The organism is uncultured Tateyamaria sp. (assembly GCF_947503705.1).
Classification (GTDB): Bacteria; Pseudomonadota; Alphaproteobacteria; order Rhodobacterales; family Rhodobacteraceae; genus Tateyamaria.
This window is the reverse complement of the sequence record NZ_CANNES010000001.1, coordinates 391,904-504,573: the sequence shown is the minus strand read 5'-3', so window position 1 is coordinate 504,573 and position 112,670 is coordinate 391,904. Positions and strand designations below refer to the sequence as shown.

At 59.5% G+C, this 112,670-nt stretch carries 111 protein-coding genes and 1 pseudogene (2 of these 112 running past the window's edge); 66 read left to right on the top strand and 46 right to left on the bottom strand.

All coding sequences use genetic code 11. The annotated features are described in order from the left end of the window. Both Q1A44_RS02500 and Q1A44_RS02495 read left to right on the top strand, forming a co-directional pair. On the top strand, window positions 1–1,230 hold the 3' portion of the coding sequence (locus tag Q1A44_RS02500; RefSeq protein ID WP_299619142.1) for an NADP-dependent malic enzyme. It extends 1,026 nt beyond the left edge of the window; the window shows 1,230 of its 2,256 coding nt (coding positions 1,027–2,256); the start codon falls outside the window, past its left edge; the stop codon is at window positions 1,228–1,230. After that, window positions 1,230–2,108 carry a ribokinase gene (locus tag Q1A44_RS02495; protein ID WP_299619139.1) on the top strand — a complete coding sequence of 293 codons (879 nt, stop codon included), beginning with the start codon at window positions 1,230–1,232 and terminating at the stop codon, window positions 2,106–2,108. The genes Q1A44_RS02500 and Q1A44_RS02495 overlap by 1 nt, the downstream gene beginning before the upstream one ends. On the opposite strand, the gene msrA is transcribed toward Q1A44_RS02495, so the two are convergent. Continuing rightward, window positions 2,105–2,764, bottom strand: coding sequence for a peptide-methionine (S)-S-oxide reductase MsrA (gene msrA / locus Q1A44_RS02490; protein WP_299619135.1), 660 nt, complete (start codon window positions 2,762–2,764; stop codon window positions 2,105–2,107). The genes Q1A44_RS02495 and msrA overlap by 4 nt on opposite strands. 123 nt (window positions 2,765–2,887) lie before the next feature. Here msrA and Q1A44_RS02485 point away from each other — a divergent pair, with 123 nt between their 5' ends. Continuing rightward, on the top strand, window positions 2,888–3,622 hold the full coding sequence (locus Q1A44_RS02485) for an HAD family hydrolase (RefSeq protein ID WP_299619132.1): 735 nt from the start codon (window positions 2,888–2,890) through the stop codon (window positions 3,620–3,622). On the opposite strand, the gene Q1A44_RS02480 is transcribed toward Q1A44_RS02485, so the two are convergent. Next, a complete protein-coding gene (locus tag Q1A44_RS02480) occupies window positions 3,585–4,802 on the bottom strand; it encodes an argininosuccinate synthase (RefSeq protein ID WP_299619129.1) in 1,218 nt (405 codons plus the stop codon). The two genes, Q1A44_RS02485 and Q1A44_RS02480, sit on opposite strands and share 38 nt — an antisense overlap. Before the next feature lie 114 nt (window positions 4,803–4,916). Here Q1A44_RS02480 and ilvA point away from each other — a divergent pair, with 114 nt between their 5' ends. Beyond that, the gene (ilvA, locus tag Q1A44_RS02475; RefSeq protein ID WP_299619126.1) at window positions 4,917–6,143 is read left to right on the top strand and encodes a threonine ammonia-lyase IlvA; all 1,227 of its coding nucleotides are present in this window, start codon (window positions 4,917–4,919) and stop codon (window positions 6,141–6,143) included. On the opposite strand, the gene Q1A44_RS02470 is transcribed toward ilvA, so the two are convergent. Then, entirely contained in the window at window positions 6,140–6,472 is a 333-nt protein-coding gene (locus Q1A44_RS02470) for an Hpt domain-containing protein (protein WP_299619123.1), read from the bottom strand. The two genes, ilvA and Q1A44_RS02470, sit on opposite strands and share 4 nt — an antisense overlap. Before the next feature lie 149 nt (window positions 6,473–6,621). Here Q1A44_RS02470 and Q1A44_RS02465 point away from each other — a divergent pair, with 149 nt between their 5' ends. Next, window positions 6,622–7,905, top strand: a complete 1,284-nt coding sequence (locus Q1A44_RS02465; RefSeq protein WP_299619120.1) for a SpoIIE family protein phosphatase — start codon at window positions 6,622–6,624, stop codon at window positions 7,903–7,905. Here Q1A44_RS02465 and Q1A44_RS02460 read toward each other — a convergent pair. Further along, on the bottom strand, window positions 7,893–8,330 hold the full coding sequence (locus Q1A44_RS02460; protein WP_299619117.1) for an NUDIX hydrolase: 438 nt from the start codon (window positions 8,328–8,330) through the stop codon (window positions 7,893–7,895). The genes Q1A44_RS02465 and Q1A44_RS02460 overlap by 13 nt on opposite strands. Window positions 8,331–8,407: 77 nt before the next feature. Here Q1A44_RS02460 and Q1A44_RS02455 point away from each other — a divergent pair, with 77 nt between their 5' ends. From Q1A44_RS02455 to Q1A44_RS02420, 8 genes are all read left to right on the top strand, one after another. Beyond that, window positions 8,408–9,394 carry an Hsp33 family molecular chaperone HslO gene (locus Q1A44_RS02455; protein WP_299619114.1) on the top strand — a complete coding sequence of 329 codons (987 nt, stop codon included), beginning with the start codon at window positions 8,408–8,410 and terminating at the stop codon, window positions 9,392–9,394. Next, on the top strand, window positions 9,387–9,986 hold the full coding sequence (locus Q1A44_RS02450; RefSeq protein ID WP_299619113.1) for a CoA pyrophosphatase: 600 nt from the start codon (window positions 9,387–9,389) through the stop codon (window positions 9,984–9,986). The genes Q1A44_RS02455 and Q1A44_RS02450 overlap by 8 nt, the downstream gene beginning before the upstream one ends. After that, window positions 9,959–11,131: a CCA tRNA nucleotidyltransferase gene (locus Q1A44_RS02445; RefSeq protein WP_299619111.1), complete on the top strand. Its 1,173-nt coding sequence runs from the start codon at window positions 9,959–9,961 to the stop codon at window positions 11,129–11,131. The genes Q1A44_RS02450 and Q1A44_RS02445 overlap by 28 nt, the downstream gene beginning before the upstream one ends. Before the next feature lie 167 nt (window positions 11,132–11,298). Then, entirely contained in the window at window positions 11,299–13,137 is a 1,839-nt protein-coding gene (locus Q1A44_RS02440; protein WP_299619108.1) for an ABC transporter ATP-binding protein, read from the top strand. Beyond that, window positions 13,134–14,966, top strand: a complete 1,833-nt coding sequence (locus Q1A44_RS02435; protein ID WP_299619105.1) for an ABC transporter ATP-binding protein — start codon at window positions 13,134–13,136, stop codon at window positions 14,964–14,966. The genes Q1A44_RS02440 and Q1A44_RS02435 overlap by 4 nt, the downstream gene beginning before the upstream one ends. Window positions 14,967–15,005: 39 nt before the next feature. Beyond that, window positions 15,006–16,235, top strand: coding sequence for a class I SAM-dependent RNA methyltransferase (locus Q1A44_RS02430; RefSeq protein WP_299619102.1), 1,230 nt, complete (start codon window positions 15,006–15,008; stop codon window positions 16,233–16,235). A 12-nt stretch (window positions 16,236–16,247) separates the two neighbouring features. After that, the gene (locus Q1A44_RS02425; protein ID WP_299619099.1) at window positions 16,248–17,036 is read left to right on the top strand and encodes an ion transporter; all 789 of its coding nucleotides are present in this window, start codon (window positions 16,248–16,250) and stop codon (window positions 17,034–17,036) included. Between the two features lie 98 nt (window positions 17,037–17,134). Continuing rightward, on the top strand, window positions 17,135–17,635 hold the full coding sequence (locus Q1A44_RS02420; RefSeq protein WP_299619096.1) for a L,D-transpeptidase family protein: 501 nt from the start codon (window positions 17,135–17,137) through the stop codon (window positions 17,633–17,635). Here the strand turns inward: Q1A44_RS02420 and Q1A44_RS02415 are convergent, their stop codons facing one another. Beyond that, window positions 17,636–18,280 (bottom strand): CAP domain-containing protein, encoded by a 645-nt coding sequence (locus Q1A44_RS02415; RefSeq protein ID WP_299619094.1) that lies wholly within the window; start codon window positions 18,278–18,280, stop codon window positions 17,636–17,638. Window positions 18,281–18,453: 173 nt separating this feature from the next. Between Q1A44_RS02415 and Q1A44_RS02410 the strand changes: the two genes are divergently transcribed. Together Q1A44_RS02410 and Q1A44_RS02405 are read left to right on the top strand one after the other, a co-directional pair. Further along, window positions 18,454–19,047, top strand: a complete 594-nt coding sequence (locus Q1A44_RS02410; protein WP_299619091.1) for a L,D-transpeptidase — start codon at window positions 18,454–18,456, stop codon at window positions 19,045–19,047. Between the two features lie 138 nt (window positions 19,048–19,185). Next, entirely contained in the window at window positions 19,186–19,365 is a 180-nt protein-coding gene (locus tag Q1A44_RS02405) for a hypothetical protein (protein WP_299619088.1), read from the top strand. An 80-nt stretch (window positions 19,366–19,445) separates the two neighbouring features. Here the strand turns inward: Q1A44_RS02405 and hemH are convergent, their stop codons facing one another. Further along, window positions 19,446–20,507: a ferrochelatase gene (gene hemH / locus Q1A44_RS02400; protein ID WP_299619084.1), complete on the bottom strand. Its 1,062-nt coding sequence runs from the start codon at window positions 20,505–20,507 to the stop codon at window positions 19,446–19,448. A gap of 54 nt (window positions 20,508–20,561) precedes the next feature. Next, complete coding sequence (locus Q1A44_RS02395) at window positions 20,562–21,380, bottom strand: methyltransferase domain-containing protein (protein ID WP_299619081.1); 819 nt, start codon at window positions 21,378–21,380, stop codon at window positions 20,562–20,564. 20 nt (window positions 21,381–21,400) lie between these two features. Here Q1A44_RS02395 and Q1A44_RS02390 point away from each other — a divergent pair, with 20 nt between their 5' ends. The 4 genes from Q1A44_RS02390 to Q1A44_RS02375 are packed head-to-tail and all read left to right on the top strand — an operon-like array spanning window position 21,401 to window position 23,712. Then, the gene (locus Q1A44_RS02390; RefSeq protein ID WP_299619078.1) at window positions 21,401–22,126 is read left to right on the top strand and encodes a ComF family protein; all 726 of its coding nucleotides are present in this window, start codon (window positions 21,401–21,403) and stop codon (window positions 22,124–22,126) included. Between the two features lie 39 nt (window positions 22,127–22,165). Continuing rightward, window positions 22,166–22,423 carry a glutaredoxin 3 gene (grxC, locus tag Q1A44_RS02385; RefSeq protein ID WP_299619075.1) on the top strand — a complete coding sequence of 86 codons (258 nt, stop codon included), beginning with the start codon at window positions 22,166–22,168 and terminating at the stop codon, window positions 22,421–22,423. After that, window positions 22,423–23,253 (top strand): carbon-nitrogen hydrolase family protein, encoded by an 831-nt coding sequence (locus Q1A44_RS02380; RefSeq protein ID WP_299619073.1) that lies wholly within the window; start codon window positions 22,423–22,425, stop codon window positions 23,251–23,253. Before grxC ends, Q1A44_RS02380 begins: the two co-directional genes overlap by 1 nt. Before the next feature lie 6 nt (window positions 23,254–23,259). Further along, the gene (locus Q1A44_RS02375) at window positions 23,260–23,712 is read left to right on the top strand and encodes a MarR family winged helix-turn-helix transcriptional regulator (protein WP_299619070.1); all 453 of its coding nucleotides are present in this window, start codon (window positions 23,260–23,262) and stop codon (window positions 23,710–23,712) included. On the opposite strand, the gene ubiG is transcribed toward Q1A44_RS02375, so the two are convergent. Next, window positions 23,699–24,445, bottom strand: a complete 747-nt coding sequence (gene ubiG / locus Q1A44_RS02370; RefSeq protein WP_299619066.1) for a bifunctional 2-polyprenyl-6-hydroxyphenol methylase/3-demethylubiquinol 3-O-methyltransferase UbiG — start codon at window positions 24,443–24,445, stop codon at window positions 23,699–23,701. The two genes, Q1A44_RS02375 and ubiG, sit on opposite strands and share 14 nt — an antisense overlap. 49 nt (window positions 24,446–24,494) lie before the next feature. Here ubiG and pip point away from each other — a divergent pair, with 49 nt between their 5' ends. From pip to infB, 6 genes are all read left to right on the top strand, one after another. Further along, complete coding sequence (pip, locus tag Q1A44_RS02365; protein ID WP_299619063.1) at window positions 24,495–25,466, top strand: prolyl aminopeptidase; 972 nt, start codon at window positions 24,495–24,497, stop codon at window positions 25,464–25,466. Next, window positions 25,463–26,239: an ABC transporter substrate-binding protein gene (locus tag Q1A44_RS02360; RefSeq protein WP_299619060.1), complete on the top strand. Its 777-nt coding sequence runs from the start codon at window positions 25,463–25,465 to the stop codon at window positions 26,237–26,239. Before pip ends, Q1A44_RS02360 begins: the two co-directional genes overlap by 4 nt. 128 nt (window positions 26,240–26,367) lie before the next feature. Further along, a complete protein-coding gene (gene rimP / locus Q1A44_RS02355) occupies window positions 26,368–26,955 on the top strand; it encodes a ribosome maturation factor RimP (protein WP_299619057.1) in 588 nt (195 codons plus the stop codon). Continuing rightward, a complete protein-coding gene (nusA, locus tag Q1A44_RS02350) occupies window positions 26,955–28,571 on the top strand; it encodes a transcription termination factor NusA (protein ID WP_299619047.1) in 1,617 nt (538 codons plus the stop codon). Before rimP ends, nusA begins: the two co-directional genes overlap by 1 nt. A 22-nt stretch (window positions 28,572–28,593) precedes the next feature. Next, window positions 28,594–29,214, top strand: a complete 621-nt coding sequence (locus Q1A44_RS02345; RefSeq protein WP_299619044.1) for an RNA-binding protein — start codon at window positions 28,594–28,596, stop codon at window positions 29,212–29,214. Window positions 29,215–29,220: 6 nt separating this feature from the next. After that, window positions 29,221–31,698: a translation initiation factor IF-2 gene (gene infB / locus Q1A44_RS02340; protein ID WP_299619041.1), complete on the top strand. Its 2,478-nt coding sequence runs from the start codon at window positions 29,221–29,223 to the stop codon at window positions 31,696–31,698. A 331-nt stretch (window positions 31,699–32,029) separates the two neighbouring features. On the opposite strand, the gene Q1A44_RS02335 is transcribed toward infB, so the two are convergent. From Q1A44_RS02335 to Q1A44_RS02325, 3 genes are read right to left on the bottom strand one after another with little or no spacing between them, the layout of a single operon-like run. Next, window positions 32,030–32,428, bottom strand: coding sequence for a (deoxy)nucleoside triphosphate pyrophosphohydrolase (locus tag Q1A44_RS02335; protein WP_299621329.1), 399 nt, complete (start codon window positions 32,426–32,428; stop codon window positions 32,030–32,032). A gap of 22 nt (window positions 32,429–32,450) precedes the next feature. Then, entirely contained in the window at window positions 32,451–33,677 is a 1,227-nt protein-coding gene (gene argJ / locus Q1A44_RS02330; RefSeq protein ID WP_299619038.1) for a bifunctional glutamate N-acetyltransferase/amino-acid acetyltransferase ArgJ, read from the bottom strand. Between the two features lie 2 nt (window positions 33,678–33,679). Then, window positions 33,680–34,519, bottom strand: coding sequence for a peptidylprolyl isomerase (locus Q1A44_RS02325; protein WP_299619035.1), 840 nt, complete (start codon window positions 34,517–34,519; stop codon window positions 33,680–33,682). 173 nt (window positions 34,520–34,692) lie between these two features. Between Q1A44_RS02325 and secA the strand changes: the two genes are divergently transcribed. From secA to Q1A44_RS02310, 3 genes are all read left to right on the top strand, one after another. Beyond that, window positions 34,693–37,389: a preprotein translocase subunit SecA gene (gene secA, locus Q1A44_RS02320; protein ID WP_299619032.1), complete on the top strand. Its 2,697-nt coding sequence runs from the start codon at window positions 34,693–34,695 to the stop codon at window positions 37,387–37,389. A gap of 107 nt (window positions 37,390–37,496) precedes the next feature. Then, on the top strand, window positions 37,497–38,492 hold the full coding sequence (locus Q1A44_RS02315; RefSeq protein WP_299619029.1) for a hypothetical protein: 996 nt from the start codon (window positions 37,497–37,499) through the stop codon (window positions 38,490–38,492). Window positions 38,493–38,514: 22 nt separating this feature from the next. Then, on the top strand, window positions 38,515–40,068 hold the full coding sequence (locus tag Q1A44_RS02310; protein WP_299619026.1) for a phosphate ABC transporter substrate-binding/OmpA family protein: 1,554 nt from the start codon (window positions 38,515–38,517) through the stop codon (window positions 40,066–40,068). A gap of 3 nt (window positions 40,069–40,071) precedes the next feature. On the opposite strand, the gene radC is transcribed toward Q1A44_RS02310, so the two are convergent. From radC to dnaK, 3 genes are all read right to left on the bottom strand, one after another. Next, window positions 40,072–40,821 (bottom strand): DNA repair protein RadC, encoded by a 750-nt coding sequence (radC, locus tag Q1A44_RS02305; protein WP_299619022.1) that lies wholly within the window; start codon window positions 40,819–40,821, stop codon window positions 40,072–40,074. Window positions 40,822–40,969: 148 nt separating this feature from the next. Further along, complete coding sequence (dnaJ, locus tag Q1A44_RS02300) at window positions 40,970–42,112, bottom strand: molecular chaperone DnaJ (RefSeq protein ID WP_299619019.1); 1,143 nt, start codon at window positions 42,110–42,112, stop codon at window positions 40,970–40,972. 81 nt (window positions 42,113–42,193) lie between these two features. Next, entirely contained in the window at window positions 42,194–44,104 is a 1,911-nt protein-coding gene (gene dnaK, locus Q1A44_RS02295) for a molecular chaperone DnaK (RefSeq protein WP_299619016.1), read from the bottom strand. A gap of 192 nt (window positions 44,105–44,296) precedes the next feature. Between dnaK and Q1A44_RS02290 the strand changes: the two genes are divergently transcribed. Both Q1A44_RS02290 and Q1A44_RS02285 read left to right on the top strand, forming a co-directional pair. Continuing rightward, window positions 44,297–44,896, top strand: coding sequence for an alpha-ketoglutarate-dependent dioxygenase AlkB (locus Q1A44_RS02290; protein WP_299619013.1), 600 nt, complete (start codon window positions 44,297–44,299; stop codon window positions 44,894–44,896). A 209-nt stretch (window positions 44,897–45,105) separates the two neighbouring features. Beyond that, window positions 45,106–45,450, top strand: coding sequence for a hypothetical protein (locus Q1A44_RS02285; RefSeq protein ID WP_299619009.1), 345 nt, complete (start codon window positions 45,106–45,108; stop codon window positions 45,448–45,450). On the opposite strand, the gene Q1A44_RS02280 is transcribed toward Q1A44_RS02285, so the two are convergent. Then, window positions 45,447–46,271, bottom strand: coding sequence for an ABC transporter permease (locus Q1A44_RS02280; RefSeq protein ID WP_299619006.1), 825 nt, complete (start codon window positions 46,269–46,271; stop codon window positions 45,447–45,449). The two genes, Q1A44_RS02285 and Q1A44_RS02280, sit on opposite strands and share 4 nt — an antisense overlap. 119 nt (window positions 46,272–46,390) lie before the next feature. On the opposite strand from Q1A44_RS02280, the gene cysQ reads away from it, so the two are divergent. From cysQ to Q1A44_RS02235, 9 genes are all read left to right on the top strand, one after another. Next, a complete protein-coding gene (gene cysQ / locus Q1A44_RS02275; RefSeq protein WP_299619003.1) occupies window positions 46,391–47,188 on the top strand; it encodes a 3'(2'),5'-bisphosphate nucleotidase CysQ in 798 nt (265 codons plus the stop codon). Beyond that, entirely contained in the window at window positions 47,188–47,988 is an 801-nt protein-coding gene (locus Q1A44_RS02270; RefSeq protein ID WP_299618999.1) for a manno-octulosonate cytidylyltransferase, read from the top strand. The genes cysQ and Q1A44_RS02270 overlap by 1 nt, the downstream gene beginning before the upstream one ends. Continuing rightward, window positions 47,985–49,229, top strand: coding sequence for a glycosyltransferase (locus Q1A44_RS02265; protein ID WP_299618996.1), 1,245 nt, complete (start codon window positions 47,985–47,987; stop codon window positions 49,227–49,229). Before Q1A44_RS02270 ends, Q1A44_RS02265 begins: the two co-directional genes overlap by 4 nt. Window positions 49,230–49,368: 139 nt before the next feature. Further along, window positions 49,369–50,262 carry a UTP--glucose-1-phosphate uridylyltransferase GalU gene (gene galU, locus Q1A44_RS02260; RefSeq protein WP_299618992.1) on the top strand — a complete coding sequence of 298 codons (894 nt, stop codon included), beginning with the start codon at window positions 49,369–49,371 and terminating at the stop codon, window positions 50,260–50,262. A 14-nt stretch (window positions 50,263–50,276) separates the two neighbouring features. After that, window positions 50,277–51,260: a UDP-glucose 4-epimerase GalE gene (galE, locus tag Q1A44_RS02255; protein WP_299618989.1), complete on the top strand. Its 984-nt coding sequence runs from the start codon at window positions 50,277–50,279 to the stop codon at window positions 51,258–51,260. Window positions 51,261–51,297: 37 nt separating this feature from the next. Continuing rightward, window positions 51,298–52,422, top strand: a complete 1,125-nt coding sequence (locus tag Q1A44_RS02250) for a glycosyltransferase family 1 protein (RefSeq protein WP_299618986.1) — start codon at window positions 51,298–51,300, stop codon at window positions 52,420–52,422. Window positions 52,423–52,494: 72 nt separating this feature from the next. Beyond that, a complete protein-coding gene (locus Q1A44_RS02245) occupies window positions 52,495–53,481 on the top strand; it encodes a glycosyltransferase family 2 protein (protein ID WP_299621326.1) in 987 nt (328 codons plus the stop codon). Continuing rightward, complete coding sequence (locus Q1A44_RS02240) at window positions 53,478–55,175, top strand: beta-1,6-N-acetylglucosaminyltransferase (RefSeq protein WP_299618983.1); 1,698 nt, start codon at window positions 53,478–53,480, stop codon at window positions 55,173–55,175. The genes Q1A44_RS02245 and Q1A44_RS02240 overlap by 4 nt, the downstream gene beginning before the upstream one ends. Before the next feature lie 6 nt (window positions 55,176–55,181). Beyond that, window positions 55,182–56,609 (top strand): nodulation protein NodH, encoded by a 1,428-nt coding sequence (locus Q1A44_RS02235; protein WP_299618980.1) that lies wholly within the window; start codon window positions 55,182–55,184, stop codon window positions 56,607–56,609. Here the strand turns inward: Q1A44_RS02235 and Q1A44_RS02230 are convergent. From Q1A44_RS02230 to Q1A44_RS02145, 18 genes are all read right to left on the bottom strand, one after another. Next, window positions 56,606–57,070 (bottom strand): PTS sugar transporter subunit IIA, encoded by a 465-nt coding sequence (locus tag Q1A44_RS02230; protein WP_299618977.1) that lies wholly within the window; start codon window positions 57,068–57,070, stop codon window positions 56,606–56,608. The genes Q1A44_RS02235 and Q1A44_RS02230 overlap by 4 nt on opposite strands. Window positions 57,071–57,108: 38 nt before the next feature. Beyond that, a complete protein-coding gene (raiA, locus tag Q1A44_RS02225) occupies window positions 57,109–57,672 on the bottom strand; it encodes a ribosome-associated translation inhibitor RaiA (RefSeq protein WP_299618974.1) in 564 nt (187 codons plus the stop codon). Between the two features lie 229 nt (window positions 57,673–57,901). Next, window positions 57,902–58,660 (bottom strand): LPS export ABC transporter ATP-binding protein, encoded by a 759-nt coding sequence (gene lptB, locus Q1A44_RS02220; RefSeq protein ID WP_299618971.1) that lies wholly within the window; start codon window positions 58,658–58,660, stop codon window positions 57,902–57,904. Next, the gene (lptA, locus tag Q1A44_RS02215) at window positions 58,660–59,148 is read right to left on the bottom strand and encodes a lipopolysaccharide transport periplasmic protein LptA (RefSeq protein WP_299618968.1); all 489 of its coding nucleotides are present in this window, start codon (window positions 59,146–59,148) and stop codon (window positions 58,660–58,662) included. Before lptA ends, lptB begins: the two co-directional genes overlap by 1 nt. Window positions 59,149–59,156: 8 nt before the next feature. After that, window positions 59,157–59,753 carry a hypothetical protein gene (locus Q1A44_RS02210; RefSeq protein ID WP_299618949.1) on the bottom strand — a complete coding sequence of 199 codons (597 nt, stop codon included), beginning with the start codon at window positions 59,751–59,753 and terminating at the stop codon, window positions 59,157–59,159. 10 nt (window positions 59,754–59,763) lie between these two features. Next, complete coding sequence (locus Q1A44_RS02205; protein ID WP_299618946.1) at window positions 59,764–60,732, bottom strand: KpsF/GutQ family sugar-phosphate isomerase; 969 nt, start codon at window positions 60,730–60,732, stop codon at window positions 59,764–59,766. Then, the gene (locus Q1A44_RS02200; protein ID WP_299618943.1) at window positions 60,729–61,343 is read right to left on the bottom strand and encodes a ribonuclease D; all 615 of its coding nucleotides are present in this window, start codon (window positions 61,341–61,343) and stop codon (window positions 60,729–60,731) included. Before Q1A44_RS02200 ends, Q1A44_RS02205 begins: the two co-directional genes overlap by 4 nt. A gap of 42 nt (window positions 61,344–61,385) precedes the next feature. Further along, complete coding sequence (locus Q1A44_RS02195; RefSeq protein ID WP_299618940.1) at window positions 61,386–62,147, bottom strand: PaaX family transcriptional regulator C-terminal domain-containing protein; 762 nt, start codon at window positions 62,145–62,147, stop codon at window positions 61,386–61,388. Next, the gene (gene paaZ, locus Q1A44_RS02190) at window positions 62,140–64,152 is read right to left on the bottom strand and encodes a phenylacetic acid degradation bifunctional protein PaaZ (protein WP_299618936.1); all 2,013 of its coding nucleotides are present in this window, start codon (window positions 64,150–64,152) and stop codon (window positions 62,140–62,142) included. The genes Q1A44_RS02195 and paaZ overlap by 8 nt, the downstream gene beginning before the upstream one ends. A 9-nt stretch (window positions 64,153–64,161) precedes the next feature. Further along, complete coding sequence (locus Q1A44_RS02185; protein ID WP_299618933.1) at window positions 64,162–65,223, bottom strand: 2Fe-2S iron-sulfur cluster-binding protein; 1,062 nt, start codon at window positions 65,221–65,223, stop codon at window positions 64,162–64,164. Continuing rightward, complete coding sequence (gene paaD, locus Q1A44_RS02180; protein WP_299618929.1) at window positions 65,223–65,690, bottom strand: 1,2-phenylacetyl-CoA epoxidase subunit PaaD; 468 nt, start codon at window positions 65,688–65,690, stop codon at window positions 65,223–65,225. Before paaD ends, Q1A44_RS02185 begins: the two co-directional genes overlap by 1 nt. Further along, a complete protein-coding gene (gene paaC, locus Q1A44_RS02175; protein ID WP_299621323.1) occupies window positions 65,684–66,382 on the bottom strand; it encodes a 1,2-phenylacetyl-CoA epoxidase subunit PaaC in 699 nt (232 codons plus the stop codon). The genes paaD and paaC overlap by 7 nt, the downstream gene beginning before the upstream one ends. 32 nt (window positions 66,383–66,414) lie before the next feature. Beyond that, window positions 66,415–66,699 (bottom strand): 1,2-phenylacetyl-CoA epoxidase subunit PaaB, encoded by a 285-nt coding sequence (gene paaB / locus Q1A44_RS02170; protein ID WP_299618926.1) that lies wholly within the window; start codon window positions 66,697–66,699, stop codon window positions 66,415–66,417. Window positions 66,700–66,704: 5 nt separating this feature from the next. Next, on the bottom strand, window positions 66,705–67,682 hold the full coding sequence (paaA, locus tag Q1A44_RS02165; protein ID WP_299618922.1) for a 1,2-phenylacetyl-CoA epoxidase subunit PaaA: 978 nt from the start codon (window positions 67,680–67,682) through the stop codon (window positions 66,705–66,707). 2 nt (window positions 67,683–67,684) lie between these two features. Then, the gene (pcaF, locus tag Q1A44_RS02160; protein ID WP_299618919.1) at window positions 67,685–68,887 is read right to left on the bottom strand and encodes a 3-oxoadipyl-CoA thiolase; all 1,203 of its coding nucleotides are present in this window, start codon (window positions 68,885–68,887) and stop codon (window positions 67,685–67,687) included. Between the two features lie 174 nt (window positions 68,888–69,061). Then, window positions 69,062–70,915 carry an alanine--tRNA ligase gene (locus tag Q1A44_RS02155; protein ID WP_299618916.1) on the bottom strand — a complete coding sequence of 618 codons (1,854 nt, stop codon included), beginning with the start codon at window positions 70,913–70,915 and terminating at the stop codon, window positions 69,062–69,064. A 188-nt stretch (window positions 70,916–71,103) separates the two neighbouring features. Further along, window positions 71,104–72,759 carry a tyrosinase family protein gene (locus Q1A44_RS02150; RefSeq protein ID WP_299618913.1) on the bottom strand — a complete coding sequence of 552 codons (1,656 nt, stop codon included), beginning with the start codon at window positions 72,757–72,759 and terminating at the stop codon, window positions 71,104–71,106. 102 nt (window positions 72,760–72,861) lie between these two features. After that, window positions 72,862–74,838, bottom strand: a complete 1,977-nt coding sequence (locus Q1A44_RS02145) for a multicopper oxidase family protein (protein ID WP_299618910.1) — start codon at window positions 74,836–74,838, stop codon at window positions 72,862–72,864. Window positions 74,839–75,059: 221 nt separating this feature from the next. Here Q1A44_RS02145 and Q1A44_RS02140 point away from each other — a divergent pair, with 221 nt between their 5' ends. The 9 genes from Q1A44_RS02140 (at window position 75,060) to Q1A44_RS02100 (ending at window position 83,534) form a co-directional block, all read left to right on the top strand. Then, on the top strand, window positions 75,060–76,172 hold the full coding sequence (locus Q1A44_RS02140) for an MHYT domain-containing protein (RefSeq protein WP_299618907.1): 1,113 nt from the start codon (window positions 75,060–75,062) through the stop codon (window positions 76,170–76,172). Window positions 76,173–76,285: 113 nt separating this feature from the next. Then, on the top strand, window positions 76,286–77,140 hold the full coding sequence (locus tag Q1A44_RS02135; RefSeq protein WP_299618903.1) for a xanthine dehydrogenase family protein subunit M: 855 nt from the start codon (window positions 76,286–76,288) through the stop codon (window positions 77,138–77,140). Between the two features lie 14 nt (window positions 77,141–77,154). After that, the gene (locus tag Q1A44_RS02130) at window positions 77,155–77,649 is read left to right on the top strand and encodes a (2Fe-2S)-binding protein (RefSeq protein ID WP_299618900.1); all 495 of its coding nucleotides are present in this window, start codon (window positions 77,155–77,157) and stop codon (window positions 77,647–77,649) included. Continuing rightward, window positions 77,646–80,072, top strand: a complete 2,427-nt coding sequence (locus Q1A44_RS02125) for an aerobic carbon-monoxide dehydrogenase large subunit (protein WP_299618897.1) — start codon at window positions 77,646–77,648, stop codon at window positions 80,070–80,072. The genes Q1A44_RS02130 and Q1A44_RS02125 overlap by 4 nt, the downstream gene beginning before the upstream one ends. Window positions 80,073–80,116: 44 nt before the next feature. Then, window positions 80,117–80,992 (top strand): MoxR family ATPase, encoded by an 876-nt coding sequence (locus tag Q1A44_RS02120; RefSeq protein ID WP_299618894.1) that lies wholly within the window; start codon window positions 80,117–80,119, stop codon window positions 80,990–80,992. Beyond that, window positions 80,989–82,170, top strand: a complete 1,182-nt coding sequence (locus Q1A44_RS02115) for a VWA domain-containing protein (RefSeq protein WP_299618892.1) — start codon at window positions 80,989–80,991, stop codon at window positions 82,168–82,170. The genes Q1A44_RS02120 and Q1A44_RS02115 overlap by 4 nt, the downstream gene beginning before the upstream one ends. After that, entirely contained in the window at window positions 82,167–82,946 is a 780-nt protein-coding gene (locus Q1A44_RS02110; protein WP_299618891.1) for an XdhC family protein, read from the top strand. Before Q1A44_RS02115 ends, Q1A44_RS02110 begins: the two co-directional genes overlap by 4 nt. Then, window positions 82,936–83,067 carry a hypothetical protein gene (locus Q1A44_RS02105; protein ID WP_299618889.1) on the top strand — a complete coding sequence of 44 codons (132 nt, stop codon included), beginning with the start codon at window positions 82,936–82,938 and terminating at the stop codon, window positions 83,065–83,067. The genes Q1A44_RS02110 and Q1A44_RS02105 overlap by 11 nt, the downstream gene beginning before the upstream one ends. Before the next feature lie 14 nt (window positions 83,068–83,081). Beyond that, entirely contained in the window at window positions 83,082–83,534 is a 453-nt protein-coding gene (locus Q1A44_RS02100) for a CoxG family protein (protein ID WP_299618887.1), read from the top strand. 2 nt (window positions 83,535–83,536) lie between these two features. Here the strand turns inward: Q1A44_RS02100 and arsJ are convergent, their stop codons facing one another. Genes arsJ through Q1A44_RS02085 form a run of 3 tightly spaced genes read right to left on the bottom strand, consistent with a single transcriptional unit; the run spans window position 83,537 to window position 86,641 of the window. After that, window positions 83,537–84,796 (bottom strand): organoarsenical effux MFS transporter ArsJ, encoded by a 1,260-nt coding sequence (gene arsJ, locus Q1A44_RS02095; RefSeq protein WP_299618883.1) that lies wholly within the window; start codon window positions 84,794–84,796, stop codon window positions 83,537–83,539. Further along, on the bottom strand, window positions 84,793–85,791 hold the full coding sequence (locus tag Q1A44_RS02090; RefSeq protein ID WP_299618880.1) for an ArsJ-associated glyceraldehyde-3-phosphate dehydrogenase: 999 nt from the start codon (window positions 85,789–85,791) through the stop codon (window positions 84,793–84,795). The genes arsJ and Q1A44_RS02090 overlap by 4 nt, the downstream gene beginning before the upstream one ends. 4 nt (window positions 85,792–85,795) lie before the next feature. After that, the gene (locus Q1A44_RS02085; protein ID WP_299618877.1) at window positions 85,796–86,641 is read right to left on the bottom strand and encodes a helix-turn-helix domain-containing protein; all 846 of its coding nucleotides are present in this window, start codon (window positions 86,639–86,641) and stop codon (window positions 85,796–85,798) included. 122 nt (window positions 86,642–86,763) lie between these two features. Here Q1A44_RS02085 and serB point away from each other — a divergent pair, with 122 nt between their 5' ends. Both serB and Q1A44_RS02075 read left to right on the top strand, forming a co-directional pair. Next, window positions 86,764–87,642, top strand: coding sequence for a phosphoserine phosphatase SerB (serB, locus tag Q1A44_RS02080; RefSeq protein ID WP_299618874.1), 879 nt, complete (start codon window positions 86,764–86,766; stop codon window positions 87,640–87,642). A gap of 108 nt (window positions 87,643–87,750) precedes the next feature. Further along, a complete protein-coding gene (locus Q1A44_RS02075; protein ID WP_299618871.1) occupies window positions 87,751–88,065 on the top strand; it encodes a YciI family protein in 315 nt (104 codons plus the stop codon). Between the two features lie 25 nt (window positions 88,066–88,090). Here the strand turns inward: Q1A44_RS02075 and Q1A44_RS02070 are convergent, their stop codons facing one another. Then, complete coding sequence (locus Q1A44_RS02070) at window positions 88,091–89,071, bottom strand: asparaginase (protein ID WP_299618868.1); 981 nt, start codon at window positions 89,069–89,071, stop codon at window positions 88,091–88,093. A gap of 176 nt (window positions 89,072–89,247) precedes the next feature. Between Q1A44_RS02070 and Q1A44_RS02065 the strand changes: the two genes are divergently transcribed. From Q1A44_RS02065 to Q1A44_RS02030, 8 genes are all read left to right on the top strand, one after another. Beyond that, window positions 89,248–89,778 carry an invasion associated locus B family protein gene (locus Q1A44_RS02065; RefSeq protein ID WP_299618865.1) on the top strand — a complete coding sequence of 177 codons (531 nt, stop codon included), beginning with the start codon at window positions 89,248–89,250 and terminating at the stop codon, window positions 89,776–89,778. 135 nt (window positions 89,779–89,913) lie between these two features. Further along, window positions 89,914–90,480, top strand: a complete 567-nt coding sequence (locus Q1A44_RS02060) for a carboxymuconolactone decarboxylase family protein (protein ID WP_299618862.1) — start codon at window positions 89,914–89,916, stop codon at window positions 90,478–90,480. A 140-nt stretch (window positions 90,481–90,620) separates the two neighbouring features. Continuing rightward, window positions 90,621–91,796, top strand: a complete 1,176-nt coding sequence (gene rlmN / locus Q1A44_RS02055; protein WP_299618858.1) for a 23S rRNA (adenine(2503)-C(2))-methyltransferase RlmN — start codon at window positions 90,621–90,623, stop codon at window positions 91,794–91,796. 71 nt (window positions 91,797–91,867) lie between these two features. Continuing rightward, window positions 91,868–92,746, top strand: a complete 879-nt coding sequence (locus Q1A44_RS02050) for a hypothetical protein (RefSeq protein WP_299618856.1) — start codon at window positions 91,868–91,870, stop codon at window positions 92,744–92,746. 131 nt (window positions 92,747–92,877) lie between these two features. After that, window positions 92,878–93,090 (top strand): hypothetical protein, encoded by a 213-nt coding sequence (locus Q1A44_RS02045; protein WP_299618853.1) that lies wholly within the window; start codon window positions 92,878–92,880, stop codon window positions 93,088–93,090. 59 nt (window positions 93,091–93,149) lie between these two features. After that, window positions 93,150–93,860: a hypothetical protein gene (locus Q1A44_RS02040; RefSeq protein WP_299618850.1), complete on the top strand. Its 711-nt coding sequence runs from the start codon at window positions 93,150–93,152 to the stop codon at window positions 93,858–93,860. 44 nt (window positions 93,861–93,904) lie between these two features. Further along, window positions 93,905–94,597 (top strand): SGNH/GDSL hydrolase family protein, encoded by a 693-nt coding sequence (locus Q1A44_RS02035; protein ID WP_299618847.1) that lies wholly within the window; start codon window positions 93,905–93,907, stop codon window positions 94,595–94,597. Between the two features lie 82 nt (window positions 94,598–94,679). Continuing rightward, complete coding sequence (locus tag Q1A44_RS02030) at window positions 94,680–95,078, top strand: c-type cytochrome (protein WP_299618844.1); 399 nt, start codon at window positions 94,680–94,682, stop codon at window positions 95,076–95,078. On the opposite strand, the gene Q1A44_RS02025 is transcribed toward Q1A44_RS02030, so the two are convergent. Beyond that, window positions 95,075–95,917: a TIGR00730 family Rossman fold protein gene (locus Q1A44_RS02025; protein WP_299618840.1), complete on the bottom strand. Its 843-nt coding sequence runs from the start codon at window positions 95,915–95,917 to the stop codon at window positions 95,075–95,077. The genes Q1A44_RS02030 and Q1A44_RS02025 overlap by 4 nt on opposite strands. A 122-nt stretch (window positions 95,918–96,039) precedes the next feature. On the opposite strand from Q1A44_RS02025, the gene dapD reads away from it, so the two are divergent. Continuing rightward, window positions 96,040–96,867 carry a 2,3,4,5-tetrahydropyridine-2,6-dicarboxylate N-succinyltransferase gene (gene dapD, locus Q1A44_RS02020; protein ID WP_299618837.1) on the top strand — a complete coding sequence of 276 codons (828 nt, stop codon included), beginning with the start codon at window positions 96,040–96,042 and terminating at the stop codon, window positions 96,865–96,867. Then, window positions 96,860–97,228 carry a hypothetical protein gene (locus tag Q1A44_RS02015; RefSeq protein WP_299618834.1) on the top strand — a complete coding sequence of 123 codons (369 nt, stop codon included), beginning with the start codon at window positions 96,860–96,862 and terminating at the stop codon, window positions 97,226–97,228. The genes dapD and Q1A44_RS02015 overlap by 8 nt, the downstream gene beginning before the upstream one ends. Here Q1A44_RS02015 and Q1A44_RS02010 read toward each other — a convergent pair. Together Q1A44_RS02010 and Q1A44_RS02005 are read right to left on the bottom strand one after the other, a co-directional pair. Continuing rightward, complete coding sequence (locus tag Q1A44_RS02010) at window positions 97,225–98,301, bottom strand: Hint domain-containing protein (protein ID WP_299618831.1); 1,077 nt, start codon at window positions 98,299–98,301, stop codon at window positions 97,225–97,227. The genes Q1A44_RS02015 and Q1A44_RS02010 overlap by 4 nt on opposite strands. Beyond that, window positions 98,298–99,899 carry a Hint domain-containing protein gene (locus Q1A44_RS02005; protein ID WP_299618828.1) on the bottom strand — a complete coding sequence of 534 codons (1,602 nt, stop codon included), beginning with the start codon at window positions 99,897–99,899 and terminating at the stop codon, window positions 98,298–98,300. Before Q1A44_RS02005 ends, Q1A44_RS02010 begins: the two co-directional genes overlap by 4 nt. 258 nt (window positions 99,900–100,157) lie before the next feature. Between Q1A44_RS02005 and dapE the strand changes: the two genes are divergently transcribed. Genes dapE through rnr form a run of 4 tightly spaced genes read left to right on the top strand, consistent with a single transcriptional unit; the run spans window position 100,158 to window position 104,591 of the window. Next, window positions 100,158–101,303 carry a succinyl-diaminopimelate desuccinylase gene (gene dapE / locus Q1A44_RS02000; protein ID WP_299618825.1) on the top strand — a complete coding sequence of 382 codons (1,146 nt, stop codon included), beginning with the start codon at window positions 100,158–100,160 and terminating at the stop codon, window positions 101,301–101,303. After that, window positions 101,300–101,722, top strand: a complete 423-nt coding sequence (locus Q1A44_RS01995; RefSeq protein ID WP_299618821.1) for a GNAT family N-acetyltransferase — start codon at window positions 101,300–101,302, stop codon at window positions 101,720–101,722. Before dapE ends, Q1A44_RS01995 begins: the two co-directional genes overlap by 4 nt. Window positions 101,723–101,754: 32 nt before the next feature. Continuing rightward, window positions 101,755–102,291, top strand: coding sequence for a DUF2064 domain-containing protein (locus Q1A44_RS01990; RefSeq protein ID WP_299618818.1), 537 nt, complete (start codon window positions 101,755–101,757; stop codon window positions 102,289–102,291). A 44-nt stretch (window positions 102,292–102,335) separates the two neighbouring features. Next, entirely contained in the window at window positions 102,336–104,591 is a 2,256-nt protein-coding gene (rnr, locus tag Q1A44_RS01985; RefSeq protein WP_299618815.1) for a ribonuclease R, read from the top strand. Here rnr and Q1A44_RS01980 read toward each other — a convergent pair. Next, window positions 104,588–105,280 (bottom strand): glutathione S-transferase family protein, encoded by a 693-nt coding sequence (locus Q1A44_RS01980; protein ID WP_299618812.1) that lies wholly within the window; start codon window positions 105,278–105,280, stop codon window positions 104,588–104,590. The genes rnr and Q1A44_RS01980 overlap by 4 nt on opposite strands. Before the next feature lie 82 nt (window positions 105,281–105,362). Between Q1A44_RS01980 and Q1A44_RS01975 the strand changes: the two genes are divergently transcribed. Both Q1A44_RS01975 and Q1A44_RS01970 read left to right on the top strand, forming a co-directional pair. Next, window positions 105,363–106,079 (top strand): YafY family protein, encoded by a 717-nt coding sequence (locus Q1A44_RS01975; protein ID WP_299618809.1) that lies wholly within the window; start codon window positions 105,363–105,365, stop codon window positions 106,077–106,079. A gap of 204 nt (window positions 106,080–106,283) precedes the next feature. After that, entirely contained in the window at window positions 106,284–107,507 is a 1,224-nt protein-coding gene (locus Q1A44_RS01970) for a lytic murein transglycosylase (protein ID WP_299621318.1), read from the top strand. 91 nt (window positions 107,508–107,598) lie between these two features. On the opposite strand, the pseudogene Q1A44_RS01965 reads toward Q1A44_RS01970, so the two are convergent. The 5 genes and pseudogenes from Q1A44_RS01965 to Q1A44_RS01945 form a co-directional block, all read right to left on the bottom strand. Continuing rightward, window positions 107,599–108,477, bottom strand: a pseudogene (locus Q1A44_RS01965) (ABC transporter permease); the annotation flags it as partial. A gap of 11 nt (window positions 108,478–108,488) precedes the next feature. Then, a complete protein-coding gene (locus Q1A44_RS01960) occupies window positions 108,489–110,144 on the bottom strand; it encodes an ABC transporter permease (RefSeq protein ID WP_299618804.1) in 1,656 nt (551 codons plus the stop codon). Continuing rightward, on the bottom strand, window positions 110,145–110,432 hold the full coding sequence (locus tag Q1A44_RS01955) for a DUF1330 domain-containing protein (RefSeq protein WP_299618801.1): 288 nt from the start codon (window positions 110,430–110,432) through the stop codon (window positions 110,145–110,147). Window positions 110,433–110,527: 95 nt separating this feature from the next. Then, window positions 110,528–111,634, bottom strand: a complete 1,107-nt coding sequence (locus Q1A44_RS01950) for an extracellular solute-binding protein (protein WP_299618796.1) — start codon at window positions 111,632–111,634, stop codon at window positions 110,528–110,530. Between the two features lie 108 nt (window positions 111,635–111,742). After that, a protein-coding gene (locus tag Q1A44_RS01945) for an ABC transporter ATP-binding protein (protein ID WP_299618792.1) crosses the window boundary here: on the bottom strand, window positions 111,743–112,670 show its 3' portion. 173 nt of this gene lie beyond the right edge of the window; only the last 928 of its 1,101 coding nucleotides appear in the window; the start codon falls outside the window, past its right edge; the stop codon is at window positions 111,743–111,745.

Below are 112,670 nucleotides of genomic sequence, written 5' to 3'. Positions count from 1 at the left end.
GAGATGAAGATTGCTTGCGCCCATGCCCTTGCTGCTTTGGCGCGCGAGGATGTGCCGGACGAGGTGGCGCTTGCCTATGGCAAAAACCTGAGCTTTGGGCGCGATTACATTATTCCGACGCCGTTCGATCCGCGCCTGATTTACCGGATTCCCCCCGCCGTGGCCAAGGCGGGGATGGACACCGGTGCAGCCCGGCGGCCCATCATCGACATGGATGCGTATGAGCTGTCGTTGAAGTCACGGATGGACCCGACGGCCAGCATTCTGACTGGCATCAACGCCCGCGCCCGCGCGGCCCAGGCGCGCATGATCTTTGCCGAGGGGGACGACCCCCGCGTATTGCGCGCGGCTGTGATGTATCAACGTTCCGGTTTTGGCACCGCGTTGGTTGTAGGCCGTGCTGATGACGTAAAGGCCAAGTTAGAGACTGTTGGCCTGGGCGATGCGGCCCGCGAGTTGGAGATCGTGAACGCGGCCAACACCACCCACTTGGACAGCTACAAAGCGCATCTTTACGAACGTTTGCAGCGTCGTGGTTTTGACGGTGCCGATGTGCACCGCCTTGCCGCGCGGGATCGACATGTGTTTGCCGCGTTGATGCTGGCCCATGGGCATGGTGACGGTTTGGTCACGGGGGCCACGCGCAAATCAGCCCACGTTCTGGACCGGATTGGCCACGTGTTTGATGCGGACGCATCCAGCAAAGCCGCGGGCATCACGGCCCTGATCCACAAAGGGCGGATTGTGTTTATCGCCGACACTCTGGTGCATGAATGGCCTGACGAAGAGGACCTGGCTGACATCGCAGAGCAGGCCGCCATTGTCGCCCGTAACATGGGTCTTGAGCCGCGCGTTGCTTTTGTCAGCTTTTCGACCTTTGGCTATCCGGTGTCGGAGCGGGCGGAAAAGATGCATCAGGCGCCTCGGGTACTGGACGCGCGCGGCGTTGATTTCGAGTATGAGGGCGAAATGACCGTCGACGTGGCGCTGAATGTGAATGCGCAACAGGCCTATCCGTTTTCGCGGCTAACGGGTCCGGCCAATATTCTGGTGGTGCCAGCGCGCCATTCGGCCAGCATATCGGTCAAGCTGATGCAGGAAATGGGGGCGGCTACGGTGATCGGACCGATTCTGGCAGGTGTGGGTGGGTCGATCCAGATTTGCTCGTCGAACTCGGGTGCCAATGACATCCTGAACATGGCTGTTCTGGCGGCGTGCAAGGTGGGCTGATGGCGGTCTGGAACCTCGGCTCCATCAATATCGACAATGCGTATCGCGTGCCGCATCTGCCGGGACCTGGCGAGACATTGAGCGCTACGGCGCATCAACAAGGCCTGGGCGGAAAAGGGGCCAACATGTCGGTCGCCATTGCGCGTGGCGCTGGGCGGGTCACCCATATCGGGGCCGTTGGCGGTGACGGGGCGTGGACGGTCGAGCGGTTGATGGAATACGGCGTCGACACGCGGTCAATCGCGACAATGCGGGGCGAGGCGACGGGTCACGCCAATATCGCGGTCGCCGAGGACGGTGAAAACCAGATTATCATCTATCCCGGCACCAATGGTATGATCACGGAAGAGATGATTGGCGCGGCTTTGTCCACCGCTTCGCCGGGCGATACTCTGGTCACCCAGAACGAAACCAATGGTCAGCTTTATGCTGCACAAATCGCAAAACAGCTTGGGCTGCGCGTGGTATATGCCGCGGCACCCTTTGATGCAGCCGCGGTTGAGGCGGTTTTGCCTTTCGTCGATTTACTTGTTCTGAATGAGGTAGAGGCAGAGCAGCTGCAAGCGGCGCTGGGCAAGGATCTGAGCGACCTTGGCATCGACGATATCGTTGTAACCTTGGGCGGTGATGGCAGCCGCTGGATCAACGTTTCTGCCGGAACAGAGACACATGTGTCTGCGATTCCCGTCACGCCGGTGGATACCACGGGCGCTGGCGATACCTTTACCGGGTTCCTGATCGCGGGACTGGACCGGGGGCTGCCGATGGCTCAGGCCTTGTCGCTGGCAACCCAGGCCGGGGCGTTGATGGTGACCCGTTTGGGCACAGCCGATGTTATCCCCGACCTGAAAGATATTGAGGACGCGCGCTTGACTTAACTGCCGGCGAAAGGTGCCGCAGACCCCCAAAGCTCGCGCACGCGCTGATCACGACCGCATGCCTCGCGATAGGCCTTGTACGCGTTTGCCTTGGACTTGGGACCAAAGCGGGTCAGAACGATGCTGCGCTGCTTGTAATAATCCTGGTGATAACCGTCCGCCGGATAGAACTCTGACGCTTGCAGAATTGGGGTCACCACAGTCTGGCCCAGATCGACTTGGGCCTGTGCCTTGGCCTTCTGGGCGGCGTTTTGCTGATCGGGTGTCGCGAAAATGGCCGTTGTATAGGATTGCCCGCGATCACAGAATTGCCCGCCCGCATCCGTCGGATCAATTGAGCGGAAAAAGAGGGCCATCAGGGTGCTCGCGCTGACCTGAGACGAATCGTATGTGATCTGGACCGCCTCGATATGGCCGGTGCCACCTGCCACCACCTGCTTGTATGTTGGGTTTGCCACCGCACCGCCAGTAAAACCGGAAACGGCTTCCTTGACTCCTTTGACCTTTTCGAAATCGGCCTCGACGCACCAGAAACAGCCGCCCGCGACTGTCAGGGTTTCCAATTGCTGCGCCTGGGATGTTTTCGTTTGCACCAAAAATCCCAAAACGATCATCAGCGTCAGGGCACAGGTCTTGAGGGTCCGAACGGGTGTCATGGCAATGCTCCTTTGTCACAAATCGTGGCTCAGGTTGCTGCCACGCTCAAGTCACAGGGTGGGGAAGTCGCGCATCCGTGATTATCGTTTACCATTTGGCGCGTCCGGCCTAGCGTTTGACCCATGACAAAACGTATCGCGATGTGGTCCGGGCCGCGCAATCTGTCGACGGCGATGATGTACAGCTTTGGCGCGCGGGGCGATGCCCGCGTGGTGGACGAGCCGTTTTATGCTGCCTACCTGGCGGCGACGGGGCTGGATCATCCAATGGGCATGCAAATCATGGCATCGCAGCCAAACGACCCTGCGGATGTGGTAAGATCGCTATTTTCGCCTGTATCAGAGCCCATTTTCTATCAAAAGCACATGACGCACCACATGCTGCCTGACTGGCGCATGGACTGGTTGGCAGATGTTAAAAATATATTTCTGATCCGCCATCCCGCCCGGGTGATCGCCAGCTATGCCCGCAAGCGCGAGGGGCCCACATTGGAGGATATCGGGTTTGTCCAGCAGGCCGCGATCTTTGACCGCGTGGATGCGCCGATTGTAATAGATTCCGCCGATATTCGGACCGATCCCGCGCAAATGTTACAAAAGCTCTGCGCTCGGATCGGGATCGGATGGGATGAAAACATGCTGCGCTGGCCCATTGGCGGCCATGCGGCAGACGGTGTGTGGGCCGCGCATTGGTATGGCGCGGTGCACCGTTCGACCGGATTTGATGGGGCCGAGGGGCCTTTGCCCGAAGTTACTGGCGAGTATGCCCGGATCGTGGACGCGGCGATGCCCCATTACAAGGCACTCGCCGCGCACAAGATTACTTTAGACGACGATCCCGCGCCGCCAACAGTTTGAGCCGCAGGGCGTTCAACTGGATGAAACCAGCCGCATCCTTTTGATCATAGGCACCGGCGTCGTCCTCGAACGTCACATGCGCTTCGGAATAGAGTGAGTGATCAGACCAACGCCCAACCGTCCGCGCAAGACCTTTATACAGCTTCAGACGAACCGTGCCTGTGACGTGTTCCTGGCTCTTGTCGATCATGGCTTGCAGCATTTCGCGCTCGGGCGAGAACCAGAACCCGTTATAGATCAGCTCGGCATAGCGCGGCATCAGCTCGTCCTTGAGGTGGGCGGCACCGCGATCCAGCGTGATCTGTTCAATCCCGCGATGGGCCTCAAGCAGGATCGTGCCACCAGGTGTCTCGTAGATGCCGCGCGACTTCATACCGACGAAACGGCCTTCGACCAGATCAAGACGGCCAATGCCGTGCTTGCCACCCAGCTCATTCAGCTTGGTCAGGATCGTGGCGGGCGACATCATTTCCCCGTTGATAGAGACTGCATCACCCTTCTCGAAACCGATTTCGATGTATTCAGGCGTGTTGGGCGCATCTTCGGGCGCGACGGTGCGTTGATATACGTAATCGGGGGCATCGACGGCGGGGTCTTCAAGGACTTTGCCTTCGGAGGAGGTATGCAAGAGGTTTGCATCGACCGAGAATGGCGCCTCGCCCCGTTTGTCCTTGGCGATCGGGATCTGGTTCTTTTCCGCAAAGTCGATCAACTTGGTCCGGCTGCTCAGGTCCCACTCGCGCCAGGGGGCTATCACCTTGATGTCGGGGTTCAGCGCGTAGGCGGCCAGTTCAAATCGTACCTGATCGTTGCCCTTGCCGGTGGCACCATGGGCGACGGCATCAGCGCCTTCGATGGCGGCAATCTCGACCAGACGTTTGGAAATCAGGGGGCGCGCGATGGAGGTGCCCAGCAGATACAGCCCCTCGTAGAGCGCGTTGGCACGGAACATCGGAAACACGAAATCGCGAACGAACTCTTCGCGCACGTCCTCGATATAGATGCTGGAGGCACCCATCATTTCGGCCTTGGCGCGGGCGGGTTCCAACTCTTCGCCCTGACCCAGATCGGCGGTGAAGGTCACTACTTCACAGCCGTATTCGGTTTGCAGCCATTTGAGGATGATCGAGGTGTCGAGGCCACCGGAATAGGCCAGCACAACTTTTTTGGGCGCGCTCATCTTTATGTTCCTTTGACGGTTTGGCTGCCGATACCGGTTTTGCGGCACAGGGGCAAGATTGACCGAAACCGCGCGCCCGGTTAGGCCGGTGTGAATGTTGAAAAGGGTCACTTCATGAGCTTTCAGGACGATGTGCGCGCGGCCACCCAGGCGATGCGCGACGTGTTTCCGGCGACGCCGCTGCTGCGCAATGACATGCTGTCAGAGCGGCATGGCGCTGACATCTGGCTGAAACGTGAAGATTTGAGCCCGGTACGGTCCTACAAGCTGCGCGGGGCGTTTAACGCGATGCGCAAGGTGATGGCGCCCGGGGCCATCTTTGTCTGTGCGAGTGCGGGCAATCACGCCCAAGGCGTTGCGTTCATGTGTCGGCATTTTGGGGCGAAAGGCGTGATTTTCATGCCGGTGACCACACCCGAACAAAAGATCATGAAGACCAAGATGTTTGGCGGTGCAGATGTCGAGGTGCGCCTGACGGGCGACTATTTTGACGACACGCTGGCCTCGGCCCAGGCCTATTGCGGCGAGGTGGGCGCGCATTTTCTGTCGCCCTTTGACGATGATGACGTGATTGAGGGCCAAGCATCGGTCGCCTTTGAGATTGAGGAGCAGTTGGGTCGCGCGCCGGATCGCGTCATTCTGGCCGTGGGCGGTGGCGGGCTATCGTCTGGCACGCGCAGCTACTTTGGGACGCGAGCCGACTATACCTTTGCCGAGCCAAGCGGGGCCATGTCCTTGGCCGAAGCGATCAAGGCGGGTAAACCGGTCGATGTGTCGCCCATCAACACCTTTGTGGACGGGGCGGCGGTGGCCAAGATCGGCCAGCGCACTTTCGCCCGCTTGTCGGATGTCGACCCAAGCGATGTCTTGTCGATTTCAGAAGATCGGATTTGCACCACGATCATCGAGATGCTGAATGTCGAGGGGATTGTACTGGAGCCTGCCGGCGCCTTGTCGATCGAGGCATTGGCGGATGTCGCAGATCAAATCAAAGGCAAGACGGTTGTGTGCATCGCCTCGGGCGGCAACTTTGATTTTGAGCGGTTGCCGGAGGTTAAGGAGCGGGCGCAGCGCTACTCTGGCGTTAAGAAATACTTTATCCTTCGGATGCCCCAACGGCCCGGTGCGCTAAAGGATTTCCTGAACATCCTTGGCCCGGATGATGACATCGCCCGGTTCGAATACCTCAAGAAATCGGCGCGCAACTTTGGGTCGGTTTTGATCGGGATCGAGACGACCCATCCAGACAATTTTGCCCGCTTTCTGAGCGAGTTGGACGAGGCTGGCTTCACCTATACCGATATTACCGATGATGAGATGCTGGTGCAGTTCGTCATCTAGGCGGCGGCGCCTTGGGCCAAGCCTGTCATGAACGCGGTTTTCGAAGCCTCGTAACAGTCCAGAATCGCTGGCACGTCTATCTCCGTCCCCTTGCCTGCTGCTGCCAAAACCTCCCCATCGTTGCACATGTCTGAAAACGCGGCAAAGCCAAGGCTGACAGCGCAACCCTTGAGGAAATGCATGTGGTCCTCAAGTTTGGTCACATCTGGATTGGTGCGTAATTCGTCTGTCACCGCCTCGACCTCTTCGAGAAACATGGGCACCACTTCTTCAAAGTCCTCCGCGCCGATTTCATCGCGTAGGGTCGTCACACGTTGCCAGTCGATCATCGCCAGACTCCTTTCCTTGCGACCAAGTGGAACAGCGAGAAGTTTAGAAAAGGTAATGGGTAAAGGTTTAAAGACTTCAATTGTCCGCTTCATGGGTCGTTAAGTTGGGCGGGGTAGGCCGGGCCAGAGCAGTTCGGACAAACCTAGATATGAACGTACCCGCCCAGACGATTGCAGATACCCCGGTATCGTTTGAACCCGATGTCCCCCATCGGGTTTTGATCGTGGATGACAGCAGGTTGCAACGGCGCATTCTGTCCAGTTCGGTCAAGCGCTGGGGGTTTGAGGTCTACGAGGCGGCGTCGGGCGAGGAGGCGTTGGACATCTGCAAAACGGTATCGCCTGACCTGGTGCTGAGCGATTGGATGATGCCGGGGATGAATGGCCTCGAATTCTGTGACGCCTTTCGCAAGATCACATTGGACCGCTATGGTTATTTCATTCTGCTGACGTCCAAGAGTGAAAAGAATGAGGTCGCGATGGGCCTTGAGGCGGGGGCCGATGATTTTCTGACCAAGCCGGTGGACTCCAACGAATTGCGTGCACGCATCGCGGCGGGCGAACGGATTTTGCGGATGCAGCGGGAGCTGACCGAGAAAAACCGCCTGATCACCGACACACTGGACGAACTCCAACGGCTTTACGATTCGCTGGATAACGACCTGCTAGAGGCGAAAAAACTACAGCAATCGCTGATCCCGGAACGGCACAAATCCTTTGGCACTGGTGACGTATCCCTCATGCTGCGGTCCAGCGGGCATGTGGGCGGCGACCTTGTCGGGTTTTTTCCTGCGGGCGAGGGGCGGCTGGGCCTTTATTCATTGGATGTGTCGGGGCACGGCATCAGCTCTGCCTTAATGACAGCGCGGTTGGCGGGGTATCTGTCGGCCTCCGCTCCCGATCAGAACGTGGCTTTGGCCAAGAGGGAGGATGACACCTACGGTTTCCTGCCTCCCGAACAGGTGATTGAACTGCTCAACGATCTCGTCCTCGACGAGATGGAGACGGAGCATTATTTCACCCTTCTTTTGGCGGATCTGGACCTTACTACTGGCCACATCAGGATGGCACAGGCGGGCCACCCGCATCCCGCGATCCAACGGGCGGACGGCAGCATCGAACAGGATGGCCCGGGCGGATTCCCTGTCGGCCTGATGTCGGGCATTTCCTTTACCCAATTTGAGGCGCAGCTGCATCCGGGCGATCGTATCATCTTGTTGTCGGATGGCGTGACCGAGTGCCCTGCTGCCGATGGTATGATGCTAGAGGAGGCGGGCCTCGCCGATATGCTGACGGACCTGGCAGACGTAAAGGGACCCGCCTTGTTCGAGGCGATGATTTGGCGGCTGGCGGAATTTGCAGGCGGGGATACTTTTCCTGACGATGTGTCAGGGCTGGTGTTCGAATACCACGGAGCGGATCAGGCGCAGTAACGGGCAACAAACGACCGGTCACCTTCGTTGTAAACAGTCAGGGCCGCGGCGTCTGGGGTCATCCAGATAACCGAATGATCTGGTTCGGTCGGGTCGCTGATCGCACGTGTCGGAAAGGCTACATAGACATGGCACAGCTTTTCCGCCCAAAGGTCATATTCGGGCATAAACGTGAACCGGCGAAAAGCACCCAGCTTGCGTGGCTGGGCGATCCGCCAACCGGTTTCTTCAAACACCTCGCGGTGCAGGGCGCACAGCGGGCTTTCGCCCGGATCAATCCCGCCACCGGGCAGCTGGATTTCTGGCGCAGGAGTCATCTGACAGGTCAAGAGTAGCTGACCATCCCGCGGGAGTACTGCATAGACACCGGGCCGACGCACATAGGTTTGCCCAGCGATAGGAGGTTCACCAAAACGGCGGATCATAGGCACCCTCTTTCAGTTTCTGGCCACTGTCCTATATAGACGCGATATGCCAAGCACTGGCGCTGAAGGAAACCCCAATGACCCTTGGTTCGCAACTCGCGTGGGACGATACCGTCCTGCCTTTTCAACTTGATGCTTCCGACATTCGCGGACGCGTGGCGCGTCTTGACGGTGTTCTGAACGGCATTCTGAAGCAACATGACTACCCGCCCCAAGTCGAGGCGCTGGTGGCCGAGATGGCTTTGCTCACGGCTTTGATCGGTCAAACGATCAAGCTGCGTTGGAAATTGTCGCTTCAGGTTCAGTCCAAGGGCGCGGTGCGGATGATCGCGACGGACTACTATGGCCCCGAAAAAGAGGGCGATATCGCCCGGATCAGAGCCTATGCCAGCTATGACGCCGATCGACTGACCGACGAGACCCCATTTGATCAAGTCGGCGAGGGCTATTTCGCGATCATGATTGATCAGGGCCAGGGCATGCAGCCATATCAGGGCATCACCCCGCTTGAAGGTGGATCATTGTCGACCTGTGCCGAGGCTTATTTTGCGCAGTCCGAGCAGTTGCCGACGCGCTTCCAGCTGAGCTTTGGCAAGTCGCAGGAACCGGGCGTCGCCGAACACTGGCGCGCGGGCGGTGTGATGTTGCAGCATATGCCAAAAGCGTCTCCACTGATGGCCAAGGCCGAAGGTACCGGCGAATTGGTGGCCGCGACAGACCTGCTTGATGGCGATGCGTCGGACGATTGGGACCGGGTGAATATCCTTCTGGACACGGTTGAGGAGTTGGAGCTGATCGGCCCACAACTGGCCCCCAGCGATCTGCTCTTGCGGCTGTTTCACGAGGAAACGCCGCGCGTCTTTGATACGCAACCGGTCCGATTTGGCTGTACCTGTTCCGAGGATCGCGTGCGGCAGAGCCTGTCGATCTATTCGGCGCGCGACATCGCCACAATGACCACGGATGAGGGGCGCGTGACCGCAGATTGCCAATTCTGCGGGGCGCATTACGACCTCGATCCGAAAACTGTTGGCTTTGAGGCGGAAACAACAGCAAGTGAGTGATCTGCTTTCTCTCACGCAGGCAGCGCTGGCACAAACCGGCGCTGCCTCGTCTGATTTTGACCTGAACACAGATGTGCAATTGCCCCCCGGTCGCAAATTGCGTCCGGCGGCCGTTCTGGCCCCGATCATTGCGGGCCCCGATGGTTATGACCTTATCCTGACCAAGCGGTCATCGGCCCTGAAACACCATCCGGGTCAGATTGCCTTTCCCGGGGGCAAGCAGGACGACACGGATGCCAATCTGATTGAAACGGCCCTGCGCGAAGCGCGCGAGGAGATTGGTCTGCCGCCCTCCATCGTCGAGGTGCTTGGCACGTTTGCGCCTCATGAAACAGTCACCAGTTTCACCATGACCCCGGTTGTGGCGCTGGTCACCGAGGAATTCGAGGTGCGCCCCGAACCCGGCGAAGTGGCCGAGGTGTTTCGCGTACCGTTGGCGCATGTGTTGGATGCCAGTCGCTATGTCGTGGAATCGCGCCGCTGGCGCGGGCAGCGCAGATCATATTACGCGGTGCCATACGGGCCCTATTACATATGGGGCGCGACCGCGCGTATACTGCGCGCATGGACGGACCGGATCCCTTTCGACTAGACGCTGACACGCCTTTTCTGGCGGACCATGCGGCGCAGAGCCTGATGGCTGCGCTAGAGGATGCGGGGCATCAAGCCCTTTTTGTCGGCGGGTGCGTGCGCAATGCAGTGATGGGCCTGCCTGCGTCTGATGTTGATATTTCGACCAATGCGGTGCCGCAGGCGGTCATGGACATTGCCGATACCGCCGGGTGGAAGGCGATCCCGACAGGTATCGAACACGGCACAGTGACGGTTGTGGTTGATGACACTCCGTTTGAAGTGACCACCTTTCGCCGAGACGTGGCCACAGATGGCCGCCGCGCCGTCGTCGCTTTTTCCAGCGACATCGCCGAGGATGCCGCGCGCCGTGATTTCACGATGAACGCCCTTTATGCGGATCGTTTTGGCACGGTGCATGATCCTTTGGATGGCTTGCCTGACGCGCTGGCGCGTCGCGTGCGGTTTATTCAAGACCCGCATCAGCGCATCCGCGAAGACTACCTGCGCATTCTGCGCTTTTTCCGTTTCAGCGCATTTTACGCAACTGAGGATGCCGGATGGAATGCAGATACGTTGGATGCGATAGCGGCCCATTTGGACGGATTAGAGACGCTTTCGCCCGAACGTATCGGCGCAGAGATGTTGAAACTGTTGGCCGCCCCGAACCCCGTTGGCGCGGTTACGATCATGGATCAGATCGGTGTTCTACAACGGGTGTTGCCTGGTGCCTCGATCACTCTGATCGGTCCTTTTGTATATCTGGAGCAGTGCGTGGGTCTGGCCCCTGATCCGATCTGCCGCCTTGCCGCGCTGGGCGGTGTCGATGTGCAAGATCGTTTACGGTTGTCACGCAAGGAGCAGCGCAAACTGGCGGACGTGCAGGAACACGGCATGACCCAATTCGGGCCCAAGGCAATGGGCCATTTGTTAGGCGCGACGGTTGGGATGGGCAGTGTTCTGCTGAGAGCGGCGATCGAGAACAAGCCCCTGACGGCCCAGGTCAGGCAGCAGGTCGAGGCCGGCGCAGGCGCTGTTTTCCCAATTTCGGCCAGTGATTTGCCAGAGATGAGCGGCCCTGCTCTTGGCCAACGTCTGAAGGCACTGAAACAGGATTGGCTGGCGTCTGACCTTACTAAATCGAAACACGACCTTTTGAGCACGTGACTTTTGGCGCTACCGGCGCTATGTCACCCTTCAGAGCAAGGAGGGTTGCATCATGTTTCGCGGGATCTGGCTGGACGCCTGAAACTGTCGCTTTTCGTCTGACGTGACGAACGGGTCTTTGGCCCGCGGTCACGAACATGTTGCCCTCAAAACTTACGGCTCTTCCAATGTTCAAGCACTTTGAATCGCTCGTCGATCCTTACACGCCCTATCCCGAAACCGATGTGCCGCCGGCCAAATTGTGGCCTTTCCTGCTGGATTACTCCCGGCCGTTCAAACGCGTCTTTGTCGCGGCGGCGGTCATGTCGATCATCGTGGCGGCGATTGAAGTGGGGCTGATCTATTACATGGGTCGCATCGTGGACTTGATGGGCACGTCGCCCGCTGCCTTTTGGTCCGATTACGGGACCGAGGTGATCATCGTCGGATTGCTGGTTCTGATTGTCCGGCCAGTGTTGCAGATGCTGGATGTGCTTTTGCTCAACAACACGATTCTGCCGAATTTTGGTACCTTGATCCGGTGGCGATCTCATAAACATGTGCTGCGCCAATCGGTGGGCTGGTTCGAGAACGACTTTGCCGGCCGCATCGCCAACCGGATCATGCAGACCCCCCCCGCCGCAGGCGAGGTGGTGTTTCAGGTGTTCGACGCGATTTCATTTGCGCTCGCGTACCTCATCGGCGCTGCCGTTTTGCTGAGTGTAGCGGACCCGCGTCTGATGATTCCCATGACGATCTGGTTTGTCCTGTACGCCTGTCTTGTTGGCTGGACGGTCAAGCGGGTCGGTCCCGCGTCGCAGGCGGCCTCGGATGCCCGGTCGACCACCACGGGCCGGGTCGTTGACGCCTATACCAACATTCACTCGGTCAAAATGTTCGCGCACCACGACCGCGAGGTCGAATACGCCAAAGAAGCGATTGAACTGACGCGCACGACTTTCATCGCTGAAATGCGGCTCTATACCATTATGGATGTGGTGTTGGTGACGCTGAACGGACTGCTGATCGTAAGCGTGGTCGGCTGGGCCATTGCCCTGTGGACCCAAGGCGCGGCCAGCGTGGGCGTTGTGGCGGCGGCGACCGCCTTGACCTTGCGCCTGAACGCGATGACCGGTTGGATCATGTGGGCTCTGACCACGTTTTTCCGCCAGCTTGGCGTCGTCGCCGAAGGGATGGAGACGATTGCGCAGCCCATCACCCTAGTTGATGCGCCGGATGCCAAGCCACTAATGATGAAAGACGGCGCGCTGGCGTTGCACGACCTGTCCCACCATTACGGGCGCGACAGCGGTGGGCTGGATGCGATCACGACGACGATCAAGCCAGGAGAAAAGGTGGGCCTGATTGGCCGTTCGGGTGCGGGCAAGTCGACCTTGGTCAAGCTGCTCTTGCGGTTTTATGACCCTGAGGGCGGGCGGATCGAGATTGACGGCCAGGACATCACCCAAGTGACCCAGGACAGCCTGCGCCTGAACATCGGCATGGTCCAGCAGGACAGTTCGCTGCTGCACCGGTCGGTGCGCGACAACATTCTGTATGGGCGCCCTGATGCAACCGAAGACCAGATGATTGAGGCGGCCAAACAAGCGCAGGCGCATGACTTCATCCTTGATCTGGTCGACCCGCAAGGGCGCAAAGGTTATGATGCCCAGGTGGGTGAACGGGGTGTAAAGCTGTCAGGCGGTCAGCGTCAGCGGGTCACCTTGGCCCGTGTGATTCTGAAAAACGCGCCCATCCTGGTGCTGGACGAGGCGACAAGTGCGCTGGACAGCGAGGTGGAGGCGGCGATTCAGGATACGCTTTATCGCATGATGGAGGGCAAGACAGTCATCGCCATTGCCCACCGCCTGTCCACCATTGCCGAGATGGATCGTATTCTGGTGCTGGATGACGGGAAAATCGTCGAAGACGGGACCCATGACGCGCTTTTGGCGAGTGGCGGCCTATATTCCGAATTCTGGGCGCGCCAATCCGGCGGGTTCCTGAAAACAGAGGCTGCCGAGTGAACATCGCCAACTGGATCAATGCGTTCGACCGGGCCGAAGGTCCACCGCCGGAAACGCTGTGGGCCTTCATGCGCTGGTGTTTGTCAGGGGCGTGGCCGTCCCTGTGGTTGGCTGGTTTCCTGTCAGCGCTCGCCGGCGCGATGGAGGCGGGCACCGCAATGATCCTTGGTATGGTGATCGACGCGACGGTGACGTTCGGGCCCGAAGGGTTCTTTGCCCCAGGCAATATCGGTCTGGTCATCGGGTCAATTGTCTTTTTCCTGGTTGCGAGGCCGATCCTGTTCGGGCTGTCTTCGGCCTCGAACTCGATCATCGTTATGCCCAATGTGAACCCGCTGGTTCTGTCGCGGTTGCATCGTTGGACGTTAGGTCAGGCGGTTACGTTCTTTGACGACGATTTCGCGGGTCGCATCGCGCAGAAACAGATGCAGGCGGCGCGGGCAGTCACCGATGTGGTGTCGGAATTCATCAACGTGGTGGCCTTTGCGCTCGCTTCGTTGGTGGGGTCTGTCCTGTTGCTCTTGGCCATCGACTGGCGCGTGGCGATGGGTTTTGCTGTTTGGCTGGTGTTCTATTTCGCGCTTATCCGCTGGTTTTTGCCTCGGGTTCGTAAACGGTCTGCGACGCGCGCGGCGGCGCGCGCGATGGTGTCGGGGCAAGTGGTCGATACGATCACCAATATCAAAACCGTCAAGCTCTTTGCTCATGATGATCACGAGGATCAGGCTGCGCTGGGCGCGATGGGGGTGTTTCGGGAAGCGGCGGTCAAATTCGGGGTTCTGGCGGCCTGCTTTCGTTTGGCCCTGATGACCTTGGCCGGGCTGTTGCCTGTTCTGCTGTTGGGCGGCACGATTTTGATGTGGCAGGCGGGGCAAGCCTCCCCCGGGGATATCGTCGCCTCTGGTGCTATCGCGATTCGCATTGCACAGATGACTGGTTGGGTCAGTTTTACGCTGATGGCCATCTATTCGAACATTGGTGAAGTCGAGGACGGCATGCGCACCCTCACCCCCCGCACCCGGCTGGAGGACGCACCCGATGCCACCCCTTTGCGGGATGTTCAGGGCGCGATCACGTTCGACGGTCTTGGCTTTAGCTATGGTCGCGAAACCGGTGGGATTGATGGCATTTCCCTGTCCATTCAACCGGGTGAAAAGGTGGGCATTGTTGGGGCCTCGGGGGCTGGGAAGTCTACCTTGGTCAACCTGCTTTTGCGTCTTTATGCCCCGGAACAGGGACGCATTTTGATCGACGGTCAGGACGTCAACGACGTAACGCAGGAGAGCCTGCGCCGGGCCATCGGCATGGTCACGCAGGAAACGGCGATGTTCAACCGCTCAGCCCGGGACAACATTCTTTATGGCCGCCCTGATGCGTCCGAGGAGGAAATGATGGCGGCGGCTCAGAAGGCCGAGGCGCAGGACTTCATCCTCGACATGCAGGACCATAAAGGGCGCAAAGGCTACGAGGCGCATTTGGGCGAACGCGGTGTCAAACTGTCGGGCGGGCAACGCCAGCGGATTGCCCTGGCTCGCGCGATCCTCAAGGATGCACCGATCCTGGTTCTGGACGAGGCGACAAGTGCACTCGACAGCGAGGTTGAGGCGTCGATCCAAGCCGCCCTGACCCGGGTGATGGAGGGTAAAACCGTGCTGGCCATCGCCCACCGTCTGTCCACCCTGACCGAGATGGACCGCATCGTGGTTATGGATGCGGGCCGCATCGCCGAGGAAGGCACCCATGACGCCCTGTTGGCCCGAGGGGGCCTTTATGCCAAGTATTGGCAGCGGCAATCGGGCGGCTTTATCAGCACCAAGGCGGCGGAATAGGGCTTTTGCCCACGCGCGCATCCCTTTAGGCCCGTGCTTATGACAACACTGACGATTGAACGGCTTGGACAGCAGGGCGATGGCGTGGCCAAGGGCCCGATTTTCGTGCCCCTGACCCTACCCGGTGAAGTGGTGAGCGGGACGCTGGATGGCGACACGTTGACCGATATGCGGATCGAAACGCCCTCGGATCAACGGGTGTCCGCACCCTGCCCACACTTTCGGTCCTGTGGCGGATGCAGTTTGCAGCACGCATCCGACGCTTTTGTGGCCGATTTCAAACGCGGTATCGTTGTGACCGCTTTGGCCGTCCAAGGGGTCGAGGCCGAGGTGCGCCCGACGCTGACCTCGCCTGACCGGTCGCGCAGGCGCGCCAGCTTTGCCGCGCGGCGCACAAAAAAGGGGGCGATGGTTGGCTTTCACGGGCGCAAGTCTGATACCATCGTGCCGGTTCCATCCTGTGTGCTGGTAACCCCCGAACTGGCCGCCGCCCAACCTGTGGCCGAGGCGTTGGCGATTACCGGCGCCAGCCGCAAGGCGGCGCTGAGCGTGACAGTGACCAGCAGTCTTGAGGGCCTTGATGTAGCAGTCACAGGTGGCAAGCCGTTGGACGGGCCGTTGCGGATTGCGCTGGCCGCAATTTGTGAAACGCACCGTTTGGCCCGCCTGACCTGGGACGACGAGATGATTGGGATGCGGCACCCGCCGCATCAGCGCATGGGCAAGGCCCGCGTTGCCCCGCCGCCCGGTGCCTTTCTGCAAGCGACCGCGCATGGGCAACAGGTGCTGACCGATCTGGTGACAGAGATTGTCGGGAGCGCCAAGGCGGTTGCTGACCTCTTTGCGGGCTGCGGCACCTTTGCCTTGCCTTTGGCCGAAAACGCCGAGGTTTATGCCTATGAAAACGCACCTGAGATGATCGACGCGCTGGATGCGGGTTGGCGACAGGCGCAGGGGCTCAAGCTTGTCACTTCCGAAGTACGCGATCTGTTCCAGCGTCCCTTGATGCCGGATGAATTGGCCCGCTTTGACGCCGTTGTGATTGACCCGCCGCGTGCGGGGGCCGCCGCACAGATTGCGGAACTCGCTCGGGCGGAGGTGCCAAAGATTGCCCATGTGTCCTGCAACCCGCAAACCTTTGCGCGGGATGCCAAAACATTAAGCGATGCGGGTTATATCCTGGATTGGGTGCAACCGGTGGACCAGTTCCGCTGGTCTGCGCATGTAGAGCTTGTCGGGGCGTTCCGACTGGCCCATATCCCCGCCTAAAGGAGATCACGCATGTCCATTCGCACGCCATTGGCCGCATTTCTGGAAAGCCCCCGGGTCACCACCTTTATCATGGCGGTGATCATCGTGAATGCGATCACCCTGGGTCTTGAGACGTCCAAGGCGGCGATGGATTTTGCGGGGCCCGTGATTCTGCTGATTGATCGGATTTGCCTTGGCATCTTTGTTGCAGAGATTTTGGCCAAGCTGGTGGCCTATCAGCTTCGCTTTTTCCGCAATGGCTGGAACCTGTTTGATTTCGTGATCGTCGGGATCGCACTGGTGCCAAGTGCGGGCGGGCTTTCGGTGTTGCGGGCGTTGCGCATCTTGCGAGTGCTGCGGATCATTTCGGTGGCACCCAGCCTGCGCCGTGTGGTCGAGGGGTTTGTGACGGCTCTGCCCGGGATGGGCAGTGTGTTTCTGCTGATGGCGCTGATCTTTTACATTGGCGCGGTGATGGCAACGAAACTCTTTGCCGCCAACTTTCCCGAGTGGTTTGGCAATCTGGGGTTAAGTGCCTATTCGCTGTTCCAGATCATGACCTTGGAGTCATGGTCGATGGGCATCGTGCGCCCGGTGATGGAAATCTATCCCTATGCCTGGATGTTCTTTGTGCCCTTTATCATGGTCACGACATTTGCGGTGGTGAACCTGCTGGTCGGTCTGATCGTGAACTCGATGCAGGACGCCCATGCCGAAGAATCGAACGCCGCCACAGACGAATATCGCGATGCGGTCCTGCAACGGCTTGAGGCGATCGAGGAACACCTGCACAAGCGTGACGGCACAAAGGCCCCTTGACGTGTTCGTGTAATGGCAAGTTTTTTCTATGCCCGATTGGGCAAATAATGATATTCAGCCCGCACAACAAAAAATGATCCGGGCAGGACAGCAGTTCAATGAAACGCAGATACATGATCATGGGCGCAGCGGCGGCACTCAGCCTCGGTGGCTGTGCGCAGCGGTCCAAGTTCAAGACCTATAGAGGGCCAGAGGTTACCTATGTCATCGTCAATAAGGAGGATCGCGAGATGTTCCTCTTTCACAACGACAAGGTGATCAAGAAGTACAAGATTGACCTGGGCTTTGCGCCCATTGGTGACAAGTTTTATGAGGGCGACGGCAAGACGCCTGAAGGCACCTATACGATCGACCGCCGCAATCCCAACAGCCGGTTCCACCTGTCTTTGGGTATCTCATATCCCAACGCGCAGGACATCGCCGAGGCCAAAGCGCTGGGTAAGGACCCGGGCGGTGACATTTTCATCCACGGTCGGTCCCGGCCCCGGCGCAAGGGCGCCGAGGATTGGACATGGGGCTGCATCGCGCTGCCCGACAAGCAGATGGAAGATGTTTATGCCATGATCCGCGACGGCACGCCGATCCAGATCAACCCGTAATCAGGTGCTCGGCGTTGTGGTGACAACCACGATGTCGGCCTCTTCACCATCCGTCGCCGTTTCCTCGGGCGCGTCAACGGCCTCGGGCACCAGGCGAACTGCCGATGGATTCGCGGTGGGAATCGACGGCGCAACCGTTGGGTCACCTAGAACAAGGGTCCACCAGATCTTGCCATTGGGTTCCTGGAACCAGGCAAAGCCCATGTCCTGTGCGCGAGGTTCAAGGATCGTCCGACGGGTGTCCGGCTGTTCCATCCAGGCGGCGAGCGTTTCCAGTTCGGTCTCGTAGGTTTCCGAGATCAATTCACCCGACAGCGATCCGCCATAACCGACCCGCGCCAGGCGGTCGATGGGCGACGACCCATCCGATCCAAAATGCCAGGGGCGGTTTTGCAGCGACATGTCGCGGGAATGGGTTGCCGCGGCCGCGTTCAGTTGTGGATTCAGGTCCAGCGCGCCGACGCCCTGAGCCGAACGCAGGGCATTCACCGAGTCGAGCATACGGAACTGAAGCTTGGCCGTATCATTGGGCCGTATCTTGTAGAATTTGGGCAATGGCCGACCGTCCGCACCAATGGTCGGCGCAGGCTCAACACAGGCGGTCAGCACCAACAGGGCACCAAAAAGAAGAGACAGTAAACGCATGAAACAGCACACCAGTATTATTGTTTGATGCTCTCGTTAACGGGTCACGCGTTGCTTTACAAACGCACATGCGCGTGATGCCGCGTGATGACATCTGTTTGATTTGCGACTGAGGCTTTCGCGCCATATATTACCGCGGAACGGCAGAAATACACACTTTAGAGAGGCATTCGATGTCCAAGAAAACGTTTAACACACCCAGCCGCCGCGCCTTTTTGGCCGGATCGGCGGCGCTGCTTGGCGCACCTGCGATCGCACAAAACGTGCCCGCAGGCCAGGCAGAGCGGGACCCGAACCTGACCGTACGGCGCAACATTTCCAGCTTTCGGACGCTGGATTGGCGGCCCTATTTCGACAACCTTAACAAGGGTGCGATTCTGGTCGATATCGACAGCCGCGCAGTCCACTACTGGAACGCGGACGAGACGATTTATAAGCTGTACCCATCCAGCGTACCGCTGACAGAGGACCTGACTCGTCGTGGCCGTACGCGCGTCACACTCAAGGATCCTGAGCCGGATTGGCGCCCAACCCCGTCGATGAAAAAGCGCAATCCCGAATGGCCGGATTACATCGGCCCGGGCCCGCAAAACCCCCTGGGCACGCGGTCGCTGCACCTGAGCTGGACCTACTACCGAATCCACGGCACACACGACACCCGCAAAATTGGCCGCCGGTCGTCCAATGGCTGCATCGGTTTGTATAACGAGCACATCGAAGAGCTGTACGAGATGGCCAATGTCGGCACGCAAGTGTTGCTTATTTGACGACAATCGCCCAGTTCGGCTTCTAAGCCTCTGAAACATGGTTTGCATTGCCGCGCCATTGCTGTTTACAGAGGTACACGAGGTAAGTCTTGGGTGCGTTCCGGCTTTGTTGGCCGGCGCGCGTATTTGGAGGTTAATATGAAAAAACTCGTTCTCGCTGCTGCTCTGACCGCTGCTGCTTCGACCGCATTCGCCGGCGCTCCTGCCGATCCGATCATCGAAGCACCTGTCATCGTCGAAGAAGCAACAAGCTCGTCGGCAGGCATCCTGCTGCCGCTGATCCTGCTGGCAGTTGTTCTGGCCGCAGCAGCAGACTAAGGTCTGCTAACGTACCAAATAGAAAGGCGGCGCAGAGATGCGCCGCCTTTTTTCATGTCTGACTCTTTGTAGGCTGAGACTTAATCCAGCCAGCCTTGCAGGTTTTCCTCGATCACGGTGCTCAGCGCGTCAATATGCAGCGCGTCATCGTTGAGGCAGGGGATATAGGTGAACTGCTCACCACCCGCCTCTTCAAAACTTTCCTTGATCTCTTCGTTGATCTCTTCGAGCGTCTCGATGCAATCGGCTGAAAAGGCAGGCGCACAGACGGCGATTTTCTTTTTACCTGCCTCGGCCAGACGCGCGACTTCTTCAACCGTGTAGGGTTGCAGCCACTCTTCAGGGCCAAATTTCGACTGGAACGTCGTCTTGATCTCGGTGTCGTCCCAGCCCAGCCGTTCCTTGAGAAGGCGCGTCGTTTTCTGGCACTGGCAGTGGTACGGATCACCTTCCATCAGATAGCGGATCGGCACGCCGTGATAGCTGCACACGAGAATATCGGGGCGTTTGTCCATCGCGCCATAGGCCCGTTCGATGGATTGCGCGAGCGCTTCGATATATTTGGGATGCGCATAATAGGGTTCGACCGTGCGGGTCGTTGGCTGCCACTTTTCTTGCATCATCGCCCGGAAAAATTCGTCATTTGCGGTGGCTGATGTGGCGCCGGCATAATGCGGGTAGAGCGGGAAAAACAGGATCTTCTGACACCCCGCCTCACGCATTTCGCGCACCTTGGATTTGGTCGATGGATTGCCATAGCGCATGCAGAAATCGACCATTACCTGATCGCCATAGCGCGCGTGCATGGTCTCTTTGATCTTGGCCGTTTGATCCTTGGTAATCGTCATCAGGGGGCTTTCGCCCGCCTCGTGATTCCAGATGGATTTATAGGCGGCCCCCGATGAAAACGGGCGTTTCGTCAGGATGATCAGCTGCAACAGCGGCTGCCAGATCCATGGGCTGTAGTCGATAACGCGACGATCCGATAGAAACTCGTTCAGATACCGGCGCATGGACCAATAGTCGTAATTGTCCGGTGTGCCCAGATTTGCCAACAAGATGCCCACACGCGCCGGAGGGACCTTTGGATGATCCTCTGCCGCGTGAATGGGGCGTGTCGCTGTCTTGCTGGTATCAAGCATTTTGGCCGTTTCCTGTAGTAGAATAGACGTCAGATAAACGGTTTTGTTCTCAGGTCAATCAAACAGCGGCGTTTCGTCCGTGTGCAGGGCATCGGCAAGCCGTGCTTGGGCAGATCCTGGGCGCAGCGGTTTTTGCTGGCTAACATCTGGTGCCCACCCGGTCAGCACGATCAACTCGAAGGTGGCGACGATGCCGCCCTGGTCCGAGGGGAAGGTATCCGCATACAGCTTGGCAGCGGTGTCAAAGACGGCCCGCCGCGTGGGATGGCGCAACCGGGCCGTCATGGCATTGGCCTCGCCCATGGCGCGCAAGTCCTGCATCAGATGGGTCATTGACCGGTAAGCTGCCTTCAATGGCACGGTGTCCGCCACCGGCAACGCCAGCCCCGCCCTTTGCAAGAGCGCCCCGAGGTCGCGAACCTCCGCCATGGGGGCCACGCGTGGAGATAGCCCGCCGGTCACCATGCTCTCTGCCTGAGCCAGACAGCTGCGCAATTCGTGCAGGGTTTGCCCTCCCAAGGCGACGGCCAGCATCAACCCATCCGCCTGCAAGGCACGCCTACATTGAATCAGTTGGCCTACAGGATCGTTTGCCCAATGCAGCCCCAAGCTGTGGATCACCAAATCGTGTTGTTGGGTGGGCAGCGCCAGGGTTTCCGCCTCGGGTGTCACAACCGCCTTGGCGTGGTGCCCGGCCCACAGATCGGGGAAAGCAGCCACAATCGCCGGGGACTGAAAGGTTTTATTAACCATCGCGAGGCGATCCTCGACCTCGCCCCGGGCCGCCTGTTGCAGGAACAGCGCCGCAGGATCGGCGCGCTGTCGGTTTCGCGTGAGGGCGTCAAGGTCGGTGATAGGACGTGGTTGGCTCATGCGCCACAGTTAGGATTTGAATGGGTCTTTTGCAAACGGCGATCTCGGCCATCTACCCGCCCCGTTGCCTGGGATGCGGGGAGCTGGTGGACAGCGATTTCGGCCTCTGTGGAACCTGCTGGGCCGAGACGGAATTTGTGGGCGACACTGCTTGCGACATTTGCGGTACCCCCTTGCCCGGGTTTGACGATGGTGGTGATCTGACTTGCGATGGATGCCTCAAGGCCCCGAAACAATGGGATAAAGGCCGCGCGGCGCTGATCTATAGCGGGATGGGTCGCAAGCTGGTGCTGCGCCTGAAACACGGCGACCGCCAGGAAATTGCCCGGCCGGCGGCCACCTGGATGCGAACGGCAGTGCAGCCCTTGCTGACTGAAAATACGCTGATCGCGCCCGTGCCGTTACATTGGATGCGGCTGGCCAAACGGCGCTATAACCAATCGGCCCTGATTGCGCGCAGCCTGGCCGAGATCACCGGCCTCGACTGGTGCCCCGACCTTTTGGAACGGACCAAGCGGACTGTATCGCTTGACGGGCGCCGCCACGCCGAACGGGCCGAGATCCTTGAGGATGCGATCCGCATCAATCCCAAACGCCGCCATCGAATCATCGCGCGCCCGGTTCTGTTGGTTGACGATGTGCTGACCACAGGGGCCACGTTGAATGCCTGTGCGGCGGCCTGCCGTACTGCTGGTGCGAGGGACGTGTGCGTATCTGTACTGGCAAGGGCGGTCAAACGCGCCTAAATCAGGACCCAACGCAAGATCGCCGAAAGGACCTGCATCATGAAACCGGTCGAAATCTATACCTCTCCCCTCTGTGGCTTTTGCCATGCCGCCAAACGCCTGCTGAACGAAAAGGGCGTGTCCTTTTCCGAAGTGGATGTTCTGAAACAGCCGGATCGCAAACCCGAGATGATCCAGCGCGCCAATGGCGGTCGGACAGTGCCTCAGATTTTCGTGGGCGACACCCATGTGGGCGGGTGTGACGACCTCTATGCACTGGAGCGTGCGGGCAAACTCGACGCCCTTTTGGCCGCCTGATGAAGGCGGCGCTGCTGCAACTGAATGTCAGTGACGACCCGGCCGCGAATCGGGTTGTGACAGTTGATATGGTGCGGCAGGCGGCCGATCAGGGCGCCGCGTTTATCCTGACCCCTGAAGTGACGAACTGCGTCAGCAGCACGCGCAGCCATCAGCGCGCCGTGCTGCAACATCAGGACGATGATCAGACCCTTGCCGCCCTGCGGGACGTGGCCCGGGCGCGGGGCGTGCATCTGTTGATCGGATCGCTGGCCTTGCTGACGGGTGATCCGGATGGTCGCTTTGCCAATCGGTCGTTCCTGATCGGCCCTGATGGCGGGATCATCGCGACCTATGACAAGATCCACATGTTCGATGTGAATATCTCGGAAACTGAAACCTATCGCGAATCCGATGGCTATCGTCCGGGAACGCAAGCCGTGGTCGCTCAAACCCCCTTTGCCGCCATTGGCCTTAGCATCTGTTACGACGTGCGGTTTACCCGTCTTGCAGATGCTCTGGCCCGCGCAGGGGCGCATATCCTGACCTATCCGGCAGCATTTTCGGCCGTCACGGGTGCGGCGCATTGGCACAGCTTGCTGCGCGCCCGTGCGATCGAGGCGGGGGCCTGGGTCCTTGCTCCGGCCCAGACAGGCACGCATCCGGGGCCATCCAACAGCGGGCGGCGCACCTATGGCCACAGCCTGGCCGTCGATCCATGGGGCGAGGTGATCCTTGACGCAGGCACAGAGCCGGGCGTTTATATGTTCGACCTGAACCTGGACAAGGTGGCCGATGCGCGGCGCAGGGTTCCATCACTGGACAATGCGCGCGATTTTGAAGGCCCCTGACATTGTATGAGCGCGGACAAAGACACCCTTGCCATCTCGCTCTTTAGCGAGATTTTGGCGGCGGACCAAATGGTGCGCAACCGCCTCAGCCGTGTGTTGCCCAAGGGCATGGAAATCTCGCATTTTTCGGTGCTGAATCACCTTGCCTGGCACGAAGGCGAGCGGACGCCTGCCCAGTTGGCCGAGACGTTCAATGTGACGCGCGGGGCCATGACAAACACGCTGTCGAGGCTGGAATGGGCGGGCTATGTGCATATCCGCCCCGATTGGGACGATGCGCGCCGCAAGATGGTTGCCATCAGCCCCGCAGGCAAACGCGCGCGTGAACAGGCGCTGAGTTCCATCGCGCCGCTCGTATCGGATGTGATTGACCAGTTGGGCGAGGATCGTGTGCGTTCGACCCTGCCCATCTTGCGTCAGTTGCGGGTACAACTCAGCCCTAAGGTCAAGCCGGATTAAGACTGGCCGTGACGTAGTTCACGCTCAGATCGCGATCTGAAAGCTTCCAGGCCCAGGTCAACGGATTGAACACAAACCCTTGCCGGTCGACCGGGTTCAGCCCCGCGTTGCGCATCAGGTCAAAAAGCTCGTCCGGCGTGATGAACTTGTTCCATTCATGGGTTCCCTTGGGGAGCCAGCGCATCACATGCTCGGCCCCGATGATCGCCATCATGTAGGATTTCGGATTGCGGTTGATGGTCGAACAGATGTGCAGCCCGCCGGGCATCAGCAATTGGCGGCACGCCGTCAGATAGCCGAGCGGGTCGGCCACATGCTCGACCACTTCCATATTCAGAACGACATCAAATTGCTCGCCTGCCGCCGCCATGTCCTCGGCGGTGGTATGACGGTAGTCGATGGTCAGGCCCGATTGTTCGGCATGGACCTGAGCGACGGGAATGTTCCGTTCGGCTGCGTCGGCGCCAACAACCTCGGCCCCCAGACGTGCCATAGGCTCGGCCAACAAGCCGCCACCGCAGCCGATGTCGAGGATTCGCAACCCGGCAAAAGGCATTGCAGTTTTCAAATCACGATCAAACTCGGCGGCGATCTGGCTGGTGATATAATCAAGCCGACAGGGGTTCAGCATGTGCAGAGGCTTGAATTTTCCGTTAGGATCCCACCATTCCGCTGCCATCGCCTCAAATTTAGCGATCTCAGAGGGGTCAACGGTCGTTTGATGCGTTTGCATTTCTTTCTCCGTGTGCTCATTTGCGTCTTAAGCCCTATGTAGGTCAGTAATGGACAAACACAGTGATCAAAAGCGCGCGGTACAATATCTGTATCCGCCCATGGACCCCTACGATCAGCGGATGCTGGACGTGGGGCAGGGTCACCGCATCTATGTTGAGCAATGCGGCAACCCCGATGGCGTGCCCGTTGTCGTACTGCATGGTGGTCCCGGAGGCGGGTGCAGCCCTGCCATGCGACGCTATTTCGATCCTGAACACTACCGTGTGATCCTGTTTGATCAGCGCGGGTGCGGCCGGTCGCGGCCACATGCGTCGGTGACCAATAACACCACATGGCACCTCGTGGACGATATCGAGATGATTCGTCGCACCCTGGATATCGACGCCTGGATCGTCTTTGGCGGCAGTTGGGGCGCGACCCTTTCGTTGATTTATGCCGAGGCGCACCCTGACCGCGTCCGCAACCTTGTGCTGCGTGGCGTGTTCCTGATGACGCAGGCCGAGCTGGATTGGTTTTACGGCGGTGGCGCTGGCAAATTCTGGCCCGAGGTTTGGGCCCGGTTCGAGGCGCTTGTGCCAGAGGATGAGCGGGGCGATCTGATCGGGGCCTATCATCGCCGTCTCTTTTCCGGCGATGTGGCGCTTGAAACGCGCTATGCCCGGGCGTGGTCAGCGTGGGAGAATGCTTTGGCCTCTATCCATTCGACCGGGGCGGGGGGCGAGGCCCCCGGCGACTACGCCCGTGCCTTTGCCCGGCTGGAGAATCATTATTTCACCAATGCGGGCTTTCTGGAGTTCGACGGCCAGATCCTCGCCCATGCGGGCCGGATCAAGCACATCCCGGGCACCATTGTGCAGGGCCGCTATGACATGATTTGTCCGCCCGATAGTGCCTATGCCCTGTCCAAGGTCTGGCCTGGAGGTGAATTGAAGATGGTGCGCAATGCCGGTCATGCCTTGTCCGAGCCGGGCATTTCGGCTGAACTGGTGCGCACGATGGACAGGATTGCAGGAAAATGACCCGGATCGACCGTCGCGCCCTTTTTGCCTCTGGTGCTGCTGCTGCGTTGTTGGCGGCCACAGGCGTGTCGGCCGCGCCCAAGCGGGGTGGGCGGCTGAAGGCGGCATTGTCGAGTGACATGTTCGACAAGGCGGTTGCTGCGACGGTTTTCAATAATCTGACAGAGATTGGAGCCGACGGGACATTGCGCGGCGAGTTGGCAACGGACTGGACGTCAGATCAGGACGGCCTGTCTTGGCAGTTCTCATTGCGCGACGGTGTGACGTTCCATGACGGGACGGCCTTTGATGCGCGTGCTGTCGATCTGCCATTTAATATTCGCACGTTGGATCGTCATCGGGTCGAAATCACGCTAGAAGAAGCCAATCCCAATCTGCCGTACCTGCTTGCCCAGCCGGGATTCGAGCAACGCTCTGCCGCCGGGTTTGGGACAGGCCTCTATCAGGTTCAAAAGCTGGATAAGGGCCGCCATTTCATCGGTGCCCGGGTCGAGGGTCATTGGAAATCCGAAAACGCAGGCTGGTTCGACAGCGTCGAGTTCGTGCAGTTTGGCCTGGAAACTGTACGGTCAGAAGCCTTGCGGGATGGCCTGGTCGATGTGGCCGATATTGCGGCGTTGGATGCCTACGCCGACCCACGTGATTTCCAGACCCTGCGGGATGGTGACAAGACAACATTCATTGCCAGCCAATCCATCGCAGTGCCCGCCACGGTCGGCAAAGCCTGGCCGCTGGACAACCTGCGGATGGCAGAACGGTGGTGGATGGCCTGAGGGGCCTTGCAGACTCAGGGGATCATGCGTATATCCCTTTCAACAGCGGCGCGCTGGGGTCCACACCCAACGCTCCACCGGGAAACACCGACGGGCCGCGCGCCCGTTTTTTTGTGCCTGAAAGTACCATGACCAACGACCTGATTGCCAAAGCCGCCATCGACCGCCGTCTGGCCGAGATCATCACCCCGGTGATTGAGGATCTCGGCTATGAGCTGGTGCGCGTGCGGCTGATGAGCGGCAAGGAAACAACGCTGCAAATCATGGCGGACAAGCCCGACGGCGGCATTGAGGTTGATGATTGTGGCGCCATTTCAACGGCTGTCAGCGCCACGCTGGATGTCGAAGACCCGATCCTGGACGCCTATACGCTTGAGGTCAGCAGCCCGGGGATCGACCGACCCCTGACCCGGCTCAAGGACTTCGACATGTTCGAAGGTTATGACGCCAAGCTTGAAACCGACGAGCTGATCGATGGGCGTCGCCGCTTCAAGGGAATCCTGGCGGGGGTTGAAGGTGACGAAGTGCTAATCAACGTGGCCGAAGGTACCATTGGCCTGAAATTCGAGTGGTTGAGCGATGCGAAACTCGTTCTCACCGATGAGCTGATCAAGGAAATGCTGCGCCAGCGCAAAGCCGCGGGCGTGATCAAAGAAACCGATTTCGACGAGATATCAGAAGACAATACGACCGAAGAGTCTGAGGAGAACACCTGATGGCCATTACATCTGCAAACCAGCTTGAGCTGCTGCAAACGGCAGAGGCGGTTGCCCGCGAAAAGATGATCGACCCTGCGCTGGTCATCGAGGCGATGGAAGAATCGCTCGCCCGCGCGGCCAAGTCCCGCTACGGGGCAGAGATGGACATTCGCGTGGCCATCGACCGCAAAACCGGCAAAGCCACCTTTACCCGCGTCCGCACGGTCGTTGAGGAAGAAGAGCTGGAAAACTATCAGGCTGAGTTTACCGTCGAGCAGGCCAAACAGTACATGGAAAATCCCGAGGTTGGCCAACAGCTGATCGAGGAAGTGCCCCCCGTGGAAATGGGCCGGATCGCTGCGCAGTCGGCCAAGCAGGTCATCCTGCAAAAGGTCCGCGAAGCCGAGCGTGATCGCCAATACGAAGAATTCAAGGATCGCGCGGGCACCATCATCAACGCGCTGGTCAAGCGCGAGGAATACGGCAACGTCATCGTCGATGTGGGCGCGGGCGAGGCGATCCTGCGCCGCAACGAAAAGATCGGCCGCGAATCGTATCGCCCGAACGACCGCATCCGTTGCTATATCAAGGATGTGCGCCGCGAGCAGCGTGGGCCACAGATTTTCCTGAGCCGGACTGCGCCCGAATTCATGGCCGAGCTGTTCAAGATGGAAGTGCCGGAGATTTATGACGGCATCATCGAGATCAAGGCGGTTGCCCGTGACCCCGGCTCGCGCGCCAAGATCGCCGTGATTTCCTATGACAACTCCATCGATCCTGTCGGTGCCTGCGTTGGTATGCGTGGCTCCCGAGTGCAGGCCGTCGTGAACGAGCTTCAGGGCGAAAAGATCGACATCATTCCATGGAATGAGGATCAGCCCACGTTCCTGGTGAACGCGCTTCAGCCTGCTGAGGTCAGCAAGGTTGTGTTGGATGAAGAAGCCGGCAAGATCGAAGTTGTCGTCCCCGAAGAGCAGTTGAGCCTCGCCATTGGTCGTCGCGGTCAGAACGTGCGTCTGGCCAGCCAGCTGACGAACCTCGACATCGACATCATGACCGAAGCGGACGAAAGCGCCCGCCGTCAGGCCGAATTCGAGGAACGCACCAAGCTGTTCATGGACAACCTGGACCTCGACGAATTCTTTGCTCAGTTGCTTGTCTCCGAAGGGTTCACCAACCTCGAAGAGGTCGCCTATGTCGAGGTGGATGAACTGCTGGTTATCGACGGTGTCGACGAAGACACCGCCGCCGAATTGCAGGCCCGTGCCCGCGACGTGCTGGAAGCTGCCGCCAAGGCCGCGTTGGAAAGTGCCCGTGCCCTGGGTGCCGAAGACAGCCTTATTGATTTTGATGGTCTGACACCCCAAATGATTGAGGCGCTGGCCAAAGACGACGTGAAAACGCTTGAAGACTTTGCGACCTGCGCTGACTGGGAGCTGGCCGGGGGTTGGACAACCGTCGACGGCGAACGTCACAAGGATGATGGGGTTCTGGAGCCCTTTGACGTGTCCTTGGAAGAAGCACAGCAATTGGTTATGACGGCCCGTGTGTTGTTGGGTTGGGTTGATCCGGCGGAATTGGAAGCCGACGCCGAAGACGAAGATGCCGACCTTTCCGAGGAGACCGAGGCCTGATCTCAGGCCTCGGGGCAGCCTCATGGGACGCGGTGGCGCCTCAAAGGACCGGTCGGATGGACCTGAACGCAAGTGCATTGCCACGGGCGAGGTACAGCCGAAATATGGTCTGATCCGCTTTGTCGTGGGTCCGGATACACAGATTGTGCCGGATATCGCGGGCAAATTGCCCGGGCGCGGCATCTATGTGGCGGCGGATCGTGCAGCGTTGGAAAAGGCGGTCGACAAAAAGCTGTTTGCCCGCGGTGCCAAGCAACCGGTGCAAGTGCCGGACGATCTGGTGGCCGAGGTGGAGCGCCAACTGGCCCGCCGGGTCATCGACCTGATCGCCTTGTCCCGGAAATCGGGCCGGGCGGTAGCGGGGTATGAAAAGGTCAAAGGCTGGCTTCAGATGGAAGAGGCCCAGGTTTTGATACAGGCGGTGGATGGTTCGGGCCGTGGCAAGTCCAAGCTGAGCACGCCGCATTTTGGAAGTTACATCGGATGGTTGACCTCCGATGAGTTGGGTTTGGCGTTTGGGCGGCAAACTGTGATACATGGGGCGCTGGCCTCTGGTGGACTCACGCAACGTGTTGTAGAGGAAGCCAACCGTTTACGCGGTGTGCGCGAAAATACAGTGGCATCGGCCACTGGGAAGGATTGACGAGCTTTGAGCGATACTGACGGAAAGAAGACACTGGGGCTGCGCGGCGGCGCGCGTCCGGGCAATGTGAAACAGAGTTTCAGCCACGGGCGTACCAAGAATGTCGTCGTCGAAACCAAGCGCAAGCGTGTTGTTGTGCCCAAGCCGGGTGCAGCAAACCCTAAACCTGCGGGCTCTGGCCCCTCTGTTGGCGATCCCAGCCGTCGTCCGGCGGGCATCACCGATGCAGAGATGGATCGCCGTTTGAAGGCCGTTCAGGCCGCAAAATCGCGTGAGGTCGAAGAGGCTGCGCAACGTGCGGCCGACGAAAAGGCCCGCGAGGAAGAGCGCGAGCGCCGCCGGGCCGAAATCGAAGCCAAGGAGCGTGAAGAGAAAGAGCGCGAGGAAAGCCTGAAGGCGAAAGCCGAGGAAGACGCGCGCAAGGCGGCCGAAGCGGCGGCTGCGGCACAAGCGGCGGCGGCGGCCCCTGCGGATGCTCCGGCCAAGGCGGCCCCTCGCCAGACGGCACAGCCCGCTGCGACCCCACGCAAGAACGATCGGGAGCGCGAACAACGCAACACCCGGGGCAAGGGCGACGATGGTCGCCGCTCGGGCAAGCTGACGTTGAACCAGGCGCTGCGTGGCGGCGAAGGTGGACGCCAACGTTCCATGGCCGCGATGAAGCGGAAGCAGGAGCGTGCTCGTCAAAAAGCCATGGGCGGTTCGGTCGAGCGTGAAAAGGTTATGCGGACTGTTGCCCTGCCCGAAGCCATTGTCGTGTCCGAGCTTGCCAACCGTATGGCCGAGCGCGTGGGCGACGTCGTCAAGGCGCTGATGAACAATGGCATGATGGTCACTCAAAACCAGACCATCGACGCGGATACCGCCGAACTGATCATCGAAGAGTTTGGCCACAGCGTTCAGCGTGTGTCTGACGCGGACGTCGAAGACGTGATCAAAGAGATCGTCGATGATGAGAGCGATCTGCAATCGCGGCCTCCGGTCATCACCATCATGGGTCACGTTGACCACGGCAAGACATCGTTGCTGGATGCGATCCGTGACGCGAAAGTTGTTGCGGGCGAAGCCGGTGGCATCACTCAGCACATTGGTGCCTATCAGGTGACCACCGACAGCGGCACGAAACTGTCGTTCCTCGACACGCCGGGCCACGCGGCCTTTACTTCGATGCGGTCGCGCGGTGCGCAGGTAACTGACATCGTTGTGCTGGTTGTCGCGGCGGATGATGCCGTGATGCCCCAGACGGTTGAGGCGATCAACCACGCCAAGGCCGCCGAAGTGCCGATGATTGTGGCGATCAACAAGATCGACAAACCCGGTGCGACACCTGACAAGGTCCGTACCGACCTTTTGCAACACGAGGTCATCGTCGAAAAGATGTCTGGTGAAGTGCAGGATGTCGAAGTGTCGGCCATCACTGGTCAGGGCCTCGATGAACTGCTTGAAGCCATCGCGCTTCAGTCCGAGATCCTTGAACTCAAAGCCAACCCCGATCGCGCCGCCCAAGGTGCCGTGATCGAGGCGCAGCTTGACGTGGGTCGCGGCCCCGTGGCCACTGTTCTGGTACAGACCGGGACATTGCGCCAAGGCGATATCTTTGTTGTGGGCGAGCAGTACGGTAAGGTGCGTGCGCTGATCAACGACAAGGGCGAGCGCGTGAAGGAAGCGGGCCCATCGGTGCCTGTCGAGGTTCTTGGCCTCAACGGTACACCCGAAGCGGGCGACGTTCTGAACGTGACCGAGACCGAAGCGCAAGCGCGCGAGATTGCCGAATACCGCGCCAATGCGGCCAAGGACAAACGCGCCGCCGCCGGTGCGGCAACGACCCTCGAGCAGCTGATGGCGAATGCCAAGGCGGACGAGAATGTCAGTGAGTTGCCCATTCTGGTCAAAGCGGATGTGCAGGGTTCGGCCGAGGCCATCGTTCAGGCGATGGAAAAGATTGGCAACGACGAGGTGCGCGTGCGCGTGCTGCACTCGGGCGTTGGTGCGATCACCGAAACCGATGTCGGCCTGGCCGAAGCGTCGGGCGCGCCGATCATGGGCTTTAACGTGCGGGCAAATGCGTCGGCACGGAACACAGCCAACCAGAAGGGCGTCGAGATCCGGTATTATTCGGTGATCTATGATCTGGTGGATGACGTCAAAGCGGCGGCCTCTGGCCTGCTTAGTGCAGAAATTCGCGAAACCTTCATCGGTTATGCCGAGATCAAGGAAGTCTTCAAGGTGTCCAACGTGGGCAAGGTTGCGGGCTGTCTGGTCACCGAAGGTGTGGCGCGCCGTTCGGCGGGCGTCCGTCTGCTGCGCGACAACGTGGTTATCCACGAGGGCACGCTGAAAACGCTGAAGCGGTTCAAGGACGAGGTTGCCGAAGTGCAGTCCGGTCAGGAATGCGGCATGGCTTTCGAGAATTACGACGATATCCGGCCTAAGGATGTGATCGAGATTTTCGAGCGCGAGGAAGTGACCCGTACCCTCGACTGATCATCGGGACATATAAACGCAAAAAAGGGACGGGTTTAACACCGTCCCTTTTTCTGTTGCGTGAGTGCGTTCAGGATCAAGCGGCTTGAGTGACAGGCGTTCCAGAATAGTGAGAACCGTCCACGCGAACGGTCATCCGACCATCTGGCAGTGTTCTTACATAGATGCCTTGCACTAAAATCGCACTGCCCAGAGCAATGGTTCGTAACATATCCTTTCCTCCCCAAAAGAAAGACGTGCAGTTAGTTTTAGATTTATTGGTTAATAAGTCACCAACAATGTCACGAAACTGTCGTATTTTTTGCCAGTTTTGAAACTTAGTTAAATCAGCTTACAGCCAGTCCCGTAAAATCGGGATCAGCGGGATGTCAGCCTCTGGCATGGGGTATGACCGCAAGTCCATCGGTCGCACCCACTTAAGCGCTTGATTTTCCTTGGATTGTGGCACCCCATCCCATTTGCGGCAGGCAAAGAGTGGCATCAAAAGGTGAAAATCCTCATAGCTGTGGCTCGCAAAGGTCAGCGGGGCAAGGCAGGACTGCCACGTGTTGATCCCCAGCTCTTCGTGTAATTCGCGAATCAATGCAACCTCAGGTGTCTCACCTGTTTCGACCTTGCCGCCGGGAAATTCCCACAGGCCGACCATGGATTTTCCTGCTGGCCGCTGGGCCAACAGGACACGACCATCGACGTCGATCAGGGCGACGGCAGAGACCAGAACAACCTTCATCACGTCACCCCAAGTGCGCGGTTCACGACCGGTAATCCGCATTGATGTCGATATAGCCATGGGTCAGATCGCAGGTCCAAACCGTTGCGATGCCTGTGCCCATGCCGATATCGACCCGAATGCGGATATGGTCGGAAGTCATATGCCGTGCTGCGTCCTCCTCGGAGTAATCCGGGCTGACCCAGCCGTTTTCCGCGACCAGCACGCCACCAAACCAGATCGATAAGGTGTCCCGATCGGCAGGGGCGCCAGATTTGCCAACTGCCATCACGACTCGGCCCCAATTGGGATCCTCACCCGCAATGGCCGTTTTGACTAAGGGCGAATTGGCGATAGACAGGCCGTGGACCTTGGCAGCCTCATTATCGGTCGCGCCCGCGACCTCAATCTCAACGAATTTTGTAGCGCCCTCGCCATCGCGGACAACCTGGTGGGCGAGGTCAAGCATCACATTGGCCAAGGCCGCCTCAAACCCTGCATCGCCGGATGCATTCGCCCCGCTGGCCCCCGTGGCCGCCACCAACAAGCTGTCGGAGGTCGAGGTGTCGCTGTCGACCGTGATGCAGTTGAACGTCTTGTCAACAAGCCGGGAAGTCATGGTCTGCAACGCGGATTGATCGAGCCACGCATCGGTAAAGATATAGACCAGCATCGTCGCCATATCCGGGGCGATCATCCCGCTGCCTTTGGCGATCCCTGCGATTTGAACCGTTTTGCCTTCGACCTGGCAAGACGCAGTGGCTCCTTTGGCATAGGTGTCAGTGGTCATGATCGCCGCTGCCGCGTCGCCGATGGCCGTGTCCGACAGCCCGGCATTCAGCTCTGCCAGCTTGGCCGTGATCCGATCAAAGGGGAGCGGCTCGCCAATCACGCCGGTCGAGGCGGTAAAGACGCGGGCCGCTGGCACGCCGGTGGCACTGGCAGTCGCCTCGACAATGGCCTGAACTGCATCGACACCATTTCGCCCGGTGAAGGCGTTGGAATTGCCCGCATTTACCAGAATTGCAGCGCAATCTACGGAGGCCCCACCCAGCTTGGCCTGACAATCCAGAACAGGTGCCGACCGCGTTGCGGACCGTGTGAACGTGCCCGCAATCGCGGTTCCGGGCACACATTTGGCCAGCATCACGTCAAGCCGATCCTGATATTTCACACCTGCTGACACGGCAGCGAATGTCACACCGTCGATCACCGGCAGAACAGGAAACGAAGCGGGCGCGAGCGGAGACCGCGGCGGTTTTGCAGCCATCGTTACTGGACCAATGACAAATCTTTGATGATGGCGGGATCGATGCCCTCTCGGCCTTCCAAGTTCACTTCTGCATCTGCCTTAAGCTCACTGACCCGTGCTTCGACGGCATCACGACGCAATTGCAGTTCCAAATTCTGGCGCAACTCTTCGATTGCGGGGGCGGATTTGGTCCGGGTTTCGTTCAGGATAATGACGTGCCAGCCAAACTGGGTCTGTACCGGGGCCGAAACCTCGCCCACTTCCAATGCGATGACCGCCGCCTCAAAGGCCGGGACCATTGCGCCTGTCCCAAACCAGCCCAGCGAGCCGCCGTTGGGGCCGGATGGCCCGGTCGACTTTTCACGGGCTGTCGCCGCGAAATCCGCGCCACCTTCCAGCTCGGCCACAAGGGCAATCGCCTCTTCTTCGGTCTCAACCAGGATGTGGGACGCGTTATATTCTTCGGACGCATCAAATTTTGCGACCTCTGCGTCGTAAGCGGCCTGTATCGCATCTTCGCTGATGGGCGTGGACATGACCAATTCGATGGCTTCACCTGCCGTGATGGAACGCGTTTCGTTGTCCAGCGACAGTTGCGACCGCTTGGGTAGGTCACCGTCAAAGGATTGCGACAAAAGTGTCTGGTCAATCAACTGGTCAATGATCCCGTTGAACAAAACATCGTCGGGCAAGTTCCGGTACTGCTCGGGCAGGGTGTTGCGCGCGACGATGACGTGACCGATTGTGATATCAGTCCCGTTGACTGTTGCCACGACCGTATCTGCGTCTTGTGCAGCGACAGGCATCGCCATTGCGGCCAAAAGGCCAAATGTCGACAGGGAAAGGTAACGTTTTGTCATAGATCAGTCCTAAGGCTTGGTGTGCACGGGGGGCGCGCATTGACACGGTTTAGCGTGACCCTTACATCGCCCTATGGACGCGGCCTGGGCCGTTTACCCGCCCTTATCTATGGGCTTGGCGCGCGCCCGGCAAGCAGTTGCTGTACAACATGAATTGATCGGCTGGAGAACGCATGCTCGGTTTCGGAACCCTCACCAAAAAGGTGTTTGGCACCCCCAATGATCGCAAGATCAAAGCCGTGCGCCCGCTGGTCGATAAGATCAACGCGCTTGAGCCTGAATTCGTCGCGCTGAGCGACGATGGCCTCAAGGATCGCACCGAGGCCCTGGCCAAACGGGCAATGGGTGGCGAGGCGTTGGATGATCTGCTCCCCGAAGCGTTTGCCAACTGCCGCGAGGCTGCCAAACGCGCCCTTGGCCTGCGTGCCTACGACACACAGTTGATGGGTGCGATATTTCTGCATCAAGGCAACATCGCGGAACAAAAGACCGGCGAGGGCAAGACCCTGACAGCCACCTTTGCCGTTTACCTCAATGCGCTGACAGGCAAAGGCGTGCATGTCGTGACGGTCAACGACTATCTGGTGACCCGTGACGCCGAATGGATGGGCAAGGTGTTTGGCGCCTTGGGCCTAACCACAGGCATCGCCGTATCGGGCATGGAAGAGGACGCCAAGCGCGCCGCCTATGCCTGTGACGTAACCTATGCGACCAACAACGAGTTGGGCTTTGACTACCTCCGCGACAACATGAAGCCATCCATCGAACAGATGGTTCAGCGCGGCCACAACTATGCCATCGTGGACGAGGTCGACAGCATCCTGATCGACGAGGCGCGGACGCCGCTGGTCATTTCCGGCCCGCTTCAGGACCGATCGGAAATGTATGTCACCATCGACGGTATCATCCCGCTGTTGCAGGAAGAGCATTACGAGCTGGACGAAAAACAGCGCAGCGTGACCTTTACCGACGAGGGCAACGAGTTCCTTGAGGAACAGTTGCGCGCCCGTGGCCTGATTGAGGCCGAGGCGTCGCTCTATGATCCTGAAAGCACGACCATCGTGCACCACGTCAACCAGGGCCTGCGCGCCCACGTCCTGTTCAAGAAGGACAAGGATTACATCGTTCGCAATGGCGAGGTTGTCCTGATCGACGAATTTACCGGTCGCATGATGTCGGGCCGCCGTCTGTCCGAGGGCCTGCACCAGGCGCTGGAAGCAAAAGAAGGCGTGACGATCCAGCCGGAGAACCAGACGCTGGCGTCGGTGACTTTCCAGAACTACTTCCGCCTTTATGACAAGCTGGCCGGGATGACCGGGACAGCCGCGACCGAAGCCGAAGAGTTTAACGAGATTTACGGCCTTGGCGTCGTCGAAGTGCCCACCAATCGCCCCATCGCCCGTGTGGACGAGGATGATCAGGTGTTCCGCACCGGCACCGAGAAATACGGCGCCATGGTCAAAGAGATCAAGGATGCCCACGCCAAAGGCCAGCCGGTTCTGGTCGGCACCACATCCATCGATAAATCCGAAATGTTCAGCGCCCTGCTGACTGCCGAAAACATCCCTCACAACGTTCTGAACGCCCGCCAGCACGAGCAAGAGGCGCAGATCATTGCCGACGCCGGCAAGTTTGGTGCGGTGACCATCGCAACCAACATGGCGGGCCGGGGCACCGACATTCAGTTGGGCGGCAACGTCGAGCTGAAGGTGCTTGAGGCTCTCGTGGCCGACCCTGAAGTTGATCCCGAAGAGGTCCGCGCCCGAATCGAGGCGGAGCATGAGGACGAAAAGCAAAAGGTTCTGGCCGCTGGTGGCCTGATGGTTTTGGCGTCAGAGCGTCACGAGAGCCGCCGCATCGACAATCAGTTGCGCGGCCGTTCCGGTCGCCAGGGTGACCCCGGGCGCACGTCCTTTTACCTATCGCTCGAAGATGACCTGATGCGCATCTTTGGCTCTGACCGTCTGGACAAGGTCCTGAAAACGTTGGGCCTGGAGGAAGGCGAGGCGATTGTGCACCCATGGGTGAACAAGTCTTTGGAGCGCGCGCAGGCCAAGGTCGAAGGCCGCAACTTTGACATCCGCAAGCAATTGCTCAAATTCGACGATGTGATGAACGACCAGCGCAAGGTCGTCTTTGGCCAGCGCCGCGAGATCATGGAAACCGAGGACCTGCATGAGATCACTTCGGACATGCGTGACCAGGTGGTCGACGATCTGATTGACCAGTACATGCCCGCGAACTCCTATGCCGATCAATGGGACAGCCAGGGCCTTTATGCCGCCGTGATGGAGCAGTTGGGCCTTGATGTACCTGTCATTGAGTGGTGCGAAGAAGAGGGCGTGGACGACGAACATATCCGCGAGCGCCTGATCGAGGCCAGCGACAAGCTGATGGCGGACAAGACCGAAGCCTTTGGCGCCGAGAACATGCGCAGCATCGAAAAACAGTTGATTCTTCAGGCCATCGACAGCAAGTGGCGCGAGCACCTGTTGACGCTTGAGCACCTCCGGTCAGTCGTGGGCTTCCGCAGCTATGCGCAGCGCGATCCGCTGAACGAATACAAGAACGAGGCCTTCCAACTGTTCGAAGGGATGCTGGACAGCCTGCGGACCGAAGTAACGCAAAAGCTCGCCTTGATCCGTCCGATGACCGAGGAAGAGCGGCAGCAGATGCTGGCCGAGATGGCCGCGCAACAGCAAGCCGCCGTTGAGGCTGCACAGCCACCTGCACCCGCTCCGACCGAAGAGGCGGTTGCCGCAGGCTTTGACGAAAATGATCCGGCGACCTGGGGAAATCCCGGTCGAAACGAGGCCTGCCCTTGCGGATCAGGCAAGAAATTCAAGCATTGTCACGGGCGGCTGGTCTGACCCGACCGCCCCATTCCTGCCGCAAAGACTCCATGCACGGGTCATAACCGGGCCTCTTTGTTTTGCGATCCCACAACGGAACCAATCCGTGGAAGGGACGTGGGGCAATGTTGCGCAAGAAAGAAATCATCACCGCTGTTGGCACGCTTGCGATCGCGGCGGGCATCGGTTTCGTGATGCAGAGCGGCGAAACAGCCAAAGAACGCTATGGTGCGGCCGGACGGCCCGATGTCACCGCGGTTGCACCTGTTGAAACAGGCAACGCCGAAGTGTTGTTGGAAGTCCAACAGATCGAGCTGACCTCAGCTACAGATGTGCCTGCGATTGCGACACCCAGCGTCGAGCCCATGGTGCAGCGGGTGTCCGCGTCGGCCACTGTTGACCTGCCACCGATCGAGCAAGACATCGCCCCACTGGCGGAAAACTGCGCGATCGAAGCCCAGGCAGCACCATTGCCCGGCGCGATGGTCAACCTCATGCTCAGCGCGCCCTGTGCAGCAAACGAACGGCTCACCATCCATCATAACGGCCTGATGTTCACCGAAGCGACGGGCGCCGATGGCATGTTGGATGTGGTGGTGCCTGCCCTGACCGAGCAGGCGGTGTTTATCATGGCCTTTTCCAATGGCGATGGGGCCGTGGCGCAGACCGTGATTGATGATCTATACGGCTATGATCGGGTGGCACTGCAATGGCGCGGCCAGGCTGGTTTTCAGCTGCACGCCCGTGAATTTGGTGCAGATTACGGTGCTACAGGCCATATCTGGGCCGGTGTTGAACCAGATGTTGCCGGCATGATTGGCGGGCAGCACGGATTTCTCATGCAATTGGGGAATCGGGACGTGGCCCAGCCGCTTGTGGCCGAGGTCTATACATTTCCCACCAGCAAGACTGCCCAAGACGGCACCATTGATCTGAGCGTCGAGGCGGAAGTGACCACGCAAAACTGTGGCCTGGAGGTCGAGGCCCAATCCATCGAGATGACGGAGAATGGCAGCCTCAAAACTCAGGATCTGACCCTGGCCGTGCCCGGTTGTGATGCGGTTGGCAGTTTTCTGGTGTTGAACAATCTTGTCTCAGACCTGAAAGTCGCCAGCAACTGACCGTTGCGACAAAGGGCATCTTATGGCTTGGGCACGTGCGGCGATTTTCGCCGCACTTTTCATATTTGGCACGGGGCTTGCCGCTCAGGACGTGACACTGACCTCGCCCGATGGGGCGGTGGAAATCAGCGGCACGCTTTTAGGCTTTGACGGCGAGTTCTACCGCGTCGAGACGATTTATGGCGAATTGACGGTCGACGGGTCCGGCGTGAATTGCGATGGCCCGGCGTGCCCGAACCTCCAGAACTTCGTGGCCGAAATTAACGTTTCCGGCTCTGCCACCATGGGGTCGGTCCTGATGCCTGCCTTGATCGAAGGGTTCGCCCTGCGCAATGGGATGGTCGTTGTGCGTGAAGCGGTAGATGCCTCGAACTTTGTCTATGTTTTGCGGGACGAGGCGGATGACAGCGCGGTCGCCCGCTTTTACTTCCACGCCTCGACCACGGATGAAGGGTTTGCCGATCTGCTGGTGAATGAGGCGGATATCGTGATGGCCCTGCGCGAAATCCGCCCTGATGAGCGGAAACGGGCGCGCAGCGCGGGCCTGGGCGACATGACCCAAGCCAACCGCAGCCGCGTGCTGGCGTTGGATGCGATGGTGCCGATTGTATCGCCGTCTAACCCAGTCGATACCCTGTCACCCCAAGAGTTGGCGGCTGTGTTCGCTGGCCGGATCGACAATTGGAAAGCGCTGGGCGGGGCGGATGTCGCCATTGCTTTGCACCTGCCCGATGGGTCCACCGGCCTCGGCCAGTCGGTCGAGGATGATGTGATGGGGCCTGCGCGTTTGGATTTTGCAGATGGAATCACGCGGCATGCCCGGTCTGATGCGCTGGTGCAGGCGGTGTTGCGTGACCCTTTTGCCATCGGGATTACCAGCTATGCAGAGACGGGCAATGCGCGGGCGCTGACGCTGACCGGGTCTTGCGGTTTCTCGCTGTCCGCTGATCGGGGCACGATCAAGACCGAAGACTATCCGCTGACTGCGCCGATGTTTCTGTATCTGCCGGCCCGACGTTTGCCCAAAGTGGCGCGCGAGTTCCTCGCCTTCACCCGGGGGCCATCGGCCCAGATCATGATCCGACGCGCTGGCTTTGTCGATCAAGCGCCCGAAGAGGTCAGCATTGATGCTCAAGGTTATCGCTTTGCCAATGCGATCACATCTGCTGGTCCCGAAGTGTCACTGGAGGAGCTACAGCGGATGACCCGGACGCTTTATGGCATGGCGCGGCTGACGACTTCGTTTCGCTTTGAGGCAGGTTCGGTGCGTCTGGACGCGCAATCGCGGTCGAATGTGCAACAGCTTGCTCGCGCGCTGGAGCAGGGCAAGTACGACGCGCGTCAAATTCTGCTGGTAGGATTCAGCGATGGTGATGGCCCGGCGGGCGCCAACCGCGACATCGCATTGAAACGAGCCGAGGCCGTGCAGCGTGCGGTGCAGTCTGCGGCGGAAACCGCCAATTTTGACCGCATTGATATGAGCGTGGATGCGTTTGGTGAGGCGCTGCCGATGGCCTGCGACGACAGCGCGTGGGGTCGACAGGCCAACCGGCGTGTCGAGGTTTGGGTGCGCTAGCGGTCAGAGATACCCTTCGGACTTGAAGCTAAGCTCGCGAGACTTTCCGACAATCAAGTGGTCGTGCAGGGTCAGGCCCAGGGCTGCGCAGGCCATTTCCATCTGTGCGGTCATGTCGATATCGATTTGGCTGGGGGTCGGATCACCAGACGGGTGATTATGGACGAGGATCAGCGCTGAGGCATTGAGTTCCAGGGCGCGTTTGGCCACCTCGCGCGGGTAAACAGGAACGTGATCCACGGTGCCCTTGGCCTGTTCCTCATCAGCGATCAACACGTTCTTGCGGTCGAGAAACAGGACGCGAAACTGTTCGGTTTCGCGGTGGGCCATGGTGGTGTGGCAATAGTCGATCAGGGCATCCCAGCTTGATATTAGCTGTTTGTTGAGAACCTTGGAGCGTGCCAGGCGCTGTGCCGCCGCCTCGACAATCTTGAGTTCAGTGATCACGGCGTCACCGACCCCTTTGAAGCTGCGCAGGCGGTCAATGGGGGCGGTGATGACCCGGTTGAAATCCCCAAAGGCGTTCATCAGATCATGGGCCAGCGGCTTGACATCCTGACGCGGAATGGCGCGAAAGAGGATGAGTTCCAGCAGTTCATAGTCGGGCATTGCACTGGCACCACCTTCCACAAAGCGGGTGCGCAAGCGCTTGCGATGGTCAGCCATATATGACGGTGTTTTGCCGGGGCGGATCCGGGCAGGCGTCGCCTCGTCCAGGTCAAAGGGCAGCGATTGTTCAGCGAAATAAGACATGGGGCAACTGTGCCGCATATCTGGTTAGCGAAGGGTTAATCCAACCCCGGCGGATCAAGATCCGCCTTACAGGGTGTGGGGCAAGCGTTGCGGCTTTGCGAAACACTGTGACGCTTGCCCTTAAGGCAGATCTCGATCTGTCTTGGGTTTAACCTTTCATTCCGTCCCAAAAGGACTTTACGGATGAAAAGAAGCTGGAGGATTCGGGGTTATTCTCCTCGGAGAGGTCCTCGAATTCGCGCAGCAGTTCCTTTTGGCGGCTGGTCAGGTTTACCGGCGTTTCGACAGCCAGTTCGATGAACATGTCGCCGGCACTGCCGCCGCGCAGCGCTGGCATACCTTTGCCGCGTAACCGCATCTGACGACCCGATTGTGACCCGGCAGGAATCTGCACGCGCCCGCGGCCACCATCAATCGTTGGCACCTCGATGGAGCCGCCCAAGGCAGCCGTGCCCATTGACACAGGCACCCGGCAGAAGAGGTTTGTGCCGTCCCGCTCAAAGAGCTTGTGTTCCGTCACATCAATAAAGATGTAGAGGTCGCCTGTTGGCCCACCCCGCATCCCGGCCTCGCCCTCGCCCGCGAGACGGATGCGCGTACCGGTTTCGACACCGGCGGGGATGTTCACACTCAACGAACGGTCTTTTTCCACGCGACCTGCGCCGCCGCAGGTGTTGCAAGGGTTCTTGATGATCTGACCCATGCCGGAGCATGTGGGGCAGGTGCGTTCAACGGTAAAGAAACCCTGTTGCGCCCGTACTTTGCCCATGCCGGAGCATGTCGGGCACGTAGTGGGTTCAGAGCCCCCTTCGGCCCCTGATCCATTACACGACCCACAGGAAACGGATGCGGGCACGTTGATGGTTTTCTGCATGCCTGCAAATGCGTCCTCAAGCGAGATGCGCAGGTTGTAGCGCAGGTCAGAGCCACGCGCGGCACGTCGCCCGCCACCGCCTCGTTGACCGCCCATGAAGTCGCCAAACAAGTCGTCAAATACATCCGAGAAGGCCGAGCCAAAGTCGCCCTGCTGCCCGCCACCGGGACGTCCACCGCCGCCCATTCCGCCCTCGAACGCGGCGTGGCCAAAGCGGTCATAGGCCGCCTTTTTGTCAGCGTCCTTCAGGACGTCATAGGCCTCGTTGGCCTCTTTGAATTGGGCTTCGGCCTTGGGGTTGTCTGCATTCCGGTCGGGGTGCAGTTCCTTGGCTTTGGTGCGGTAACCCTTTTTGATCTCGTCGGCGCTGGCCCCTTTTGAGACGCCAAGCACCTCGTAATAGTCACGTTTTGCCATGGATCATGTCCTTTGCTGGAACGTCCAAGGCCGGCCCGTATGGGACCGGCCTTGTGATTGGTTCCTTGGCGGCTGCCAAGATCAGGCGCGCTTGTTGTCGTCGAGGTCTTCGAACTCGGCGTCCACAATGTCGTCGTCATCCGCGCGGGGCTCGTCTGCCGCACTTGGTTCGGCGTCGCCGTCTTCCTGAGCGGACTTGTAGATCGCCTCGCCCAGTTTCATGGCAGCTTCAGTCACGTTCTGGATGCCCGACTTGATCTTGTCGGCATTGTCGGTTTCCAGCTCGTCCTTGAGGGCGGCAATGGCCAGTTCGATGGCCTCAACCGTGGTTGGATCAACCTTGTCCGAGTGCTCTTCGACGGATTTCTCGGTCGAGTGGATGAGGCTTTCGGCCTGGTTTTTCGCCTCGATCAGCTCGCGACGTTCCTTATCCGCTTCGGCGTTGTCTTCGGCGTCCTTGACCATCTGTTCGATGTCCGCATCCGACAGACCGCCCGAGGCCTGGATTGTGATCTGCTGTTCCTTGCCGGTGCCCTTGTCTTTGGCGCCGACCGACACGATGCCGTTGGCGTCGATGTCAAAGGTCACCTCGATCTGCGGCATGCCGCGCGGGGCAGGCGGAATGTTTTCCAGGTTGAAGTTGCCAAGGATCTTGTTGTCGGCAGCCATTTCACGCTCACCTTGGAAGACCCGGATGGTCACAGCGCTCTGGTTGTCCTCGGCGGTCGAGAAAATCTGGGACTTCTTCGTTGGGATGGTGGTGTTACGGTCGATCAAGCGGGTGAACACGCCGCCCAGGGTTTCGATCCCCATGGACAGAGGAGTCACATCGAGCAGAACCACGTCTTTGACGTCACCTTGCAGAACACCGGCCTGGATGGCGGCGCCCATAGCGACGACTTCGTCAGGGTTCACACCTTTGTGCGGCTCTTTGCCAAAGAATTTGGTCACTTCCTCAACGACGCGCGGCATGCGGGTCATACCGCCAACAAGGACGACTTCGTCGATGTCAGAGGCTGCGAGGCCCGCGTCTTTCAACGCAGCGGCGCAAGGCTTCATCGAAGCTTTGATCAGATCGCCCACCAGTTGTTCCAGCTTGGCGCGGGTCAGTTTCATGACCATGTGCAGCGGCTGACCGTTAGAACCCATCGAGATGAAGGGCTGGTTGATCTCTGTCTGGTTGGCCGACGACAGTTCAATCTTGGCTTTTTCCGCCGCCTCTTTGAGACGTTGCAGGGCCATCTTGTCCTGGGTCAGGTCAACGCCGTGCTCTTTCTGGAACTGTTCGGCCAGATAGTTCACGATCCGCATGTCGAAATCTTCGCCACCCAGGAAGGTGTCGCCGTTGGTCGATTTGACTTCAAAGAGGCCGTCGTCGATTTCCAGGATCGTCACGTCGAACGTACCGCCGCCAAGGTCATAGACCGCGATGGTTTGCGTGTTTTCTTTGTCGAGGCCATAAGCCAGGGCCGCCGCAGTGGGTTCGTTGATGATCCGCAGCACTTCGAGACCGGCGATTTTGCCCGCGTCCTTGGTGGCCTGACGCTGTGCGTCGTTGAAATAGGCAGGAACAGTGATGACCGCTTGGGTCACATCTTCGCCGAGATAGCTCTCAGCCGTTTCTTTCATCTTGCCCAGAATGAATGCGCTGATCTGGCTCGGCGAATATTTCTCGCCGCGCGCTTCGACCCATGCGTCGCCATTGCCGCCATCAATCACGTTGAAGGGCAGGTTTTTCTTGTCCTTGGCCAGGTCCGCGTCGTCATTGCGGCGGCCGATCAGGCGTTTCACACCAAAGATGGTGTTGTCGGGGTTCGTCACCGCTTGCCGTTTGGCAGGTTGGCCGACGAGACGTTCGTTTTCGGTGAATGCGACGATGGACGGTGTTGTCCGTGCGCCTTCCGCGTTTTCGATTACGCGGGGTTGGCTGCCATCCATGATTGCGATGCAGCTGTTGGTGGTTCCCAGGTCAATACCAATGACTTTGGCCATGTTTTCGATCCCTCATGTTACTTCAAGGCGATGACACGAGGCGACGACCCGATTGTCGGCATCGACGCCACGATTGTGATGCACCCGGTCGGGCGCGCTGGGGCGTATATAAGGAGGGTCATTTGACGCTGCAACCGTTGCGATGTGGTGTAAAAGAGCAAAAATTGCACATAATCGGTAAGGTTGGCGGTAATGCGGGTTCAGATACGCGGTTTTGACATCTTCAAGGGCTATCTTGATCCGGCGGCTCAGGCCGCTTTGGTCGGGGATATCCGGGATGTTGCTGCCGTGGCGCCCATGTTTTCGCCCGAAACACCCTATGGCAAGCCCATGTCGGTGCGGATGACGTCGGCGGGCGCTGTAGGCTGGTATTCGGATCGTTCCGGCTATCGTTATGCGCCCGCGCACCCGGAGGGTCAGCCATGGCCACCGATTCCCGATGCGGTTTTGGCGTTGTGGCATGGTTTGACCGGATTGGAGCGTGCGCCGGACTGCTGTCTTGTCAATTACTACGGCGACGGCGCGCGTATGGGCATGCATCAGGACCGCGACGAGGCAGATTTTTCCTGGCCGGTTCTGTCAGTGTCTTTGGGCGATGCGGGACTGTTTCGCATCGGGAATACGACCCGGGGCGGCAAGACAGAATCGCTGTGGCTGGAGTCGGGGGACGTTGTGGTCATGGGCGGTGATGCGCGCCTGACCTATCACGGTGTGGATCGAATACGCTTTGGATCGTCGTCTTTGTTGCCCAAAGGTGGGCGGATCAACCTGACCTGCCGCGTGGTTCTGTAGTTTCCGGGTCTTGCCAAAAGGAGCGCCTGTCGGCGCGCACTATTTTATTTTGCTCTGGCCGCAAGGGCCTTGGGGCGCTGCCCCAAACTCGGAGTATAATTTTCGAACAATGAATGCAGTCGTGTCGTTGGTGTATGACCTGTGAGGTAATTGATTGGTTTCCTGTCCCGACCTACGCCGTGTCGAAGCGTGGATTGAGGAGATATGCGATGCTGGCATTGCGTGCGATTTGTGCCTGCCTTGTGGCAGTGGTGGCGGTCTACACTTTGGTGGTTATTGGCCGTGAGGGGTTGGACCTGATCACGCCGTTTTTCGGCGGGGTTCTGGCGATGACTTGGCAGGGTCAATTCAACGTGGATTTTTCCGCTTATCTGTTGCTGAGCACAGTTTGGTTTTTGTGGCGGAACGCGTTTTCGGCGCAGGCGTGGGTATTTGCACCCTTGGTCTGTGTGGGCGGGATACTGGTCTTTGGCTGTTACCTGATATGGCTGAGTTTTCGTGTGCGTGGCCGGATGGATGTACTGCTGCTTGGCCCGTCCCGTGTCGCGCCCTAGCGCCGTGCGCCCCAGCTGAGTGAGGCGTGTTTGCGGGTGTAGAACTCGCCCATCAGCCCCACCATCAGCAGGACAACCCCCACCCACCAGGCGTATTCCCAGGACGAATAGCGCGGGTTGTAGTTGATGAATGTGTAGCCCCGCGACTGATCAATCGTGTGGAATAGCGGGTTCCAGTCGAACATGGCCAGCATGAAGCTGGGCAGCGTGTTGGCCACAAACATTTTGCCTGAGGCGATCATGTTGGCCCTTTGGTAGATCTGGGTAAAGATCGAGACGAAGGTCGGAAACCACGGTTTGATCGCCAAAAGAACGATCCCCAACGCGCAACCGGTGAACCAGGCCAGCATCAACATGCCGAAAGCGCTGAACGGGTCCTCAATCTCCACAGGGGTGAAGGCCACGTGGTAGATAAAAAGGATCACGAAAAGCGACAGCACTTGGACATAAAGCGCGCCCAGCGCCGCCGAACTGATCGAGATGATCGTGTTCATCGGCGCGTGTTGCATCATCGGACTTGCTGGCCCTTCGGAGCCCACGACAGCACCAAGCGACTTGGTGTGTGTCATGTAAAGAAAGATGCCTGTCATAATATAGAGCAGGAAGTCGCCCCGGATTGCCGCCCCGCGCAGGCCCAGCACCGAAAACATCACATAGAATGCGCCGACAAAGATCGCCGCCTGCAACATATTCATCACAATCGCCATGAAGGCGTTATTGTGCGTTTTTCGCACGGAGCGCACGATCGAGTGATAAATCAGCTCGAACATGGCCATGGCAGTGCCAAAGCCGGTCTGTGGTTTGCCTGACGATTGAAACATAAGCTCTTATGTGCCTCGAATGATGCGTTATCGCAGGGAAATCTTGCCGTTCCGTTAGCGCCGCAGCATAAGGGGCGCGCATCTGATTTTCAACAAGTGCCCGCCTGAGGAGCAAATTAATGAACTATGACGCGTTGATCCCGGTGATCCGCAAGCTGGCCCTGGAGGCTGGGGACAAGATTATGGAAATCTATGGTGAGGACGATTTTGACGTCAAGACCAAGTCGGATGACAGCCCGGTGACGGCGGCTGATGAGGCGGCGGATGCCATCATTTCGGCCGGTCTGCGCGCTGCCTTTCCTGATGTGATGCTGGTGACCGAAGAACAGGCGGCCACTCATACAACCACGGGCGACACGTTTCTGATCGTTGATCCGCTGGATGGAACCAAGGAATTCGTGCATCGTCGCGGCGATTTCACCGTGAATATCGCGATGGTCGAAGGTGGTGTGCCAACGCGCGGCGTCGTTTATGCGCCTGCCAAGGGGCGCATGTTCTTTACCCAGGCCGATGGCCAGTCCGTCGAGGAAACGGGTGCTTTTGACAAGGACGTCGTGGGCGATGTGACCCCGATGAACGTGGCAACCAGTGACAACGCCGCGTTGATGGTCGTTGCCTCCAAATCCCACCGGGACCAGGCGACCGATGACTACATCAAAAAATACGATGTAAAGGATATGAAAAGCGCCGGGTCCTCCCTGAAATTCTGTCTGGTGGCGACAGGCGAGGCGGATCTGTACCCTCGGTTGGGCCGCACAATGGAGTGGGATACCGCCGCTGGTCATGCCGTTCTGGCCGGTGCCGGTGGGGCTGTGGTGCGCTTTGATGATCTGACCCCCCTGACCTATGGGAAAGACACTTATGCCAACCCGTTCTTTATCGCCTATGCCCCTTCTGTTGATCTGAAACCCGTCTGATGTCTGTTCTGATCGCAATCCCGGCGCGCTATGCCTCGACCCGCTATCCGGGCAAGCCCTTGGTCGGTTTGACCGGGGCCACGGGTCAGGCGCAGTCGTTGATCGAGCGCAGTTGGCGTGCGGCGAAGTCTGTCGCCGGGGTTGACCGGGTTGTGGTGGCTACAGATGACGAACGCATTCGCACTGCGTCAGAGGCGTTTGGCGCCGAGGTTGTCATGACCTCTGAGGCTTGCGCCAACGGGACGGAGCGGTGCGCCGAGGCGCATGCCGCTCTGGGCGGCAGTTTTGATATCGTGGTGAACCTTCAGGGTGATGCCCCTTTGACGCCCCCATGGTTTGTCGAGGGATTGATCGAGGGACTGAAAGCCGCGCCTGAGGCCGAGATTGCCACGCCAGTGTTGCGCTGTGACGGGGCCACGCTGAACGGTTTTCTGGCGGATCGCAAGGCGGGGCGCGTGGGCGGCACAACTGCTGTCTTTGGGGCGCAGCACCAAGGGCTCTATTTCTCGAAAGAGGTGATCCCCTACACAAACGCGATTTATGCCGATGATGCAGATACGCCGGTGTTTCACCATGTTGGTGTCTATGCGTATCGCCCGGATGCCCTGGCCTCCTATCCGGATTGGCCTGTTGGCCCACTGGAGCGGTTGGAAGGGTTGGAGCAGTTGCGGTTTCTGGAGAACGGCCGTCACATCCTGTGTGTCGAAGTTGCGGCTCGCGGCCGCCAGTTCTGGGAGCTCAACAACCCCGAAGATGTACCAAGGATCGAGGCGATGATGGCTGAGATGGGGATTGAATGACCGAACACCTGACCAATGTGATGGTCAGTGTGGTGGTTGTCAGCCGTGACAGGCCCACCGCCTTGCTGCGGTGTCTGACGGGGCTGAACCAACTGCAATATCCCAACTTTGAAGTTGTCGTTGTGGCCGATCCAAAGGGCGAGGCTGCAGTGGCGCGTTCCCCTTTTGCCGATTTGGTCAAGCTGGTCGGCTTTGACCGGGCTAATATTTCAGAGGCGCGGAATTTGGGGATCAGCCACGCGGCGGGCGATGTCGTGGCCTTTATCGACGATGATGCGGTGCCGGAACCCACTTGGCTGACTCAGCTTGTGGCGCCTGCACGCCGTCCGAATGTGGCGGCGATGGGCGGCTATGTGCGGGGGCGCAACGGTATATCGTTTCAGTGGCGCGCGCGCAGCGTCGATCTGCGCGGCGATACTGCGGATCTGGACATGAACCCGAAACGGGCCACGATCCTGACGCCCAAAGGGACGATCGCCACCAAGACCGAAGGCACGAATATGGCTGTGTGCCGTGATGTGCTGGTGGACTTGGAAGGGTTCGACCCCGGCTTTGCTTTTTATCTGGACGAAACCGATCTGAACCTGCGCCTGATGCGGGCCGGGCATGCCACGGCAGTGGTGCCCATGGCAGAGGTGCATCACGGGTTCGAGGCCAGCCCGCGTCGTCGCAGGGATCGGGTGCCTGCGGACCTTTATGACATCGGATCAAGCTGGGCGGTGTTTCAGCGCAAGTACCTGGCCGAGGCGGATCGGCCGACCCATTGGCGTGCGATCCGCGATCATGAAAAACGCCGCGCGATGGCGCATATGGTCGCTGGACGGCTTGACCCTGATGGCGTGCGGTATCTGATGCGGCGTCTGGATCTTGGCTATGGCCAGGGCCTTGGTCGGCAGCGTGGCGGCGGTCAGGTGACGCGCAGCCCTGTGTCGGCCTTTCGGGCGTTCCCGTTCCGGGCTCGCAAAAGCACCGTTCTGAGGGGGCGTATCTGGCAGCGTGCGCGTCTGCGTGCCGAGGCGGCAGAGCGGGTGGCCAAAGGCGAGATTGTCACGCTGATTCTGTTGTCGCCTACGACGCTTTACCATTCGGTGCGGTTCACGGCTGAAGGATTCTGGGAACAGCGCGGCGGCCTTTTTGGCAAGTCAGAGCGGAGCGACCCACCCGTTCGGTTAACCACATTTTCGTCCCGTGTGACCCGAGAGGTGGAACGCGTGGCAGCGGTTCGCCTGATTGAAGGTTGAATTGGCGCGTCCGCGCAACAATAATGGCTCATGCCCAAAGTTTCACGATTTGGCCATTCTTTAGGCCGTAATTTGTGGTTAGAGAGTTTCGAAACATCAGTGCGTAGCAAGTAACAGCGTAAACGCGAGGGGAGCATCCATGCGTAAAAAGGTAACAAAAGCGATCTTCCCGGTGGCCGGACTCGGGACACGCTTTTTACCCGCGACCAAGTCGGTTCCCAAGGAAATCATGACACTGGTTGATCGGCCCTTGATCCAATACGCAATTGATGAGGCGCGCGCGGCCGGTATCAAGGAATTCATTTTTGTGACCTCGCGCGGCAAAGGTGCGCTTGAGGACTATTTCGACCATGCCCCCACGCTCGAACAAGAGCTGCGCAAAAAGGGCAAAGATGAGCTTTTGGAGGTGTTGAAAGACACCAACATGGACAGCGGTGCCATCGCCTATATCCGCCAGCACAAAGCCCTGGGCCTTGGCCATGCGGTATGGTGCGCCCGCCGCCTTGTCGGCAACGAGCCCTTTGCCGTGATCTTGCCCGATGATGTGATCGCCGCCGAAAAGCCGTGTCTGCAACAGATGGTCGAGGCCTATAACGAAACCGGCGGCAACGTGGTTGCCACGATGGAAGTTCCGCCGGAAAAGGCGTCGTCTTATGGCGTGCTCGACGTGCAAGAGGATATGGGCCACGTGGTCAAGGTCAAAGGCATGGTCGAAAAGCCCCCTGTTGGCAAAGCGCCTTCGAACCTGGCCGTTATTGGCCGCTATATCCTGAACCCCTCTGTACTGCGTTCGCTGAATCAGATGAAATCCGGGGCGGGGGGCGAAATCCAACTGACCGACGCCATCGCCAGCGAGATCAACGGCGAACACGGCGTGTATGGTTACAGGTTCCGTGGCCAGCGGTTTGACTGCGGGTCCAAATCCGGGTTTTTGCAGGCTACCGTCGCCTTTGGCCTGGCCCGCGACGAATTGCGCGACGACCTCCTGGCCTATATTCGCGACGTGGTTCATCTGGACCGTGCTGCAGAATAAGGCGGAGTACTTTTGTGACACATGTATTGGTGACGGGCGGGGCGGGTTACATCGGCTCTCACGCTTGCAAGGCTTTGCGCGACGCCGGGTTCACGCCCGTGACGTTCGACAACCTTGAAACCGGCTGGCAGGATGCCGTCAAATTTGGCCCCTTCGTTCAGGGTGACCTGATGGACCGAGCGGTCATCGACGCCGCTTTTGCCCAATACCAACCCGTGGCCGTTATGCACTTTGCCGCTCTCAGCCAAGTGGGCGAAAGTATGAAGCTGCCGGGCAAATACTGGCGCAACAACGTCATGGGCTCGCTTAACCTGATCGAGGCTGCGGTGGCGGCAGAGTGTGAGAATTTTGTCTTTTCCTCGACCTGCGCCACCTATGGCGACCAGGACAACGTCGTTCTGGACGAGGACAGCGCCCAACACCCGATCAATGCCTATGGCGCGTCCAAACGCGCGATCGAAGACATATTGATCGACTTCGAGGCCGCCTTTGGCCTGCGCCACGTCATCTTTCGCTATTTCAACGTGGCGGGTGCGGACCCTGACGGCGAAGTGGGCGAGTTCCACCAGCCCGAGACGCATTTGATTCCGCTCATGCTGGATGCCATTGCGGGCAAGCGGGATGCGCTGACCGTTTTTGGCACCGACTACGACACGCCCGATGGCACCTGTATTCGCGATTACGTGCATGTTTGCGATCTGGTGGATGCGCATGTTCTGGGCCTCAAGTGGCTGCAGGATGGCAAGGGCAGCCGTGTGTTCAACCTTGGCACCGGCACCGGCTTTTCTGTGCGCGAGGTCATCGACCATTCCCGCGCTGTGACCAATAAAGCAGTCCCCTACACGGACGGTGATCGCCGCCCCGGCGACTGCACGAAACTGGTTTCCGGATCGAGGCGGGCCGAGGCCGAGCTGGGCTGGACCCCGGATCGTTCGACGCTTGAGACTATGATTACGGACGCCTGGAGGTGGCACCAAACTGGGCACTACGACAAATAACCCGCCGCCTGCGCGCCTTCTTGACCTGACGCGGTTGATGCGTCGGGCAGGCAAGGTTTTGACGGGTGTCGACCGGGTTGAACTGGCCTATTTGCGTGCTGTTCTGGCAGATCCTGTGCCCGCCTTTGGGCTGATCCGATCCAAGCTGGGCTATATCCTGCTGGATGAGGCCGGGATGCAGGCGCTTGTCACCCCTCTGAGCGGCCCTGACAGGGGCTTGGACCCATCCGCGCACCGCACCAGAACCTGGCGCAAGGCCCGTCGTTTGGCCGTGGGGCGCGTGGTGCCTACACTCTTGGGTCGGATGCTGCGGCTTCATGTGCCGCAGGGGGCTGCTTATTTGAATGTCGGTCATTCCAATCTCACCGCCCGCGTTCTGCGCACGGTGCAAAGTGCCTTGGGGGCGCGGACGGCTGTGATGATCCACGACATAATTCCGCTGGAATTCCCCGATTATCAGCGTGACGGGGCGGTCGCCCCTTTTGCGGCAATGGTGGATCGGGTGTCGCGCTTTGCTGACTTGATCCTTTACAATTCGCATGACACGGCACGGCTGGCCGAGGCGCGGATGGTGCAGCCGCCCCGGGCGATTGTTGCGCATTTGGGAACAGAGCTGGCAGCGGCGAGGTCACAGGACCTGCCGGAAAACCTGCCGCCGCCGCGGCCTTATTTCGTCTGTGTGGGCACCATCGAGCCGCGCAAGAACCATGCCTTCTTGCTGGATATCTGGGAAGAGATGGGGACCGATGCACCCCGGTTGATCATCGCCGGCTCGCGTGGCTGGAAAAATGAGGACGTGTTTGACCGCCTCGACAGACTGCCGCCAAACGGACCCGTTCGTGAGGTCGCAGGGTTGTCAGACGGGGCATTGGCAGCCCTGATCGAGGGTGCAAATGGCGTCCTTTTCCCGACCCATGCCGAGGGTTTTGGCCTGCCCGCGACAGAGGCGGCGGCGCGCGGCGTGCCCCTGATCGTGAATGATTTGAACGTGTTCCGCGAAATCCTTGGCGAAATACCCGTTTACGCAAGCGTTTCAGATCGTTATCTGTGGATTAACAAGGTTAAAGAATTGGCCGAGGCAGAGCCCACACCGTCAAGACCAAAGCAGTTTGAACCGCCCACATGGGATGCGCATTTCAAGACTGTGTTAAGGTTGACCTGATAGGCGCATCGTGGGTCGCAGCAAGCGGCAGGTAGAGGGCATGGATATTTGGGCGCTTGGCAGTCATATCGGCTGAGGCTTCAGCGCAAGCGCTGGCGCATTCGTGCGTTTCGCAAGCGTCGCGAATTGAAACGTGTTGTCCAACGTACGGACAACATTCGCCCCACTGACCTTTTATGTTTTACCACCCTGCGGAACGAGGCGATCCGCCTGCCTTATTTCCTGCAATACTACCGCGAAATGGGAATCAACCATTTCTTTATCGTGGACAATGACAGTACGGATGGCTCTGCGGATTACCTGGCTGCGCAGCCAGACGTGTCGGTCTGGACCACCAAGGGCAGCTATAAACGTTCGCGCTTTGGCGTGGATTGGCTGAATTGGCTCCAGCTGAAATACGCCCATGGCCATTGGGCGCTGACCGTCGATCCGGATGAATTTCTGGTCTATCCGTTCTGTGACACGCGGCCCTTGCGAGCGTTGACGGATTGGCTGGATGCCTCGTCGATCAAATCATTCTCGGCCATGTTGCTGGATATGTACCCCAAGGGGCGGTTGGACGAACAACCCTATCAGGCCGGGCAAAACCCGATGGAAATTGCCAGTTGGTTCGACAGCGGCAATTACACGATTTCGCGGAACAAACGTTTTGGCAATCTGTGGATACAGGGCGGCCCACGGGCCCGCGTTTTCTTTCCCGATACGCCGGCCAAGGCGCCCGCGTTGAACAAAATCCCGTTGGTGAAATGGGATCGCCGCTACGCCTATGTCAGTTCGACCCACATGCTGCTGCCACGCGGTTTGAACCAAGTCTATGATGAATGGGGCGGCGAAAAGGCTTCTGGCGTGTTGCTGCATGCAAAATTCCTCGACACCTTCACCGCTAAAGCGGCAGAGGAATTGAACCGCAAACAGCATTACGCGGCATCGGTTGAATACAAGGCTTATGCCAATACGATGCGGGATGATCCCGATCTGTGGTGCAAATGGTCGGAAAAATACATCAACTGGCGCCAGCTTGAGATCCTTGGCCTCATGTCGAAAGGCAACTGGGCATGAGCGTCGGCATTGTCATGCTGGTGCATACTGCACTGGACCGTGCCGAACAGGCCGCGCGCCACTGGGCAGCGGGCGGGTGCCCCGTCGTGATCCATGTGGACGCGATGGTACCGCGCAAGGTCTATGCCCGATTTGCCAGCGCATTGGCCGATATCCCCTCGATCCGGTTTTCGAAACGGTTCCGCTGTGAGTGGGGCACCTGGGGCATCGTGGCGGCCAGTCAGGCCGCGTCGGAAATGATGCTGGCCGAATTTGAGGATGTGCGCCATGTCTATCTGGCGTCCGGGTCCTGCCTGCCACTGCGCCCTGTCGAAGAGTTGAGTGAGTATCTGGCCGATCGCCCACGCACGGATTTCATCGAAAGCGCCACAACGGCCGATGTGCCCTGGACGGTCGGTGGCCTGGATCAGGAGCGGTTCACGCTGCGCTTTCCCTTTTCGTGGAAGCGTCAGCGGATTCTGTTCGACAAATACGTGGAACTGCAACGCCGTCTCAAGATCAAGCGGAAGATCCCCAAAGGGCTTGTCCCCCACATGGGCAGCCAGTGGTGGTGTCTGACGCGCCAGACCTTGTCGGCCATTCTACAAGGGCCGGATCGTAAGGAATATGACAGCTATTTCCGGCAAGTCTGGATCCCCGATGAAAGTTATTACCAAACGCTCGCGCGGCAGTTCTCAACGAATATCGAAAGCCGGTCGCTGACCCTGTCCAAGTTCGACTTTCAGGGCAAACCGCACATTTTCTACGACGATCACCTGCAATTGCTGCGCCGCTCTGACTGCTTTGTGGCGCGCAAGATCTGGCCCCATGCTGACCGCCTATATGAGGCGTTTCTGACCGATATGGCCGGCGCCATGAAACAGACAGAGCCGAATCCGGGCAAGATTGACCGCATCTTTGCCAAGGCGGTAGAGCGTCGGACACGCGGCCGCCCGGGCCTTTATATGCAAAGCCGCTTTCCCAATCAGGATTGGGAGAATGGTGTAACCGCCGCGCCCTATTCCATGTTCCAGGGCTTTACCGAGATTTTCGAGAATTTTGAGCCGTGGTTGGCCAAGGCCACCGGGGCCCGTGTGCATGGTCACCTCTTTGGCCCCGAACGCGTCGAATTTGCCGATGGTCAAACGACTCTGAATGGGGCACTGAGCGACAGTGCATTGGCGCGCGATTACAACGCCGGTGCGTTTCTGACAAACCTGATCTGGAACACCCGTGGCGAACGCCAGTGCTTTCAGTTTGGGCCTGCTGACACCCAAGACGTGAACTGGCGCATCGCGCGCGATCCCAATGCACAAGTGTCGGTGATTTCCGGTGCCTGGGCCGTACCCTTGTTCCGCTCCAACAAGAACTTCATGGATATCCGCAAAGAGGCGGCGCGCCTGCAAAAGATCGAAAGCGATCACCTCGACACCCTGCGCTCGCCTTACAGCAAGGCACGCGTGCGCATCTGGACCATGGCTGAGTTCATCGAGGCCCCGATGGAACCTTTGCAGGGCATCCTTGACGAGATTGGTCAAACCCAGGCGCGGCGCCTTTCCGAAGTGCCGAAAATGGTCGACCTCACGGGCTTTGGCCGGTTTCTTCAGAACCTCAAGAACCAGGGGATGCATCCTTATCTCATGGGTGATTTTCCTGTGGCGCTAGGCCCGGAGAGTGCGCCCAGCACGCCTCGCAAACCCTATCTGGTGCGGTAACCCGACATGGCTCAATTTGACTATTTCGTTGTCTTTGCCGAGATGCGCACAGGCTCAAACTTTCTTGAAACCAACCTGAACGCCATTGATGGGCTGGCCTGTCATGGCGAGGCGTTTAACCCCCATTTCATCGGCTATCCCAACAGCACAGAGGTTTTGGGCGTGGATCAAGCGACCCGCGATCATGACCCTAAACGCCTGTTGCGGGAAATTCGAAAGACGCCTGATGACCTGTCGGGGTTTCGCTATTTCCACGATCATGATCCGCGGATCTTCGACAAGATCGTGGATGATCCCAAATGTGCCAAGATCGTCCTGACCAGGAACCCCGCCGACAGCTATGTGTCCTGGAAAATTGCGATTGCGACCGGCCAGTGGAAGCTAACTGATGCAAAGGCACGCAAGGATGGCAAAGCGCATTTTGATGCGGATGAATTTTCGGCTCATCTGACCGCGTTACAGCAGTTTCAGATCAGCCTTTTGAACCGCCTCCAGGTCTCTGGCCAGACCGCGTTTTACGTGGCCTATGAAGATCTGCAAAATGTTGACGTGATGAATGGGCTGGCGGCTTGGCTTGGCGTAGATGGACGGCTTGAGGCGCTGGACAAGAACCTGAAGGTCCAAAACCCCAGCCCGCTGTCGGACAAGGTCAGCAATTTCGGGCAGATGACCGAGGCGCTGTCGGGCCTCGACCAGTTCAACCTGACCCGGACCCCAAATTTTGAACCGCGCCGCGGGCCTGCGGTGCCGACCTATTTTGCTAGCCACAGTGCGCCATTGCTTTATTTGCCGGTGCGAGGCGGCGCGGTGGACCCTGTCAAACTGTGGATGCGCGCGCTGGACGGCGCCGCGGATGGCAAGCCGTCAACCAAACTGGGTCAGAATGCCATTCGCGATTGGATGCAGGATCACCCGGGCCATCGCAGCTTTAGCGTTTTGCGTCACCCGCTGGCCCGTGCCCATGCCGTGTTCTGCCACCGCATCCTGAATACGGGTGAGGGGGGCTATGGCGGGATAAGGACAACGCTGAAACGCCGCTACAAACTGCCTTTGCCGGACGATCCAGCTGATGCCAGCTACGACAAGGCGGCGCATCGCACGGCATTTGCTGCCTTTCTGATGTTCCTCAAGGGTAACCTGAACGGTCAGACGGCGATCCGTATTGACCCCGATTGGGCCACACAGGCCAAAACAGTCGAAGGGTTTGCAGAATTCGTACTGCCCGACCGCCTGATGAGGGAGGGCACAGTTGCGCATGAACTGGCGGAATTGGCCACGACGGTCGGTTTGGAGACGGTGCCTGAACTGCCCGCACAAGCCAAGGATGGCCCGCACTCGCTGATCGACATCTATGATGCGGAAATCGAATCACTGGCGCGCGCGGCCTATGGCCGCGACTACCTGATGTTTGGATTTGGGGACTGGACGGCTTAGGCCGCTTGCGCCGATTTCGCCTCGTTCAAAATCGCATAGATCGTGGCGGCATTCGGATTTGCGCGCAGCTTGGCGCAAATCGTAGCGTCACGCAGGGTGCGAGAGACCAGGGCCAGGGCCTTGAGATGCTCGACACCCGCCTCTTCCGGCGCGAACAACGCAAAGGCGATGTCGACCGGTTGGCGATCCACGGAATCAAAATCAATGGGTTTGTCCAACAGAACAAATGCGCCCATCACGTTCGTGATTCCATCCAGACGCGCGTGCGGCAAGGCCACGCCATGGCCTACGCCGGTCGGGCCCAGCGATTCGCGCGCGATCAGCGCCTCGACCACAAAACCGGCGTCCAACGCATAGGCGTGCTGCACCAGATCGGCGATCTCGTGCAGCAAACGTTTCTTGGACGTGGCAGAGGTCACAACCTTGACTGCCTCGGGCTTTAGTAGATTTCCTAAATCCATCCTGCTCGCATCCTGCGCGCCCCTTGTGGCGCGTTCGTTTACGGGTCTATCCAGCCGATGTTGCCGTCCTCACGACGATACACGACATTCAGGCCGTCTTTTCCTTCGTTTCGAAACACCAGCACGGGTGCCCCTGCAAGTTCCATCTGCATGACCGCCTCGCCTACCGACAAAGACTGAATAGGTGTCTCCATCTCGGCCACGATCATGGGTTGCAAGGTCTCCGGCTCTGCGTCCTCAGACCCTGCTTCAGAGGCGAGGATATACGAGGACGCGCCAGAGAATTCAACCGGTTGTGGACGGTCCTTGTGGTGGTCCTTGAGGCGCCGTTTATAGCGGCGCAATTGCTTCTCCATTTTCTCGGAACATGCGTCAAAAGCTGCATAGATTTCAGTGGCATGGGCCTTGGCCTGCGCAGTCAATCCGGTGGACAGGTGCACCGTTGCTTCGCAGACATATTCATGCGCCGACTTTGAAAACACCACTTGGGCGCTTGTCGGGCGTTCAGCGTATTTTTGCACAACACCTCCCAATTCGTCCCGAACGTGGGTTTGCAAGGCGTCGCCGATGTCGATCTGTTTGCCACTGATTTGGTACTGCATTCTTTCTCCTTCACATGGTCCGCGCAGACGACAAGACGGGCCACGGGCGTGACCAGGTCAAGGTCGTCAGCTAAGCGGGAGAGACATTCGTTTTTCCTGATCTACACCGGGCTTTGTGAACAAAGCCAGGATCGCAGAGAATGGAACAGCACGAGATGCCATGGTTCTATTGCACGCGAAAACGGTGCCGTCTGTCAATCAAAACTGGCAAGCGAAGTGTCAGGTATTCTCACGAAATGCGAAAGTTTTCGCCGAGATACACACGCCGTACATTTTCGTTTTGTACAACTTCTTTGGGTGTACCGGACATCAAAACCTGACCGTCATGCAAGATATAGGCGCGGTCCACAATTCCGAGTGTTTCCCGAACGTTATGGTCGGTGATCAACACACCGATGCCCCGGTTTTTCAAGTCGGCGACCAAGTTGCGGATATCACCGACCGAGATCGGATCGACCCCGGCAAAAGGTTCGTCCAGCAGCAGGTATTTCGGGTCGCTGGCCAATGACCGCGCAATCTCCACCCGGCGCCGTTCACCGCCTGACAGGGCAAGCGCAGGCGCGCGGCGCAGGTGCTCGATCGAGAACTCGCTCAGCAACTCTTCGAGGCGCTCGCGTCGTTTGTGCCGGTCTTTGACCGCGATATCCAGGATGGCCGAAATGTTGTCTTGTACACTTAGCCCCCGAAAAATGCTCATTTCCTGGGGCAGGTATCCGATGCCCATCTGGGCACGCCGATACATGGGCAGCGTCGTGACATCGTGGTCGTCCAGAGTGACCTTGCCTGCTTCGGGCGTTACCAGCCCAGCGATGCTGTAGAACGTCGTCGTCTTGCCCGACCCGTTGGGGCCCAGCAACGCAACAACCTCGCCCCGGTTCAGCTCCATCGTGACGTCGCGGATCACCAGTTTCTTGCGGTAGGATTTCCGCAACTTCGTGATCCGCAGCCCCGATGAGCCGCCCGCCAGTTTGAGGTCGGGTTTCGCCATCAGTTGTTGCCAGTCTGGAGGATTGTTTTGACCCGCCCCTGCATCCGCGCGGTGCCGTCGTTCAGATTTACGGTCATGCGGTCGGCGGTCAGCGCGCTTTGCCCTTGGGTCAGCAGCACGTCGCCCGTCATGACGATGACGCCGTTGTCGATGTTGTAGTCCGCGCGCTGCGCCTCGGCTGCATCGGGGCCAGATACGAGGGTCACGCCACCGGTTGCCTGAAGCCGCTCAATGCCTTGCCCACTGGTCCGATAGGTCACTTCGACCCGCGCCGCTGACAAGCGCATCTGCCCTTGGCCAATCACTACATTGCCCTGAAACGTGGCCGCGCTGGTGTTCTGGTCGACTGACAATTCATCGGCACTGACCTCAACCGGGGCGGAGGTATCTTGTTGGATCGCGCCAAATGCCACTTGGGTGCCTTGCGCAAATACGGGAGATGAAAGGGCCAAAAGGCTGGCACAGGCAAAGACACGCAGGAAAGTCACTGAATCTATCACTCTTCTTGATTTAGGGGCTCATATACCAGTTTCACCCCGTTTGTGAAAATCAAATGGGCGTTTTGCCCATTGCCTTGCCGTTCCAGCCGCATTTTTCCCGCATTCAGGGTGCCTATGGGGCTATCGCCCATCACCGCTCCGGGCGATTCGATGGCCAACGTGTCGAAATCCGCGGTCAGCGTTTCCGAAGCCAGCTTGTACCCCGTCGATGTGGTGATCACGACATTGCCTTGCAAGGTTGACTGCCCCCCCACCAAATCAAAGCGACCCGCGTCGGCAAACAGCACCACACGGGTGCCCGACGCCAGATCAATCTGGGCCGACAGATCGCTGGCCTGATTGTCCTGCCCTGTACTCATGGTCAGGGTGCCTGCGGAAAAGGTGATCCTGTCGCCGCCATCGGTCGTGCCCGAGAAAAACGGTGCGGTGACCTGTTCGTCGCGAAGCCGGTCCCTGATCTCGGCTTCGGCAAAGGGGATGGAGGCCACGGGATCAATATTGCGCGACAGCAGGAACAGCGTCGACAGCAGCCCCAGCGCCGTCAGGGGCAGCAGCACCTTTAGCCAGGCAACCAGTCGCGAATAGCGGTCCATGCCATGTTCCTTAGTCCAGACCGACCCGCAGGCAGTCGTGGATGTGCAGAATACCCTGCGGGATTGCGGGGCCATCCGGATCAACGGCAAAAACGCAGGTGATCTTGCGCTGGTTCATCAGCGCGACCGCCTCAACCGCCAGGGCCCTCGGATTGATCGTTGTCGGAGAGGTGGTCATCACATCGGCCGCCGTCAAGGACAGCAGCCCATCCATGTGCCTGCGTAAGTCCCCGTCGGTGATAATCCCCACCAGAGTGCCATTTTCCGCCGTCACGCCGACGACGCCCAGGCTTTTCTGGCTGATCTCGATCAGGGCGTCGGCCATTGGGGTTTTCAGCGTCACCAGCGGCATTTCGGCCCCGGGATGCATCAGATCGCTGACCCGCGCCAATTGTGCGCCCAGTTTGCCGCCGGGGTGAAAGTCGCGGAAGTGCTCCGCCGTGAAGGCGCGGTTTTCCATCAGCGCCACGGCCACGGCATCACCCATCGCCAGAGTCATGGTCGTCGATGTGGTGGGCACAACGCCGGTTCCGCAAGCCTCGCCCAGATCGGGCAGTTTCAGAACCACGTCGCATTCCCGGCCAAGCGAACTGCCCGCATTCTTGGTGATTCCCACCAGTGGGATATCAAAGCGCCGGGAAAAGGCCACAAGGTTGGCCAGCTCGGGCGCCTCGCCCGAGTTCGAAATCGCGAGGACCACATCGGCCCGTGTGATCATGCCCAGATCGCCATGGCTCGCCTCGGCGGGATGCACGAATTGTGCGGGCGTGCCGGTGCTGGCCAAAGTCGCGGCAATCTTGCGCGCAATATGCCCAGATTTGCCGATACCCGTCACAATCACACGGCCAGTGGCATTCATCAAAATGTCGATGCCCGCGCGAAAGCTGTCGTCGAGGCTGTCGGCCAGCGTGTTCAGTGCCTCCGCCTCGGTGCGGATCACTCGACGCGCGGTGTCGATAAAGGGCGTCTTGCTGCTCATGAGTGCGCAAAGATGTCGGTGTCAGGCCAGCCGATCAGATCCAGATTGGCGCGCATGGGCAGGAAATCGAAACAGGCCTGCGCCACCTCCATCCGGCCTTCGCGGACCAGCATTTCGTTCAACGCGTCGCGCAAGCGGTGCAGGTACAACACATCAGAGGCGGCATATTCCAACTGTGCCTGAGACAGCGTATCGGCACCCCAATCGCTGGATTGCTGCTGTTTCGAGATATCGACACTCAGCAATTCCTGAAGCAGGTTTTTCAGCCCATGCCGGTCTGTATAGGTCCGGATAAGTCGGCTGGCTATCTTGGTGCAATAGACCGGTGCCGTCACCGCGCCAAAGGCGTTTTGCATCGCGGCAATGTCAAAGCGCCCGAAATGGAACAGTTTCAAAATGTCTGGATCGGTTAGCAATTTGCACAGGTTTGGCGCGTCGGTCTGGCCCTTTTTGATCTGGACCATATGCGCGTCGCCGTCCCCTGCCGACAGCTGCACAACACAGAGCCGGTCGCGGTGCGGATGCAGCCCCATGGTTTCACAGTCGATAGCCACAACCGGGCCCAAGTCCAGCCCGTCGGGCAAGTCGGAGATATGCAGGTGATTTGTCATTCCCACCCTATAACGCGGGGCCACGTGGGGGGAAAGCGTGGTTTAGGCCGCTTTGATTGCATCCAGAGTAGGTCGTTCGAACCGATCGAGGAGGGTCATGACCAGCGCCCGGCAGTCATGTCCGCGCCAATCCGGCGAATGGGCGGCGCGCGGCAGGTCGGGGTGTTTGAGCGTTTGCCGCCGCCAACCATGCACGATCATCACCCGAAGGACCGCTTTTTGCAGCGGCGTGAAGATGGCCGGGTCGGGAAACGCCTCATCAATCTCAAGCAAGGTGGCGTGCAGCGCTTTGTAGGCCTCGCGCATCGCAGGCGTTTCAAATTGCGCGCCCAGCCAGGTGGGCAAGTCCATCGGCTGCATCTGCATCCCGCTATCGGGCAGCGGTGCATCGGCCCCCGCAATAAACAAACGCGGCGCGATCTGAGCATAGTCCACAGGGTCAAGCGCACTGCCTGTCTCTGCCATCAGGATGACCTGCGCCCCGCGCCCCATCTGGTTGGGCCTGCCATAGATGCGCGGGCTGGCCGCGGCGCTTTTCTCGTACCCTTTGGCAGAGAGTTGATGCAGGCTCGTCCTGCCGGTCTTTTGCGAGGTGATCCACCCATCGCTGCGCAGCCTGTGCAGCGCCACGCGCGTTGCCTCAGGCTTGATCCCAATACCTGCCATGATGGTGGACAGAGTGGGGCCATCAAGCGCCGTATCCTGCGCCAGATCGCCAAAAACAGTTACTAACAAAGACCAAACGCGCATTGGCCCCAGATCGGACAGCGCGGCAATGCTTTGGTCATAGGCGGTTTCAGGCATTCATCGTCAGCAGCTCATACTCGGCCACAGCCTCATCATTTTGATTGCTGAGGGTAACATGCCAGCGCACTTCGCCATAGTCATCATTGCGCGGCGTCTTGGCCTTGACCGTGAGGCGAACCTTGATGCTGTCGCCCGGTTCAACGGGTTTCATAAAGCGCAGATTGTCGAGGCCCGTATTGGCCAGAACGGGACCCGGATCAGGTTGGACAAACAGACCTGCCGCAAAGCTGAGTAGCAGGTAGCCATGCGCCACCCGCCCAGGAAAGAACGGGTTCGCCCGAGCCGCGTCGTCGTCCATATGGGCATAAAAGGTATCACCGGTGAAATGGGCGAAGGTTTCGATATCGTCCAGCGTGACCTTTCGTGCAGCGGTGTGGATCGTGTCGCCAATGGCCAACTCTGCGAAAGGGCGCGTAAAGGGATGCGGATGGTCCGTTTCTTCGGTAGCACCCGGCACCCACTGACCGCCGATGGCCGACAGGATGTCGGGGCTGCCCTGAATGGCGGTGCGCTGCATGTAGTGGGTGACGGCGCGGATGCCGCCCAATTCCTCGCCGCCGCCTGCCCGGCCCGGGCCGCCATGCACCAAATGCGGCATTGGCGCGCCGTGCCCTGTGGCCTCGGCCATGCTGTCGCGGTTGTTGAAATAGAGCCGTCCGTGAAACGCAGCAGACGCCATGGTGATCTCGCGGGCTACATCCCCGTCGCGGGTGATGACAGAGGCAACCAGCGATCCCTTGCCCCGGTTCAGCATCTGCGCCGCGTGATCGAGGCTGCGGTAAGGCATGACGGTTGAAACCGGGCCAAAGGCCTCGATGTCGTGCACGGCCTTGGCGCTATCAGGATCGGCACAGTGGAACAACATCGTCGGCAAAAACGCACCTTGGCTGTCGGCCATGGCAAAGTTTTCCGGGTCGCCAAAGACGCGATCGGCCTCTGATCCGATGATTGCCGCCTTGTCCAGAACGTCGTTTTTCTGCGTGTTAGAGACGAGTGCGCCCATCTTGATGTCTGCTTCGCGTGGATCGCCGATGGTGACCTTGGCCAACCTTGCGCTGATCGCGTCGATCACGGCCTCTAGCTGCGCCTCTGGCACCATGATGCGCCGGATCGCGGTGCATTTTTGCCCCGCCTTGGCCGTCATCTCGCGCCCGACCTCTTTGACAAACAGATCAAATTCCGGCGTGCCCGACACCGCATCCGGACCAAGGACCGAGGCGTTCAGACTGTCCTGCTCCGCCGTGAACCGCACTGCATTGGCGAGCAGGTTCGGATGGCTGCGCAGGTGCAGGCCGGTACTGGCAGACCCGGTAAAGGTCACCACGTCCTGGCAATCCATATGGTCCAGCAGGTCGCCGACCCCGCCACTGATCAACTGTAACGCGCCATCCGGCAACAGCCCGCTATCGATCATCAGCCGCACGCAGGCTTCGGTCACATAAGACGTCGCCGTCGCCGGTTTGATGATCGCAGGGACACCGGCCAAAAGGGTCGGGGCCAGTTTTTCCAGCATCCCCCAGACGGGGAAGTTAAACGCATTGATGTGAAGCGCTGTGCCCTGCAAGGGCGTGCAGATGTGGCGGCCATGGAATTGCCCGCCACGTCCCAACTGCTCGGGTGGGCCATCCAGGTAAACTTGGGCATCGGGCATCTCGCGCCGCCCTTTGGACGCATAGACCAGCATTGTGCCGATCCCGCCGTCGATGTCGATGAGGTGGTCGGCCTGCGTCGCGCCGGTATCAAAGCTGAGGTCATAGAGGGTCTGGCGGTGCTCTTTGAGATGCAATGCCAGCGCCTTGAGCATCCGCGCCCGGTCATGAAACGTCAACGCGCGCAGTGCCGGTCCACCCACGTCCCGGGCAAAGCCGCGCATGGCCTGCACATCCAGCGTATCATTACCGGCTTCCGCGATGACGGCTCCGGTGATCGCGCTTTCGATGGGCCGCGCGCCCGCGCCGGGCGCAATCCACTGACCGGCGGCAAAACTGTGAACCTGGCGCATCGTCGCCCCCTAATGTTGATCGTAGTCCACGACCAGCGTGTCGCTGAGCGGGTAGCATTGACAGGTCAGGACAAAGCCCGCCTCGACCTCGTAGTCTTCAAGCGAATGGTTGATCAGCATCTCGTATTCGCCTTGCGTCACCTTGGCCTTGCAGGTGGAACAGACGCCCGCGCGGCAGGCATGCGGGGCTTCAAGGTTTTGAGACAGGGCCGCCTCAAGCACCGATTGGTCCTTGGTCATCTCGATGCTGTGGGTCGTACCGTCCAGCGTGACCAGGGCGGCGGTGCCCTTATCGGTCTTGCGCTTCGACACGGCCTTGCGGGCCAGCAGGCCCTCTTGGCTTGCGCCAAACAGTTCGAACTTGATCTGATCCTTGCGCAACCCGTGGGTTTTCAGCGCTTCGGCGATGGCCATCATCATCGGCTCTGGTCCGCAGATAAAGGCAATGTCGATCTGGTCGATGTCGATCCAGGTCTTGAAAAGGGCAGTGCATTTGTCTTGATCAATGCGGCCGGAAAAGAGGTCGATATCTTGGCCCGATTCCAGAACATGGACGATCGTCAACCGCTCCATGAACCGGTTTTTGAGGTCCTCAAGTTCCTCTCGGAACATGATCGTGTGCACGGCGCGGTTCGCATAGACGAGCGTAAAGGTGCTTTCCGGTTCGCGGGTCAGGGCCGTGCGCAGGATCGACAGAACGGGGGTGACGCCAGACCCACCAGCAAAACCGAGATAGGACTTCGCCCTGTCCGACGACACATCGGAATAGAAATTGCCCATGGGCCGCATCGCATCGAGACGATCGCCGACGCGCAGATCCTCGTTGGCGTAGTTCGAGAATGCGCCGCCATCCACCCGCTTGATCGCCACTTGCAGCGTACCGTCATCCGCCCCCGAACAGATCGAATAGTTGCGGCGCAAGACCGTGCCGTCGAATTCCTTGCGAAAGGTCAGGTACTGCCCTTGAGTGAATTTGAACACCGCCGGGTCGTCGGGTTCCAGCGTCAGAACAACCGCGTCGCGAATCGTGTGGTGGATGTCTGTGACGGTGAGGGGATGAAATTGGGCCATCAGATGCACTTGAAATAGTCAAAGGGTTCCAGGCAGTCGGTGCAGCGCCATTGCGCCTTGCACGGGGTTGATCCGAACTGGCTGATCTTTTCGACCGCGGTCGATTGGCAATGTGGGCAACGGCTGGGTCCGCCTGCCGGTTGCGGTGGGGCGATGCCGTAGGTTTCCAGCTTGGCGCGACCCGCCTTTGACATCCAATCGGTCGTCCATGGGGGCGCAATTTGCCTTTTAAGAGAAAGATTTTCGATGCCTTTGGCGCGCAGCGCTGCCTCAATCTCCATGTTGATGATCGCGGTAGCGGGGCAGCCGGAATAAGTGGGTGTGACTGTAACAACCAGCGTTTCGTCCTGCCATTCCACGCCTCGGATCACGCCCAAATCGACCAGCGAGATCACGGGAATTTCCGGGTCGGGCACATTTACCAACCAGCTCCAAACGTCATCGACTGAGGGTCGCGTGGTCACCATTTGGCGTCCGGGTAACTGCGCGGCAGCGACTGCATGGTGGCCAACATATGTCCTAGATGCTCGCTGTGCCGCGCGCCGGTCTTGCCGCCTTGGTGGGCAAAGTCGCTGTCGGGGCGGGTCAGTGTCGCCTCGGTCAGACTTGCCATCACATGCGCGTCAAACCCGGGCCTCAGGGCGGCGACATCCATCAGATCATCGTCATCAGCGGTGAACATTTCACCAACATAGGGCCAGAGCCGATCAAGGGCCGCCTGCATCTTCTTGTGGCTTTGCTCGGTGCCGTCTCCAAGGGCGATCACCGTATCGGTCGATCGTTCGCGGTGATAGGTCACCTCTTTGACAGACTTCTGGGCGATGGCGCTGATCTCGGCATCTGCGTGGGCGGTCAGGGCCTTGAGCGCCTCAAGATGCCAGCAGTCAAACAGGAACTGCCGCATCATCGTCACGCCGAAATCTCTGTTGGGCTGTTCAACCAACAACAGGTTGCGAAAATCCCAGGCGTCTCGGTGGTATGCCAAATCATCGGCACTGTGGCCCTGTCCTTTCCGCTCTGCCGCCAAGCCCAGCCAAAGTTGCGTCTGCCCGATCAGATCCAGCGCAGTGTTGGCCATCGCGATGTCTTCTTCCAGCGCAGGTGCGTGGCCGCACCATTCCGACAACCGCTGGCCCAAGACCAATGTGTTATCGCCCATGCGAATGAGGCCCGAAGTTCGATCAGACACGCTCACATCGCCCCCACATCGTCGGGAATGTCAAAGAAGGTCGGGTGGCGGTACACCTTGTCATCCGCTGGATCAAAGAGCGCGCCCTTGTCCTCTGGCGACGAGGCGGTGATTTGCGCCGCAGGGACGACCCATATGCTCACGCCTTCCTTGCGGCGGGTGTACACGTCGCGCGCATTCTGGATCGCATGTTCTGCGTCGCTGGCATGGAGACTGCCGACATGCCGGTGGGACAGCCCGTGCTGACCACGGATGAACACTTCGTACAGGGGCCATTCGTTGGACATGTTGATCACTCCGCTGCGAGTTTGGCGGCGCGTTTTTTGGCGGCGTGGGCCATTCGTGCCTCGCGCACCCACGCGCCATTGTCCCAGGCCTTTTGCCGGGCCTCGATCCGTTCGGTGCTGCAAGGGCCGTTGCCTTTCAGAACGTCAAAGAATTCGGACCAATCCGGTTGGCTGAAGTCATAGCCGCCCTTGTCCTCATTCCATTTCAGGTGCTCATCCGGGATTGTCAGGCCCAGGTATTCTGCCTGCGGCACGGTTTGATCCACAAACTTTTGGCGCAGCTCGTCGTTGCCGTTGATCTTGATCTTCCAGGCCATGGATTGTTCGGAATGCACGCTTTCGGCGTCAGACGGGCCGAACATCATCAGGGACGGATACCAGAGCCTATCAAGGGCATCTTGAGCCATCCGCTTTTGCGCGGCGGTGCCGTTCACCATCTTCATCATAATGTCGAAACCCTGGCGCTGGTGAAACGATTCCTCTTTGCAGATGCGGACCATCGCGCGGGCATAGGGTCCAAAGCTGGTGCGTTGCAGCGGCACCTGGTTGAGTATTGCGGCCCCGTCGACCAGCCAGCCAACAGCCCCCATATCGGCCCAGGTCAGGGTCGGATAGGCAAAGATCGATGAATATTTCATCCGTCCGTCCAGCAGCATTTCGGTCAGTTCATCCCGGCTGACACCCAGCGTTTCGGCGGCACAGTATAGGTAGAGGCCATGGCCAGCCTCGTCCTGCACCTTGGCCAAAAGGATCGCTTTACGCTCCAACGATGGCGCGCGCGTGATCCAGTTGCCTTCGGGCAGTTGGCCGACGATTTCGCTGTGCGCATGTTGGCCGATTTGCCGTATCAGGGTCTTGCGATAACCCTCTGGCATCCAATCCTTGGGCTCGATCTTGTCGCCCGCATCGATGCGTTTCTGAAAGACGGCCAGCTTGACTGGATCGTCTTGCGTGGCCTCGGATTTGATCATCTGTGCATACATTTTCAGACCCTTTCCAGGATAAGCGCGACCCCTTGGCCGACGCCGACGCACATAGTGCAAAGCGCATAGCGCCCGCCGGTGCGTTTGAGTTGATAGGCCGCAGTCATAACCAATCGCGCGCCGGACATGCCCAGGGGGTGACCGATGGCAATGGCGCCGCCTTGGCCGTTTACGCGCGGGTCGTCGTCGGCCACGCCCAGATCGCGCAAGGTGGCAAGGCCTTGGGCGGCGAAAGCCTCGTTCAGTTCGATGACGTCCATCTGGTCGATGGACAGGCCCGCGCGGTCCAGCACTTTGCGGGTGGCAGGCACGGGGCCGATGCCCATCACCCGAGGGGCCACCCCCGCGGCAGACATGCCGACGATGCGGGCCATCGGCGTGAGGCCATGTTTGGCAGCTGCTTCGGTCGAGGCGATCAGAAGCGCGGCAGCCCCGTCATTGACGCCAGACGCATTGCCAGCCGTCACCGTTTTATCCGGCCCGTTGATGCCGCGCATGGTGCTTAACTTGGCCGCGTCAGTGCCGGGGCGGGGGTGTTCGTCGGTATCGACGATGACTGGATCACCCTTGCGCTGGGGGATGGCGACGGGTGTGATTTCATCGGCAAAGGCACCGGCGGCATGTGCTCTGGCCCAACGATCCTGAGACCCGGCCGCAAAGGCATCCTGATCGGCGCGCGATACGCCCCAATCCTCAGCCACGTTGTCAGCGGTCTGGGGCATGCTGTCGATGCCGTAATCCGCCTTCATCCGGGGGTTCACGAACCGCCAGCCGATGGTCGTGTCATAGACGTGGTTCGCGCGGCTGAATGCGCTTTCGGCCTTTGGCATAACAAAGGGCGCCCGGCTCATGCTTTCGATCCCGCCCGCGATGGCGAGGTCCAAGTCGCCTGCCTTGATCCCGCGCGCAGCCATTCCGACCGCATCAAGGCCAGAGGCGCAGAGGCGGTTGACCGTGATCCCCGGCACGTCGACGGGCAGGCCCGCCAACAGGGCTGCCATGCGCGCCACATTGCGGTTGTCTTCACCCGCCTGATTGGCGCAGCCCATGATCACGTCATCAAGAGCGGACCAATCGACGTCGGGGTTGCGGGCCATCAGTGCGGCAATGGGCGCAGCGGCCAGATCGTCGGTGCGCACAGATGACAAAGCGCCACCATAGCGGCCAATCGGCGTACGTTGCGCGTCGCAAATCCAAGCGTCCATGTCGGTCCTCCCTTGGGCGGCAAGATAGGGCTGTGGAAGATTCGCTTCAATCAAAATGTTACACTACATGCGCTCTATGTGTAAATTCGGTAACGCTTTCGCGTGAGCACAAACAAAAAACGCCCCGTGCAGGGTGGCACGGGGCGTTCAAATCTTGATGTAGAGGACGGTTGCCTAGGCGATGACAGCCTTGATCCGACGCACGCCTGAAGAACTGCTTTCTTCCTTCAGCACTTTGAAGGTGCCGTATTGCTGCAGTTCCTTTGTGTTTTTGGCGTGTGGGCCGCCGCACAGCTCGCGGCTATAGACGTTGCCGTCGGCATCCTTCATCTCGTAAATCGTAACCCGTTCGGGATACTTCTCCCAAAAGCTGCCTTCGATCCCGGCCTCGCGTGCCTCTTCCTTGTCCATCTCGAAGGAGTGCACCGACGCCTCGGCGGCGATTGCCTTGTTCACAAATTCGACCACTTCGGCCAACTCGTCCTTGGTGATCTTTTGCGGGTGCGACACATCGAACCGGATACGCTCTGGCGTGATGTTGCTGCCGCGCTGGTGGACGTGGTCACCAAGTACTTCGCGCAAGCCCGCCAGCAAAAGGTGCGTGGCCGTGTGGAACGAGACTGTCGTTTCGCTCTTGTCGCCCAGACCGCCGGCGAATTTCGCAGTCGATGCGGATTTACTGGCGACCGAGTGTTCCTTGGCGGCGATGTCAAAGCCCTCTGGCTCGGTAATCGTTTTGCCCTCTTCTTCCAACAGCTCTTTGGTCAGTTCCAGCGGGAAGCCGTAGGTCTCGTAGAAGTGGAAGGCCACGCGGCCCGTGACCACGTCGTTCTGCATGAAGCGGCGGATTTCCCGTTCGCCGCTGCGCAGGGTTTTGAGGAACTGGGCCTCTTCCTGCTCCAGCGCGTTCAGAACCTGTTCGCGGGCATCCTGCACAAAGGTGTAGGTTTCGGATTCCGCGATGAACACCTTGGCCAGTTCGGCGAGGAACGGCCCTTCGAAATCAAGGGTCCGGCCCACGCGCGCGGCGCGGCGGATCAGGCGGCGGACGACGTAACCGGCATCTTTGTTGGACGGGTACACGCCGCTGGCCAGCAGGAACACGGTTGCGCGGCAATGGTCCAGCACGATGCGGAAAGCGCGGGCATTTGCGTCATAGGTCTTGCCGGAGTTCTCTTCGAGCCAAGCCATCGGCCCGGTAAAGAAGGGCGAGCGATAGACGTCTGCAACGCCGGTGGCGGCGGCCAGAATACGCTCTAGCCCCCCGCCATAGTCGATGTTGGGCTTCTCAAAAAGCTCAAAGCCCGCCTCAGTCCGCTTGTGGGACATGAAGACGTTGTTGCCGATCTCGACGAAACGGTCACCGCCTTCGGCGGGATGAAGCATCACGTCGCCATCGGGATCGTGGTCAAAGAACATTTCGCTGTCGGGGCCGCCGGGTTCACCGACGGGCATGTTGCTGGGCACGCCTGCGCGCGACCACCAGTTTTCGCCATCGTCATAGACAAAGATGCGCCCGCCGCGTGAGGCGCCGTATTTGAACGGCTCGTCTTCGACCTTGGCGTCGATACCGTGGGCGGCAAAGAACTCTTTCCAGACCTTGAGGCTCGCATTGTCGAAATCAATGCCAAGGTCGGGGTTGCCCGCGTGGATCGAAACGGACAGGCGGTTGGGGTCGAGGTTCAGAACGTTGACCTGCCACTCCATCACGCGGCGAATTTGCTGGGCCTTGTAAGTGTCGGGGTCAGCGCCCAGTTCCCAACGCCCGATCATCTCAAAGAAGGTCAGGTGGGTTAGGTCGCCCACTTCCTCGATATCGCCGGTGCGGATGCAGGGTTGAACGTTGACCAGATCCTTGCCCATCGGGTGATCGAGGCCCAACAGATAAGGCACCATGGGCTGCATGCCGCTGCCCACAAACAGGGTGCTGGGATCATTTTCCGGCACAACGCTAGAGGCAGGGATCGGCACGGACCCTTGCTGTTTCATCTCGTCCAGAAAGCTTTTGCGGATGTCATCAGGCGTCATGGTTCACACTATTCAAATGGCGCTGCGGATCGTGCAGCCGAAAGGGGGGTGCAGGTTGCGGCGCAAACTAGTGTTGCGGGTCATGGGTGTCCAGTTGCAAACACAGGCTGCGCTTGCCTTTGTCACGCCCTTTGTGACGTATCCGGGGGCCTGCGGGCCGGTTCTGAGGCCCGCAGGGTTTGTTTTGGTTAGCTTGACGACAGGACCTGCACGTCCACCGATTGCAACTGGCCTGCATCGGTCCGCTCGCTGGTGATCACTGTACCGCTGCCTGCGATGACCAGGGTAAAGGCAATGGGCGCGCCAGGTTCGAGCACGCCGCTCTCCTGCATCTGGTCCAGCGTCTTGTCGATAGGCAGGGTGAAGGTGGTGGGCACCGGGTGATGTGGTTGGCCGAAAAAGCTGAAGCTGCCCGCAAATTCTGGCCCGTTCGGGTCCATATCGGCGTCCGCGCCTTCGGGCGAGATGAACAAGCGAAACACCTGACCTTGCGCCTGTGCGGGCGGGATGAACGTGACCTGCGCAAAGTGCTGGGCATCTGCCGGTCCTTGTTCGACCGACTGCGCCAGCCCTTCGGAAATCCTCAGGGCGAGTGCGGCCCCCGCTGGTAGTGTCGCACTGCCTGCATTGCGCTGGGCGACCAGCTTGCTGGCGGGTGCGCGCACCACTTCTTCGCCCGAACCGGGCTCGTAGGTGTAGTCGAACCGCGCCATGTCAAAGTAATCCCAGGCGGTGTTGTCCATTGTTACCTGCTCCCCCTTGCCATTAACAAAAAACAGGAAGGGTTCGGTCTTGTAGTCGTCTATCAGGTCGTCATTGGGCCGGATCAGCTGGCCGATCGAAATTTGCTTGCGGGTCCAGACATCCCACAGCCGGTCAATGTTGCCGTGATGGAGGAAGAACACCGGATCAAGCGGCGACAGGTTGTTCGTCATCAGGCCGTAAGGCGGCTCATAGCTGTAGTTACCCTCGCTTTTCTCATAAAGATAACCGCCGATGCTGTTGTGCACCTTGTTGTGCGAGTTCGACAGCATGCTGAACGAAGCGGAGCCATGCGGCGCACCCTGGTGCGTGCTCGTGACCTCGTTTTCAAAGGTAACGCCGTCGCCCGCAAAATCGGTGGGGGCCAGCGCGCTCAGGATCGTGTCGAGGGTCACCAAAGGCAGGGCATTCACATCAAGCGACGGATTGGCAGCCGTGGCGAGCCGCGCATGATGCGGCACCTGGAACGAGGCGACGGCCCCATTGGCGGGATCGGACCAGAACGTTTTGAAATCCGGGTTCATCCGCTTGGCCTGTTCCGTCTTTTGATCGACCGTCATGGCGTTCCACAGCGCTTCCATCGGCCCGCGAACCTGATTTTCAAAGGTGGCAAAATCGGGGATGTACCCATAGGTGCCCTTGTCGTCGATGACATAGTTCACAGGGTCCAGCGGATTGGCAGCGCCAAACATCTGTTCGGGCACGTCCGGGCTTGCCGTCCAATCCCAATAGGGCAGCATAAAGTCGTGGTTCCCGCTCATCTCGCGGCACAGTTGTTCGAAATAGCCCAAGTAACCGCGATGCCAGGTGGTGAACCACCAATTCCCATGCGGGCAATCCATAAGGTGGACCATGGCCACCCGATACCAGTTGCGCGGATCGTCAGCGGGCAGTTTCAGCATCGCCGCCACCGCATCCTTATAGCTTTGAACGTCCTTGGCCGCCTCGGGGCTCGCCACGTTCTTGCGCACGCGTTTGCCCTGGGCGCGGAGGATGGCGGGGGCAAAGGCGGCGACGCCTGCGGCAGCCCCGGTTTTCAGAACGGTTCGGCGCGAGGGAGTAAAAATGGATCTATGGGTCATGCTAATGCTCTCTGATTTTTGAAAAAGGGGCCCGGCATCATGCCGCGCCTGACTGAAATGAAAGGGCCGGGCAACGCGTATGCTGCCCGGCCAATCGGTATCTTAGTGGTGGGCCATCGCCACGCCGCCGCTGCCGTCGGGCAAGGCAATCTTGACGTTTTGCATCATCCCCTGGTCTTCGTGATCCAGGATGTGACAGTGCAGCACGAACTCACCGATATAGCGCTGATACCGGGTACGCACGACGACGGTGTATTGCGTGTCAGCCGTCTTGCCGGTGTTCTTGACCCAAAGCGTATCCTTCCACACGCCCTTGAGGCCGCCATATTGCGGATCGCCCCCGTCGTCGCTGCCCAATGCGCTGACATCGACCCCATCGGCGTTGAGGATTTTGACCACTTGGAACGGGTTCACGTGGATATGAAACGGATGGCCGTCAAAGTCGGATTTCAGCGTCCACTCCTCAACATCACCCAGAGCCAACAGCCGGTCGACGCGATTGGCATCATAGGGTTTGCCGTCGATCTCAAAGAGGGCGGCACCAGGCAGGGACAGATCAATATTAAAGGCGAGTTCCTGATAGCCAGTCACTTCATCGTCGGTCACGTCCGGATGGGGCACAAAGGCCGACAGCCGCAAACCATCCGCCAAGTCGCCCTGAATACGGTCCACCACGTCGTCGGGCATGGTTCGGGCCGCCGCGGCCATCAGCCACTCGGTCAACCATTCCGTGCCGCTCACACCCGCAGGTGCATCACCCGTTGCTGTTACCACGCCCAGCAAACGGCGGCTGGGTTCGGGTGTGCCGATGCTGGCCACAGCCGGGGCATCGCCATCCACCACACAGTATTCACCCGCCTCGGGAAAGGTCACCAAAGCGTCCACACGGTAGCCGGGTTGCAGGATCGCCTGATCGCGCTGCTGCGCCGCTGACATGGTCAGGCCGTCCTGTGCCACCACGTGATAGTTCAGGGCCGGGCCGCAATTTTCCTCGATCCAGCTATCGGTGTCTGCGGACGCAATCCCGCGAAAGGGGCCGTCGCCGATCCGGGGGCGGATCTCAAAGTTGATGGTGTCGCGGACGCCCGCATGGATCATGCGCCAGCGTTCAGGCACGCCAACCGTTGCCTCCGCCAAGCGGCCCAGCACTTCGCCATTGACCGAGGTATAGCGCCCGGATGTGGGCCATGTGTTGGGCCCAAACTGGTCATAGCCTTCGATGCCACCCACCTGGCCCTCGTCGCACCGATAGGTGCCGTCTGCATTGGTCTGAATTGCGCCGTCTGCGTCGCGACAAGCATATTGAATCTGCTGCAAGACAAGAACGCGGTCCTGAATGGGTTGCATATCCTCGTTCACCAACAGCCGGTCCAGATCGCCGGTGCGGGCAAATCCGCCATCGCTGTCGGGCACAGGGGCGCGGTTGTCACGGATTATGATGGCCCCAGACATCCCGCTGGATACCTGCAACGCGGTCGAGCCATGCAAATGCGGGTGATACCAGAAGGTGCCCGCCGGATGATCGTCAGGGATCGCGTATTCGTATTCGAACGACACACCAGGCCGGATCGAAATCAGGACGTTGTCACCATTGCCCGCTGGATTGACCCACAAGCCATGGGTGTGAAGGTTGGTGCCATTAAAGCAATGGGGCGTGTTAATGCTGCCGCCCTTGCCCATGTTGCAAGTCGCGTCAGGCGGCATGTTGTTGTTCAGCTTGATACGCGCGGTTTGGCCCGGCGACACTTCGATTGTGGGGCCGACAAGGGCCGATGACGGTGTGCCGGTGTTCAGCGCATCGGAATAACCGCGCAGGCGCACAGGATCGTAGTCGCCTGAGACGGGATTGAAAATCTCCCGGTCGAGATACGAGATGTTCATCTCTAACCGAACCTCGCGCGAGGTGCGCCGATCCAATGGCGCGGCGGGTGCCGATTTCAGACGAAAATCGCTGCGATCCAGCGGTATCGCGTTGAACAATAGGGGGTTCACAACCTGCGCATTGTCCTGAGCACTGAGTGTCGTGGCGGCCAAGAGCCCAAGGGCGAAGGCAGCGCCGGGGCGCAAAAATCTCTTCATATAACTATTCCAATTCCATGAGTGCTCTTGCGAGCAAAACGTACCAAAATAAAATCGTACAAACCTGTGGTTGTGAGCGTAGCCGGCAAATCCCCGCCTTCAAAAGGAAATTTATCCAAGCAGGTTTGCGGCTGTCCGGATTGGGAAACGCATGCGCCCAATCCTGCCCCTCACTAAATTGCAAATTGCCAAGTCCACCCTTTTTAGCCATTTTCGCGGGCATGGAGGCGCTAGACTTTAACCACAACACGGTCCTTGTCGTGATGTCCTGCATCATTGCGTTGGTTGCAGGATTTACTGGGTTGTCGCTGACGCGGAACCTGTCCGAAAAGTCCGTGACCCAGAAAAAGCTGTCGGTGGCGCTGGCCTCTGTCGCGCTGGGCGGGGGCATCTGGTCGATGCATTTCGTGGCGATGCTGGGTCTGCAACTGCCTGTTCTGTTTTACTATGACGCGGCGGTCACGTTGATGTCCGCTTTGACAGCAATCCTGATTGTGGGGGCGGCGCTGATCCTGCTGCATTTCACGGAACGGACGCCGTGGGTGATCGGGGCTGCGGGTGCAATCGTCGGTGTTGGCGTTTTGGCGATGCATTACATCGGTATGGCGGGGCTTGAGCTGTGCCGCGCCGTTTATACGACCGTGGGCATTCTTGCGTCCGGGGGTGTTGCCATCATGCTCTGCATGCTCGCCTTTGGTGTTGCCTACGGTCATCGGACCAACCGCAACATCCTATTGGGCACCTTGTGCTTTGCTGCGGCGGTCTGTTCGGTGCACTTTTTTGCAATGGCGGGAACGCAATTTGTGTCTGTGCCGCGCGTTGCCGAATTTGGCCCCGCCATGAGCAACGAGATCCTGGCGATGGGCGTGATATTTTCCAGCTTTGTGATCTTTGGTGCGTTCTTGTGGGTCAGCATCACTTATCTTGTGCCCGCCTCCGACGGCCCCGCGACTGCGCTTGCTGTCGCCGACGTTGAAGCCCCCGCCTTGCACATTCCTTGCGAACGCGATGGCGGCAAGGTTTTTGTCGCGCCCGGTGATGTGGCATTGGTGCGGGCCGATGGGCACTACACCCAGATCTATACACCCCATGATCGGCTTTTCTGTGTCTGGCCGATCACCGAGGCAACCAAGCGTTTGTTGCCTGCCGGGTTTTTGCAGACCCACCGCAGCTATTTGGTCAATCCGGCCAAGGTGGCCCGGTTTGAGAGGAGCAAGGACAAGGGCCGCTGCCTCTTTGACGGGGACAGCCTGCCGCCTGCACCGGTCAGCCGGTCCAAGCTCAAGGCGACGCAGGATGCCCTTTCGGTGCCGGTCGGCGCAACTCGTGCTTAATCAGGCGCATTTCGTGCAATAACCCCGTGTTTCATGGGTTTTCGCAAGCCCTGCATACAACGGCATGCCAGCCTCCCCGTAGCAAGAATACACGCTTTCAGGGAGGAGAGCCGATGATTCCAGCGGCATTTGAGTATTATCGACCCAAAGATATGGAGGGTGTTTTGTCCCTGCTCGCAGAGCATGGCGACGAGGCCCGTGTCATGGCAGGCGGCCACAGCCTGATCCCAATGATGAAGCTCCGCATGGCCGACGTGCCCCATCTGATCGACCTTCAGGACGTGGGCGGCCTTTCGGATATCGAGGTCGGCACAGACAGCATTCGCATCGGCGCGATGGTCACTCAATCTGACATCATAACGCACGAGGGTTTGGCCACTGCCGCCCCGATCCTGCGCGAGGCTGCATTGCAGATCGCTGATCCTCAAGTCCGTTACATGGGCACGGTCGGCGGGAATGTGGCCAATGGCGATCCGGGCAATGATATGCCGGGCTTGATGCAGTGCCTCGATGCAACCTTTCACCTGATTGGTGCGGATGGCACCCGCGACGTGCCTGCGCGCGACTTCTACGAGGCGGCCTATATGACCGCCCGTGAGGATGAGGAAGTGCTGACCGCCGTTACCATTCCGCTGCTCAAGGGCGGCCACGCCTACGAAAAGCAAAAGCGCAAGATTGGCGATTATGCCACCGCCGCGGCCGCCGTGCAGATCGTAAATGAGGGGGGCACTTGCGCCGCCGCTTCCATCGCCATGACGAACCTGAGCGATACTCCGATCTATTCCCAAGCTGCCTGTGACGCGCTGGTGGGCACGTCCGTGGACGATAGCGCGATTAAGGCCGCAATGGCCGCGATGCTGGGCGACATCGACCCCAGCGAAGACAACCGCGGCCCCGTCGCATTCAAGAAACACGTGGCCGGCATTATCCTGCGCCGCGCTATCGAACGCGCCTGGTCGCGGGCCTGAGGAGTATCACGGATATGCCAAAGAAAATGCACATCACACTGACGGTGAACGGCAAGGAAGAGGAATTCCTGGCCGAACCGCGCGAGCTGTTGATCTACACCCTGCGGGAACGTCTGAACATCACGGGCCCGCATATCGGCTGCGAAACCTCCCATTGCGGGGCCTGCACCGTCACAATCGGCGGCAAATCTGTCAAATCCTGCACGATGTTCGTGGCGCAGGCTGATGGGGCCGACATCACCACCATCGAGGGGATTGGCGGGCCAGATAACCTGCATCCGCTGCAAGAGGCGTTCAAGGAACATCACGGGTTGCAATGCGGGTATTGCACGCCGGGGATGATTACCCGCGCCACCAAGCTGTTGGAAGAAATCCCGAACCCGACTGAAGAAGAAATTCGGTTCGGCATGGCGGGCAATCTGTGCCGCTGCACAGGCTATCAGAACATCGTGAAATCCATTCAGGCCGCTGCCGCCGAGATGTCAGCCGCCAAGGAGGCCGCAGAATGAAGGACGAAATTACACGCGACGAACGGGTCGACAACCTCAAGGGCATGGGTTGCTCGCGCAAGCGGGTCGAGGACGCGCGGTTCACCCAAGGCAAGGGCAATTATGTCGACGACATCAAGCTGGACGGGATGCTTTTTGGCGATTTCGTCCGCTCCCCCTATGCCCACGCGCGCATCACCAGCATCAATACCGAAGAAGCGCTGAAAGTTCCGGGTGTTTTGGCCGTTTTGACTGCGGCTGATCTTGAGCCATTGGGCCTGCATTGGATGCCGACCTTGGCGGGCGACAAACAGATGGTGCTGGCCGATGGCAAAGTGTTGTTTCAGGGGCAGGAGGTCGCCTTTGTCGTGGCCGAAGACCGCTATGCCGCCGCTGACGGTATCGAATTGGTCGAGGTTGAGTACGAAGAACTGCCCGTCATCGTTGACCCGTTTGAGGCGCTGCAATCGGACGTGGTACTGCGCGAGGATTTGGTGGCTGAGGATGGCTCCGTCCCCGATGGGGCCCATGGTGCCCGCAAGCATCCCAACCATATTTTTACCTGGGAAGCGGGCGACAAGGACCCGACCGATCAGGTCATTGCCGAGGCTGACGTGGTGGCCACGGAATCGATGTATTACCACCGCACGCATCCGTGCCCGTTGGAAACCTGCGGCTGTGTTGCGTCTATGGACAAGGTCAACGGCAAGCTGACGCTTTGGGGCACCTTCCAGGCGCCACATGCGATCCGGACAGTCGTGTCCCTGATCTCGGGCATTGAAGAGCACAACATTCGCGTGATTTCCCCCGATATCGGCGGGGGTTTCGGCAACAAGGTTGGGGCCTATCCCGGCTATGTCTGTTCGGTCGTGGCGTCCATTGTCACGGGCAAACCGGTCAAGTGGATCGAGGACCGGATGGACAACCTGATGACCACCGCCTTTGCCCGCGACTACCACATGACGGGCAAGATCGCCGCCACCAAAGAGGGCAAGATCACCGGCCTGCATTGTCAGGTGGTGGCGGATCATGGCGGGTTCGACGCCTGCGCCGACCCGACCAAGTTCCCCGCCGGTTTCATGAACATCTGCACCGGCTCCTATGACATTCCGACCGCGTACCTTGAGGTGGACGGAGTTTACACCAACAAGGCCCCCGGCGGCGTCAGCTATCGCTGTTCCTTCCGGGTGACCGAGGCCGTGTATTTCATCGAACGGATGATCGAAGTTCTGGCGATTGAGTTGAACATGGACGCGGCCGAGTTGCGGCGTATGAACTTCATCAAGAAAGAGCAGTTCCCGTACAAGGCCGCGCTGGGTTGGGAATATGACAGCGGTGACTATCACACTGCCTGGGATAAGGCGCTTGAGACGGTGGATTATGCCGGTTTGAGGGCCGAACAGGCGCAAAGGGTCGAAGATTTCAAGGCGGGCAAGACGCGGTCGCTTATGGGGATTGGCCTGAGCTTTTTCACCGAGATCGTGGGCGCAGGCCCGGTCAAGAATTGCGATATTCTGGGCCTTGGCATGTTCGACAGTTGCGAAATCCGCATCCATCCTACGGGGTCGGCGATCGCTCGGCTTGGCACGATTTCCCAGGGACAGGGACACGCGACAACATTTGCGCAAATCCTGGCCACGGAAATTGGCCTGCCAGCAGACAGTATCACGATCGAGGAAGGGGACACCGATACTGCCCCTTATGGTCTGGGCACATATGGCTCCCGCTCCACCCCCGTTGCGGGGGCGGCTACTGCCATGGCGGGGCGCAAGATCAGGGCCAAGGCCCAGATGATTGCCGCCTACTTGCTTGAGGTCCACGACAATGACGTTGAATTCGACGTGGATCGGTTTGTGGTCAAGGGCGCGCCAGAGCGGTTCAAGACGATGAAGGAAGTTGCCTTTGCCGCCTACAATCAGGCGATCCCGGGGCTTGAGCCAGGGTTGGAGGCGGTCAGCTATTACGACCCGCCCAACATGACCTATCCGTTCGGGGCCTATGTCTGTGTCATGGATATCGACGTCGACACCGGCGTGCCGGACATCCGCCGCTTTTATGCGCTGGACGATTGCGGCACGCGGATCAATCCGATGATCATCGAGGGGCAGGTGCATGGCGGCTTAACCGAGGCACTGGCCGTCTCGTTGGGCCAGGAAATTGCCTATGACGATATGGGCAACGTCAAAACGGGCACGTTGATGGACTTTTTCCTGCCCACAGCGTGGGAGGTTCCGAACTACGAGACGGACCACACCGTCACGCCCAGCCCGCATCACCCCATCGGGGCGAAGGGCGTCGGAGAAAGCCCCCATGTGGGTGGCGTGCCCTGTTTCTCGAATGCGGTACAGGATGCGTTCCGGCCCTTCGGCAATCGGCACACCAACATGCCGCATGACCATTGGCGGATCTGGAAGACCGCCAATGAACTTGGTCTGCACGAGTGAAACGAGGAGTAGGGCGGGGTACACCCCGCCTTGCGGAGATTTGCATGACCTGGACTGAACTCAAAACCGCGCTGGCGAGCGAGGGCTATGTGGCCTCGGATGATCTGGCTGTAGCCTTGCATCTGGCCCTGTCGCTTGGTCGGCCCTTACTGCTTGAGGGGGCGGCGGGCGTTGGCAAGACCGAGATTGCGCGCACCTTGGCGGCGGTTCGCGACACCCGCCTGATCCGGCTGCAATGCTATGAAGGGTTGGATGCGGCGCAGGCGATTTACGAGTGGAACTACCAGCGTCAGTTGTTGACCATCCGCGCGGCGGCTGAGGATGGCAAAACTGGCAAGGCGGTTGAGGCGCGTATCTTTTCCCGCGATTTTTTGTTGGAGCGGCCGCTGCTGGCGGCCATCACACAGGATGTGCCGCCGGTTTTGCTGATTGACGAGATTGACCGGGCGGATGAGGAGTTCGAAGCTTATCTGCTGGAAATCCTGTCCGATTATCAGGTGTCCATCCCCGAGCTTGGGACAATCACGGCGACCTCGCGGCCGATTGTCATCCTGACCTCGAATGGCACTCGCGACCTGTCGGATGCACTGCGCCGCAGGTGCCTATACACTTACGTGGACTATCCCGACCGGGAAACGGAACTGGCCATACTCAAGGCCCGTTGTCCGGGCGTTGAGGCGCGTTTGGCGGGTCAGATCGTGGGCTTTGTCCAGAAACTTCGCGAGGAGGAGTTGGAGAAGACCCCCGGCATTGCCGAGACACTGGATTTTGCGGCGGCTCTCATGGGTTTGGGCATTGCCGACCTCACTTCTGATCCGGCGGTGCTTCAATCCACACTCACAACTTTGCTCAAGACGCAAAGCGATCAGGCGCAGGTCACGGTCGAAGTGGCCAGCCGCATTGCGGGGAGGGCGGCATGAGCCGCGTGACCCGCTTTGCGGGGCGGGATCCCGGGCCTGCCGCGCGTGTCGGTGGCTTTGTTGCGCATCTACGGCAGAATAGATTGCGATTGGGTGTGGCCGAGGCAGACTTGGCCCTCGCCGCCCTGACCCACGTGGCTGCCGCTAAACCGGAAGACAGCCGTCGCGCTTTGCGCGCCGTTTGCACCGGCTGCAAGGAAGAAGCGGAGCGGTTTGATGCCCTGTTTGACAGCTATTGGCTGGATGCGGGGCGGGTGAAGCAGAAGGTCGTTCCAACCAAATCCAGCGGTATCAGTGACGATGTGCATTCGTCCCGTGATGCCAAGGGGCAGGATGCCAGCAACAGTGGGTCGGCTACGGCGCCCGATGCCGACCAGGGTGATGCGGACAGCGATGGCACCGGCAAGCTGATCGCGACAGAGGTGCGCAACCTGTCCCGCAAGGACCTTCGCGAGATGGTCCGCCCCGAAGAGATCGCCGAGGCCGAGGCCGTCGCGCGCCGCCTTGGGGCTGCGCTGCGCGACCGCCGGTCCCGGCGCCGGATCGCGGCGCGCAAGGGCGACCGGCTGCACTTTCGCAAGACCATTCGCCAAAGCCTCGCCACCGGAGGTGAGCCCGTTAGGTTGTTGCGCAAGCGTCGCCCTGACCGCACCCGCAAGATTGTGGCGCTGTGCGATGTGTCGGGGTCGATGTCGGTCTACGCGCAGGTATTCCTGTCCTTTCTCGCCGGGTTGATGCGGGCCGATACGGCGGCGGATGCCTACCTTTTTCACACGCGTCTTGTGCGGATCACCGAGGCGCTGCGCGACAAGGATGCGATGCGCGCCATCGGGCGCATGTCTTTGATGGCGGATGGGTTTGGCGGCGGGTCCAAGATTGGGCCGTCACTGCTACAGTTTGCCGACACCTATGCCAAGCGGTTTGTCGATGGGCGCAGCGTGGTGCTGATCCTGTCGGATGGTTATGACACGGCCCCGCCTGAGGCCATTGGCGTGGCGCTGGCCAAGCTTAGAAAACGCGGGTGCAAGGTGATCTGGCTGAACCCCCTGAAGGGCTGGCGCGATTATGCGCCGGTGGCCGGGGGGATGGCGGCGGCGCTGCCGTATGTCGATCTCTTTAATGCGGCGAATACGCTGGACGATCTTGCGGCGTTGGAGCGGGATCTGGCGATCCTATGACCCCGGCAGAGTTCCAATCCACAGATCTTGCCGAAGCGGCACAAGCGTTGCGGGCCCGGGACGAACCCTTTGCCTTTGCGACCATCGTGCGCACGGCTGGGGCAACAGCGGCCAAACCCGGTGCCAAGGCCCTGCTGAGCGCGGATGGCACGATTTTGCATGGTTGGTTGGGCGGCGGTTGTACCCGAGGTGCGGTGCGCCGGGCTGCTTTGACCGCGTTACAGGATGGGACACCCCAACTGGTGTCCGTCGCGCCCGAGGATTTGCTGGCCGAAAAGGGCGTAACTGCTGGCGACGAGGTGGATGGCACGCGCTTTGACCGCAACGGCTGCCCATCGCGGGGCAGCGTCGACATCTTTATCGAACCGTGCCTTCCCATGCCGCAACTGGTGGTGCTGGGTGGCTCGCCGGTGGCGCAGGCGCTGAGTATTTTGGCCCCGCAGTTTCATTGGTCAGAAGCGTCGGTTCTGACCAATGAGCCGGGCCATCGCCAACGGGTTATCGTCATTGCCACGCAAGGACAGGGGGACATGGATGCCCTGACCCAAGCCCTGTCGCACGGGGCTGATCACATCGCCTTTGTCGGAAGTCGCCGGAAATTCGCAACCTTGGCGGACAAGCTAGAGGCCAAGGGCTTGCCCCGCGATAAGATCGACGCGGTCAAGGCCCCTGCGGGCCTCGATATCGGTGCGGTCACACCAGAAGAGATTGCCCTGTCGATCCTGGCCGAATTGGTCAGCGTACGTCGCCGGTCGGTGAAACCTCATGACGGCTGACATCATCAAAGGATACAACATGCGCAAGCTTTGGACGGCCTTCATCGCACTTCGCCGCAAGGCGGCCCTGACCCCGGCCCAGGCCGAGCAGCTGGCCGCCATCAAATTTCCCTGTTGCTGAAAAAGGACCTCGCTATGGAACTCTCGGACGAGATTGTCATCAATGCTCCCAAGGATCGGGTTTATGCCGCCCTGAACGACCCGGAGGTGCTGCGCCAGTGCATCCCGGGCTGTGAAGAGTTGATCAAGCATTCGGAGACGGAGCTTGAGGCCAAGGTTGTCCTCAAGGTTGGGCCGGTGAAGGCGCGGTTTACTGGGACGGTTGAATTAGACACGTCGGGCGCGCCGGATGCTTTTTCGCTGACGGGCCAGGGCAATGGCGGTGCGGCGGGTCATGCCAAGGGCGGGGCGGATGTGACCCTCACGGCCGACGGGGATACCACAATCCTGCGCTATGATGCCAAGGCAGCCATAGGAGGCAAACTGGCCCAATTGGGAAGCCGGTTGATCCAGAGTACGGCCAAAAAGCTGGCTGGCAAATTCTTTACCGCCTTTGCCGAGGTGGTGGACGAGACGGAAACAGCCTGAGCCTAAGCCGTGAGCATCTGCCTTGGCTTCAGTTGCTGTATCCCGAGAAAGCTGAGGCAGATCATAACCGCCGCTGTGCCTAGGCAGAGCGGCAGGCCGCCCAATTGATAGCTGAGCCCTGACAGGACCGTCCCGACCAGCCGCCCGGCGGCGTTGGACATATAGTAGAACCCCACATCCATCGTGACCCGTTCAGCATCCGTAAAGCTGAGGATGAGGTAGGAATGGAGCGATGAGTTCACCGCAAAGAGACCGCCAAAAGCCAAGAGGCCGATCACAACTGTGATGGTAAGTGCGGTGGAAGGGGCGTCAGACATCCAAACCAAAGCGGCAAGCGCGCCCGGCACAATCACCAGAAGTGCAACCCACAATTTGGCCTGTGTCAGGGTCTGTTCTTCGTTCCGTGAGGTGGCGCGCAGAATGCGGGGTGCCTGCCACTGGACGAAGCCATAGAAGATTGTCCAGACTGCCATGAACGCCCCGATCATGAAGAATGCGGCGCGGTTGCCTGCTTCTGACCCGTCCGAAAGAACCGCATAGAAATAGATCGGGATGCCAACCACAAACCACACGTCCCGCGCCCCAAAGAGAAAAAGCCGCGACAGGCTGAGCCAAGTGACGTTGGAAGAGTGAGCAAGCACCTCTGCGAACCGGACCCCCTTGCGCCCCATCGGCAGGCCCGCTGGCATGCCGATCACCACGGCGATCAGGATGGCAAAAAGGATGGCCGCCATCGCCAGAACCGAGGGCACAAAGCCAAAGACTGCGAGCAGTACCGCGCCGAGCAGGAAGCCGGTGCCCTTCACCGCGTTCTTGGACCCGGTGAGCAAGGCGACCCAGCGAAAGAGTGCGCCGCTGGTGTCAGGGGCCAAGATCTTGACCGCGCTCTTTGATCCCATTTTGGCCAGGTCCTTGGCCACGCCAGACAGCCCTTGGACCAGCATCACAAAGATTACCGAGGCTGTGATGCCCCACGCGGGATCAAGCTGTGCCAGTGCCAACAGCGCCACGACCTGCAAAGACAGTCCGGCATAAAGTGTCGAGGTCAGCCCAAACCGCGCCGCGATCCAACCTGCCAAAACGTTGGTGATCACCCCCGCCACCTCGTAAAGCACAAAGAGATAGGCCAGCTGCACCGGCGAAAAGCCAAGCGTGTGAAAGTGCAGCAGAACGAGCATCCGCAAGGCCCCGTCCGTCAGCATGAAGGCCCAATAGGCGGCCGTCACGGTGACGTAGGCAGAGAACCCCGCGGGCCGCGTCACAACTTGCCGCCAACCATCAGGGCCACGTCCACAAGGCGGTAGGCATAACCATATTCGTTGTCATACCAGGCATAGACTTTGAGCTGTGTGCCGTTCACCACCATCGTCGACAGGCCGTCCACGATGCTGCTGCGTTGGTCGTTGGTATAGTCCGACGATACAAGGGGCCGGGTTTCATAGCCCAGAATGCCCGTGAGGGGGCCATTGGCGGCAGCCTCGAACAGGCCATTGACCTCTTCGACCGTCGTTTCGCGAGCCATCTCAAACACGCAATCGGTGATGGATGCATTGAGCAGCGGGACACGGACGGCATGGCCGTTCAGCTTGCCCTTGAGCTCCGGGTAAATCAGCGTGATCGCCGTGGCCGAGCCGGTTGTCGTGGGGATCAGGTTTGTGAGGGCCGAGCGCGCGCGGCGCAAATCCTTGGCAGGGCGGTCAACGATGGTCTGGGTGTTGGTCACGTCATGGATCGTTGTGATTGAGCCGTGCTTGATCCCGATGCCGTCCAACAGAACCTTGACCACCGGGGCCAGACAGTTGGTGGTGCAGCTGGCTGCCGTGACGATTTGGTGGGCCGCCGGGTCATAAACATCGTCGTTCACGCCATAAACGATATTGGCGGTCGGGCCGTCCTTGACCGGGGCCGAGACGACAACCTTTTGGATGCCAGCAGCGAAATAGGGCGCGAGAGCGGCTTCGGTCTTGAAGGCACCCGTACAGTCGATCATCACGTCCACACCGTCCAGCGGCAGGTCTTCCAAGCTGCGGCTGCTTGTGACTGGAATGCGGGTGCCGTCAATTGTGATCGAATTCTCATCGGCAGAGAACACTGCGGGCCAACGGCCATGAACCGAGTCGAATTCCAACAGATGGGCGTGCATGGCCGGGTCACCCACGGCATCGTTGATGAATGCGATCTTTGCGCCGCGTTCCAGAAGCGGGCGCAGAGCCAATTTGCCGATCCGGCCAAGGCCGTTGAGAGCGTAGGTGGTCATAATATCAATTTCCCGGTGTGGTTGTCGCTTTGCCAATGTCGTCTACGCGCTTTTGCAACGTTCCACGATCCAAAAGCGCGAACGGGAGGGCGGTGAAGGCGGCGATACGATTTTGCAGTGCACCGTAAGCGTGCTGAAAGGCGAGGCGGCGTTCTGCCTCGGTGCCGCTGGCCTTGACCGGCGGGGGCACGCCCCAATGACCCGAAACAGGCTGCCCGGCCCAGGTTGGGCAATCCTCATTCGCGGCGCGGTCACAGACGGTAAAGACAAAGTCCATTCGGGGTGCGTCCGGGGCTTGAAATTCCGTAACCCCTTTCGTGCGCAGCTCTGTTACATCATGCCCTTTTGCCTTGAGCAGCTCAAGCACGCGCAGGTTCACGCTGTCCCGCGGCGCTGTGCCAGCGGAAAAAGCGTTGAAACGGTCGCCGGCTAGGTCCCGCAGAATTGCCTCGGCAAAGATGGAGCGGGCCGAGTTGCCCGAACAGACAAACAAAACGTTGAACTTTGAGTCGTCCGAAGGCGCGAGGTCTTGAAACAGGGTGGCGATTTCCGGGGGGCACATATCAGCCCGTCCACGGCAGCAATCGAGGAAAATGCCGGCCACAACTTCGCGCGCCGCGGCTGGGTTCACGGTATAGAGCAGTCGAGTGCCTTCGCGCCGCTGCGTGATCAGGCCGTCCTTGGTGAGCGCGGAAAAGTAAATTGACGCAGTGCTGGGCTTGAGGTCGAGTGCTTGAGCAATTTCGCCTGCGGTCACCTCATCCGGGCAGCGCCGCATGAGCAGGCGAAACATGGCCATCCGACCCGGATGGGCGAGGGTCGAGAGGCGATTGATCAACAAAGATTCCATATTTCGTGAAATAATAAAATGGAGACATGAGCACAAGCCTAAATTTGCGAGGCTGGCATCAACAAAGCTTGGCGGCTATAGCGCCAGGTGACCCCAACATAGCCTTTTCGGAGACTGCCCCGATGTTTGTTTGCACCCTTTTGGCCGATCCAACCGTTCGCAATCTGGAGGGTGCCTTGGTCGAAAGCCTCCGCAATGCCTGGGGTGGGGGCGACGCCCAATGGCTGTCCCCGGATGAGGCGGCAGAATTTTCGCTGGTGCAATTGCCTGCAAACCAATGGGACGTGTGGGCTGACGTGCAAAAGATGGGTGTCGATCTGGTGATCCAACCCGCTGAGGGCCGCCGCAAGCGGATGCTGATCGCGGATATGGACAGCACCATGATCCAGCAGGAATGCATTGACGAGCTGGCCGATGTGGCGGGCGTCGGCGACCGGGTCAAGGACATCACAGCGCGCGCCATGAACGGCGAGTTGGATTTCGAGGCGGCCATTCGCGAGCGTGTCTGTCTGCTGCGCGATCTGCCTGAAAGCGTGATTGGCGATGTTCTTGCCACCCGGATCACCTTGATGCCGGGTGGCCCTGCTTTGCTGGCGACAATGAAGGCGGCGGGGGCATATGCCGCTCTGGTGTCGGGTGGCTTTACCGCCTTTACGGCGGCCGTCGCGGGGCAATTGGGGTTTGACGAGAACCGGGCCAATACATTGCTCGTCGCGGATGGGGTTTTAACCGGAGAGGTCGGGATGCCGATCCTGGGGCAGCAGGCCAAGGTCGATGCGCTCATCCAGATTACCGCCCATTTGGGTCTTGTGGGCGCCGATGTTCTGGCCGTTGGCGATGGGGCGAATGATCTGGGAATGCTGCGTCGCGCAGGCATGGGTGTGGCCCTGCACGCCAAGCCAAGCGTTGCGGCGCAATGCGATGTGCGTGTCAACTTTGGCGATCTGACGGCACTGTTGTTTTTGCAAGGCTATGCGCGGTCTGAATTTGTAGGCGCATAACTGTGGCTCTGCCCCAGACCCAGGGATTTTCTTGAACAGAGAAGGTTTGGACCATCCGGTCGCCAATCTGTGGTAGGCTGCCAATGGACGCTTATCAGGGAGGATGAGATGCCAGAGTTTGTGTTTGCCTATCACGGGGGCACTATTCCCGAGACGCAGGAAGCGGGCGAAAAGGCCATGGCGGCCTGGGGCCAGTGGTTCGACGATATGGGCGAAGCCGTGGTCAATGGCGGCAACCCGGTGGGTCAGTCGATGACTGTTACTGCCGCTGGTGTGACGCAGGACGGCGGTTCGAACCCCATTTCGGGGTACACGATCGTCAAGGCGGATACGCCCGAAGCCGCCTGCGAGATGGCCAAGGGTTGCCCGATGGTCGCGGATGGAAGCGGATCGGTCGAGGTCGCGCCCGTCATTGAAATGTAGCCTGTAAGGCGGATCTTGATCCGCCCTAGAGCAAGGCCGGTGCGGCGCGCAGGTGGCCGGTCTCAATATCACGGCGATTCTTGATTGCACCGTTGGTGAAAGCCAGCGCCTCCGGATGGTTGGGATCAAGCGCGCCCAGCTTGACCAAAATTTGCGCGATGGCGCATTCGCTGGCGCGGGTCGCACCGTCGCTGATCTTGAGGGCGACGCCCATCCGTTGCTCGGGCAGAATGGCGATGAAAAAGCCTTCGGCCCCGGTCTTGATCGCCACCTTGCCGTCCATTGCACGCATCAGGCGGGTACAGGCGCGACCCTCGCCTGCAACCAGATCAGAATGCAAGCCCATGGCATGGCGCAGCTGCCCTTCGGCGCTGTCCGCATCGGCGGCGGCGAAATGGGCCATGGCCCGGGCCATGCCGTGCAGGGTGCTGGCATAGTTGGGGGCCGAACAGCCGTCGATGCCGAAGCCGGGCGAGGTTTCCTGCGTCGTTCGCTCAAACGCTTCAAGGCAGGCCTGCTGCACCGGGTGATCCGGGTCAATATAGTCGGGGCCCGCGCCCAGATGCTTGGCAAGGGTCAGAAAGCCGGAATGCTTGCCGGAGCAGTTGTTGTGATACTGGCAGGGGCTTTGGTCCGTATTGACCAGGGCATTGCGGGCCTCGGTGTTGTCCGGGATTTGAGGTCCACAGCGAAAATCATGATCGCCCTTGCCGATGTGTTTCAGCCAAGCCTGCACACGGTCGGTGTGGATCGCAGCCCCACTGTGCGACGCACAGGCGAGCGCCAGATGCTCGGTCGTGAGCCCGTGAGCGGCGGCAGCCCCGCTTTCGATCAAAGGCAGCGCCTGGATCATCTTGGACGACGAGCGCGGTAAAACAACGGCCTCCGGATCGCCCCAGGCTTGGACGATCTGGCCGGTGTCATCACAGACAACGGCGTGACCGTGATGCATGCTTTCCAGAAAGGGACCGCGCCAAACTTCGGCCAGGACAACCGGATTCGTCATGATTTTCCTCACATCTGCGCGAAAACCCGCCAATTCGGCTTTCCTGCGTCGCGCGTTTCGCGCTAATGTGGCACTTGTCGAGAAGAAATGCCGCGCTTGCAAGAGAATGCACCGAAAATGGTGTGCCTGAAGTGCGGTTCCGGTATTGAGGTTTGGACAGCTTGGAGGCTGTAAAGATGGGATTTTTGTCAAAGATTGCGTTGGGCGTTGGCGCATTGTCGCTGATGGCAGGCGCCGCATGGGCGCAAGACCAAAGCACCAACCGCGTGGCGGCCAAAACCGATTGGAGTGTCTTTGTAGAGGATAATCCAACGGAGTGCTGGGGCGTGGCCACGCCCAAGGAAACCGTCAACACCCGCGAAGGTCGGGTTGTGGCGGCGACACGGGGCCAGATTTTGCTGATGGTGTTTTATCGCCCCAGCGCAGATGCCAAGGGACAGGTTGCCTTTACCGGTGGATATCCGTTCCGATCCGGGTCAACGGTGAACATAAACATCGGTGGCAACGAATTTGAATTGTTTACCGACGGCGAATGGGCCTGGCCCGCGACTGTCGCTGACGATGCCAAGATCGTTACAGCGATGAAGCGCGGCGCAGATGCGGTGGTGACCGGCATTTCTAGCCGGGGCACCACAACAAAAGATACCTTCTCGCTGCTTGGCTTTACGGCTGCGGTTGAGGATGCGGAGGGGCGTTGCGGCGGGTAACGCCGGGCGCACCACAAGTCACAAGTCTGAGAGCGGCTGTGCAGAGATGCACGGCCGCGTCTGCGTTTCGGGCAGTTTGGAACTTATCGGTTCCGTATTAGGTGGTTGTCCATCCAACCCCGAAAGGAACGCATTATGGTCACCACCACCGTACATACTCTCGACACCGCCCCCGAAGCGTCCAAGCCTTTGCTGGAAAAATCGATCAAGGCCTTTGGCCGTTTGCCCAGCCTGCATGGCGTGATGGCGACAAGCCCTGGCCTGCTGGAAGGGTATCAGCACCTGCACCGTCTGGCGATCGAAGGCACAGCCTTTGACCCCGAAGAGCGTACCGTCGTCTGGATGACCGTGAATGTCGCCAACGCCTGTCACTACTGTGTGCCTGCCCACACTGGCATCGCCAAAATGGAAAAGATTGACACGGACATCGTGAATGCGCTGCGCGATGAGACGCCTTTGCCTGCAAAGCTCGAAGCGTTGCGTACCTTTACCCTCGCCGTGCGCGAAACCCATGGTCGCCCCGGTGCGGATGCCATCGCGGCCTTTGAGGCCGCAGGATACGGCGAGCGCGCCATGCTGGATGTGATCCTGATCATTGCGCAAAAGGTCATGTCGAACTTTACCAACTCGATCTTTGAAACGCCGACCGATGCGGCCTTTGCTCCGTTCGCTTGGGCGCCCAAGGCAGTTGCGGCAGAGTAAACTCTGACGGCCAAGATTTTTTAGAACAGACAAGAGGGGGCCGTTTGCACGGTCCCCTTATTCATTTGGACCGAATCCTTTTGATCACCGGGGCTTTTCCTATATAGAGCCGCATCACCTTACTTGTCTGGACCCTTGCCATGGCTGACGCGCCGATCACTCAGGATGTTTTGACGATCCCCCGGAAATTGCCTGAGGGGCCTGTGAACCTTGTTGGCCTGACTCGTGACGCGATGCGCGAAGTCTTGATCGCAAGTGGCACGCCGGAAAAGCAGGCCAAGATGCGGGTCGGTCAAATCTGGCAGTGGATTTACCAATGGGGCGTACGTGACTTTGCCGTCATGACCAACCTTAGCAAGGCCTATCGCGCCGAGTTGGCCGAGAAGTTTGTCATCGAAATCCCCGAAGTCGTGTCTAAGCAGGTGAGCGAGGATGGCACCCGCAAATGGCTTGTCCGCATTGCGGGCGGTCACGAGGTCGAGGTGGTTTATATCCCCGAAGAGGGGCGCGGGACGCTTTGTATTTCGAGCCAAGTCGGTTGCACTCTGACCTGTTCGTTTTGTCACACGGGTACGCAGAAACTGGTGCGGAATCTGACCGCGGGTGAAATTGTCGGTCAGGTCATGATGGCCCGCGATGATCTGGATGAATGGCCCGTGCCCGGCGCGCCCAAGGACGAGACGCGCCTTTTGTCCAACATCGTGCTGATGGGAATGGGCGAGCCGCTCTATAATTTCGAAAACGTGCGTGACGCGATGAAGATCGCCATGGACGAGGAAGGCATTCAACTGTCCCGTCGCCGCATTACCCTTAGCACCTCGGGCGTTGTGCCGGAGATTGAGCGGACCGCAAACGAAATTGGCTGTCAGTTGGCTGTGTCCTTCCATGCCACCACGGACGAGGTGCGGGACAAGCTCGTGCCGATCAACAAGCGCTGGAACATAGAGGCGTTGCTGGAGGCCTTGAAAGCCTATCCGCGTGGCCGCAATTCCGAGCGGATTACCTTTGAGTACGTGATGTTGCACGGGGTCAATGACAGTGATGAAGATGCCCACCGTCTGATCAAACTGATCGAGGGCATCCCGGCCAAGATCAACTTGATCCCCTTCAACGAATGGCCCGGTGCACCCTATACCCGCAGTTCCAACAACCGCATTCGCGCCTTTGCCAACATCATCTATAATGCCGGTTACGCCAGCCCGATCCGAACCCCGCGGGGTGAAGACATCATGGCGGCCTGTGGTCAGCTGAAGTCGGCGACAGAACGCGCGCGCAAGTCCCGCAAGGAAATCGCGGCTGAGGCGGGCCTCGGCTAAACCGCCCGAATTTCCTTTGGTCGAATCGCGGTGCCATGCTTTGCTTTGCTCCTGACGGAGGAGGCGCGCGCATGACCACGCTGAAATTCGGTGATCTGAAGGTCACAGCCGAAGAGTTTGATCTGGGCGGGGCCGCCTGGCTGGTGAACAACGGCAAAAGCAAATTGCCGGACCATGAGCATGGCCTGATCAAAGCGATGGATGCCAAGCGCCGCATTCACGTGATGACCTATGATTGCATTGATAGCGAGTTGGAGGGGGTTGATGGTGCCGTCGACGCCCAAGGTCGTTTCAACGTTTCGCAAGAGTTGAGCGTCGCGGGCCTGAATGCCAAGGGCAAGATGACCAAGGCCGCCACCAAGGCGCTTTACAATGCCTATGCGGCGGCATCCGGGGATGGCGACGGTCTGGCCTTTGATGCAAGGCAGAACACGCGATTTGGCAGCTATACGCACAAAGTGCCGTACGAACGTTTCTTACAGGAGCTTGGCGTCAAAATCTCCTTCAAGATCTACGCGCAGGTGTCTTTCCTCGTGTACCGGATCACTGTGCCGACGATCGGGAATCCGGGGTCAGTCTTCTTGACCATTCCCTATGACCTTCGGTTTTACGCCATTCCATTCTTTGACTGCACGCGAGACATATCGATCCTTGTGACCCCGGAAAAGGTCAAGTTCGATATGTGGCGGCCCCTGGACCCGACCGATGCGGATGCCCGCGCAGAACTGCGTTACAAGCTAAAGGAAGAGCGAGCCGTTCAGTCGGGGCGGGTCAAAGAGCGCAAGGTTATTCGCGACTACCTGCGCGAACGCGCGGGCAAGGATGCGATGACCTTCGAAATGCTGGAACCGGACCTGATCGAGGCCGAAGAGAAGCTGAACAAAGCGCGTCAGCGCCTGAAGCAGATCAAGGACCGCCTCAAGGATTATCCAAAGCAAAAGCGCGAGTAAGTTCACCAATAGATGGAAATTATCATGACTGTTCTCGAAATGGTCACAATCTTTTCCCGTTTGCGCACCAATGCGGCCTTGGTCCGTGGGCAGGGTCATCTTCAGGGAAATACGGAAACTGGAGAAAACCCATGTCGATTATCTTTAACAACGACCGCTTCATTGAGGCCCAAGTGCTGGACCTTGTAACCCGTGAACGCAGCAAGGCGCTGTCGCGTCGCGAATGGATGCACCGCTTGGCAGGCTATGGCTATGCAATCCGTGAAACCGATGCAGGTGATGTTGTCGAAACCTTGCCCCATCACGTTCCGGTCTGTGCCTTGCCGTCCAACCTGGCAGCCTGAGCTTTTCAAAATTCGATCTTGCGTCATACTGTGGGTTATTCACCGCAGGAGATTTGACGTTGAAATTGCAAATTGGACAGCAGGACTTTGATCTGGACCCTATGTTTGGCGGCGACAAACTGGGGAACCTCTATGAATATATCAGCACGCAACAAATGCGAGCGACCGATATCTATTCATACAATTGCAGCACTCATACCGCCAGCGATGCGGACGGTTGGCTGCGCATAGAGACGCAGCCGTCGGTGTACTTTTCCGTTGTGAAAAAAGGCAAAGAAGAACCCGAGCTGGACAAAGGCGCGTCCAAGAAAAACCGCGATGCGCTGTGCAAGAAAGCGGGGATGAAGCCCAAAGAGCTTGTTGCCGCAATCCTCAAAGCCATCGGCCCGGTGGTGATCGAAGCCAACATGAATCCATACCGTGACAAGTGGAAGCGCAAGTACAGCTTTGTCGTGTCGATGCGGCAGTTCCCCGTCAAGTTCATGGTGCGCCTGTCCGGTGCGCATGCCGCAGGTTACGCCATCGTCACAATACCGCGCCAATACACACTCTCGACCCGAAAGACTGGCATCTGCGGTCCAATGCACCAGGTGCCCGTCGACGGCATCCTTTGGGGCACCGCGACGGAGCATTCCGCAACAGCCACGGCCGCCTTGGAAGACTTCGACAAAAAGCTCGAAGAGGCTATGAAGGAAAACAACGAGCGGATGAAGAGGAAGGCCGCCGAAAAGGGGATCAAGATCACGCCCGGCGAGAAAAAGGACGAGTGACCGATCTCTGACCCAAGCGCGCATACCGGACCGCAAGCGCAAACATGAGGCGGATTCTGACCCTTCTTGTGACGCCTCTCTTGCTGGTGCAGGGGGTATGGGTCGTCGCCCGCGCCCAACGTTTGCCCGAGGCAGAGGGCGAGCGCATTGGAGCTGCAGGCGGCGGCTCGCCCTTGCGCCTGCTGATATTGGGCGATTCATCTGCGGCGGGGGTTGGAGTGCTTCATCAGCGTGATGCCTTGGCCGGCCGGTTGGCAGCACATCTGTCCCACGACCGCGCCGTATCCTGGACATTGGTTGCCAAATCCGGGGCGACAACGGCGACGGCCCTGGCGATGTTGGCCGACCTGCCGGAGGACCGGTTCGACATGGCCGTTGTTGCGCTGGGCGTGAACGACACCAAGAATGGCGTGTCAGAGCATGTCTGGTGCAAAAACTACGCGGCAATCCTCAACACCCTGGAAACTCGTTTTGGCATAATGCGAATCTGCGTCTCCGGCTTGCCTCCGATGGGGCACTTTCCGTTATTGCCACGCCCATTGCGTACTGTTCTGGGCCGGCGCGCTGATCGCTTTGACCGACGTTTGCGGGAATTGGCGGATGCCTGGGGGAACGTGACCCATGTCCCACTCGATTTTCCGATGGATGTGTCGATGATGGCCTCTGACGGGTTTCATCCTGGCCCACAAGTCTATGACGCATGGGCGGCTCGGTTGGCGGCTGCGCTTACCAGATAGCCCCCTCCTTTTGACCAAGATCAACGACATCCATTGCAGCGCCACGCAATATCGCAGGTGAACTTGCCTCAGGAGGCCCAAGATGATCCGTACCTTTGCCCTAATGTCTGCAACTGCCTTGTCAGGAGCGGCCTGTGCAACCGCCGAACCGGAACTTCCCGGCGCACTTTTTTTCAGCGAGCAATGCGCGGTTTGCCATGGCGCAAAGGGGCGCGGTGATGGCCCTCTGGCGTCTGATCTTAGCGTGGCGCCTGCTGATCTGACGCTGTTGGCGCGGAACAATGGTGGGGTCTATCCCATCGATGATGTGATGGCGCAGGTCTATGGCTATCCGGGTCGCTATCAGATTGGGGGCATGCCGGAATTTGGACCGCTGTTGGATGGCCCGGTCGAGGATTGGGTGACCCAAAGCGGCGAGACACTTGCAACCCCGCGCGCTTTGATTGATCTGGCGATCTACCTCGAAGGGCTCCAGCGCTAGCGGCCCGGTACTTCGGTCCGCGCCTCGGCCGGACCCCAGTTTTCGATCAGGTCCACCGCCTCCTGGGCCGTTTCGACAAAGCGGAAAAGGTCGAGATCACGTTCCGAGATCGTGCCCGCATCCGCCAGAGCATCCCAGTTGATGATGCTTTCCCAGAACGCCCGCCCAAAGAGGAGGAAAGGCACCCGCTGCATTCGCCCCGTCTGGATCAGGGTTAGTGCCTCGAAAAGCTCGTCCAGCGTGCCAAAGCCGCCGGGAAACACACAGATGGCCCGCGCGCGCATCAGGAAGTGCATCTTGCGGATCGCGAAATAGTGGAAGTTGAAACACAGGTCCGGCGTCACATAGGCGTTCGGAGCCTGTTCAAAGGGTAGTACGATATTCAGACCGATTGAGGCGCCAGACGCGTCAACAGCCCCACGGTTGCCCGCTTCCATCACTCCTGGGCCACCGCCCGTAACCACAACGTTCTCTGTGCCGCCACTGGCATTGGATTTCTCGGTCATCAGCCGCGAAAATTCCCGCGCCTCGTCATAGAAATGTGACAGGTCCGAAAGCGTCTTGGTCCGGGCCTTGTCCTTGTTGACCGGATCGGGAATACGCGCCCCGCCAAAGAGCACGATGGTCGAGGAAATGCCCGCTTCATTCATCATCAGTTCGGGCTTGAGCAGTTCCAGTTGCAACCGGACCGGGCGCAACTCATCCCGGCACATGAACTCCTCATCCGCAAATGCCAACGCATAGGCAGGTGACCGGGTTTGGGGTGTGTCAGGCACACCTTCGGCGGCGGCGCGGTCGGTGTGGGCGTCCCGGAACGGGCTCTGGCGGTCGTCTTTCATTTGGTCTGCTCCCTTAGGCTTGTTTCAAGGGGTATCGCGGTGCTGCGGGGATGCCCAGATATGATTGCATGGCTGTGCGCTTTGTTGTCTAAGCGCCGCAACGCTTTTCGGGGAGAATCCAAATGTCCAACGCACAGCTTGAAACCGCCATCGAAGCCGCCTGGGAGGCCCGTGACACAATTACGCCTGCCACGACAGGAGAGCAACGCGAGGCGATCGAGGACACGCTGGCCGCCCTTGATGGTGGCGGTTTGCGGGTTGCGGAACGTCAGGACGACGGCAACTGGCATGTGAACCAATGGGCCAAGAAGGCGGTCCTTCTGGGCTTTCGCATCAAGGACATGGAACAGCAGGACGGCGGCCCGCAAGGCGGCGGCTGGTGGGACAAGGTCGACAGCAAGTTCAAGGGCTGGGGCGACAACGAATGGAAGGCTGCCGGTTTCCGTGCGGTGCCGAACTGTGTGGTCCGCAAATCGGCCTTTATTGCGCCGGGTGTGGTGCTTATGCCGTCTTTCGTGAACCTTGGTGCCTATGTGGACGAGGGCACGATGGTTGATACCTGGGCCACCGTCGGCTCTTGTGCGCAGATCGGCAAGAATGTGCACCTGTCAGGCGGCGTCGGTATCGGCGGTGTGCTTGAGCCGATGCAGGCGGGCCCCACCATCATCGAAGATAACTGTTTCATTGGCGCCCGCTCCGAGGTTGTCGAGGGTTGTATCGTCCGCGAGGGCTCAGTGCTGGGCATGGGCGTGTTCATCGGCCAGTCGACCAAGATCGTGGATCGCGAAACCGGCGAATTCACCTATGGCGAAGTACCTGCAGGTTCGGTCGTTGTGGCAGGCTCCATGCCGTCCAAGAACGGTGTGAACCTCTATTGCGCGGTCATCGTGAAAAAGGTCGACGCGCGCACGCGGTCCAAGACCTCGATCAACGAGTTGCTGCGTGACTGACAAGGCCGCCAAGCCCAAGAAACCATCGCGCCAGCAGGTCTATACCCTGCTGGTGCAGATCGGGCGCAAGTCCGGTGACGGGCTGCCCGAGGGGGCGACCGGTGCGGCACTGATGTGCTTTGCCAGCGGTGTGGACGAGGCCGAGGCGGTGCGTGAAACCGTGGCCCTGTTGAAACAGGCGGACACTGCGCCGCTGGACGTCACAGGCTATGGCACCTTGGCGGAGCGCGAGGCGCAAGGTCACGAGATTGATGCAGGCGAACGTGAACTGATGCAGCGTGCGCTGGACGAAAACTCCGTGATCGTGGCGCAAATGACGCCGTTTTTTGATGGTGAAGAAAGCGCCGGTGCCGAGGACTAGGCCGCGCGCTGGTCAATCAGCGTAATCGCCTCGAATGGGCGTAAAACCTGATGGATGGGCCTTGCGTGTTCGGGCAGTAACCCGCGCGGCACATCCGACAGTACGCTGGCAGCCAGATGATCAGGTTTACGGCGCAAGCGCCCGATATAGAGACTTTCGAGTGCTGCACCTGCCGCCATAATCGCCTCGTGCCCGGGCAACACAAGCTGCACATATTCGGCAACCGACTGGGGTGCGACCCAGGACGCTGCATAGCCGTTTACCAGGTGACGGGCAGGCACAAGAACCGCCTCTTGCCCAAAAATGTATTCGACCTCTGATCCTTTGAGGACAAGCCGCTGTTCCGGGGCGACGACGATGTCGCGCCCCAACTCAAAATAGGGGGCATGCAGGCGGACAGGGGCAAAGCTGCCACGGGCAGGCATGGCGTGGCGTACCGTTTGAAGCACCGGAATGATCTGCCCTGCATCGCTGATCACCGTGTCCCCGCGCCGCAGGTTGCCCGCCGCGCGGTAGCCGGTGGGGGTCGCGATGGGTGTGCCCGGATGCAGCGATGGCATTGGCCCCAGCGGCGTGATGTCAGTCGCAGCGGCGACAAACAGCACCTCTTTGGACAGCGTCCGCGCGCCGCTGCCCAAGGTGATATCGCGCAAGTCACTGGTCAGGATGGGGCGTGGATTGGTGACCGTGCTGTGCAGAACCCGTGTACTCTCGGGTTGTTCCAGCGATAGTCGCGCCCACCCCTGGCTCGTGTCCCAAGCATAGGAAATCCGCAGCGTCTGTGGCCGCCCATCCCCCAACCAGCGGATTGCGGCATGCGTCAGATCGTCGTGATTTTTGTGGACCATGGCAATGCCGCCGCCGGGCACGGCGCGAAAGGCCAGCTCGCGTGCCCAGGGAAAGCTGTGGACGAGCCCCAAGAGGTCATGGGGCCGATCGTCACCCGCCACGCGGGTCTCGATCATCAAGGTCCCACGGTCCAGCATATCACCCACATCGTTGCCTTTGACGGGGCCAAGGCCACCTGGGGCAAAGCGCCCCTCATCATGGTCTGTGAGCCCGATCCAGTTCACGCGGCGGCCTGAGCCTTGCGCAGCAGATCCGCCTCGAAATGGCGCAAGGTGCGTCTGGCAGAACCGCCGTATCCTGCGCCGGTTTTCGGGTCTAACTCAGGAAATATCGCGCAAATTTCGGCTACGATCTCTTGCTCAAAGCTCTTGGTGGTTTGCGGCCCCGGCAAAAAGCTTTCGCTTGCCAGCCCTTCGGTAAAGACGACTTGGTGTTTGTCAAACATCAGATGCACATATGTGACCGTGCCGCCCACTTGACGGGTCACGGAATGGTCGTTGACCAAGTCCTTGGCGGCCACCAGCACTTCGGCCTCGCCAAACAGCAGCTCGGCCAGGCTGTCGCGCACCAGCACCCGGTGCAATGGCGAAACCTGCACGTCACCGTGCCGCCCAAAGGTGCCTGCACGGATCAGAATAGGGGCGAAGTTGTCCTGCGCCGCGACCGTCCGCGTGCCGATCCAGCGCAGGGGTTGCGCCCCATCATCTTGCGTCATGACCAGATCGCCGGGCTGCAACGTCTCAACCGGCATGTCGCCGCGATCCGTTGCGATCAAAGTGCCCGCTACAAAGCAGGGGACAGAGGTCGCGTTGACAAAGCCAACATCGGTGTTGGACCCGTCCGTCACCGTGTAGGTAAAGTTGAAGTCTTCTTCGTCCCCGTCGCCCACCACGGTCAGTTCGCCATTGGGGCCGACGGTGACTACCTGCCCGGTGGGCAGGGTGATCGTCGTGCCGACACCGGTCACCGGGTTATAGCTGACGGGTTGGCCATTGATATGGGTGATCGTGAGCGTGCTGCCTGGCTGGCTGACATCGTTGTCGAGCACGTTGAACGAAGTGGTCCCGTCGGGATAAACGTTCACATCGTCCGAGATCGCTACCAGATCCGTCTGGATCGAATCCCCCGCAATCAGCAATGAGGAATCGTAACTGTTGTCTGACACGTCGGCGATACCGATGCGGATCGAATTCAGGATGCCGGGATTGACCACCATCGTCAGGGTCATGGTGATCGTGAACCCGTCCATCTCGGTGTTGTAGGCGTCGTTGGAGTTGTCGACGTACATGTTGATGTTGTTGGTGGTGTTGATGTTGCCCGGATCGGTGTCGCCGTCGCCAACGTCCATCTCGATCAACTGGCCATTCACCCAGACGCCGACAAAGTCCTGATAGACCGAGTTCTGGAATTCGGGGTATTCCTCGGATGAGAAGACGAATTGCATCGTCATCACATTGCCGTCGGGGATGAAATCCACATCGAGATACGAGGCGTCATAGGTTCGCGCCCCGGCCGCTGCGTTGAAGTCGCTGTTGTTGTTTTGACCAGACGTATTGGTCGATGTGCTGTTGGATTGGTTCGATGAGCCAGAGGAGTTGGTAAAATCCTCGACCTCACCCGTCGACAGGATGACGCCGGTATCGCTGGGCGTGACACCCGGGGCGACGCTGTCACCGTTTGTGTAAATGCCGGCGCTGTCCCGATCCCCGGTATAGGAGGCCGAAACGACCTCGACACCGTCGCCAAAGATGGCCTCGGCCATATCCGATGCGTCAACGCCCTCGCGCACTGTTTCGATCGGAAGTTCCGATGCTGCGACCATATCCTGCCCACCCCTTTTGATGAGGCCAAAACACGCGCAGCGCACGGGGTTCACCCCCGCGTCAAGATGTGCTGATCTTTGCACTTTGTGTGGTCGCACGTTGGCGACCGGACTGCTGATGCCCTGCCTCGGGTCATATTATTACTCCAACCCTAGCACAGGAATGGCGGGCCTGTTAACTCTCTTGTTGCGGCAAGAGGCTGGAATCGCGACCTTTTCGCCACTACCTGACCGTGAAATTGCCCGAAAGGCTGGCCCATGCCCCCCGTTGATCCCGTTGCCCTGACTGCTGATCTGGTTCGCTGTGCCTCTGTCACCCCTGCGGATGAGGGCGCCTTGGATATCCTGCATGAGCTGCTCAGCGGGGCGGGTTTTCACTGCGAATGGGCAGATCGCGGCGGTATTCGCAACCTGTTTGCCCGATGGGGGGACAAGGGGCACGCGCGCACCTTTGGCTTTAATGGCCACACCGACGTCGTCCCAATCGGGGTCGAAAGCGATTGGTCCATGCCCCCTTTCGGGGCTGAGGTGAAAGACGGCGTGATGTATGGCCGAGGCACCACGGATATGAAATCGGGTGTGGCCGCCTTTGCCGCCGCCGCGGTGGATTTCGTCCGCGATACGCCGCCGGACGGAGCCGTTATTCTGGCCATCACCGGTGACGAGGAAGGTGATGCAACCGATGGCACCACCGCCCTATTGGATCATATGGACCTTGAAGGCGAGGCGATGAGCGTATGTCTGGTGGGCGAACCGACCTGCCCTGAGGCGATGGGTGACATGATCAAGATTGGCCGCCGTGGGTCGTTGACCGCCTGGTTTACTGTCACAGGCAAACAAGGCCACTCTGCCTATCCGCACCGTGCCAACAACCCACTGCCCCCGATGATGCGCCTGATGGACCAGTTGGCTAGCCACGTGTTGGACCAGGGCACGGAACACTTTGATGCCTCCACCCTTGCGGTGGTCACGGTTGATACGGGCAACGCCGCCACGAATGTGATCCCGGCGCAGGTGCGGTCCGCCGTCAACATCCGCTTTAACGATCGGCATTCCGGCGACAGCCTGACGGCCTGGCTAGGCGCGCAGGCCGATGCTGTCGCGGTGGCCTACGGCGTCGAGGTCGAGATGAAGGTGAAGGTGTCGGGCGAAAGTTTTCTGACCCCGCCCGGCCCCTTGTCTGATCTGGTGGCGGGCGCGGTCGCGGCGGAAACGGGCGTGACCCCGGTGCTGAGCACGACGGGTGGCACGTCGGACGCCCGCTTTGTCAAGAATCACTGCCCGGTGGTCGAGTTTGGTCTGGTGGGCCAGTCGATGCACCAGGTGGATGAACATGTGCGGGTGGATCATATAGAACAGCTCAAGGCGATCTATGGTCGTATTTTGCGAGACTATTTTGCATGAAATGGACGATTTCACAGACGCAGGACATCGACACCTGCCTGACCCTACGCCGCACTGTTTTCATCGAAGAGCAGAATGTCAGCGAAGCGGATGAGGTCGATGGCCGCGACGCAGAGGCGTTGCACGTGTTGGCGACAGTTGACGGAAAACCACTGGGCTGTGCGCGCATCCTGATCGTCGGTGACGTGGCCAAGATTGGCCGTGTCTGTGTCTTGCAAGAGGCGCGGGGCACGGGCATGGGGGCTGCCATTATCCGGTCTTGCCTGGATGTGGCGCGTGCACAAGCAGGTGTGATCCGCGCCGTATTGGGTGCACAGACACATGCGTTGGCGTTCTATGAAAAGCTGGGTTTTGCCGCCTTTGGCTCCGTTTACGATGACGCAGGCATACCACACCGCGATATGGGCCGTGTGCTTTGACGCCACTGGCGGAAAAGCCGTGGTTGATCATCATGGTAAAACAACCGCGTCCGGGCCGGGTAAAAACCCGGTTGGGCCGCGATATCGGAATGATCGACGCGACCTGGTGGTACAGGCATCAGGTGGACAGGATCGTGCGGCACTTGCGCGACCCGCGCTGGACGATGGTGGCGGGCTATGCGCCCAAAACGTCGCGCGTCATGGTCGGGCCCCGAGATGTCAAATTGTGGCAGGGGAACGGTGATCTGGGTCAGCGCATGATCCGCTTGCTGCGGCAGGCCCCTCCCAAAAGTGTCTTGATAGGCTCTGATATTTCCGGGGTGCAGCCACATCACATCGGACGCGCCATTGCCGCGCTAGGGTCTCATGATTGCGTTCTTGGTCCCTCGCCGGATGGTGGATTTTGGCTGATCGGTGCGCGCCATCCGGGCCGTTTGCAACGCGATGTTCTGGCGGGTGCCCGGTGGTCAACCGCGGATGCGCTGACCGACACGCAGACGCGACTGCCGGGGCGGGTGGCCTTGGTCGATACACTCAATGATGTGGACACGGCCCAGGACTTGCCCTGAAGTTTCACGATGACGGCACCGGGTGCGCGTGCTACCTGCGTTTCATGACCCGTATCCCATCCAAGCCCGAAATCCTTGACTGGATTTCCGCCAATCCGACCCTCACTGCCAAACGCGACATCGCCAAAGCCTTTGGCATCAAAGGTGCGGCCCGGATCGACCTCAAACGCCTTCTCAAAGAGTTGGAGGCAGAGGGCCATCTGGAAAAGCGGAAGAAGACCTATCAGGACCCGGATCGCCTGCCACCTGTCAGCGTGTTGCAGGTTCTGGCCCCTGATGCGGATGGTGATCTGTTTGCCGCGCCGATGGAATGGCACGGGACCGGCGTTGAACCACGCGTGTTGGTGATCCCGCGCGCGTCTGATCCGGCCTTGGGACAAGGCGATCGTATTCTGGCGCGACTGACCCTGGTTCAGGATCAAGACTACCATTATGAGGCGCGGCTGATCCGCCGCATCGGCACCAATCCGCGTCGTGTGTTGGGCGTGTTTCGCAAAGGGGCCGAAGGCGGTCGGATCGTGCCTGTGGACAAGGGCAGCGACCGCGAATGGTCGGTCGCCAGTGACGCGACTCACGGTGCCAAAGATGGCGAGTTGGTTGAGGCGGAATTGGCGGGCCCCAAACAGCGCGTCGGCCTGCCCCGTGCCCGCATCGTTGAGCGTTTGGGTGACCCCTCTGCGCCCAAGGCCGTGTCGCTCATCGCGATCCATGAACATGGCATTCCCGACAGTTTTCCCGACGCCGTGATTGCCGAAGCTGACGCCAAGAAGCCCGCGGGCCTGAAGGGCCGCGAGGATTTTCGCGAGATGCCTCTGATCACCATCGACCCATGGGATGCGCGGGATCATGACGATGCCTGTTACGCTCATGCCGATGAGGATCCCAAGAACGAAGGGGGCCATGTCATCTGGGTCGCGATTGCGGATGTTGCGGCCTATGTCACGTCCGGTTCTGCGCTTGATCGCGAGGCGCACAAACGGGGCAACTCTACCTATTTCCCCGACCGGGTTGTCCCAATGCTGCCCGACAGGTTGTCGGGCGACCTGTGTTCGCTGCACGAAGGCGTGCCGCGTGCTTGTATCGCCGTGCGGATGCAGATTGATGCCTTTGGGGAAAAGATCGGTCATTCCTTCCATCGTGCCCTTATGCGCTCGCCTGCTGCGCTGAATTACGAAGAGGTGCAGGCGGCCATTGACGGCACGCCGAATGACCGCACTGGCCCCCTGTTAGAGCCTGTTTTGAAGCCGCTTTTTGCAGCCTACGCGGCCCTCGTCGAGGCGCGTAAGAAACGTGAGCCGCTAGAGCTGAACCTGCCCGAACGGCAAATCGTGTTGGACGATGACGGCACAGTGAGTTCGGTCAATTTCAAGGACCGCCTTGATGCCCACCGCCTGATCGAAGAGTTCATGGTGCTGGCCAATGTGGCGGCGGCGGAAACTCTGATTGCCAAGGCGTCGCCGCTGCTCTTTCGGGTGCATGAAGAACCCTCGCCTGACAAGCTTGATGCCCTGCGCGAAACCGTACAGGCGGCGGGGTTGAACCTGGCCAAGGGGCAGGTTTTGAAAACGGCACACCTGAACCGCTTGCTCAAGCAGGCGGAGGACACCGAAGACGCCGAGCTGATCAACATCTCGACGCTGCGGTCGATGACGCAGGCCTATTACAGCCCACAGAATTTCGGCCATTTTGGTCTGGCGCTGCGCAGTTACGCCCATTTCACCTCGCCCATTCGGCGCTATTCCGACCTGATTGTGCACCGTGCGCTGATCTCGGCTCATGGCTGGGGCAAGGACGGTCTGTCACCCGAGGATGTGGATGCGCTGGAGAAGACGGGCACACAGATCTCTGACACCGAACGCCGGTCTATGGTGGCGGAACGGGACACGACCGACCGCTATCTTGCCGCATATCTGAGCGAGCGTGTGGGCGATGAGATGGAGGGCCGGGTGGCAGGCATCGCCAAGTTCGGCATCTTCGTCAAACTGGACGACAGTGGGGCCGATGGCCTGGTGCCTATGCGCTCGATCGGGGCGGAGTATTTCCATTTTGATCGCGAGGCGAACACGCTCATGGGTGCAGACACCGGTATGGTGATCAGCCTCGGCCAGCGCGCTACCGTGCGTCTGGCAGAGGCGGTGCCGGTCACCGGCGGCATCGCGCTTGAACTGTTGGCGCTCGATGGTCAATCGCTGCCCAAAGGGCGGCGGAGCCCGGCGGGACGTAGCCCCCGCCGAAAGTCGGCCAAGGCCAAGCGTAAGAGCGAAAAGACCAGCCGCAAGGTCAAACGCAGCCGCCGTTAACCCAGTGCCGTGGCGACGCGCGTCGTGTAATCCGTCAGAATTTGATCCTCGCTGACCCGGCGTGACAACGCAGTGTCGCCCGGTGTCCCGATCATCGCGGCCAGCATTGGCGCCACGCTTGCATCAGCAGCGGAAGGTGTCGCCCCAAAGAGAAACGGACCCTGCCACAGCCTATGAGCGATGGCCTGAAGGTCTGGTTCTATGCGGGCCATCCGCTCTTCAGGTGTCAGGCGGCCAAGGCCCTGCGTTTGCATCCCTTTCAAGACGGTGCGCCGCATGCCACCGGCGATGAAATTCCGTAAAAGCCCGGGCAGCTCAGAGAAATATGTGTCTCTGATACGAGGCCAAACGGCATCATCTGCCCACCTGTCCAGAAGAAGATGAAAATACATATGCTCTTCGGCCATGCGAATAAAGGCGCGAGAGGTTGCGCGATCCAAATCGCTGAGACCTTTGTCAAACTGAGCCCCCTTGCCTTCCAGGAACGCGCGAATGCCGTCGCTGTCGCCGATGATCTGATCCTCGATCCATAGCGCGGGAAGCTTGGCATTGGGCCAATTGCGCGGGTCGTTTGTGTCGTTGCGTTGCCATGGCAGGCCCGACATGTTCAGCAGGTACAGGGCCTTTACGCAAAACGGGCTGGCGCTGGGTTGATCAAAAGCAGGGGGATAGGCAACGAGGGTCAGCATGCGTTTCTCCGAAGGTGCAACTTGGCAGAGAGCTACGGAACCTTGTTGACAGTTTTTGGCAGGAGTTGTGGTAAGGTGGATCATGACCCGTACCCACCGCCTGTTTCAATTGATGCAAAGCCTGCGTCGCCTGCCACCACCCGTGACCGCCCAGTCGCTGGCCTACGAGATGGATGTGTCACTGCGCACGATCTACAGGGACATTGACGAATTGCGCGGCCTTGGAGCGGTGATCGATGGGGAAGCTGGATTTGGCTTTACCCTGATCGAGGACGCGTCGCTGCCACCATTGGGGTTCGAGAATGACGAGTTGGAGGCGCTGGTTCTGGGCCTGCGTGATGTGGCGGTGATCGCTGATCCGGCGCTGGCCAAGGCGGCAACCTCTGCGCTGGCCAAGATCCAGGCCCGGGTGCCGCCCGCGCAAGCGCACCGGTTGAAACATGCGGTGCTGGATGCGCGTCGCTATTGGCGGCCCGAACCGCCGCGCATTGACGTGGGCGTGTTGCGGCAGGCGGCCTGGGATGAGGTCAGCGTGCGCTTTGCCTATGAGGACGGGAAGGGGGCCCAGACCGAACGGGGCGTGAAACCCCTGGGCATCGTTTACATGGACAACACCAACGTGCTGTTGGCCTGGTGCCACTTGCGCCGCGATTTTCGGATGTTCCGGCTGGACCGGATGGACGACCTGATCGTGACCGAAGACAGTTTTCGCCCGCATCGTGTGTCTCTCTTGCGGGATTATCTGGAACGCATTCGGGCCGAGGTGCATCTGGCAAAGGACCGCCCTCCCTCTGATTGAGTGCTTTCTTGGTTTGGCAATTGTCGCTAAACTAGAAACAACGCGGGACAAGCGATCATGAGGCGAGCAATGGTAAGTTTTGTAAGGCTGGCAGCGGCGTGCGCTGCTGTTTTGGTAATACAGTTTGGCGATCTGCGGGCCCAAGAGCAGAGTTTGCGCCCCGAATTGCGTCCCAACTGGGACGCCACGACGCGCGCGCCTGCGATGCCTGTTTTGGTCGCGGCAACCGCTTCCTCTGTTCTACGCCCGCAATTGCGACCTTTGGCCGTCGCGGAACCTGCACCGCCTTTGGTGCAGAAAACGGCGGCCGATGCCGGATTTCAGCGTTGGATCAAAGCGTTCCGGGGCCGCGCCTTGGCACAGGGGATCAGTGGAGGCACTTTTGACCGCGCCTTTCGTGGTGTCCGGTATGACCCGGATGTGATCAAGCGAGATCGCAACCAGTCCGAGTTCACCAAGACGATCTGGGAATACCTGGACAGTGCCGCGTCGGACACCCGCGTGAAGAACGGCAAAAGCGCCTTGCGCAAGCATCGTCGCAAGCTGGAAGCCATTGAGGCGAAGTACGGCGTCGACAAAGAGGTTGTGGTCGCGGTTTGGGGTCTGGAAAGCGCCTATGGCAGTTTCAAGGGCAGCAATGATGTGGTTCAGAGCCTTGCAACCCTTGCCTATGACGGCCGCCGCGGCCGCTTTTTTGAGCAGCAGTTGATCGCGGCGCTCAAGATTTTGCAGAATGGTGATACGTCACCCCGTAACATGACCGGCAGTTGGGCGGGGGCCATGGGCCACACGCAGTTTATTCCGACCTCGTACCTAGCCTATGCCGTGGATTTCACGGGCGATGGCAAGCGGGATATCTGGTCGGATGATCCCAGCGATGCATTGGCCTCGACAGCCGCTTATCTTGCCCGCTTTGGCTGGGTCAAAGGGCAGCCTTGGGGCGTTGAGGTGAAATTGCCCCGTGGCTTCAACTATGCGCTGGCGAACCGCAAGACCAAGAAAAGCCCGGGCCAATGGGCGCAGCTGGGTGTTGTTGGTGTGAACGGGCAGGCGGTGCCGAACTATGGCACGGCGTCTATCCTGTTGCCTGCGGGCGGGCAGGGTGCCGCGTTCATGATCTTCAAGAACTTTGGCGTGATTGAGCGATACAACACGGCAGATGCTTATGTCATCGGGGTTGGTCATCTCAGCGATCGGATCAAGGGCGGGCCCGAGATCAAGGCGCGCTGGCCGCGCGGCGACCGTGCCCTGACATTCTCTGAGCGCAAGGAAATGCAGCGCCGTTTGACGGCGCAGGGGTTCAGCACGCAGGGTGTGGATGGCAAGATTGGCCCTAAGACGATTGAGGCCGTGCGCGCGTTTCAACGCTCGGAAGGATTGGCACCTGATGGCTATGCGTCGCTGAGCCTGTTGAAAAAACTGCGCTGATCCGAAGGACGCGCGTTCGCGCGACACTATTGTTTAGGGGGCTCTGCCCCCGCCTTCGGCTCCCCCGGGATATCTTTGGCCAAAAGAAGAGTTAGCCGGGGGACATGCCGCGCAGTTTTTCGCTGCGCCGACGTAGGAGTTCCACGACTGTCAGCAGCGCTATGGAGATGATCACCAGCAGTGTTGCCACAGCGAGGATCGTTGGGCTGATCTGTTCGCGCAGGCCGGTGAACATTTGCCAAGGCAGTGTTTTTTGACCCGCTGAGCCGACAAACAGCACCACAACCACCTCGTCAAAGGACGTGATGAAGGCAAAGAGGCCGCCCGAGATCACGCCGGGCAGGATCAGGGGCATTTGCACCCGGAAGAATGTCGTGACCGGGTTGGCGCCCATATTGGCCGCCGCCCGTGTGAGCGAGCGGTCAAAACCCACAAGCGTGGCGGTGACTGTGATGATAACAAAGGGGATGCCAAGGACGGCATGGGCCAGAATGACCTTGATGTAGCCTACAAAGTTCTTGTCCAGCCCCAGGTTGCTTTCCATCCAGTTGCCAAGCGAAGAGTAGAAGAAGAACATGCCTGTGGCCGAGATGATCAATGGGACAATCATGGGCGAGATCAGAATGGCCATGATCGTCCCTTTGAAGGGCACGTGGCTTTGGCTGAGGCCGATCGCGGCGAGCGTCCCAAGGCTGACCGAGATGATCGTCGCGATAGGTGCGATGATGAGCGAGTTTTTCAGGCTGCGCTGCCATTCTGCGTTGGTAAAGAAGTCTTCGTAGTGTTTGAGGCTGTAGCCCGCCGGATCAAGCCGCAGCATTTCCGGCGTGAAGGTAAAGAAGTCCTGCGAGTTGAACGACAAAGGCATGACCACCAGGATCGGCGTGATCAGAAAGATGAAGATCAGCGCACAGATGACCCGGAAAGTGTAATACCAGACCCGCTGGCCGAACGTTGCATATGGAGGAAGTCCCATGGTCGTTATCCCAGCTTGACGTTATCGATGCCCACGATCCGATCGTAGGCCCAGTAGAGAATGAGCACCGCCGCCAGCAGGATAGACCCGAGTGCGGCTGCCAGCCCCCAATTGAGCGATGACGAGATGTGATAGGCGATCCGGTTGGAGATGAAGACACCTTTGGTGCCACCCACGATTTCCGGAGTGATGTAGTACCCGATGGCGAGGATGAAGACGAGGATAGACCCCGCCCCGATGCCCGGCACCGATTGCGGGAAATAGACCCTCCAGAAGGCCGTCCAGTTCGTGGCGCCCAAGCTTTTGGCCGCGCGCAGATAGCTGGGCGGGATGGTCTGCATCACCGAATACATTGGCAGGATCATGAAGGGCAGCAGGATATGCGTCATGGCTACGATTGTACCGAACTGGTTGTTGATCATGATCAACCGTTCCGCGTCATCCACGAGGCCAATCCAGACCAGTACGTCGTTGATCACACCCTGTTGTTGCAGCATCACTTTCCATGCCGATGTCCGCACCAGAAGGGATGTCCAGAAGGGCAGCAGAACGAGGATCAGCAAGACGTTGGCCTGCCGCATGGGCAGGTTCGCCAACAGCCACGCGATGGGATAGCCCAACAGGATGCAAGAGCCTGTGATGGCCAGTGACATGATCAGCGTGCGCACGAACAGCGTAAGCAGGATCTGTTTGTCCTCGGGTTGCCAGGCGATCCCTTCGGGCGTCTTTTGCGCATCGACCGCGTTCAGGAAATAGCCCGAAGTGTAGATGCCGGAATGGGTTTGAATGGTTTGCCACGGTGTGGCGGTTGCCCAATCCTCGTCCATATCGGCAAAGAAACCCGCGAAGGTGGGCATTTCGATATTTGCGGCCTGAAGTTCGGTCAGCAAATCAACGGCGGGACCATTGAGGCCAGACAGATCGGCGGTTTTCAGGTCGTGGACAAGGGCCACGGGCAAGGCTTCCCATGGATCGGTGGTGGCGGGGTCCTTGCCGTCTTGGGTCGCGGTGTAGACGGCCCAGGCTGTATAGGCGCGTGTGGCGGTGGGCAGTGCCTGTGCCATTGCGGCGCTTGGCGCAAAGTTGACGTCGCCACTGGCGGGGCCGTCCGTCAAGGCAGCCACCCGGTTGCGCTGCACCTGTAGCAATTGTGTATCGGCGCTGTCTGTGCCCGCGTCAAAGATGCTGTACCAGGTTTCGCCGTCCTTCCACGCCGCATTCAGGCGGTTCATCGGTTTTTCGATGTCCTTGCCCAGATCGTCGAGCTTGCGCCCAGACTGGCGGAACAGAGACGATACGCCGGTCTGTTCATAGTTCAGACGGGTGCCCAGACGTGTGTGCCGCTTGGCCTCGGCAGCGAGGAACATGTCGAAATACATCGCCTCGAACACCTGTTCGGGGGGCAGATCACCCGTGCTGGCATCCCAATTGGCCAAAGCCTGAACCGTATATGGCAGCGTGTTAGAGACGATATCGTTCTGAACCGACCGAAACAGCATCGATGCGATGGGAAAGATAAAGGTAATCAAGACAAAGATCAGCAGCGGCGCAACCAGCGCCAGCGCGCGCAATTTCTGGCGACGCAGGGCGCGACCAAGGCTGCGTTTCAGAGGCGAGCCATCGGCGGCAAGGACGGGCCCGTTTGCTGCGGTGTCAGCCATTTACGCGCCCTCCACGACGATGATGGTGGAAGTGGCCGTGCGATGGCGGATCTTCATCACTTCTTGGTATTCGGGGTCATTATAGGCGGCCAGTGCAGCCTCATAGGACGGAAATTCAAAGACGACATGGCGGTCATGCTGTTCGCCTTCCATCACCTGGCCCTGTCCGCCGCGTACCAGCGGTACAGCGCCGTGGCTAAGCAGGATGGGCGTGTCCCGGACGACGTACTCTTTGTACGCTTCGGGATCGTTCACGGTGATGTGGCCGATGATGTAACCTTTGGGCATCGTCGTCTCCGGGTGGTTGAGGGTTGCGGGGCGGATGCATGACGCGCCCCGCAACGAGGTTTTGGGTAAGGCGGGTTTATCCCCGCCCTACGGGATTATTGTGCCAGCCACGCCTGGAATTTGGCGTCGATGTCGTCACGATAGTCGGCCCAGAACTCGTAGTTGTAGAGGAACGTGTTCTTGGCGTTCTCTGGGTCGGTTGGCATATGTGGCGCCATGTCGATGCCCAGTTCTGCGTGCTGACCGACCAGAGGGGCGGAGGATGCACGTGCAGGACCGTAAGAGATCCACTTGGCCTGATCCGCCAGACGCTGGGTGTCTGTGGCGAACATGATGTAGTCCAGCGCACGGGCCTGACGCTCGGGCGACAGACCTGTTGGGATGATCCAACCGTCAAGGTCGAACACCTGCGCGTCCCAGAGCATGGCGACGGGCTGGTTCTGCTCTTCGATGACCGAGAACAGGCGACCGTTATAGGTCGAGCCCATCACAACTTCGCCGTCTGCCAGCAACTGCGGCGTGTCCGCACCAGCCGACCACCAGATCACGTCGTCTTTGATGGTTGCCAGCTTGTCGAGGGCCTGTTGCTGACCTTCGTCTGTTTCCAGCACGTCATACACGTCGTCTTTGGCCACGCCGTCACAGATCAGAGCCCATTCCATGTTGTTGATGGGGCGCTTTTCCAGCGAACGCTTGCCGGGATAGGCTTCGGTGTCGAAGACCGCACAAACGGAAGTGGGAGGCGTGTCGCCAACCAGGTCGGTGCGATAGCCGAATGTGGTCGAATAGACGATCTGCGGGATGAAGCAGTCGGAGACCAGCAGGTCGCCAAAGTCTTCGGAGGCAGGCGTGCCATCAGGCGCTGCGGCCAGCTGCGTGTCGGCATCGATTTCCATCGCCAGACCTTCGTCGCACAGGCGGATCGCGTCAGCGGCCACAACGTCAACGACGTCCCATGTGACGTTGCCCGCTTCGTTCATGGCGCGCAGTTTCGCCACGGCCTCGGCCGAGCTGTCATCGTTGATGATGGTGACGCCTGTCATTTCCGAATAGGGGTCGTGATAGGCGTTTTTTTGCGACGCGGAATAGGCGCCGCCCCACGATACGATAGTCATTTCGCTGGCCATGTGGCCATCGGCTGAGACCATGCCGGCGGCGACGGTCAAGGCGGTTGTCGCCATGAGTGTTTTGGTGAGTTTCATAACTCTTCTCCCACTGTTTAAGCCCGGGTTGGTTCTACAGGACGGTGACACGGGCATCACACGCGTCCCTTTACGCATCGCGCCCGGAGTGTGCGGGCGCGAAGTGTTTCATGCGTCAAGTGCGCGGCAATCTTCGGCCATCCAGCCGATCTCGATCTGTTCGCCGGGTTTCAGGCGGGCCTGATCCGGGGCGTTCCGCGTTTTGATGATAAAGTCATCTACGCCCGCAACGCGCAACCGCGTGCGGAATATGTCGCCCATGTATACGAACTCAAGCACTTCGGCCTTGAGGGTATGGGCGTCGGGATTGAGGCGATCCTTGTTCATCTCGACCCGCTCGGGGCGGATGGACACGCGGGTTCGCTCGCCTGGTTTGCTGACGTTGATGGGCTTGGCGTCAATGATGTCACCGCCGTCAAGCTGCACAAGGGCCACGCCGTTGTTGATCTCTTTGACCACACCATCAAGCGTGTTGTTTTCACCGATGAACTGGGCGACGAAGCTGTTTTGCGGCTCTTCATAGAGCTTGTCTGGTGGGGCCAATTGCTGAATGCGGCCATCGTCAAAGACGGCGACGCGGTCGGACATGGTCAGCGCTTCGGTCTGGTCGTGGGTCACGTAGACGGTTGTGATACCCAGATCGTGGGCAAGCCGCGTAATCTCGAATTGCAGGGTTTCGCGCAACTGCTTGTCGAGAGCGCCAAGGGGTTCGTCCATCAGGACCAGTTCAGGCTCAAACACCAGAGCGCGGGCCAGTGCGATCCGCTGTTGCTGACCACCGGATAGTTGCGTCGGACGGCGACCAGCGAAATCCTGCATCTGGACCATGCCCAGAGCGCGCATGATCTTTTCCTCGCGCTCGGACTTGCCCATTTTGCGCACTTCCAGGGGAAAGCTGAGGTTTTCGGCCACGGTCATGTGTGGAAACAGGGCGTAGTTCTGGAACACCATGCCAATGCCGCGCTTGTGCGGCGGGATGTTGTTGATCGACACGCCATCCAGGCGGATATCACCATGGGTTGCCGTTTCGAACCCG

Excerpts from the sequence above, each read along its gene's own strand:
- Q1A44_RS02495 (WP_299619139.1), top strand. The coding sequence starts at position 1,230 with ATGGCGGTCTGGAACCTCGGCTCCATCAATATCGACAATGCGTATCGC.
- msrA (WP_299619135.1), bottom strand. The coding sequence starts at position 2,764 with ATGACACCCGTTCGGACCCTCAAGACCTGTGCCCTGACGCTGATGATC.
- Q1A44_RS02485 (WP_299619132.1), top strand. The coding sequence starts at position 2,888 with ATGACAAAACGTATCGCGATGTGGTCCGGGCCGCGCAATCTGTCGACG.
- Q1A44_RS02480 (WP_299619129.1), bottom strand. The coding sequence starts at position 4,802 with ATGAGCGCGCCCAAAAAAGTTGTGCTGGCCTATTCCGGTGGCCTCGAC.
- ilvA (WP_299619126.1), top strand. The coding sequence starts at position 4,917 with ATGAGCTTTCAGGACGATGTGCGCGCGGCCACCCAGGCGATGCGCGAC.
- Q1A44_RS02470 (WP_299619123.1), bottom strand. The coding sequence starts at position 6,472 with ATGATCGACTGGCAACGTGTGACGACCCTACGCGATGAAATCGGCGCG.
- Q1A44_RS02465 (WP_299619120.1), top strand. The coding sequence starts at position 6,622 with ATGAACGTACCCGCCCAGACGATTGCAGATACCCCGGTATCGTTTGAA.
- Q1A44_RS02460 (WP_299619117.1), bottom strand. The coding sequence starts at position 8,330 with ATGATCCGCCGTTTTGGTGAACCTCCTATCGCTGGGCAAACCTATGTG.
- Q1A44_RS02455 (WP_299619114.1), top strand. The coding sequence starts at position 8,408 with ATGACCCTTGGTTCGCAACTCGCGTGGGACGATACCGTCCTGCCTTTT.
- Q1A44_RS02445 (WP_299619111.1), top strand. The coding sequence starts at position 9,959 with ATGGACGGACCGGATCCCTTTCGACTAGACGCTGACACGCCTTTTCTG.
- Q1A44_RS02440 (WP_299619108.1), top strand. The coding sequence starts at position 11,299 with ATGTTCAAGCACTTTGAATCGCTCGTCGATCCTTACACGCCCTATCCC.
- Q1A44_RS02430 (WP_299619102.1), top strand. The coding sequence starts at position 15,006 with ATGACAACACTGACGATTGAACGGCTTGGACAGCAGGGCGATGGCGTG.
- Q1A44_RS02425 (WP_299619099.1), top strand. The coding sequence starts at position 16,248 with ATGTCCATTCGCACGCCATTGGCCGCATTTCTGGAAAGCCCCCGGGTC.
- Q1A44_RS02420 (WP_299619096.1), top strand. The coding sequence starts at position 17,135 with ATGAAACGCAGATACATGATCATGGGCGCAGCGGCGGCACTCAGCCTC.
- Q1A44_RS02415 (WP_299619094.1), bottom strand. The coding sequence starts at position 18,280 with ATGCGTTTACTGTCTCTTCTTTTTGGTGCCCTGTTGGTGCTGACCGCC.
- Q1A44_RS02410 (WP_299619091.1), top strand. The coding sequence starts at position 18,454 with ATGTCCAAGAAAACGTTTAACACACCCAGCCGCCGCGCCTTTTTGGCC.
- Q1A44_RS02405 (WP_299619088.1), top strand. The coding sequence starts at position 19,186 with ATGAAAAAACTCGTTCTCGCTGCTGCTCTGACCGCTGCTGCTTCGACC.
- hemH (WP_299619084.1), bottom strand. The coding sequence starts at position 20,507 with ATGCTTGATACCAGCAAGACAGCGACACGCCCCATTCACGCGGCAGAG.
- Q1A44_RS02395 (WP_299619081.1), bottom strand. The coding sequence starts at position 21,380 with ATGAGCCAACCACGTCCTATCACCGACCTTGACGCCCTCACGCGAAAC.
- Q1A44_RS02390 (WP_299619078.1), top strand. The coding sequence starts at position 21,401 with ATGGGTCTTTTGCAAACGGCGATCTCGGCCATCTACCCGCCCCGTTGC.
- grxC (WP_299619075.1), top strand. The coding sequence starts at position 22,166 with ATGAAACCGGTCGAAATCTATACCTCTCCCCTCTGTGGCTTTTGCCAT.
- Q1A44_RS02380 (WP_299619073.1), top strand. The coding sequence starts at position 22,423 with ATGAAGGCGGCGCTGCTGCAACTGAATGTCAGTGACGACCCGGCCGCG.
- Q1A44_RS02375 (WP_299619070.1), top strand. The coding sequence starts at position 23,260 with ATGAGCGCGGACAAAGACACCCTTGCCATCTCGCTCTTTAGCGAGATT.
- ubiG (WP_299619066.1), bottom strand. The coding sequence starts at position 24,445 with ATGCAAACGCATCAAACGACCGTTGACCCCTCTGAGATCGCTAAATTT.
- pip (WP_299619063.1), top strand. The coding sequence starts at position 24,495 with ATGGACAAACACAGTGATCAAAAGCGCGCGGTACAATATCTGTATCCG.
- Q1A44_RS02360 (WP_299619060.1), top strand. The coding sequence starts at position 25,463 with ATGACCCGGATCGACCGTCGCGCCCTTTTTGCCTCTGGTGCTGCTGCT.
- rimP (WP_299619057.1), top strand. The coding sequence starts at position 26,368 with ATGACCAACGACCTGATTGCCAAAGCCGCCATCGACCGCCGTCTGGCC.
- nusA (WP_299619047.1), top strand. The coding sequence starts at position 26,955 with ATGGCCATTACATCTGCAAACCAGCTTGAGCTGCTGCAAACGGCAGAG.
- Q1A44_RS02345 (WP_299619044.1), top strand. The coding sequence starts at position 28,594 with ATGGGACGCGGTGGCGCCTCAAAGGACCGGTCGGATGGACCTGAACGC.
- Q1A44_RS02335 (WP_299621329.1), bottom strand. The coding sequence starts at position 32,428 with ATGAAGGTTGTTCTGGTCTCTGCCGTCGCCCTGATCGACGTCGATGGT.
- argJ (WP_299619038.1), bottom strand. The coding sequence starts at position 33,677 with ATGGCTGCAAAACCGCCGCGGTCTCCGCTCGCGCCCGCTTCGTTTCCT.
- Q1A44_RS02325 (WP_299619035.1), bottom strand. The coding sequence starts at position 34,519 with ATGACAAAACGTTACCTTTCCCTGTCGACATTTGGCCTTTTGGCCGCA.
- secA (WP_299619032.1), top strand. The coding sequence starts at position 34,693 with ATGCTCGGTTTCGGAACCCTCACCAAAAAGGTGTTTGGCACCCCCAAT.
- Q1A44_RS02315 (WP_299619029.1), top strand. The coding sequence starts at position 37,497 with ATGTTGCGCAAGAAAGAAATCATCACCGCTGTTGGCACGCTTGCGATC.
- Q1A44_RS02310 (WP_299619026.1), top strand. The coding sequence starts at position 38,515 with ATGGCTTGGGCACGTGCGGCGATTTTCGCCGCACTTTTCATATTTGGC.
- radC (WP_299619022.1), bottom strand. The coding sequence starts at position 40,821 with ATGTCTTATTTCGCTGAACAATCGCTGCCCTTTGACCTGGACGAGGCG.
- dnaJ (WP_299619019.1), bottom strand. The coding sequence starts at position 42,112 with ATGGCAAAACGTGACTATTACGAGGTGCTTGGCGTCTCAAAAGGGGCC.
- dnaK (WP_299619016.1), bottom strand. The coding sequence starts at position 44,104 with ATGGCCAAAGTCATTGGTATTGACCTGGGAACCACCAACAGCTGCATC.
- Q1A44_RS02290 (WP_299619013.1), top strand. The coding sequence starts at position 44,297 with ATGCGGGTTCAGATACGCGGTTTTGACATCTTCAAGGGCTATCTTGAT.
- Q1A44_RS02285 (WP_299619009.1), top strand. The coding sequence starts at position 45,106 with ATGCTGGCATTGCGTGCGATTTGTGCCTGCCTTGTGGCAGTGGTGGCG.
- Q1A44_RS02280 (WP_299619006.1), bottom strand. The coding sequence starts at position 46,271 with ATGTTTCAATCGTCAGGCAAACCACAGACCGGCTTTGGCACTGCCATG.
- cysQ (WP_299619003.1), top strand. The coding sequence starts at position 46,391 with ATGAACTATGACGCGTTGATCCCGGTGATCCGCAAGCTGGCCCTGGAG.
- Q1A44_RS02270 (WP_299618999.1), top strand. The coding sequence starts at position 47,188 with ATGTCTGTTCTGATCGCAATCCCGGCGCGCTATGCCTCGACCCGCTAT.
- Q1A44_RS02265 (WP_299618996.1), top strand. The coding sequence starts at position 47,985 with ATGACCGAACACCTGACCAATGTGATGGTCAGTGTGGTGGTTGTCAGC.
- galU (WP_299618992.1), top strand. The coding sequence starts at position 49,369 with ATGCGTAAAAAGGTAACAAAAGCGATCTTCCCGGTGGCCGGACTCGGG.
- Q1A44_RS02250 (WP_299618986.1), top strand. The coding sequence starts at position 51,298 with ATGCGTCGGGCAGGCAAGGTTTTGACGGGTGTCGACCGGGTTGAACTG.
- Q1A44_RS02240 (WP_299618983.1), top strand. The coding sequence starts at position 53,478 with ATGAGCGTCGGCATTGTCATGCTGGTGCATACTGCACTGGACCGTGCC.
- Q1A44_RS02235 (WP_299618980.1), top strand. The coding sequence starts at position 55,182 with ATGGCTCAATTTGACTATTTCGTTGTCTTTGCCGAGATGCGCACAGGC.
- Q1A44_RS02230 (WP_299618977.1), bottom strand. The coding sequence starts at position 57,070 with ATGGATTTAGGAAATCTACTAAAGCCCGAGGCAGTCAAGGTTGTGACC.
- raiA (WP_299618974.1), bottom strand. The coding sequence starts at position 57,672 with ATGCAGTACCAAATCAGTGGCAAACAGATCGACATCGGCGACGCCTTG.
- lptB (WP_299618971.1), bottom strand. The coding sequence starts at position 58,660 with ATGGCGAAACCCGACCTCAAACTGGCGGGCGGCTCATCGGGGCTGCGG.
- Q1A44_RS02210 (WP_299618949.1), bottom strand. The coding sequence starts at position 59,753 with ATGGACCGCTATTCGCGACTGGTTGCCTGGCTAAAGGTGCTGCTGCCC.
- Q1A44_RS02205 (WP_299618946.1), bottom strand. The coding sequence starts at position 60,732 with ATGAGCAGCAAGACGCCCTTTATCGACACCGCGCGTCGAGTGATCCGC.
- Q1A44_RS02200 (WP_299618943.1), bottom strand. The coding sequence starts at position 61,343 with ATGACAAATCACCTGCATATCTCCGACTTGCCCGACGGGCTGGACTTG.
- Q1A44_RS02195 (WP_299618940.1), bottom strand. The coding sequence starts at position 62,147 with ATGCCTGAAACCGCCTATGACCAAAGCATTGCCGCGCTGTCCGATCTG.
- paaZ (WP_299618936.1), bottom strand. The coding sequence starts at position 64,152 with ATGCGCCAGGTTCACAGTTTTGCCGCCGGTCAGTGGATTGCGCCCGGC.
- Q1A44_RS02185 (WP_299618933.1), bottom strand. The coding sequence starts at position 65,223 with ATGGCCCAATTTCATCCCCTCACCGTCACAGACATCCACCACACGATT.
- paaD (WP_299618929.1), bottom strand. The coding sequence starts at position 65,690 with ATGGTGACCACGCGACCCTCAGTCGATGACGTTTGGAGCTGGTTGGTA.
- paaC (WP_299621323.1), bottom strand. The coding sequence starts at position 66,382 with ATGGGCGATAACACATTGGTCTTGGGCCAGCGGTTGTCGGAATGGTGC.
- paaB (WP_299618926.1), bottom strand. The coding sequence starts at position 66,699 with ATGTCCAACGAATGGCCCCTGTACGAAGTGTTCATCCGTGGTCAGCAC.
- paaA (WP_299618922.1), bottom strand. The coding sequence starts at position 67,682 with ATGTATGCACAGATGATCAAATCCGAGGCCACGCAAGACGATCCAGTC.
- pcaF (WP_299618919.1), bottom strand. The coding sequence starts at position 68,887 with ATGGACGCTTGGATTTGCGACGCGCAACGTACGCCGATTGGCCGCTAT.
- Q1A44_RS02155 (WP_299618916.1), bottom strand. The coding sequence starts at position 70,915 with ATGACGCCTGATGACATCCGCAAAAGCTTTCTGGACGAGATGAAACAG.
- Q1A44_RS02150 (WP_299618913.1), bottom strand. The coding sequence starts at position 72,759 with ATGACCCATAGATCCATTTTTACTCCCTCGCGCCGAACCGTTCTGAAA.
- Q1A44_RS02145 (WP_299618910.1), bottom strand. The coding sequence starts at position 74,838 with ATGAAGAGATTTTTGCGCCCCGGCGCTGCCTTCGCCCTTGGGCTCTTG.
- Q1A44_RS02140 (WP_299618907.1), top strand. The coding sequence starts at position 75,060 with ATGGAGGCGCTAGACTTTAACCACAACACGGTCCTTGTCGTGATGTCC.
- Q1A44_RS02135 (WP_299618903.1), top strand. The coding sequence starts at position 76,286 with ATGATTCCAGCGGCATTTGAGTATTATCGACCCAAAGATATGGAGGGT.
- Q1A44_RS02130 (WP_299618900.1), top strand. The coding sequence starts at position 77,155 with ATGCCAAAGAAAATGCACATCACACTGACGGTGAACGGCAAGGAAGAG.
- Q1A44_RS02125 (WP_299618897.1), top strand. The coding sequence starts at position 77,646 with ATGAAGGACGAAATTACACGCGACGAACGGGTCGACAACCTCAAGGGC.
- Q1A44_RS02120 (WP_299618894.1), top strand. The coding sequence starts at position 80,117 with ATGACCTGGACTGAACTCAAAACCGCGCTGGCGAGCGAGGGCTATGTG.
- Q1A44_RS02115 (WP_299618892.1), top strand. The coding sequence starts at position 80,989 with ATGAGCCGCGTGACCCGCTTTGCGGGGCGGGATCCCGGGCCTGCCGCG.
- Q1A44_RS02110 (WP_299618891.1), top strand. The coding sequence starts at position 82,167 with ATGACCCCGGCAGAGTTCCAATCCACAGATCTTGCCGAAGCGGCACAA.
- Q1A44_RS02105 (WP_299618889.1), top strand. The coding sequence starts at position 82,936 with ATGACGGCTGACATCATCAAAGGATACAACATGCGCAAGCTTTGGACG.
- Q1A44_RS02100 (WP_299618887.1), top strand. The coding sequence starts at position 83,082 with ATGGAACTCTCGGACGAGATTGTCATCAATGCTCCCAAGGATCGGGTT.
- Q1A44_RS02090 (WP_299618880.1), bottom strand. The coding sequence starts at position 85,791 with ATGACCACCTACGCTCTCAACGGCCTTGGCCGGATCGGCAAATTGGCT.
- Q1A44_RS02085 (WP_299618877.1), bottom strand. The coding sequence starts at position 86,641 with ATGGAATCTTTGTTGATCAATCGCCTCTCGACCCTCGCCCATCCGGGT.
- serB (WP_299618874.1), top strand. The coding sequence starts at position 86,764 with ATGTTTGTTTGCACCCTTTTGGCCGATCCAACCGTTCGCAATCTGGAG.
- Q1A44_RS02075 (WP_299618871.1), top strand. The coding sequence starts at position 87,751 with ATGCCAGAGTTTGTGTTTGCCTATCACGGGGGCACTATTCCCGAGACG.
- Q1A44_RS02070 (WP_299618868.1), bottom strand. The coding sequence starts at position 89,071 with ATGACGAATCCGGTTGTCCTGGCCGAAGTTTGGCGCGGTCCCTTTCTG.
- Q1A44_RS02065 (WP_299618865.1), top strand. The coding sequence starts at position 89,248 with ATGGGATTTTTGTCAAAGATTGCGTTGGGCGTTGGCGCATTGTCGCTG.
- Q1A44_RS02060 (WP_299618862.1), top strand. The coding sequence starts at position 89,914 with ATGGTCACCACCACCGTACATACTCTCGACACCGCCCCCGAAGCGTCC.
- rlmN (WP_299618858.1), top strand. The coding sequence starts at position 90,621 with ATGGCTGACGCGCCGATCACTCAGGATGTTTTGACGATCCCCCGGAAA.
- Q1A44_RS02050 (WP_299618856.1), top strand. The coding sequence starts at position 91,868 with ATGACCACGCTGAAATTCGGTGATCTGAAGGTCACAGCCGAAGAGTTT.
- Q1A44_RS02045 (WP_299618853.1), top strand. The coding sequence starts at position 92,878 with ATGTCGATTATCTTTAACAACGACCGCTTCATTGAGGCCCAAGTGCTG.
- Q1A44_RS02035 (WP_299618847.1), top strand. The coding sequence starts at position 93,905 with ATGAGGCGGATTCTGACCCTTCTTGTGACGCCTCTCTTGCTGGTGCAG.
- Q1A44_RS02030 (WP_299618844.1), top strand. The coding sequence starts at position 94,680 with ATGATCCGTACCTTTGCCCTAATGTCTGCAACTGCCTTGTCAGGAGCG.
- Q1A44_RS02025 (WP_299618840.1), bottom strand. The coding sequence starts at position 95,917 with ATGAAAGACGACCGCCAGAGCCCGTTCCGGGACGCCCACACCGACCGC.
- dapD (WP_299618837.1), top strand. The coding sequence starts at position 96,040 with ATGTCCAACGCACAGCTTGAAACCGCCATCGAAGCCGCCTGGGAGGCC.
- Q1A44_RS02005 (WP_299618828.1), bottom strand. The coding sequence starts at position 99,899 with ATGGTCGCAGCATCGGAACTTCCGATCGAAACAGTGCGCGAGGGCGTT.
- dapE (WP_299618825.1), top strand. The coding sequence starts at position 100,158 with ATGCCCCCCGTTGATCCCGTTGCCCTGACTGCTGATCTGGTTCGCTGT.
- Q1A44_RS01995 (WP_299618821.1), top strand. The coding sequence starts at position 101,300 with ATGAAATGGACGATTTCACAGACGCAGGACATCGACACCTGCCTGACC.
- Q1A44_RS01990 (WP_299618818.1), top strand. The coding sequence starts at position 101,755 with ATGGTAAAACAACCGCGTCCGGGCCGGGTAAAAACCCGGTTGGGCCGC.
- rnr (WP_299618815.1), top strand. The coding sequence starts at position 102,336 with ATGACCCGTATCCCATCCAAGCCCGAAATCCTTGACTGGATTTCCGCC.
- Q1A44_RS01980 (WP_299618812.1), bottom strand. The coding sequence starts at position 105,280 with ATGCTGACCCTCGTTGCCTATCCCCCTGCTTTTGATCAACCCAGCGCC.
- Q1A44_RS01975 (WP_299618809.1), top strand. The coding sequence starts at position 105,363 with ATGACCCGTACCCACCGCCTGTTTCAATTGATGCAAAGCCTGCGTCGC.
- Q1A44_RS01970 (WP_299621318.1), top strand. The coding sequence starts at position 106,284 with ATGCCTGTTTTGGTCGCGGCAACCGCTTCCTCTGTTCTACGCCCGCAA.
- Q1A44_RS01960 (WP_299618804.1), bottom strand. The coding sequence starts at position 110,144 with ATGGCTGACACCGCAGCAAACGGGCCCGTCCTTGCCGCCGATGGCTCG.
- Q1A44_RS01955 (WP_299618801.1), bottom strand. The coding sequence starts at position 110,432 with ATGCCCAAAGGTTACATCATCGGCCACATCACCGTGAACGATCCCGAA.
- Q1A44_RS01950 (WP_299618796.1), bottom strand. The coding sequence starts at position 111,634 with ATGAAACTCACCAAAACACTCATGGCGACAACCGCCTTGACCGTCGCC.